The following is a 115,343-nucleotide window of genomic DNA, read 5'->3' on the forward strand; positions in this document are numbered from 1 at the left end:
TTAATCCATTAATCCATTAATCCATTAATCCATTAATCCATTAATCCATTAATCCATTAATCCATTAATCCATTAATACAGTGCATTAGCACAAGCCCACATTATCTAACGCTTCATCAAATATAATGACGAAATATTTATTATGATCCTTATTTTCAGCACTTTTTTTATATCTTAGCGGTTTTCTGGCTTTCTTACTAGATATTACCCATAGCAGATAAGTTGTTACCATGAGATTGGCCTAACCGTAATTTGGTATGCCTCACTGGCTATTTTTGCTATTATGAGCGACATCTTATTACCAATATTATGATGCCCTTATGATGATTCATCCTCAGTACGATCCAGTAGCCTTGGCAATTGGACCAGTCGAAGTCCATTGGTATGGCCTAATGTATCTGTTGGCATTTGCCGCAGCTTACGGTTTGGCTTGGTATCGCAGTACCAAACGTGACGGTTGGACGACCGACATGGTCTCTGACTTGGTATTTTTTGGTGCGCTTGGTGTCATTTTAGGTGGCCGCGTTGGCTATGTGTTGTTTTATCAATTCGGTGAGCTGCTACAAAACCCTGCTTATCTGCTCAAGGTTTGGGAAGGAGGCATGTCTTTCCATGGCGGCATGATCGGTGTCATGCTAGGGATGCTGTACTTTGCTCGCAAATACAAAAAAACGCCGTTTCAAGTGCTCGATTTTATCGTGCCTTGCGTGCCGACGGGTTTATTGTTTGGCCGTATTGGTAACTATATCAACGGCGAGCTATGGGGACGCGTCTCTGATGGTGGTTATAATTGGCTCACTTATTTTCCACAGGCAGCTGGCTTTGATATGCAGCAACTACAAGCCAATCCTGCACTGCAAGACATTATGACTGAGGTCAATGGTCAATATTTATTGCCTCGTCATCCGTCACAGCTGTATGAAGCCTTTGCTGAAGGTCTGCTGTTATTTTTGTTCTTGTGGTGGTACTCATCAAAACCGCGTCCACGTATGGCAGTGACTGGCGTCTTTATGTTCGGTTATGGTTTTAGCCGCTTTATCATTGAGTTCTTTCGTCAGCCAGACGTTGACCAAGGATTCATATTGTTAGGTTGGATGACCAAAGGACAGATGTTAAGTGCGCCAATGATTATTATTGGCCTGTTCTTGATTGGTTACGCTTACAAGCGCGGCATCTACGATTGGGGTAAGCAGTCAGCTTATTAAGCGTTATTTTTAGCGAGTATCAAATTAATAATATGCTTTGATAGCATAGAAGAGCATTTTTATGAACAGTAGCAACCTTAACAGTAAAAATGAGCAAGCCTATTTGGATTTGCTGCGTCAGGTTCTGAATGAAGGTATGGAAAAAGGTGACCGTACTGGTACTGGTACGCTCAGCCATTTTGGCGCGCAGTTACGTTTTGACTTGGCATCAGGGTTTCCACTGTTGACCACCAAAAAAGTCCACTTTAAATCCATTGTTTATGAGCTATTATGGTTTTTAAGCGGCAGTACTCATGTCGATTATTTACAAAAAAATGGCGTGCGCATTTGGAATGAGTGGGCAACGGCAGAGCAAACGGCACGTTTCAATCGCCCTGCAGGTGATTTAGGCCCCGTTTATGGTCATCAGTGGCGCAACTATGGCGCAAGTAAGCTTGAAGACGGCAGCTATCATAGCGATGGTGTCGATCAAATTGCGCAAGTTGTCGAGCAAATCAAAACCAACCCAAATTCACGACGCTTAATTGTGTCAGGCTGGAATCCGGGTGAAGCAGAGCAAGTCGCCTTGCCGCCTTGTCATACGCTGTTTCAGTTCTTTGTCGCGGACAATAAACTGTCCTGCCAGTTGTATCAGCGCTCAGCAGATTTATTTCTAGGCGTACCATTTAATATCGCTAGCTATGCTTTGCTTACCCATATGGTCGCACAAGTTTGCGGATTAGACGTTGGCGAATTTATCTGGACGGGTGGCGACTGTCATATTTATCAAAACCACCGTGAGCAAGTTGAATTACAGCTGACTCGCTCGCTTTATCAGTTGCCAACATTGACGCTCAATCCTGATGTCGATGATATTTTTGCATTTAACTATGAAGACATTAGCGTGCATGGTTATGAGTCACATCCAGCGATCAAAGCAAAAGTAGCGATATAAACAGCGGTTTTTACTTCTTTTTTCACGAGAACAATAAGGATAGATTATGAGTTACGCCCGTACTGAAGTCGCCCAAATCGCCGCTATTAGTGGCAATCGCTGTATCGGTAAGGGTAACGAGCTACCGTGGCATATCTCAGCAGATTTGCAGCATTTTAAACAGATGACGACTAAAGAAAATGATGGCGCTGTTCAGGGCATTGTTATTATGGGTCGTAAGACTTTTGAGTCGATGGGTAGCAAGCCATTACCAAAACGTGTGAGCTTCATTGTGACGACACAGCTAGATTATGCTGAGCAAAAAAGTCTGATCGGCAAGAATAACGCTTATGTGGTACATAATTTAGACGATGCCTTGACGCAAGCAGCCAGCCTTGCTCACGGTGCGCATCTTGATACGATTTGGGTAATTGGTGGCGAGCGCGTCTTTAATGACGCTATGATGTATACCGACCGTATTGAACTGACGCACGTCGATACTGAAATCACTGATGGCGATGCGTTTTATCCTGAATTGCCAAATGAGTTTGTAGTCGCAGAAGAATCTGAGCAAATGCATGATGAAAAAAGTGGTCTAAGCTTTAAATTTGTGACTTACAAAATAGAAGCCTAATTTCGTTTAGTCTTCTATTCAATTTTCATAAGATATAACTTAAGAGGAGAAATTAGATATGGAAAATTAAAAAAGCTCAGCAAAATTAATTGCTGAGCTCAAAAAACTTTTAGATAAGACAACTATGGAGCTAGACTCCATTGTTAGCTGAAGCATAAAGTTTATTTACCTTGGACGGTTCATATATTTTATAGCAAATACTAATAAACGTCTACGTCTCCATTGTTGTGAAATTATCATCATAACTATGGAGGTCATAATGACCATTCAATGCGGTTATCCTAAAGCTGTGCACGTACGTTGGTACTGGAGATATAGATTTAATCGTTGGGAACACGTTTGTGAGCATTGCCGCAGTTATCCAAACCAACAGTTAAGTTTTGATTTTAACGATTAGAATTTCTAACGTTAAAAAGACAACAGCCTAATGGTTGTTGTCTTTTTTTATATAATGAACAAATTTACTCATGCAATACTTTATAAACTGTTTTTGCGAGTACTGGTCCAATCCCTTGTACGCCGGCCAATTCTTGCTGTGACGCCCCTAGCAATTGCTGCATACCACCAAAGTGGTTGAGTAAATCGCGGCGGCGCTTTTCACCCAGTCCCGGAATCACTTCTAGCACTGACGATGAACGACGCTTATCACGCTTTTTACGGTGAGCCGTAATAGCAAAACGATGCGCCTCATCGCGAATATGCATCAATAAATGCAGCGCCTTACTATCCATGGGTAAATCAAGCGGCTCATGATCGATAAAGTGCAACACTTCAAGCCCCGCTTTACGTCCCTCACCTTTTGCCACACTAATCAGCAAAGTATCACCGAGGATGCCCAGCTCGGTCAGTACTTCTTTTGCTATGCCCAGCTGACCTTTGCCGCCATCAATGAGCAATAAGTCAGGCAGTGGTTGTTTTTTATAACGGCGCGTCAGCACTTGCTTCATCGCGGCATAGTCATCGCCACCGATAATATCATGAATGGCATACTGACGATAATCGCGGCGGCGCGAGCCACCTTGATCAAAGACCACGCAGCTGCCAATGGTCGCCTCACCCATCGTATGAGAGATATCAAAACACTCGATCCGGTCAATAGTACGATCAGTGACATTGGCCAAGACATCTTTTAGGGCACCAAAGCGTGCATGCAGCTCCAGATAATCGCCTAGCTTGGTTTTTAGCGCATTATTGGTATTCAATTTTGCCAAATCTAGCCATTCTGAACGATCTTCGCGTACATTGGTCTTCATCACGACCTTACTACCAAAATGCGTCGCCAGTGCTTCACTAACGGCATTTTGATCCGGCAACTCATGACTTAAAATGATTTCTGCGGGCAAATCATCGGTCACCTGAAAATAAAACGAGCTAATAAAGGCCGATAAATTATCTGCCAATGGCTCACTGCTATCGACATCAGGGAAATAATTCTTGCCGCCTAGCACGCGGCCACCACGTACGGTCAACACGTTGACACAGGTCATGCCTGCCTGACTGGCAATGGCAATCACATCAGCCTCTCCCTGAACCGTATAAACAGCTTGTTTCGCTTGTACTTCACGTAGCATAGACAACTGATCGCGATAAAACACCGCTTTTTCAAAGTCTAGTGTTTCCGCAGCAGCTTCCATCTTTTCAATCAAAGCGCTGTGAATGTCGCTAGAGTCGCCTTTTAGAAAACGAATGGTATTATTAACATCCTCTGCATACTCGTCGGCTGATACTAAACCCACGCAAGGCGCACGGCAACGCTTAATCTGATACTCAAGACAAGGACGCTTACGCTGTTTAAAAAAAGTATTGGTACATTGGCGCATTTGAAACATTTTTTGCATCAAGACTAAGGTTTCTTTGGCCGCATGGGCAGAAGGAAAAGGGCCAAAAAATCGACCTTTTTGATGATTGCCTTTACCGCGACCATAAGCCAATCTAGGATAAGGCTTGTCCGCTGAAATAAACACATACAGGTATGATTTATCATCACGCAATAGGACATTATAAGGCGGACGATATTCTTTAATTAAATTTTGCTCAAGTAGTAACGCTTCCGTCTCACTACGCGTAATAATGGTCTCGATGTTGTGAATCCGCGCAACCAATGCCCGTGTCTTTGGATGGTCGATGGTCTTGGCAAAGTAACTGTTTACGCGGCTTTTTAGCGATTTGGCTTTACCAACATATAAAATATCGCCGTTTTTACCCAGCATTTTGTAAACCCCTGGCAAATTTGGCAGGCGCTGAATCAAATGCTTAAGACGGGCTTTTTTGTCATCGACAAGACTCGATTCTGAGACAGTAACCATAGAATTTTTTGCTCTCAAAAATGTGAGTAATACCAACATTTATGGGGCGACATGACTGATTTTGCAAGCCAATTAGAAACCCAGTCGTACCCACAAAAAAAGCCAGCACAAAACTGACCTTTTCATTTATTAAAATGTCGTTTACGTCAAACAAAGCTTACTTAATGACGGAAATTTGGTAGCAACGCTGGAATACCAGGCAACATACCAACGACAGCCATTACCCCAGTCAAGATCACGAAAGTGATAACAGGAATAATCCATCGATTCATTTTTGAGAGATTGGCACTGCGTTCTTTAGAGCCAATGAGTCCTAGATTATCAAGTACCAAGGTGATCGACCAACCAAACGCTGGATTTACTAAGGCCGAGGCAAATACGACAATCGCAGCGGATTGCGTCGTCTTACCCTCACGGGTCATCTCCATTCCCGCTTCAAGCAGGGGAATAAACACGCCGACAATCAGCGCCACACACATCACTGGCTCCCAAATGGCTAAGTCCATTGGATAACCCCAGACACCGGCAATGAGACAGAATACCCCAGTGAGTACTGCCCCTGCTGGAATAGGCCGCTTAGCAATCGCCGCTGGCACAATATAAGTACCCCATGACGAAGCAAAGTTAGCACCGCCGAGTAATGAGCCTGCCACCTGACGAATTGAGGCACTGGTCATCGTATCATCGATATCCATGAGCACACGCTCAGTGCGTTTTGGATAGCTGATTTTTTGAAACACTTGATGACCCAAAAAGTCCGGTGACCACATGGCTACCGCCAATACTGCAAATGGTAGCACCACAATAAAACTCTCAACAGTAGGCAATCCTAGCATCCAGCCCGTGTCTTCACCCCACCAATACATCGGATTCATATTTGGCAGACCTGGTGCGGTTTCAAATGCAAACGGTGCGCCCATGGCGAAGGCGACACCACCACCCAACAAACAACTTAAAGGCACTGCTAGCCAACGTTTTTGGAAATTTTCTAGTACTGCATATAGGATAATCGTAAGCAAAATTACCACAAAAGCAATGTGCGCCATGCCAATGCCTTCTGCCCAAGTAAACAGATTCTTAACTTGCGAAATCGTGCCGATAAAGCCTAGATAAAGCAGCAAACCACCACACACGCCTTTACTGGTCAGATTTGCGAGTAAACTGCCTCCTTTACTGATTGCCAGCAACAAACCAAAAGCCCCAATGAGCAAACCAAAAGCCATTGGATGACCACCAGCGGCAACCACAATAGGAATCAGTGGAATTAATGGGCCATGAGTACCAGCAAGATTGGCTGTTGGTAATAAAAACCCTGAAAATAAAATGACAAAAAACGAAACAATTAATAATTCATAGCGGACGTTTTCTAAAACGAACGCATCACTCAAACCAAGTGGCCCAGCAAAAGTTGCGGCAATGGCACCCACCATAACCACTTTACCAATCGTTGCTGCCATCGCTGGAATGGTATCCTCATATTCAAAACGATAATCACGAAATGGCAAGTTGGCACGCCAGCGCTTTGGCTGCATAATCTGTAGTTCATGGTTGAGATAAGCATCACGATTGTCAAAGCTTGAGCTTGGCTTGTGCAAGTCTATATAACTGCCTTGCAACTCGCTGTCTTGATTGGCTTGGTTTGATGGCGGCGGATTAGACCCTGAAGATCGAGTCTGAATGTTACTCATCACATTTCCTTGTATCGATTACATTTTTGATTGACGCATATTTTTTGGTTTGGCATTCACCAAATGACTATGCGGTCATCTTAAGCTGGGAACCATTCTATTCGATGGGATAAGGAAATGCGAACTTGAGACAGATGAAAGATACTGAGCGTATCCTTATAATGTATAAATTAAAGTTTTCGTTTAATACGAAATTAAACTTAATAGGAAACTATCAGGAAGAAAAAGCCCTAATATAAGCCTGCAAATAAAATAAATGATACTTTTATTAAGAATGATTTACATCTAAATATTTTTTATCATATAACTAAATACTAAAGATAGTTATAATAAATACTAAAGATTACTTTATGACAATCATGAAAACTTTATTCCGGTTACGCTTTAAGGCTAGCGAATATAAGGGTTTTTAACTATGCTAAATATTTTTTATCCACTATCATTTAATATCACCCACTCAAAAATAGTGCTACTGATATCACGATAAAAATCAAGAAAAGGCAATAGGACAAGTTTATGAGTTTACTACCCTTCAACTTTGAAACACTAAAACGCAACGCTAAGAAAAACATCATGCCGCTGCTAACACCGCATTTAATTAAGCTGCGCATCAATACTTATGCCCCTTATATTGGTGCGGGTATCAAAATTGACCATATCGACCTTGATCAAGGGCTATGCGTGGTGAGCATGGGACTCAACCGTCTAAACAAAAACATCGTTGGCACTCAATTTGGTGGCAGCTTATATTCAATGGTTGACCCATTTTATATGTTGATGCTCATGCACCAATTGGGCAGCAGCTATGTGGTCTGGGATAAAAGCTCGCACGTTGAATTCATCGCACCGGGCACCAGCAAAGTAACCGCCCGAATGAAGATTCCTAGTACCGAAATTACTACCATCCAAGAACTGGCAAAAAATGGTGAAGCAGTATTTCGCCAATATGAAACAGATCTAGTCGATGATCAACAAAAAATTATTGCTACGGTCACTAAGACGATCTATATTCGACTACGTAAGTACAGTAAATCTAAAGATCAAAGTAGCCATGTGGACAATATTGATGATTAGCATGGGTCTTTAAAGCTAACGTCAAAACTTTAATCTAGGCATACAAAAACCCCAATCTAGCATTCGCATAGACTGGGGTTTTGTCTTTTTTGGTATGGCCCGCTTATTTATAAATAAACCTATGAATAAGGGCTTGTATCTACTTTTACTTTACTTTTAATCAATCGCAAATTTTACGATTGATTAAAAATAGTAATCTGCTGCTTAAATACCAGGTGCAGTATCAACTGCATCAGGTACGCCAGCGTCAGTTTTTTTCTGAGCAACTGAACGAGCAGGAAGCTTTTCGCGGATACGGGCTGATTTACCAGAGCGCTCACGTAAGTAGTATAGTTTCGCACGGCGAACAGCACCGCGACGTTTCACTTCAATGCTATCAATGATTGGTGAATGCAATTGGAATGCACGCTCAACACCGACACCACTTGAAATTTTACGTACGGTAAACGCTGAGTTTAGGCCGCGGTTACGCTTAGCAATTACAATGCCTTCAAAAGCCTGTAAACGCTCACGATCGCCTTCACGTACTTTTACTTGAACCACAACGGTATCGCCGGGTGCAAAGCTTGGGCGCTCAAGCAATTGAGCGTTTTCGATGACCTGAACCAATGGATGCTTGTTGCTCATGAGAGTTATCTCCTCACATTAGATAATAGAGGCTTGACGCATATCACCTGTTTGTAATAATTAATCGCATCTCTTTATAGTGAGACACAACGTAAATGGGTTATAACCAACGGCCATTATGCTATGACTCGTTTTATTATTGCTCAAAATTCTATCGCTTAACTGTTTATCAAGCTTCATAACAATAAGGTCAGATTTTAACAATCTACTTCTTATCTGATTTTGCCAATGCTTTTAACCACTTCGCTTGCATGACCGTTGGGGTAAACGCTTGCCATAAGTCGGGACGACGCGCTTGCGTGCGACTGACTTGCTGACTAAAGCGCCACTTAGCGATATTGGCATGGTGACCCGAAAGTAAAACCTCAGGTACTGCCATACCAGCAAACTCATGCGGCTTAGTATAATGTGGACAGTCAAGCAAGCCATCAACGAACGAGTCTTGCTCAGCTGACTTGTCATCCCCCATAATATCGGGTAGACGACGTATCACACTATCCATCAACACCATTGCTGGCAACTCGCCACCAGTCAACACATAATCACCTAGTGATACTTCCATGTCGACATACTGCGACAGTAAGCGCTCATCAATACCTTCGTAACGACCGCACAATATAATCATGCCATCATACTTAGCCATACTAACCACACTACTCTCGCTGAGCGTCTGCCCTTGTGGTGACATATAAATCACCGGACAATGCTCACTGTCGATACGACATCCGTATCGACTAGCTCGTTGACGCGCATCCTCAACGGCTTTTGATAATGGCTCAGCCATCATCACCATCCCAGGACCGCCACCATACGGGCGCTCATCAATACGGCGATAGTTATCAGTGGTATAATCACGTGGATTAATGCATTCAATCGTCACTTGTTTCTGAGTGACTGCCCTACCCGTAATTCCAAACTCACGAATTGTGGCAAACATTTCAGGAAAAATACTTATGACGGCAAAATACATCTGATGTCTACTTGCACAGTGGCTAATAACGGCTAAATGAATCGGTATGAATATTGACGACACTTCACAATAAAGTTAAACGTTATATCAATAATCACTCGGCCATGCCACCAGCACTGTTTTTTCAGTCATATCGACCTGTATAACAGTTTGCTTGTGCCATGGAATCAGGCGCTCTTCACTGTCTAAACTGTCCGAATTTGCCGTTACCCGCATGATGTCATGGGCACCGGTTTCAAACATTTCAGTGATATTGCCTAGATACTCATCCTGCTCGTTAAGAACGCGCAGACTGACCAAATCCGACCAATAATATTCGTCCTCTGCTGTTTCAGGCAAGACGTTTTGTTCGACCCAAACGGTAACACCGTTCATGGTTTCAGCAACATTGCGATCAGGAACTTGCTCAAATTGAGCCACAATTCCTGTTCCTTGCTCACGCCACGCTTTAACAGTCAAAGGTTTCATGCCAGTGGCAGTTTTCATCCACCACGGCTGCATGTCGAATATCGCTTTACGATCATCCGTATCGCTAAATACCCAAAGCCAACCTTTGATGCCATAAGGCTTCTTTAGCTGAGCGATTTTCATAAGGGCACTCGCGTTTGGAACAGATGACATAACGGCTAACCTAACAATGATTAAAACAACAATTGCAAAAACAATTGTGCCAAAAGCGATAAACAGTTAATGGCGCACCCTGGTCAGACCAGTTACGCTATGTATTCTAAAGTCTACTGAGTCATATCATAGTTTTGCCATGAGCGGCTCACTCAGTAACAACGAAAACTTAAGCAGTTGCTTCAGTTTGAGCTGCAGACTTGTTGTAAGCTTTTGCTAATGAAGCAACGCGATCTGAAGGTTGTGCACCTTTTGCGATCCACGCATTGTACGCTTCCATGTTTAGGCGTACTGCTTCTTCAGACTCTTTAGCGAGTGGGTTAAAAAAGCCGATGTTTTCAATATAGCGACCGTCACGCGCGCGGCGTTGATCAGCAACAACTACTTGATAAAATGGGCGTTTCTTGGCACCGCCCCGTGCTAAACGAATAACAACCATGTGAATTCTCTCTTTCGCAGGTATACCAAAAAGGGCATAATTATATCACAGTCTTGATTTATTGAAAACATAAACTGTGCTTATTTAATTATTTATTAACAATAGCTTAAATGCCCGTTGATGTAAAACGTTATTGATAATTGGCGCGGATTTTCAACCAGCCGTGTTGTTGGTTTATTGTGCTACTCTATAGCATCATGGCACGATCAGTCATTAAAATGATGACTCTCATACTTATAACAATAAAATCGTGCCTTAAAAGTCATAAAAAATCGTTGTCGCTGCACTAAATTTGATAAAGCCTCTTTCTTAACCTGTTGGATTTTTATGATCACTCCAAACCCGCAACCTCGTCGGAAAAGTTGGCGACCACGCTCTTACTCTAATACGTGGCTGACAACGCTGATGGTCGCTTTTATTGTCCTTATTAGCGTTGGCTTATCGATTCTGTTTTTTTGGCGCAGTCTGTATTTGCCTGAGCTAAAAAACCATGCACGCTATTTGACGAGCGAGTTACAGTTGATGAATAGCGTCAATGAAGATTGGCAAAACCGTCCTGAAGTACGTCAGTGGATTTATCAGCACTCTCATGTGGTAGTGGTCAACAACCCCAATGACTTTCCCATAGTGTCTGATAAAGCATTTGTCGGTGTCTTTACGGATGTGTTACAACGAGAAATTGGGGCGCAGTTAGGTCGGCCTGTTGAGGTTTATTTTAAATTCAAACCAACGCCGCAGCTTTGGGTACAAGACAGTCGTGACGACAGTTTTTGGATTCGTGAACCAGTGGTTTATTATTCGCAGTACAGTCCGGGATTGTTGGTCATGTTCCTCATTGGCTTGCCAATTTTGTCGCTGCTGACCATTATTCTGCTAGCGCGGCAATTAAATCGTCCATTACGCTATTTACAGCGCGCAGCGACCAACTACATTCGCCTTGGTCATGCAACGACTTTGCCAACGCAAAAAGGCCCAACAGAAATACGTCAGGTAAATATGGCATTCAATCGTCTATTTACCACTTTAAATCAAGCGCAAAAAGAACGCACGATTATGCTTGCTGGCATTTCACATGACCTACGTACGCCATTGACTCGTATGCGTTTGACCGCTGAGATGTTGCCCGACGACTTTTTTCGAGAAGGATTGATTTACGATATTGAAGACATGGATGCGATTTTAGAACAGTTTATCTCATTTATGAAAGATGGCTCTGATGAGCCTGTCAGCTTAACCAATTTAGACACTATCTTTAATGAAATCATGGTGCAGTTCTCACCGATGGAATTTATTTATCAATCAGGGTTTAACGAAGTTGTCCCCGTACGCCCTATGTCCATTAAACGCTTGATTATAAATTTGGTGAACAATGCAAAACGTTATGGTGAGCCGCCCATTTATCTATCGGCAACTGTCGTACCCACCTTCATAGAAACCGTGGTGGAGGAAGATAGCGATATTGTCAGTGAAAGCGTTGTCAATAAAGAAGCTCAAGAGCAACTGATAATATGTGTCCGTGACTGCGGTAATGGAGTAGCAGAAGACCAACTAGAGCGTATTATGCAGCCCTTTGAGCGCGGAGAGACGGCACGTACCACGCAAGGCAGTGGTCTGGGTCTTGCTATTGTAGGTCGTATCGCAAGACTGCACCATGGGACAGTTGAAGCCATCAATCATCCTGATGGTGGCTTACAAGTATGCGTGCGTATTCCGCTACTTTCTAAGGTTGCTGGAGATACAACCATCGCGGCCGACACAGAAAAAGCATCTGCTTTTGACAATAGCACACTGGATAAAGAAGACTGAAAATGCATTTAAACGCTTAGGCGGTATTGTTTTAACTGACCCAAACTATTCTTTAGTGCCAATGGTAGGCGGAATGTACTTGGCACTATTGGCAAACTCCAATGGCTGAGTAATATCCGCTTTCGCCGCTTTTAGCGTTTGAGTCGCCGCTGGCTGCTGCAAGAATAGATAATAACCTAATGTTATCGCATTCAAAAGTACCAAACCACCAAATAAATACGGCATCTTTTATCCTCCTTTATATACAGCTATAGTCAATCCGCTTTAAACAGAACACAATAAAGAGCACAGTACTGCTGAGATGAGTTTTTTGAAAAATTCGCTAGCCACAAATAAATCCACTTAAAAACAAGCTATCACCTTACACAGCTACATTATTTTTCATCAAAGTCACTCTCACTTTTTTCTTGCGTCAATTCATCCGCCGCAAGAATTTGTGCCAATGGTTTGATAGGCCATGTCATTATAAACCGAGCACCACCAAGATCTTGGCTTTCATCGACTTTCATACCACCATTAAACCAAAAAGCAATACGCGATACAATAGACAAGCCTAAACCATAGCCGCCTGACGCTCGTGTACGGCTGTCATCTAAACGTGAAAATGGAATGAAAACCTTTTCGCGATCCGCTTCAGGAATACCCTGACCATCATCTTCAACACACACAAAAGCATTACCCTTTTTGACGCCAGCACTAATAATAATTGTCGTTTCTGCATAACGTAGTGCATTACCTGCTAAATTCTGAATCACACGGTGCAGATAACGTCGATCGGCAACAGCTGTGACTTTGGCATTTGGTAGCTTAGTCACTATTTTGATAGGTTTGCCTAAGGCGTTGGTCTCACGTTCAATTTGTTCAAGCAACTCTTTGAGGTTCACTGGCTTTAAGTCTAATTTTGGTGATCCTTCCTCAAGCTTGGCATAGGTCAACATCTCATCAATCAAACCATTAAGCGATTCGATGTCTTCATCAATATAATCGCGCTGCATAAAACGTGAGTCTTCATCATCCGTATCCGCAAGCATATCTACTGCAAAGCGAATACGAGCAACGGGTGTACGCAATTCATGTGACACCGCTCTTGTCAGCTCTCGCTGGGATTCAATCAAACGTTTGATATGGGAGGTCATAGCGTTAAAAGTCGCTGATAAACGTGCAATTTCATCTTGCCCGATTACCTGAACTTGAATATCAAGATTGCCTTTACTGACTTCGTTAACACCCACTTGAATCAGTTGCAATTTGCGCTCAAGTGGAAAAATAAGCGCATACACACCCAAACTGATTAAGAACATGCTGATCAAAATCATACTAATGATGAGATTGAGTGGAAACCAATTAAACAAGGGCACAGGGCCGATCAAAATGGCCATGTCATTGATCTCAGATGGTACTATCACTCTAATGGCCGAGTTACTTTTGCTACTGCTGGTATCTTGTAATGAAATGACCACCTCATCACGGCGCAAGCGCGCCATCTGATCAGTGTCCAAATTCAATGCATTGACCGCCTTAAACTCTAGCGGAAAAGAGAACTTTTTTTCTAGCTCAGCCAAACGTGCTCGTTTGTCAGACAGCGTCATATGATAAGACAAATCGTCCAATAAGAACACTGCGATTGCCCTTACTTGCTGCTCAGTCACCTCTGATATTCTTGCCGTCAAGACGCTTTGATTGTCTGGCAAACGATAATAGACATCAGCATATATAGGTTGATTGAAATAACGAACGACCGTATTGCCATTTTCGAAACGCCGTAGTTCACTGGCATTAAAATCTATGTCTTTGATAGGCACAATACTAAATTTTGTTCCAAACAAACTACTGGCATCGGACAACCAATATTCACGCTGCTCTTCATTGTCTTGATGCGAGATACCTTCACTAACAAGATGAAAAGCCCCCGTTGCCATATTTTCACGATAAGACTGCACACGTTCTTTATTGATTGTTTCCATCAATAGCTGGGCAAATAATGCCACACACAAACAGACTATGAGTAGTCCAGCATAAATACGAACAAAAATACTGTGTTTAAAAGAAGAAAATAATGACATACGTGCCGTGACCAACTTAATAGATAAAAATTGCTGATATTGTTTTCAGCATATGAATGCTGCATTATAAATGATATCGAGTATTGTTGAAGAAAGACCAATTTTGGCTGCTATATTTTAACTTATACATGATAACTACCTAAAACCACATATATTATTAGGGCGTGTCTCCATTTCAAAAATGGTGATAAAAATGAGATAAATTGCTGTCAAACAAGAAAAATAGCGCAGATAATATCGGGATATTAATCAACTATTTGACGATGTTTGGCAAGATTTAGCCATTTTTAGCCCATTTAGATGACTATCGAGTGCATTGAAGACACGCCCTAGTCAGCACCCACAATAATGGCTTAATTAAACCACATAACGTCGCATTTAAGTTTAAAAATTAAAATTTAGCCACAAAAAAAACCAGCGTATAGGCTGGTTTTTAGTGAACGCTAATAATCAGTAAGCAGTCATATTAGGAAAATTGACTCAGTTGCTTTCTTTCACAAACAAATAACCCTTGCTACGAACGGTTTTGATACGCTTTGGATTTTCTGGGTCATCGCCAATTTTTGGACGAATACGTGAAATACGCACATCAATTGAGCGATCCTGACCGTCATACTCAATACCACGTAAACGCTCAAAAATATCTTCACGTGACAAAATACGACCAGCATTAGAAGCAAGCAACCATAACAGATCATATTCAGCACTAGTAAAATCGACCAACTCATCACCTAAATTGACTGAGCGACCACCATTATCAATAACTAGTTCGCCAAACTCCAAGCGCTGTGGTACATCTTCTGACGGTGCATTTTCTGAGCGACGTAATAAAGCACGAATACGAGCAAGCAATACACGTGGCTGAGCAGGTTTTGCAACATAATCATCAGCACCCATCTCAAGACCTAGGACTTGATCCATGTCTTCAGTACGAGCAGTCAACATCAAAATAGGATTCTGGTAATGAGGGCGCACTTCACGGCATACCGTAAGTCCATCGCTACCAGGAAGCATGACATCAAGTACGACCAAATCTGGCTGCTCATTGACGATACGTCGAATAGCACGGTTACCATCAGTTTCAATGGCTACTTCTAAACCATTTTTGACCAAGTAATCTTGAGTCAACATGGCCAAACGCTCATCATCCTCAACAATTAAGATTCGGGGGGTGTTGTCTTCTTCATTCGTTGTCATTGTTATATCCTCTAATACATCTCATTTAAAATCAGTAAAAGTAAGAGCGGTAAAATTAATAGCACCCTAAAGCGGTACAATTGATGTTCGTATAGCTGTTACAAACTTGGTAGCACAGTATACTATTAAACACTCAGCTTCCTATACTATAGCTTATAGTCGTTAACAAAACCTATAAACTACACCTATCAAAACTTTAGTTTACGTCCGAAAATTATATGCTTTAGCGCATAAAAGTGAGTAAGACAACTTTCATCCTCTTTTCACTGTTTAAATTTGTACAAAAATACATCTATATTTTCGACGTAGTAATCGTACTTTTTATGTTACTCAATACTTATATCATGTTCAACACTTTGAGTAGCAAGGAAAAAGTACAAATACGGTATTTCATATACTGAGTGCGTTCGACTCCGCTCATGATATTTTTTGGTATTGGCATTACTGTCTATCATATCTAATATAACCATATATTAGCATTGTCGCCAGCAACATTTTTAGGGATTTTTCAGTATTAGTTTATTCTTTAATAATTAGTATTAATATTGCAAGAAAGCTATAGTCGGTGAAAAGTAATATCGATACAACACGTACTGCTGGTGCAAATTTTTCTTGCTTGCTGTGCCTACGCAGCTCGATGCTGCAAAAAATTTACACCAGAAATACTGTAGCGACTTTAAAGTATTTCAACTATATATAGCATGATTGATATTGCTTTTCATAGCTTATATAACAGAATAAATAACGATGTAATAGACGTAAAAAAACAGCCCATAATGGGCTGTTTTTTCATTACAGGCAAAATTCAGCCTTTTCAACAATAAGACTAAGCGCGGTTTTTGTACTTACGGATGGTTTGTAACTGCGCCACTGACTCTGCCAACGAGGCCAAAGCTGCATTCGTTTGTACCGTATCAGATTGATTAACCAGCATCTGCTCAGCTTTTTTGCGTGCTTCAACAATTTTACTTTCGTCCAAATTGTGCGCGCGCATTGCCGTATCTGCCAACACTGTTACCATTTTTGGTTGTATTTCTAATACACCACCTGATACATAAATCACTTCCTCTTCACCGTCCGGTGTTTGCACTCGCATTGCACCCGGTTTTAGCAAAGTAATAAGCGGTGTGTGACCTGGCAATACACCAATCTCGCCTTCGGTACCAGTAGCTATTAACATGCTAATTTCGCCTGAATACAACTCTTCACGAGCACTTACGACGCGACATTGTAACGTTGCCATACTTAACTCCTTACGATCAAAACACAAGCAAAACTGCGATACGTTACTAACTGGCAAATAAACTTGTTACGGCCTATCTGCCTTTTAGCAAATGCTAACACAACTTACGCGGCAGTAGATTTCATTTTTTCTGCTTTAGCAACAACTTCATCGATGCCACCAGCCATATAGAATGCTTGCTCTGGTAGGTCATCGTATTCACCAGCGATGATTGCTTTGAAGCTAGCAATGGTATCGCGTAGTGGTACATATTTACCAGGTGCACCAGTAAAGACTTCTGCAACGTGGAATGGCTGTGACAAGAAGCGCTGAATCTTACGCGAACGATAAACGACTAGTTTATCTTCTTCTGATAACTCATCCATACCCAAGATAGCAATAATGTCTTTTAACTCTCGATAGCGCTGCAAAATTTCTTGCACGCCGCGAGCAACGTTATAATGCTCTTCGCCGATTACCAATGGATCGAGCTGACGTGACGTTGAATCTAGCGGATCAACCGCAGGATAGATACCTTGTGAAGCGATATCACGGCTCAGTACAACAGTTGCATCCAAGTGAGCAAACGTGGTTGCTGGTGATGGATCTGTCAAATCATCCGCAGGGACATATACTGCTTGCACAGAAGTAATAGAACCTGACTGAGTTGAGGTAATACGCTCTTGTAGCATACCCATCTCTTCAGCAAGTGTTGGCTGGTAACCAACCGCTGATGGCATACGGCCAAGCAATGCTGATACTTCAGTACCGGCTAGTGTATAACGGTAGATGTTATCAACAAAAAGCAATACGTCACGACCTTTGCCAGTAGCAGGATCTTTGGTATCACGGAAGTATTCAGCCATGGTCAAACCAGACAACGCAACACGCAAGCGGTTACCCGGTGGCTCATTCATCTGACCGTATACCATCGCAACTTTAGATTTGCTAAAGTCTTCAGTGTTTACAACGCCAGCTTCTTGCATTTCGTGATAGAAATCGTTACCTTCACGCGTACGCTCACCAACACCAGCAAATACTGATAAACCTTCATGTTTTAGAGCGATGTTATTGATCAGCTCCATCATGTTGACGGTTTTACCAACACCAGCACCACCGAACAAACCAACTTTACCACCTTTAGCAAACGGGCAAAGTAGATCAATCACCTTAATACCAGTCTCTAGCAGCTCAGTGCTGTTTGACTGATCCGCGTAACTTGGCGCTTCACGGTGGATAGACCATTTTTCGTCAGCAACAACCGGACCTTCTTCATCGATAGGACGACCAAGAACATCCATAATGCGACCAAGCGTACCGATACCAACAGGTACAGCAATAGGTGCACCAGTATTGGTCACTGTTAAGTTACGCTTTAGACCTTCAGTTGAACCCATTGCAATAGTACGGACGATACCATCGCCTAACTGTTGCTGTACTTCTAGCGTGGTTTCGGTACCATCTACATGCAAGGCATCAAAAATTTGAGGAACTTCGTTACGGTTGAACTCAACGTCAAGAACCGCGCCAATAATCTGTACAATACGACCGCTACTCATTGCGTTCTCCTTGAACTTCTATATATAGGTGTAGTCAATTATGAAACAGCAGCAGCACCGCCAACGATTTCCGAGATTTCTCGGGTAATCGCCGCTTGACGCAGCTTGTTATAAACCAACTGTAAATCGTTAATAAGGTCACCAGCATTATCTGTTGCCGCTTTCATCGCAACCATACGTGAAGATTGTTCAGAAGCAATGTTTTCCATTACCGCTTGATAGACAATCGACTCAATATAACGGCCAAGCAACTCATCAATCAATGTTTTGATATCAGGCTCGTAGATATAATCCCAGCTCAGTTCTGTTTGAATGCCGCTCTCTTCTTCACCAAACGCACTGTCTGGTAAAGGTACCAACTGATTGACAGTTGGCTTTTGGGTCATAGCATTCACAAACTTATTATAAACCACGTAAATACGGTCTATTTTACCGTTAGTATAATCATCAAGCATCGCTTGAACCGGTGCATTTATCTGCTCAAACGTTGGCTTATCACCATAATCGGTTACCGCCGAGGTCACTTTACCACCAAAGTTTTTGAAAAAACTCACACCTTTAGCGCCAATAACTGCAAACTCAGTTTGTACAGATTGATCTTGATACTGCTGGATACTCTTAGATAAGGCTTTGAATAGATTAATATTCAAACCACCCGCTAGACCACGATCAGAGGTAATGACAATATAGCCTACCTTGTTGATTGGACGCGATACCATATACGGATGTTTGTAGTCTGATGAGGCATGCACCAAATGTGAAATAACCCGGCGCATACTATCAGCATACGGGCGACCCACTTCCATGCGCTCTTGAGCACGGCGCATTTTACTTGCGGCTACCATCTGCATAGCGCGAGTAATTTTCTGGGTGCTTTTAATACTGGTGACTTTGGCACGTATCTCTTTTAAGCTTGCCATAATGATTCCAATATAAGAGGGTTAAAAAGCATTGGCGCATGCAACAATCATTTAATATATAACATTATTTTTATAAAATAGTATTTTATATTTTATATTTTGTGCATTGCGCGATCTAATACCGTCAATGGTTAGAACAATGGCGCAAATATCTGATCAGACAACGCGCCACTTTATAAACAACCGTTATAACCAAGTCGGCTTAACCCGTTAAATTAATAACTGTGATTTTGTTTAAAGGTCTCTAAAGCTGACTTTAAACGACCTGCGATATCATCATTGTAGTTCGCAGTGTCATCAATCTCACGCATCAATTCACTTTGCTCATCATGCATGTAACGTAAGTAAGCCTCTTCGAAAGAACCGATTTTTTCAACAGGAACATCAGCTAAAAACCCTTCGTTTGAAGCGTAGATAACAGCTGCTTGCTCAGAAACTGACATTGGCTGATACTGCTTTTGCTTCATAAGTTCGGTAACGCGTTCACCATGATCAAGCTGTTCGCGCGTGGCGTCATCAAGATCTGAGGCAAACTGAGCAAATGCTGCCAATTCACGATACTGAGCCAAAGCTGTACGGATACCGCCAGATAGCTTTTTGATGATCTTAGTCTGAGCAGCACCACCAACACGCGATACCGAAATACCAGCGTTTACTGCTGGACGGATACCTGAGTTAAATAGGCTAGATTCTAAGAAAATCTGACCATCGGTGATTGAAATCACGTTGGTGGGTACGAATGCAGAAACGTCACCAGCTTGAGTTTCAATGATAGGTAGAGCCGTTAAAGAGCCCGTTTTGCCTTTCACTTCACCATTGGTGAATTTTTCTACATAATTGGCATTTACGCGTGATGCACGTTCAAGTAAACGTGAGTGTAAATAGAAGACATCGCCAGGATACGCTTCACGACCTGGTGGACGACGTAACAATAGTGAAATCTGACGATAAGCAACAGCTTGTTTTGATAGGTCATCAAATACAATCAGTGCATCTTCACCGCGATCACGGAAATATTCACCCATTGTACAACCTGAATACGGAGCAATATATTGTAGTGCTGCTGGCTCTGATGCCGAAGCAACTACTACCGTGGTATATGCTAATGCACCAGTTTGCTCAAGCTTGCGTACGACGTTTGCAATGGTAGAACGTTTCTGACCGATTGCAACATACACGCATTTGATGCCAGATGATTTTTGCGCGATGATCGCATCGATAGCCATCGCGGTTTTACCCGTCTGACGGTCACCAATGATAAGCTCACGCTGACCACGACCAATTGGGATCATGGTATCAACGGCTTTATAGCCTGTCATTACTGGCTGATCTACTGATTGACGATCGATAACGCCTGGCGCGATTTTTTCGACTTTGTCAGTCATTTTGGCATCGATAGGACCTTTGCCATCAATAGGATTACCCAAGGCGTCAACAACACGGCCTAGCAGCTCAGGACCTACTGGTACTTCAAGAATACGACCAGTACAATAGGCTTTTTGACCTTCTTGCAGCTTTAGGTAATCACCAAGTACTACCGCGCCGACAGAATCACGCTCTAAGTTAAGCGCCATTCCGTAGATTTCGCCTTCAAACTCAATCATTTCGCCGTACATGGCATCTTCAAGACCATGAATCTGCACGATACCGTCAGATACTTTGACAATCGTGCCTTCATTCTTTGCAGTTGCACCCGCATCAAGGTCTTGAATACGCTGCTTAATCAGGTTACTGATTTCCGCTGGATTCAATTGTTGCATTGCCTTGTTTCCTTTAATTTATGATAACCCGCCCACTGACTTAAATGCTCTTACTACCACGCAGATATTAATAACTGCGTTGATGAATGGCATTAGGCAGTTAGCTGTGTTTTTAACTGTTGTAACTTGCCGCGTATCGAATCATCAATGATTTTGTCACCGACTTTGATCGTAGCGCCTGCCAATAAACTCGGGTCGACCGACTCATGAATCACCACGCTAGCATTTAGCGAGGCAGCAAGACGCGTTTGAAGCATGTCTCGCTGGGCATCGGTCAATGGGTAGGCAGAGGTCACATATGCGTCAAGCTGTTTTAAGCTTATGGCCTTGTGACGGCGATAATGCTCATAAACTTCAGGAAGCAGCGCCAGACGCTCTTGGTGCGCCAACTGCTTAATAAAATTATTGAGCTCAGGCGATACTTTAGGGTAGCTAATACTGTTACCGTAGCGAGAACCTTTGCTCTCGCCTAGTAGCTGTTTAAAAGCAGAGTCGCTATCACCGGCCACTTGTGAGTCATAAAGATCGATCAAAGCAGCTGACTTATGCTCAGCAGAAACAGCTGGATTGTCTAGCCAAGTACTGAACGACTTGTCATTGACAACGGTACTGGCAATAAATAAGAAGTTTTCCCACTCATTTACTACCCCATTTTCGTTGGCATAGTCAAACGCGGCTTTAGCGTACGGTCGTGCTAAGGTTGATAAGTCAGCCATTATATCCTCACAATTACAGCTTCGCCGCCAGTTGATCTAACATGCTGGCATGTTTTTGCACATCGACTTTGTCTTGCAAAATCTTTTCAGCACCAAGTACAGCCAGTTCAGCAACTTGGGCACGTAATGACTCACGCGCTTGATTGATCTCTTGGTCGATAGACGCTTGAGCTTGTTGACGAATGCGCTCGCTTTCCACTTGGGCTTGAACTTTTGCATCTTCGACAAGTTGGTTAGCACTCTTGTTCGCTTGCTCGATGAGAGCAGCAGCTTTAGTCTTTGCAAGATCAAGCTCCTGCTGGACATCTTTCTCTGCGGTGGCTGCATCTGCTTTTGCTTTTTCTGCGGCATTCAGGCCTTCAGCAATTTTACGCTGACGCTCATTAATGGCACCAATAAGTGGTGGCCACACGAATTTCATGCAAAAAACCACAAATATTGCAAAAGCAATGGCTTGACCGACGAGGGTAAAATTGATATTCACGTGATCACCTCTTTGTTAATGAAAAATCAGTTTCATTGATCATGTTTGGTAGTCAAATTTTGACTACATTTGATAGAAAAGACTTGAGTACCAAACATGTACAACTGAGCTTTCGTATTAACCTGCTAGAGGATTAGCGAACAACAATAGCATAGCAATACCAACACCGATCATTGGAATAGCATCAAGAAGACCTGCTACGATGAACATACGAGTTTGCAATTGTGAACCAAGTTCTGGTTGACGCGCAACGCTTTCCAAGAATTTACCGCCTAAAAGGGCAAAGCCAATACCCGTTGCAAGAGCGCCTGCGCCGATAAGTAATGCAACTGCTATGACTGTGTAACCACCTAATACTGGATCCATTGATATATCCTCTTTACCTATTTATTGATAAGTGTCTAATTAATGCTCAGTTGATGATGCTAGTGACAAATAAATTATTGTCAACATCATAAAAATGAACGCTTGAAGGGTAATAACTAAAATGTGGAATATTGCCCATGGTACTGATAGTGCCCACTGAATCCAAAATGGCATCAAGGCAATCAAAATAAATACTAATTCGCCTGCATACATGTTGCCGAATAATCGCAATCCGAGTGAAACAGGCTTAGCAATCAAAGTAACTACTTCTAAAATAAAGTTAATGGGAATCAAAACAATTTTTAAAATTATGTTATTTGAGCTAAAAGGATGCATAGTTAATTCGGCTAAGAAACCGCCAACACCTTTTTCTTTAATACTATAAGCAATAATCAAAGCAAATACTGAGAACGCCATACCCAGTGTGACATTAGGGTCTGTTGTTGGAACAATTTTGAAGAATACATGATGTGGATCATGACCCATTGCTGCACCGATCTGACCAGCTAGACCTGGTATAAGGTCAATTGGAATCAAATCCATGAGATTCATCAAAAAGATCCAAACAAAAATAGTCAACGCCAATGGCGCAATCAATTTTGACGTACCACTGTAGGAATCACGAACGTTGTTATCAACAAACTCAACGATCAACTCAACTGCTGCCTGAGTTTTGCTTGGTACACCTGAAGTAACTTTTTTGGCAACCATCCAAAAGACGGCACAAAATAAAATACCCAGACCAATTGACCATAGCATAGAATCAAGGTGGATAGCTTTAAAGCCCATTAGCCCTGCTTCTTCAGCATTATAGGCAACTTTCCAGCCTTCGCCTGGCAAATAGCCGTAAGTCCAATTCGTTAAGTGGTGAGAGATATATTCTGATGATGTTTGCTCGGATGCCATAATGTAAGCTTCTTATTAATCAACGATTTAATCAACTACCAAAAATATGGTTGTCATCTGATGAGGGTTTAGCATTACTATGTTGACATGCTGATAAACAAGCAAATGATGCTAGAACACCCATGTAACCAATAACATCCAACCCATAGCTCTGTTACTTATGCAAAATTTGATAGCTTAAGTTGAATTTTAGCTATCAAAAAAGGGCTTATGATAATTCAGTAATAGCCCTTGCATAGGTACGCAAAATTATTATGTAATATTTACTAACAGCCGCACTCGCGCGACCAGCGCTTAGTACAGGGCTCATAAGTAAAATATTTAGCTGCCTATCTTAATGCAGCGTTGTAATTGTGTAAAGTCAATTGTGACTTTTTATCCGCAGTATGAATAAGTTAGCGAACATTCATACTGACGTTTTTTAAATCATTGCCCTGTCATGAGACAGTTTTTTATGTTTTGACTTTAGTAGAACTAGTCATAGAGAAGTTGGACGGCAGGGTGACTTCTTACCTAGCGCTATTGGTCATCTAACTATTAATATAGTGATTAACACTAGCGTATATGCCACAACATCCAACTGTGACTAATTTGCATTACCATAAAACCGATAAACAACGCAGGCGCAGATAGGGGTTGTACGGTAATAAAAATTAGTGCAAATCCAAACACTGTCAATAGCCATTTGGCCATCTGACCGCGATATAGCTGGCGAACAATATGTTGGCGCGCGCGATATCCGGTAAACCAAAAAACAAAAAAAGCAAACACTGCTTGAGTGAGGAAACTGAGTAGTGCGCCAATGGCGGTGCTTTTTGCGACAGTAAGCTCACTATGCAACCATATCGTATCTATTATCCAAGCAATAATGATTAGGATAAACAATATCCATGCTTGACGTTTGATATAGATGCCAATTTTATCTTTTTGGGTGCGTTTGGCAGGCTTGGTCATCGGTATTCCTATAGCCTTGGACTACTGTATCATGCTTACGACACTTTTATCCATAAATGGTTTATTCTATAGGTATTGACTTTTAACCAAAATAAAACGCTCTTTATTATAGGGAGCATAACGGGCATATGCAAGCATAATATTAAACCTATCAACTATTTAATATAAAACATGCCTAGAACCAAACGATATACAGTTTCAAAATGTTTGGTTTTGGGCATTGTAAGATTTGTTTAGCAAGCCTTAGAGTTTATCCTATTTGCTATCAATACAGTTATTAATTTGCTGTGCCATACGTGTCCATCCTTCTACAAAGTCTTGACTGTCACTCATGTCTTCGACTTTTACCGTAGTGCGCACTGGCTGTAGCTTCGCCAACAGCCCTTTGGCTGGTTGACTTGAACTGACTAAGCACATCTGCTTGGCGGGGCGGTTGTCAGTAAACCAGCGTAACTGACTGGCTTTTGGCGAAATATGATGATCGGGGCTTAAGCTACCAGCCAACTGTATTTTTGCCGCACTTTCAATGTACTGATACGCATCATGATATGCCCAGTAAGGACGATTCTTTTGTGACGCTTGCTGTATCTGTGCGACCGCTTGATCCATACGTTGCGCAAATTTTTGAGCGTTGGCTTGGTAGGTCTCTTTGTACTCTGGATTGGCATGGCTGTGAATGACGGCCAATGCACGCGTAATGGCTTTGGCGTTTTCAGGATCAAGCCAAATATGCGGATCGAGCGTGCCTGCGATCGGTATACCCTTAACATCACGAAGCGGATAACGATTAAAAGCCTTAAAGTCAAACAGGGCAATAGCATTTGGTGCCGTCTTCAAACTACCCGTCAGACTGTTTTCTAGGGAGTCACCAAACCAAACCACAAATTTGCTGTCTTTGATAGTTTTCATATCGTTGGGACTTATGCTGCCATGATGCCCGACATCACCAGCTTGTAAGATTTGATTGGCAGAAGGCGTGCCATCAGTTACAGCCTCACTCAGTAAAAACATCGGATGGTTGCTCACGCTAACGGTTGCTGCCTGTACGGGTAAAGAGGCAAACGAGCCAAGCATCATTAACATGCCTACCATTACGTATCGTGATCGCTTTAAGCGGATAAGTACGTTGTCAAAAAATGAAAGGTAAAAGGATTTTTGAGTGTATGGCTGCTGATGAGCGGATTTGTTAAGAGTGCGGTGAGCAATCATGCGATGATAGTCCTATTAAACAGGTGTGCTGATATAAGTTGGTGTAATGCGCTTGCGCTAACGTTATTGATGGTTCATTAAGTGATCATGAGGTTATTTTCTACCTTTAATATGTTATAGTATAACATTAATAAGTGCTATGTTATTTTATTACTTACCTTTTTTTGCGCTTCACTTATACTATCTGGCGTTATAATGTCAATTTTAGGAGCTTGCGTCATGTCTACTAACCCATCTGTCTGTGAGCATCTGCATGATGTTCAGCATTTTTCACCGCAAGATGTGACCGATCGGGTCGAGGCAGCAAAGGAGCAGTGCCGTGTGCAGGGGGTGCGTTTTACGCCGTTGCGCCAGCAAATATATGCGCTAGTATTGCAAGCGACCAAACCTGTGGGCGCATATGATTTGATCACTCAGTTGCAACAAGCTCGCTTGTCAGCCACAAATGAAGGTGCACAAGAATCAGAAGAAAGCGCAAAAAATGTCGCGCCGCCGACGGTGTATCGCAGCTTGGAGTTTTTATTGGCAGAAGGTTTGATACATCAGCTGACATCCATCAATGCCTATGTCCCTTGCTGCCATCCCCGCGCCCAGCATACCGCCGCATTTCTAATTTGTGCGCAGTGTCAGCGGGTACAAGAATGCAGCAGTGTACCGGTACAAGAAATGATGAGCTTTGCCGAGCAAGATGTCGGATTTATCGTTGAGCGTAGCGTCATTGAGCTTAGTGGTCGTTGCCAAGCTTGCCAGTAAAATATAGTCAAAGCATTTGTAAATTGGTACGGTGTTAACCTCGCTTGCTGTACAACGGTACTATCTGCGCTCGGTTGCCTTGTTCCAACTTTAAACTGCTTCGACTATAGCGTCATTTTTTATGGGTATTGGGTAATGAGATTTTTATCCTTGCCTTCATTATTGCGTTTATCATTTACTCACTTATCAGTTGTCCTATCATGAGCTTGTCTATTTCTCCGTCTGGTCAGTCAATCACTTCTGCTATCGATGACAGTGACCGTAACACTGCCCATCAGCTACTGAGCCTAAGCAATATCAGTTATCACATTGGGCAGCAACGCCTACTCTCGCATATTGATATTGATATCGCTGTCAATGAGACGGTCAGTCTTATCGGTCCCAATGGCGCTGGTAAATCAACGTTGGTTAAACTCATTTTAGGTTTGATTGCTCCGACTCAAGGTAGCCTCACGGCACATCAGCCTTTGCAGCTTGGCTATGTGCCGCAGCGCTTTACGATACCACCGATATTGCCATTACGTGTATGTGACTTATTGGCACAAGCAGATAAGAAACGCTTAACGCACGTGCAACGACAGTTTATCTTTGATAATTTGTCATTGACGCACTTGCTATCGCGGCAAATGCTGCATCTATCAGGTGGTGAAACGCAGAGAGTGTTATTGGCACGCGCCCTATTGAGCAAACCCAATTTGCTTATCTTAGATGAGCCAATGCAAGGGCTCGACCCTGATACTGAGCTTTGGCTATATCAATTCATTGATGAGCTGCCTGACTTTTTGCGCTGTGCCATGTTGGTGGTGTCACATGATTTGCATTGGGTGATGAAAGGCAGTCGGCGAGTTATTTGTCTGAATAAACACATTTGCTGTGAGGGGCAACCAAGCGAGCTTGCCATTAGCACGGAGTTTCAAAAGCTGTTTGGTCATCATTATGAGCAACCATATGTGCACCAACCGCATGCTTGTGAGCACCACGCACCAAGTGAGCTTTAACGATAATAAGATTGATCATAAATAAAAAAATATAACCCTTACAATGCATTAAAGCTGAAGTTATTCAACATAAAAACAGCTTTTGGTCTCTATAAAACTTTTACGGATATTTGTTATGACTGCTTGGTTAGCCATCATTGCCCCTGCTTGGATCGCTGGCAGTATTTTAGCGCTACTATCAGCACCCTTGGGTTGTTTGGTATTGTGGCGACGCATGGCATTTTTTGCCGATGCCTTGGCACATGGCACGTTACTTGGCGTCGCGTTGGCAGCATGGTGGCAGTTACCGACAGGCATTGGTATCGCCATGGTGAGCATCGCTGTGGTATTGGGACTGGTATTTATGGATGATGAGCGTCTGCCAGCTGATGCCGTACTGGCTGTCGTTGCCGTATCATTACTTTGTTTGGGTCTATTGGCCTTAACCCAATTGACTGATCAACAAGCCAACGTATTGGGGTTTTTATTCGGTAATCTGCTTGAGCTTGATTGGGCGGATTTGCCTTTACTTGCTGGTAGTGTACTGGTTGGATTGGGATTGCTTGCCTATATATGGCCCGCACAAGTCAAACTTGCCACTCATGAAGCGCTGGCACGTATTCAGGGTATCAACCCGACACGCCAGCGGCTATTTTTTATGGGAGTATTGGCAGGATTTTGTGCAATCGCCTTGCAAGCTGTCGGCAGTTTACTCATCAGTGGCTTATTGGTATTACCCGCGCTAACAGCACGTCTGTGGTCAAAATCGCCAAAACAAATGGTCGTTATATCGCTACTTATCGCACAGCTTGGCGTCACCTTAGGCGTTTGGGGCAGTATTTGGCTCGATATCCAAACTGGACTCTCTATCGTTTTGATATTAGCAATTTTATTTTTTGTCGCATTTATATTTTCAAAAATAATAGCCACAAAATTTTGGTCAGCACGCCATTAGCTGTCTCATGTGATGGGCTAGATAACTGCTTTTCTGTGCTGCCTTATCCAACTTTATTTCATCAATATTGCTAGAGCTTTTATTCGCTTTGTGTTATAAAATTGCCCTAATGCTATTGGCACTGATGAACTACTATCGTACATGGTGTGAGTCGACAACAGTACTAATATAGTAGCAGTAAGCGGTAAAAAAATGAGTAGTCGTCCGTCTATCCATACTCGTTCTAGCAACATCAATTGTTTTAATTCGATGAGGGACTCACCCAATGCTAAGCTATCCTGTCAATCAAATCAGCACTCCCGATGCGCAGTTAAACATATTACAAATTACGGATTTGCATTTATCGACGGCCTTTACTTCTATTACAGATGACAATAGTGATGAAATGCTTTGTCAGCAATGTTTTGAGACGGCGCTACAGCAAGCATTGCGGGCAGATATTCGCTGTGATTTGATTATTGTGACTGGTGATTTAGTAAGTAAGGTTCAGCCTGCTATCTACGATTATATTTTTGAGGTATTACAAGCGACCAATATTCCTTTTGTTTGTATTGCTGGTAATCATGACGTGACGGATGAGATGGACAGTCATCTGCCTTTTTTTCAACGCGAACTGATTGCTCAACCTGCTGATGCACGCTTATTAAGCCGCCATATGATTGAGACGGATAATTGGCAACTGTTGTTATTGGATTCATCGATCACTGGTAAAGTGGCAGGTGAAATCACGCTTACCGATGTTGACTGGTTGCGTGAGAAACTCAGTACTTGTGATAAACCTGCCCTGATTGCCTTGCATCATCATGTGATACCAGTAGACTCTGAGTGGATTGATAACCATATGGCAGAGAACGCTGAGACTTTTTGGGAGCAGATGGCGGCGTTTGCACATTTAAAAGTGATTATCAGCGGTCATACTCACCAAGAGCAAGTTCGCCATCGTCAAGGTGTTACCGTCTATAGCACGCCCTCTACTTGCTATCAGTTCAAACCTTATGAAGATGACTTTTCTTACGATAAAAACGCGCGCCCCGGTTACCGTTGGTTGCAATTAGCCAACAATGGAACGGTTGCAAGCTGGGTTGAAAGACTAGATACTTAATGCCCAGATTTATTGGCGAAAACTTAAATTTTTTGGTAAAAAAAATAATACCAGCCTTTATCTTCTGGGCTTTGAGCAGATATTTTTTGATGCTATACAAACGAGCTATTAGAGTAAAAATACTGGCATTGTGAAAAATCGCTTCATTATTATTGAAAACAATGATACAACTTAGACAATTAGCAAAGACCGCATTATGTTTGATATTAAGCAGAACTATAATAGCGAGAATGGCTACATGGATCATAAGCTGAGTTTTTATCGTTAGTGATTTGTCGCATTATTTAGACAGTACCATTTAAATAAAAATATGTATGACCATATATCTGACCATCGACATATCGATGTAAGTACATCAAAGTACCGTATTATTAAATCCGCTGTGTTATTTGTGTCACTAGGTGGTAAAACGTTTTATAAAGGGACAAGTTATAGCGTTTGTAAAATTAATAGCGTCTTGTCTTTTGATACGTCGTTTTATTGAATTAATTTGAAAAAGTAGGATACCCATATGAGCACCCTGACCACGAATCCGAGTGAAGTTAAGTTTACTCCTTATGTGCCTGCCGAAGACGAAGAATACATGTCTGATGCACAGCTAGAGCACTTTAAGGCTATTTTATTGGACTGGAAAAGCCAACTGATTGGCGAAGCGGATCGTACGAAGACTTATATCCAAGATGAATCCAGTGCCATGCCGGATATCAACGATCGTGCCACGCAAGAAGAAGAGTTTGCATTGGCTTTGCGTACGCGTGACCGTGAACGTAAACTCATCCGTAAAATCGACAAATCCATGTCAGAAATCGAGAATGAAGACTATGGATTTTGTGAGACTTGCGGTGTAGAGATTGGTCTGCGTCGCCTCGAAGCGCGCCCAACCGCGACGCAATGTATTGACTGCAAAACACTGTCTGAAATTAAAGAACGTCAAAACCAAGGCGCTTAAACCAAATATCATTAATGTAAATATAAGTACGAGCGACCATATCATTGGTCGCTTGCTGCGTTTTAGATGGCTGGTTTTTTAGTCAATGCATCATGCCTGATACAGACTTTCAAACTTACTCACATTGATTTGACTAACAAAACACCTCATTTCACAAATATCTTTTTACGAAGATATTTATTATTCTATCTCCTATCTTTTCTACTGATAATTTCCTACTTTGAAAACCAACCCTACTCCTATGCCCAATTCAGTCGTACCAGCAAAGCCCATTGGTCGCTTTGCCCCCTCACCCACTGGTGAATTGCATCTTGGCTCATTGACGACCGCCCTTGCCAGCTTTTGCCACATAAAATCAATAGATGGCAAATGGCTACTGCGTATCGAAGATACAGACACTGAACGCTGTGATCGGCAGTTCACTGAGCAGATTTTGATAGACTTAGAGGCACTTGGGTTACACTGGGATGGCGATGTTATTTATCAATCTGAGCGGATTGATATTTACAATGATTACTTGTCCTCAGCCCTACGTCCACTAACTTACGGTTGCCAGTGCTCACGTAAAGATTTAGAGCAATATTGGGCACAAGAAATGCCAGACAAAACTTACGAAGATGCCAGCCAATTACAGCCTCCTAGACAACGTTATCCACGCTGCTGTGTCAAAGCTGACCTTAATAGACAGCAACATAAGCTACGCATACAGCTACCAGAATATAGCATTGGTTTTAACGATGGTATTCAGGGATTACAATGGGATAACCCTCAGCAGACATTAGGCGATATGGTGGTTCGCCGTCAAGATGGCATGATTAATTATATATTGGCGGCCAGCCTCGATGATGGCTTACAACAAATCACTCATATCATGCGCGGTTTGGATATCTTACCCATGACCACGGCGCAAATCAGTATCATGCATGCCGCTCACTTGCCAGCTATCGATCATTGGTATCATTTGCCATTAATATGTCATCCTGATGGGCAAAAGCTCTCCAAGCAAAATCTGGCTCAGCCCATTGATACGCGTGACCCAAGCCAGCTCATCACTGTTGCCTTGCAACTATTACAGCAACCAGCCGTCGATAGAGATACACCCACCAATATGCTCAAGCAAGCCATCGCTCAATGGGACAACACGCCGCTACAAGGCAAGCAACAACTGCATCTGCCCAAATAATGCTTTGTCTCACGAATAACAACCAAAAAGCGCCACTACGCTAATAGTGACGCTTTTAAACGTAAAAAATGATAGACGTTGTTCTTCAAAATACTTAATAGCATAAAACCTATCAATAATAACGGCACTGACTCTTTTCTATCTCAGGGCTTTCTTTATAGATTTTTAGCAAAAGCGCCACCATTACCAAGCTAATCAGCATAGAAGAACCCCCATAACTAAAGAATGGCATGGTCAAACCTTTGGTCGGAATCGCACCCATATTCATCGCTGCATTAATAATCGTCTGAGCAATGAACACCACGCCAATACCAAAAGCTGTATAGCTCATACGCATTTGCCGACGTTTTAGAGCATTATAACTGATACGCATGGCACTACCGATAATCAGTGCTTCGAGTACCAAAACCATGGTGACCCCAACAAACCCCAGCTCTTCACCAGTGATTGCCAATAAAAAATCGGTATGAGCCTCTGGTAAATGCGACAGTTTCTGCACGCTTTCACCATAACCCACACCCGTCAACTGTCCGCGACCAAAAGCAATCAAACTGCGCGCTAATTGATAGTCCGTGTCTTGCACGTCATCAAACGGATCCATAAATGACATCACACGCACCAAGCGATACTGTGCCGTCGTTACCATTAACACAGCCCCACCAATGGCCGCCGCGCCCAATGCTAAAAAATGCTTATAAGGCGCACCAGCGATATAAAAAATCGCAAAGATGGTGCCCAAAATAACGACGAAGGAGCCAAAATCCGGCTGTGATAATAGCAGGATGGTGATTAACGCCACCACCAACATGATGCGCAAAAAGCCATCTAGGCCGTTACGAACCTCAAAAGAGCGACGCACCACAAAGTCCGATACAAAGACAATCATGACCAGCTTGGCTAGCTCCGCCACCTGAAAATTAAACACACCCAAATTCAGCCAGCGTTTAGAACCATTAATCGGTGCACTAAACAGCGTTGCCACTAGCAATATGCCCGTAATACCCAATAAAATAAACTGAGTTTCAGTCTTATATAATGTTCGCAAAGACACACCATAATAAGGTAGGGCAGCAACCATCAGACCAATCGTCATATATAGCAACTGGTTTTTAAAAAAGTACAGCTCTGTCATACCGCGACTGAGTGCAAAAGGAATAGAAGCAGAAGCCACCATCAACAGACTCAACACCAGCATACAGCCGACGCTTGATAGTAAAATGGCGCGTGCTGACGGCATAGAAAGAACACCATCTGAGCCAGAGGCTTGCTTGGATTGGGAAGAGCTGCGAAAAAAAGAAGAGAGCGCCATAATTTTATATACACTAACGAACGAAAAAACACGGCGTCTATTAAACGCCACCGTTTGAAAAAAGAAAGTAGATCGTACTAGTTTGGCTTAATTGATGACATGCCTTAGATAGATCGAGCCAATGACACGATATGCTCCTCGACTGCCTAATCATGATTGACAGTAGCAGCAATCTATAAGCAAAACAATCATTTATCAAGAAAACGCTGAATACGTTTAAATACTCATGGAAATGCCGCTAGAACATGCTTTGCTATTAAGGCGTTTAATCAACCGTCAGACTATTTGATGACACAACTGTTAGCTGATTAACCAACGCAATAAAATGTTCACCGCGAGCCACGTAGCCACTATATTGATCAAAACTGGCACAAGCTGGGGACAATAACACCGCTTGCACTTGTGATAAGCTGCTTTTGGTCACTTGTTGGACAGTCGCCAACGCGTTTTCTAAAGTCTGGCACTGATGTAACGCCACGTCATCGCTGATTTTAGCAGCCCGTAGATGCTGTTCAATCTGCTGAGCATCTTCACCAATAAACAGCACTTGGCTCACATACTGATTGATAAAAGGGGTCAACTCGCCAAATTGTTGACCTTTGCCCTGCCCGCCCAAAATCAATAACAATTTGCCGTCTTTTGGCGCATAGACTGCGCCTAGCCCTTCGATGGCCGCCATAGTCGAGCCAATATTAGTACCTTTTGAATCATTAAAGTAATCAATCCCAGCAGCACTTGCCACATATTGGCAACGATGCTCAAGGCCAGTGAACTGCTGTAAGGTCTCTAACATACTGGCAAGTGGTAAGCCAACCAGCCCGCCCAGCGCTAACGCTGCTTGCGCATTGAGCAAATTATGACGGCCTTTAATCAACAGTTTGTCTGCCGATAGTAGCCTTTCTGTACCGTGCGCAAGATAAATCTGGCCTTCAGGATCAGTGATGAGACCATATTGACCTTTATCAGGAGCATGAATGCCTGTGCTCACTCTCGGCAAATTGTCGGCGACCAACGGGCGAGTCAAAGCGTCTTCGCGATTAATAACCACGGACTTAGCACCTTGAAAGATACGATGCTTGGCTTGATGGTAACCGAGCATATCACCATGACGATCTAAATGATCGGGCGACATATTCAGAACCGTCGCCACCTGCGCGCCCAAATTGGTCACAGTTTCTAGCTGGAAGCTGGATAGCTCAAGTACCGCCAATTCCATATCGGTATTGTCAAGCAAGGTCAGTGCTGGCACGCCAATATTGCCACCGACGCCGACATTAACTCCCGCATCAGCAGCCATTTGCCCAACCAATGTGGTAACCGTGCTTTTGGCATTAGAACCCGTAATCGCCACTATCGGTACGCTACAGGCTTCACAAAACAGCTGAATATCACTGACGACAGGAATGTTGGCTTGGCGGGCGGCGACAACGGCTTCGGTAGCAAGAGAGATACCGGGACTGATAATAATACATGCCGCTTGCTGTAGTAGCTCTGCGTCAATCGCCCCAAATTGGCGAATATGGACGTCTGTTGGCAATTGATCCGCTAAGCGAGGGTTAGCCTGAGCGTCAGTGACTGCTACCTGATAACCTTGATTGGCCAAATAGCGAGCCACTGATAGTCCTGATTGTCCCAAACCGACCACGACTTGTAGACCACTGCCTTTATGAAGTAAAACGTCTGTTGCAGTATTGGTGGTCATGTTTATTCCTTCTATTGAACGGGCGAAATGGCAGCCAACAAACCTATTGTGTCAACAAGCTAAGCGATGCCGTTAAGATGAGAAGCATCATAACGGTATCGTTCAGATTTCGGTACTGGTTTTTTATGACTTTGTGCTATTATGCGCCTGTTTTTATATTAAATTGCTAATGCTATAATAGCCGCCTCAATTTGTATGGGGCTGGCTATTTAATCAAGCATTTTAGTTTAGCATGTTGTTACATGCATCGCGCTATTGTCACCTTTTTTTGATGACGGTTCGCCTTGTGATAATGCTATATCAAGCGAATGCTATATCAAACGATGGCTTTTATTTGCCAGATGATCTTATCACCCTCTATTACAGCAAGTTATTGCTGACGCTATAAACGATTGTAGGTGCTATTTTCAACCACCTTACGTTCACAGTCTGTTTTAAACCATATTTTTAAGTCATTTCACTGAATTTATCATCGTATTTATTATTGATGAGGGTATTGGTGATACCAGCAAGTAAAGCAGTAGACACACTGATTATTGACCGTTAACAATTCAAGGCCACAACATGATGCCATGCATGTTGCCGCAAAACAAAGATGGAGCGCTATTTTTGTAGCGATGCAATCATTTTATGAATGAGTAATGATTACTTTTTTTGCCACTAACCCTATGCAGTGTATTTATGACATCTTTTATTGATAACTTACGTGACGAGTGGTTTTCCAATGTTCGCGGTGACGTTTTGTCAGGTTTGGTCGTCGCACTGGCCTTGATTCCTGAAGCCATTGCTTTCTCTATCATCGCTGGCGTTGACCCAAAAGTCGGCTTGTATGCTTCATTTTGTATCGCCGTGGTGATTAGTTTTGTCGGTGGCCGCCCAGGCATGATTTCGGCGGCGACAGGGGCGATGGCGTTGGTGATGGTCGATTTGGTCGCCGAGCATGGCTTGCAGTATCTACTGGCGGCTACTTTATTGTGCGGTGCTATTCAGGTCGTGATGGGCGTCTTAAAGCTCGGTAATTTGATGCGCTTTGTCTCCCGCTCAGTGGTCATTGGTTTTGTCAATGCACTGGCGATATTGATATTTGTCGCGCAACTACCAGAGCTTAACCCCTTGACCGAGCGTGTCGGCATGACCGTTTATATCATGACAGCCGCTGGTTTGGCGATTATTTACCTGTTCCCACTTATTCCCAAAATCGGTCGCGTGATTCCTTCACCGCTTATCTGTATCGTTGGATTGACCGCCGTCGCGATGTACATGAATCTTGATATTCGTAACGTCGGTAGCATGGGCGATTTGCCAGATTCGCTACCTATGTTTTTGCTGCCTGACATTCCTTTAAACCTAAATACCTTGCTGATCATCGCGCCTTATTCAATCGCGCTGGCCATCGTTGGTTTGTTAGAATCTATGATGACGGCGACAATCGTTGATGAATTAACTGATACGTCCAGTGATAAAAACCGCGAGTGTCGTGGCCAAGGTATCGCCAACGTGGTATCGGGTTTCTTTGGTGGTATGGCAGGTTGTGCGATGATTGGTCAATCGATGATCAATGTCAAATCTGGCGGACGGACACGCCTATCTACTTTGATGGCAGGGGTTGTCTTGCTAATTATGGTGGTGTTCTTAAGTGAATGGGTCAGCCAAATTCCAATGGCAGCACTGGTTGCTGTGATGATTATGGTGTCAATCGGTACATTTAACTGGCAATCTATTCGCGAGTTTAAAACGCATCCCATGTCATTTAACATCGTTATGTTAGCGACCGTCTTGACCACGGTCTTTACCCACAATTTGGCATACGGTGTGGGTGTGGGTGTACTGCTATCTGCTCTGGCATTTGCCAATAAAATTGGTCAGTTTTTAACCATATTTAGCGAGTATGATGACAGTAGTAATAGCCGCTATTATTACGTGCAAGGGCAAGTTTTCTTCGCTTCTACGACGCAGTTTTTGGGCAGCTTTGATACCAAAGAAGCATTGGACAGCATCCAAATCGATGTCAGTCAAGCGCATTTTTGGGACATAAGCGCCGTTGATACGTTAGACAAATTGGTCATGCGCTTGCAACGTGAAGGCATTGATGTCAAAGTGATAGGACTCAACAATGCGAGCCGAACGTTAATCGATCGCTTCTCTGTCCATGATCGCCGCGATATTGGCCTGCTGGATTAAATAAAACCGCGTCTACGTACCAAGCTGACGTTGATTCATGATTCATGAATGAATAGTTGTATAAACAGCTGCCTTGGCACAGAAAATTGGGCATGAGCATCGCCACCTCGTCTTTGAGCTAAGTAGCTGTCTTTTTATTATTGGAATGATGTGATGATCTTATGAGTAATTTAAAGCCAGATAGTGTGATTGCCTGTTTAGACTGCCCTGATCATGTGCAAGCCGTATTAGAGGCAAGCATGTGGGCTTCGATTCGTCTACAAGCACCGGTGGGTCTGTTGCACTCTGCACCCAACTTGCAGCAAAGAGCCGCTGTAAACTATTCTGGCTGCCTCAATATCAATGATGAAAACACCTTGCTCGAACAGTTTACGACCAAAGAGCATGTAAATAATTGCCAACTAAAATCCCAAGGCAAATTGTTACTACATCAAGCCACAACCTATTGCACGCAGCAGCAGCATAAAATTAAAACCTATACCTTGCATCGTCATGAGAATCTCAATCAAAGTATTGATTACGTCGATGACAAAGCGCAATTGATCGTCATCGGTCACCATGTCACTTGCAAATCCACTTTGAGTCAACTTATTAGAGTCAGCCACTGCCCCATTTTGGTGACTCATGCACCATTTTTGCCCCCTACTAATGCGCTATTTGCCTTTGATAACAGTCCAACGTCCCATAAACTGCTTAACTGGCTGTGTAAAACGTCACTCATTCGAGCTTTGACCGTTCATATTGTCATGGTGGGTAAAGACAACTCTGAAAATTGCGACGCCCTGCGCGAAGCTTATGCTCGGCTCAAGCAAGCGGGTATCAAGTCCAAAAAAGCCCTACTAGACTGCCGTGACGTAACAGCTGCCTTAAATTATTATCAAAATGAGAATAATATAGGTCTGCTGATGACAGGTGCCTTTGGCCAATCGCGTCTGCACGAACTGCTAAAAGGTAGCGACACAAAAAAACTCCTAGGCAGTACCAAAACTCCGCACCTCCTCTTTCCCAAAGCCTAAGTGGCTTATAGCGTTACGCTCTCTATTCGAGCGCAGAACGCCAACGCCAATATCAGGCTTTGGCGCTTGCTACTGTTTTGCGCTGCATCTCTCTCATACTTTTCGTCATACCAATCTGTCTACTTAGGTTAGCAAATCATCACATGAAATACATGGATAGCGCCCCCAAGCACCTAAAAAGTTGGTTATAATAAAGTTTTCATTGGTTTAACGCCAAAGGTTGATTCACATTATCTATGCTTATGGTGGCGACTTTTATCGTCACAGCATAGACAGTATTGCGGCTATTATTATCGTCATTTTTAAACAAATAAATCCAATCTTACCTACCCCCTTGAGTAAATTGGCACAGTTCTTGAATGACTTATAGTAAGCATGGCAGCGATACGATGCACCACAATGCCTGTATCAACCTGCGGCATCACACACATAAGGAATTTTTTATGAAGCTAATCACTGCGATCTTAAAACCGTTTAAGCTTGATGATGTACGTGAAGCACTTTCTGACATCGGTGTAAAAGGTGTCACTGTTACTGAAGTCAAAGGTTTCGGTCGTCAAAAAGGCCACACAGAACTCTATCGCGGCGCAGAATACGTAGTGGATTTTTTACCTAAAGTAAAAGTCGAAGTGGCGGTCATTGATGAGATGGTCGAACCTGCTATCGAAGCCATCACTCGCATTGCGAGCACTGGCAAAATTGGTGATGGCAAAATCTTTGTCACGGCTCTTGAGCAAGTCATTCGGATACGTACAGGCGAGACAGGTCCAGACGCTATCTAAAGCGCAAGGCCAACCTATAGACACAACATTAGAGATCTACCGATAGCTGTATTGCATCAATTCAAGGGGGAATTAATATGCAGAATCAAATCTTCGAGCTCCAGTACGCACTTGATACGTTTTACTTTTTGATATGTGGGGCGCTAGTCATGTGGATGGCAGCGGGCTTCACTATGTTAGAAGCTGGTCTGGTTCGTTCAAAAAACACGGTTGAGATTTTAACCAAAAACATCGCGCTCTTTGCTACTGCTTGTACCATGTACATGATATGCGGTTATGCGATTATGTATGGCGGTGATTTATTTTTGAGTGGTATTGCAGGCAATGAGACATTGGTAGAGGACGCGTTAGCCGCTTCTGCTGAAAATGGCTTCGGCGGTGATTCTGTTTATTCTGCTGCATCTGATTTTTTCTTCCAAGTCGTATTTGTCGCAACCTGTATGTCTATCGTATCTGGGGCTGTGGCTGAGCGCATGAAGCTTTGGTCGTTTTTACTCTTTGCTGTGGTCATGACTGGGGTGATTTACCCACTAGAAGGCAGCTGGACTTGGGGCGGCAAAGACGTTTTTGGCTTATTTAATCTTGGCGATTTAGGATTTTCTGATTTTGCAGGTTCTGGTATTGTCCATATGGCAGGGGCGGCAGCCGCTCTATCAGGTGTATTGCTATTAGGCGCACGTAAGGGTAAGTATGGCCCTAAAGGTGAAATACGCGCTATTCAAGGGGCAAACTTACCATTAGCAGCGCTCGGTACTCTCATATTGTGGATGGGCTGGTTTGGCTTTAATGGTGGTTCTGTACTCAAGCTTGGGGACATTGCCAGCGCCAACTCAGTGGCTATGGTGTTTTTGAATACCAATGCAGCAGCAGCAGGCGGTGCCATTGGCGCGTTATTGTTGGCTCGTCTGATTTTTGGTAAAGCTGATTTAACAATGCTCTTAAATGGTGCACTTGCAGGATTGGTTGCCATCACGGCAGAACCCTCTACGCCTTCTGCATTGCAAGCGACGCTTTTTGGTTTAGTCGCTGGTGTTATCGTTGTGCTCTCTATTCTGGCATTAGACAAAATAAAAATAGATGATCCAGTCGGAGCGATTTCAGTTCATGGTGTGGTTGGTCTGTTCGGGCTACTTATCGTACCGATTACTAATCCAGCGGCATCGTTTGTAGGACAGATTGCTGGTGCTGCTACTATTTTTGTTTGGGTATTCGTGGCAAGCTTAATCGTTTGGGCAATTATCAAAGCTGTCATTGGCCTACGTCTATCTGAAGAAGATGAATATGAAGGGGCTGATCTTGCCGAATGTGGTATGGAAGCATATCCAGAGTTCGGTAGATAAATACATCGAACCTTATAGTCAATTTCAAATAGAACAGAACCATTATATTTCAACGCGGAACTGGTATAAATTTTTCTGGCTTACTGTGCCTGCGCAGCTCGATGCTACAAAAAATTCATTCCAATTCCGCTGACTCGTTTTTATACTAAGCTCAATATCGTTAAAATTGATCTAAGAAAAATCCCGCAAAACCTTTCGGTAATGCGGGATTTTTTTGAACTATAATTAATATTCAAAAAAGCGATGGATTTATTTCTTTTTCCACTGCTGGCTACGTGAGAATGGACCGATGTAACCTTTAATATTTAGCGTGTTACCGCTTAGCGTTGCGGTCATACGATAGTCTTTGCCTTTTGCTGGGTCAGTAATCGTACCCCCACTATATTTACCACCGCCATCAGATTTCAGACCTTTGATGACCGTCGTACCAACGTGCTGTTTGCCTTTAGCAGTATTAGCAGCAATAAGTGTACCGGTTAATACGCCATTTGATTCAGTGATCTTTACCGTACCTTTTGGCTGACCTTCATCAAACGTCTGCCAAGTAGTATTGGCTAGCGGATCAGCAGCAAATGCCATACTGGCCAAACTGATACCAGCAACTGCTAACGTGGTTTTTGTGAATAATTTCATAAATTGACTCCCTTCATATAATGATGATGCGAAACAGTATGTTTCTGATGTTCTATGCTTATCCTTTGCTAGAATCTTTTATTACAAGCGTTGCGATTTTATGCTGTTTAGAAGCACATTATCGCAATGGCTTATAAGCTTTTTTTCAAAGACTTGCGCGACATAAGCGATGTCTTGCCTCATTATAAGCAATTTTTAGATTTTACCTAGTAATTTTTTTATACTTTATTATTTCCATAAAAATAAAACCATATCAAAGAGTTACAGGAAAGGATTGTCGATATTTTTACCCGATTGGTCATCATTTTCTTTTGACTTGACCTCATTATTACTATAAAGGTTATGAGGAATATCACGAGAAAAGTCACGAGTTTGAAAGGCTTGCATAATTTCAGTCGTGAGTTTGTGCAACTGATGGGCTTGCTGATAGCCAGAAGCGTCTAAAGTCAGTTCCATATCACCGTATATGATAATTTTGTCTTCTTGATTCTCAATGACCAGCTCACCTATTTGCATGCTTTGGTGATTGTTGGCAAATGGTTCAATCATTTGGTTATCCCTTTTATTAACAGCCTTTTACATGATGTTTTATAGCGTCCACGTTTAGTCACCCAATGAATCTTTATGCTCGTAGTTGTGCCAATAACCATTCAAAAATGGCAAAAACAAATAACATCCAAGCAGGCTCTTCTATTGTGGCATCAGGTAGATCCGAGCTCTCACCTGCCTTTAAGGGCAGTGCAAATGCCTGTGTTTTGGTTTTGGCATCTAATACAGGTAGCACATCAACACCAATCTCGGTGGCCAATTCATCGATGCTGATGACTTCTATGCGTTCTGATTCATCATTTGGTGCATAATAGACCCCAGCTTGATTGATCGCTGGGATATAAACTGCTTTAAAGAAATGACTAGGAACGAGTACGCGGTCAGCCAATTGCTTGGTTTTTTTATCGGTAAATGCCACACCTGTGACCGTATAAACCTCACCATACTGCTGGGTCAAATAGCGGGTAGCAGACTCGATATTGCGCCAGATATAACGGTTGTTGCGTGGTGACTGGGGGGCAATATTGGCCAAACTAAAGCTATCATACTGTTGGCTACGCGTTGCCATATCCGCATTTGGCGCCAAATGCCCACGGTCATAGCCAGAACCTGAATAATCGGACAATGAGGCACGCATCGATTGTGGCAATCTGCTTTCTTCATGAAAGCTGTCTTCGCGGTCTATTTGCTTGGCTTGTTGTAGACGATCACGGTTCAAATACTCTGCCGACCAAAGTGGCGTACGTGACACACCCGAATACATAACGGCAAAGCCATCCATGCACAGCGCTTGCGTTTGATTGCTGAGCTTGGTATTGATAAATTCAGGATAAACACCGCCGTAAAAAGATTGGCTGCACTGGGTAAAGTCATCCGCGTGCGCTGATGTCAGACCGATAACAGCGGTCATCGCTGCCATTATTATGCTGTTTTTTAAATCGTATTTGAGCTTACCGAAACTTATCATTTAACTTTCAACCATCGATACTTGTTATTGCCTATACGCTATCCTAGCAGGCGTCTGCAAATAAAGAAAGATGGCGTGCAAGTCGTGACATTCTAAATGGTATCGGCTATACTAGGCCGTTCAAAAACGGTGAAGTGGGTGAGTGGCTGAAACCGCACGCCTGGAAAGTGTGTATACGTTAATCGCGTATCGAGGGTTCGAATCCCTCCTTCACCGCCAATCTTAGTTATTCTCTGCTTTCCTATCTTGTCCTACCCTATCCCAAAAACCCCTTAAGCCCTTTATAAATAACGCTTCTAGCGTTTTTTTTATGCCTGTTGTTTTCCCAAGCTATCAGAACATAACCCACCTATACCGTGGCTTGTGTTGGTCTATTATTCATATACACCTAAATTAGACCAACATTCTATCTAGAATTATATGACTTAGACCAACAAACCAAAGAGGGACAAGTCACCACCTACCGTTATGATAACAATGACCGTCTGACACAAGAAACAGGAGCAAGAACCGCCAGCTATACCTATGACAAGCAAGGCAACACCCTAGCGCAAAACGTCAATGGGCAAATGACCAGCTACAGCTATAACGTCAGAAATGAGTTAGTCCAGACTGATGATGTCAACTTTGGTTATGACATTGACGGTATCAGAAACAGCAAAGCCAAAAACGGCGTAACCGTCGACTATATCACCGATAAAAACCGTGACTATGCTCAAGTCATTTTAGAGAAACAAAACAACACCCCCGTGGCTAGCTACAGCTACGGTGACGACTTAATCAGTCAGAATGTGAATGGGATGACGAGTTACTTTGGTTACGATGGCTTGGGCTCAACTAAGTTCTTGACCAATCAGGTCGGTCAAATCACCGATAGCTATCAATACGATGCTTATGGTGAGATTACTGCTAAAACAGGCAATACTGATAATATCTATCTGTACACAGGTGAGCAGTTTGATCGATCGTTGAATCAGTACTATTTGCGTGCTAGATACTATAATCAGGGTGTGGGACGATTTACGCAGATGGACTCATGGCAGGGTAAAGCTAGTAATCCGACCACATTAAATAAGTATTTGTATGCGAATGCTAATCCAACTTATTATACTGACCCAAGTGGACATTTTGGATTGGCCAGTTTTGGCTCCAACTTTTCAGTAATGTCTACATTGAATTCTATTGCGATTCCGAGTTCTACAGCTTTTCTAGCGAAAGCAAGTGTTGGATTATTAACTGCTGGAGTTATTACCCACACAGCAATTGATAGTGATAGTACTATTGCTAGAATATTACTTTCAGGGATTGCTCAACAAGCACTGAACATTGAACGTGGTATACAAAAAGAGAGGATTAAGCGACGTTCTAACGGTAAACCCATTAAGTTTTACTACTCATCTAGGCTTAGGATTATAAGTATTTCTAGCGGAGGAGGAACAATGGCGACTCCAAAGTACTCTGGTCGTCTAGGTAATGGCGTACCAAAACCGTCTGGTTTCTATGGGGCAGATATACAACCTTGGGATAAAACTTATACTCAAGAGAGTTTATCAGCTTTATTTTACGGTGGAGATAAAAAAAGGGATGTGAGTTGGTTCTTAGCTTTTGATGGTACAACGTGTATTCCTGTTTATAGCACTCCGCACGAATGCTATATCCCAAGTGCACTAGGTATGCATGTACCCGTTCAAGCGATTACAATAGGTCCTAATCTTATGGAGCCTTATTGATGTCAACCCTATTGATGCGTTGTAGTGTTACAAATATGAGAATGCCTATAGAGCGTTGGGTAGATATAACAGTGTATGAATTTATAACTAAATTTTCGACGTTTGCAGATGATATTTACTTTGGATATTTCCCTCCTCTAGATTTGCTCAATCATTATACAAATCTTGGTGAGCAAAATGAGGGTATGGGTAATAATGCAGTATGGTATCCATTTTCTCTAACTCAATATGGCTATGACGAACTTATCCAAAACATTAATAGAAATAAAGAAAAACCATTGTTATTTTTTGATAATACAGCAATTCTTTCATTAGAAAGTTGGAGGCATATGATCATACAGCAACATAAGGATAATAATTTTTTCGGCCAGCAAAACTATCGAAATCCTATAAAATTTTATCACCCTAGAGAAGCATATGGCGAATTTACAAATTTCTCAAATCACGGCATATTAATGGATAACCTGTGGTGGAAAACCATTGAGCACTATTATCAAGCTCAAAAATTTGCTGACAAGGAATATCAAGAGAAAATAATGGAGGCAGACACACCGAAGATAGCTTCATTATTAGGTCGTAACAAAAAGCGAAAAATAAGAGAGGACTGGGATGACATCAAGGATGATGTGATGTATGAGGCAGTGTTTCAAAAGTTTACTACACACAAAGAATTAAAAGATTTACTTCTATCCACAGCGGATAGGAACATTATAGAAAACTCCCCAACTGACTATTACTGGGGTTGCGGAATTGATGGATGGGGGAAAAACATATTAGGTAAGATACTAGAGCAAGTAAGAGATAAATTAAGAACAGCTGATCTAAACGAACTATCCTGATGGAAGTAGCCAGTTCAATACCTATAATGCAGCTGGTAACGTCGTTACTGAAAAAGATGCCATGGGCAATATCACTACGCATGACTACGACGCATTGAACCGTAAGTTTGAGACTACTCTAGACACTAACTTGGGAGATTCCTACGCAACCTAACGGTAGTAGTCAAACCACATCTGTTTTGGCTTTTTAGGGCCTAAACCCTTTTGGGTCCTAGTCTGGCTATACTCACGCTCAATATATTTAGTGATATCGTTTATGAGTTCAAATCTTGTTTCATAGTCTTGGTGATATGATATACATTAGCTCACTCTTCAACGTACTTCAGAAGCCCTCTATGGATGCGTTACCAAAGCAGTTGTCACATCTTGATATCGAACTTTTAAACTTATGCTACTTGATAGTCTTATGAGACCCATTGCTATAATACTGACTGTCTCTGTCAGAATGAACGATTATATCTGTGTCTATGCTAGATTTTTTATTCTTAATGGGAATATTCAGTGCACGGCATACTAAATCAGTGTTTATGCGTTTATTGATGGTGCTCTAATAATCGCTACCTGCCTTCAGCAACATCGGCTCAGACATAGTTAGAATGATTCGAATAAAAAAACCTCACTAAGTTTGTATGAGGTTTGGTATAAATATTTAACTATTTTCTGTGTCAACGAAAGCTCTATCATCATCTTCGTGGTCATCAAATATAGATTGCTCAGCCTTTTTTTGAGCAATGTCGTTTCTCAACTGTTGCTCTTCATCACTTAACTCTTCATCATCGTCATATGGGCCACTCATTACAATTTCCTTATATCCATTAAGTAAGGAGGTAGTATCAAATGATTAAGTTATTCTTACAAGTAAATTTTTGATAGTTTATCGCAAAACCTTTTTTTGACGTTCGTTTATATATAGTTGGACACCTTCCCAAAAAATTGTCTTGAATTATTTTGACATAGTTTTTATTTAGTCTCGAATTTCACTCATTCAAGTACAGCTCTGCCATCCCATCAAGTCTCGCTTTTACCTCTTTCCAGTTCGGCATCACTTGCGTTAGTAAGCGCCAAAAGTGCTCACTGTGATTGTGCTCGGCAATATGACACAGCTCATGCAGTATCACGTAATCAATACATTCCTTTGGGGCTTTTACCAAATGTGGATTAAGTATTAAATTACCTTTAGTTGAGCAGCTCCCCCATTGCTTTTTCATTACCATTAATTTAAACGAAGGACTATTCTCGACCCATGAAGCCTTATAAATCAAAGACTTAATCCTCTCTCTAGAGATTAAGTCAGCTCTATCTTTATACCATTTATCAATAAGGCTTTTGACGAGGGCAGCTCGTTCTTCGGAGCCTAGCTGAGAATCACTTTGAGACAATTCTACATTCAGCTTGCCTCGGCTAAGCTTCACAGTGCGTTTTATTGTATCGTCAGTCTCAGAATTAATGATCACCTTGAGCATATAACGACGACCGAGATAAAACTGGGTTTCACCGCTAACATAACGCTTGGGTAATACATGGTCTTTTTGCTTAGCAAAGTCCTGTAGGTTTTGCCATATCCAGCGAGCACGCTTCATCATGGCGTTATGTATCATCTCATCCGTAGCGTCGATAGGCGCTGTGGCAACCACACGCTGATCCGGATGTACTTTAATCACCACTTTGCGAGGCTTTCTTTTTTTGTTGATGATCGGATCGCTTTTAGACTTGTCTGCTGCTTCCTTATGCACCACTGCATAATGAATCTTATCTTCACCATAATAAAAGTCGCCATTCTCAGTCATTTGCTACTACCCTCTTGCTGCTCTTGGGCTTCTTGTCTCTCTTGACAGCCCAAGACGGGTAATTTTTAGCACTGCTTCAATGAGCTGTTGCGCTTTATCGATACCCAAATCCATAAATAACATCGGTAGTAATTTGACACTAATGGCATTTTCAATTTCTGCTGGATTGATAGAATACTCAGCCACTGCTGTCTTAACAATCTTGTTAATCTCAAAGGCGTAAGCGACGAGCTTATCATTATCTAACTCTTTATCCACTAAGAAATCAGCGTCAAACAAATGCTTAAACAAACCAAAATACGCCTGAGCATGTTTGTTTAATTTGCCACTACCATCGATAAATCTATTTGGTACATCAGCGACATCGCGGTCTTTTACGGCTTGCTCGAAGTCAGCAAACATCATGTACTGCTTCACTGGTGCATCAAACATGGCTTTGGCATCAGCAATTGCTTGCTTAAGTAATTTCGAAAAATACTCTTGGGCATAAGGATCATCCGCAAGATCTTGTTCAATCATCTTGGTCACACGACCAGTAATTTTATCCGTTTGATTGCGCGCTTCATCATCACTCATCGCCTCAGGCTTAGCATTTTTTCCTAGGTTGTCTACTAGGTAAACGCCTTTGGCTTCGCGAACCTCAAGCCCTGCGATATGCTTATCAAGCAAGCTACGAATATCTGCTTCATACTCATCATAATCAATGGTTTCGTCAGCATCAGCGCGTACTTGCTTACGTAAATTCATGAAAGCTTTTAGATCTTGTTTATAACGATCACGCTTGCTATCAAACGAGGAATCTTCAAAGAAAGACGCTGACTGCAAGGCAATTTTCATGGCGTTAGAAAATGTGGTCAAGGCCGCATAAAAGTCATCACGTTCCTTGAGCTTGGTATCGACTACTCTGCCATCGATTTCCTGCATTTTTGGTGCAAGCACTTGTCTTAATGCTTGTCCATCTTGCTTGTTTTTCACCGATGAGAATATCACCCACAGCTCGCTATGTAGTCTTGGTAGCTGCTTGTACTCGGTATCCATCGAGTTATATAGACCTTTGAGATCCTCAATATCAAAGCCACCTTGCGTACGTTCTGCCAAGTCTTGGTACTTTTCAATGGTGATATCCAACTCTTTTAAGATGCCACGATAATCAATCAGATAACCAAAACGTTTTTTCTCATGCAAGCGGTTCACCCGTGCAATCGCCTGAATCAAGTTATGCTGCTTCAATGGCTTATCGATATACAGCACGGTGTTTTTTGGCTCATCAAAGCCCGTTAGTAGCTTATCGACGACGATCATAATGTCAGGAGCGTTACCATTAACATTGTCCTGACTAAAGGCTTCTATAATAGCCTTGGTATAGGCTTTTTCATCACCTCCGTACTCGTTAGCAACGTTGGCTTGCCACCAATTCTGGACGATATCTTTTGACTCGCCATCGACGGTATCATGCCCTTCACGGGTATCAGGTGGTGACATGGCAACCACTGAGGTCACTTTGCCAATCTTGTCCAATGCCATTTTATAGCGGATAGCTGAGGCTTTAGAGTCACAAGCCAACTGACCCTTTAGATGTTGCTGTTTAAAGTTTTGGAAGTGATCAGAGATGTCATGAGCGATCAACTCAATACGACCTTCAACTTGATAGATTTGACCTTTCTGTGAGAACTTACGTTTGAGATCCGTTTTTTGATCATTGGTAAGCTTTTGGGTGATACGGTCAAACCAGCTATCGATGGCTTGGTCATTGGTATTCAATTCAGGGATACGCTCTTCATATAAGAGTGGCGTAACCGTTTTGTCTTTGACCGCTTGCTGCATGGTGTAGGAGTGAATGATGCTACCAAATTTGTTTTCGGTCTTGTCATCCTTTAGCAAAGGCGTACCTGTAAAGGCAATAAAGGCAGCGTTTGGCAAGGCTTGCGCCATACGAATGTTGTTCTCACCGTTTTGGCTACGGTGACCTTCATCAACCATGACGATGATATTGGGGCTGTCGTTATAACATTCATCATACTTCACTGCTGAGCCAAACTTATTAATAATAGAGAAAATAACCCGCTCATTACCATGACCGATCTGCTGGGCTAGACGGCGACCCGAGGTTGCCATGGCACCCGTTTTGTCGCGATCGGATAATACACCGCCAGAAGCAAAGGTTTTACTAAGCTGGGTTTCAAGATCGACACGGTCGGTGACGATAATGACCCGGCACTTCGCAAGCTCTTCTAACCAAATAAGTGCTTTGGAGAAAAACACCATGGTAAAAGATTTACCACTGCCTGTGGTATGCCAGATCACTCCACCTTCACGACTGCCCTTTTCATCAAAGGTACTAATGCGATCAATCAAGGCTTTGATGCCAAAAACTTGCTGATATCGAGCAACAATTTTGCCAGCTTTTTTATCAAACAAGGTAAACAGGCGTGTCATCCCAAGCAGACGCTTTGGCTGCAAAAGACTGATAATTAAGCGGTCTTGATCGGTAACGACTAGATCACCGCCAGCAATCAGTGATTTATATTCATTTGTAACCGCGGCAGGACGATGAGCAAACAAATTCTCAATCTGCTCAGGACTGAGCGCTTGATTTTTTAGACGGATAAACTCAGGCTCTTGGATCTCTTCTTCGACCCATTTTGCCCAAAACTTCTCAGGCGTACCGCAAGTGGCATACAGACCGTCATTGCCATTGATCGCCAGTAATAGCTGGCTATAGGCAAATAGATGCGGGATTTCTTTTGGCTTTTGATTGCGAATATGCTGGGACACCGCTTGGGCATTGGTCGATTGCCACTCTCTACTCGAATCAGGACGTTTGGCTTCGATCACTGCTAGCGGTAGACCATTCACAAAGCAAACAATATCAGGTCTACGACTATTCGTACCCTCGCTATTGAGTACCACCAGCTCTTCGGTAACGTGAAAGCTATTATTGTCGATAGTATTCCAATCTATCAGAGCGATGGTCTGCGCGGTTTTTTTACCGTCGATAAACTCAGTCACTGTCACGCCATAGAGCATGGCGTTATATAGCGCCTCGTTTGCAGCCTGCAAGCCTAAGTTCATGGCTGGGGTGAGCGTATGCATGATTTTATCAATGGCGCTGTCTGATAAATGATATGACTTACCTTCAAACATAAAAGTTTGCTTTGCTAAAAACGCACGCATGATAGGCAATAACACCACTTGGTTGGTGGCTTTATTTAAAGCCGCTTTTGAGCGCATGGCATTGCATTGACTTGGCGGAATAAACTCATAGCCCAGCGTGGTGAGCAAGGTTAAGGCGGGGAGCTTTGAGCTAAATTCTTCGGCGAAGTTGATGCTTTGTGTGGTCATATTAGTATGCTTATCGTTATCACTTATTAAGCGTGGATTTAGTCACGACATTTTTTATAATTTAATGAAGTGTTATCCCAATCGGCTTTAATACTCACACTCTTATCAGATAAATATTTATAATTTATCTTGTGTATGACTGGATCTGCTTCATAATAAAAAGCGCCTATGACGTTCACTTCATTTGAAGAGATAGGATCTACTTTGATAACTCTGAATCGCTGAACACCATTTGAAGATACTCTATTTGCATTCAAAAATGCTGGCTCACGAATTGCTTTAGGGAGATCGCAGTCTCCCCAAGAGCCTTGGTACTTTTTAGGAACAATGCTGGACTGCTTAGAATAGACGTAAGAGCCATTAAACGCCCTTTCAGTAGACGTACAGTTATTCAAACTTTTTAGTTGAATTTCATTAGGTGAAAATTTAACCTCAACTTGGCAACCTAAGTTGGGCTGATACTCTAGGTAAGCACTCTCTGGCACCGTAAAAATAATGCTTTGATCGTCTTGAATAGGCTTCGCTTTACTAGCGGTAACAAAGCTAGAGTCGCCAGTCATGTTGGCAAGGAAAAGCTCATAATGCTTTGAACCTTCATAATCAAAACTGCTGAGATGTACTCGCTTATTACTACCGCTAACATAGGTGCCTTCTGCTACAGGGGCAGCCATGGCGGTCATAGGTAACATCATAATAAGTGCAGATATAATTTTACTCATAGCTCAGCCTTCATACGTTTAAACTTGAATCAAATGGTATAAATACAAACCTACCATTGAGAACGAACCTTAGTCTCAAACTCATCAAGTAATTTGAGTTTTTTTATTAATAATTTATGCGCAGTATCTTTATCAAAGGAATCATAGGATGTTCTAAAGCATTTTATTGTGCCTGAACTCTCAAGCCAATCTTTTGTACAATCATCTTGTTTTAAAAAGGCTTCAGCAATTTCATGTTCTTTTGGTGTAGTAATATTATAAGCATAAAGATCAACGCAATATTTTTTGTCCTTGCGCCCATCTAGAAACATTACTACAACTGATTCGGTTTTCCATGATTCTAAGGTGAAACGCAGTACAGGGAATCCATACCAATGATGTATTTTAGTATCAATGTTATCCTTTGGAAAAACGGCTTGTACTTCCTCTACGAGTTCGTCTTTAAAAGCAGTAACAACCTCTATTTTTAAATCTTGAATATCTTTGATTTGACTTAAGTTTCCTAAAACGTATTTTGCCGTATCTTCCTCTATATTAGAACCAGTCATAATGCCCTCTAAATGTAGTATAAACTCACGTAATAAAAGCATCCACTTGTTTAATGGTTGAGAAATAAAAGTATCTGCCAATTTTTGTTTAATAGCATTAATCAATACTGGATAGCTTAAGCCAAGCCAATCATCAGGTGATTGACCATCTGGCGATAACACAACATAAAAAGACTGCTTTTTTTTGAAGTAATTATTTGACTCTACGTGCTTTATATAGCTATCAAAAGGGTTGGTTTGATGATGATAGATTTTATTCTCAATCAACATGACCCACTCATTGCCCTCTAACAGCAAGTCGATTCTTTTTTTGCCTTTGGTAATGGCCTCACGTTCAGGCGGATTGATAACAGAGAAGTCATCAACATTCAAAATAGTACAATCAGGATTGGCTGTAGAAAGCGCATCAAATAGTGCCTCTATCATTAGAGAGCCTAAACCATGGTCACCTTCACTATCACAAAAGAAAGCTAGCACATCGGAGGTTGGGTTTTCGTAGTAACCACGGCTACCAATACTGAATATTGTTGTCTCAGGCGTTTCTGAGATTGGTAAGGTCTTTATGTGTTCTAATAATCCCTTTAACTGAATAATATCCATTAATCTACCTTGATCCTTTTCTTGCCTGTTAACAATTGCTGCTTAATAAACTGATAGTCTGGCGTGGTAAGTAGGATTAAGGCATAAATTTTTGAGCTACACTTTTCTTGGAAGCTGCTGCTGGGATTGGTCATATCTGCCCACTTTAGACATAGCGTTTGTTTGGTTTTATCAATTGTAACTGATACCGTCATAAAAAAGGTAACAAAAAACCGCCAAAGTTGCGCGTAGCCCAAGAGGCGTAGCGTGGCGGTGATGTTAAGTCATGAATACGCACGTATGTTAGGTTTTAGCCTAGCTTTAAGACTCTGTAAAACTCTAACGCTAAGCTAGACAACCATTATGTTCACCTAAATTTATCTTAATAATGCTGTTTATAAGTATTTTCGCAAATGAGTAAAGTTAATAGCTTCTATGCCATGACCTGCTGCAAAACCATATAAATCCAAATCGGCGGTTAATAAGACGCATTTATCTAAATGGCAAATATCAAATAACGCAGCATCCGATAATCCTAGCTTAATAAAGGCAGGGCTAAGTATGATTTGCTTAGCAGTTAAATATTTTTCATCGACTGTGATAACAAACTGACTCAGATAACCAAATAGTATTTGCCGCTTTTTTCCTGTGAACCAATCGAGCAAATTCGCAGTTTCTGTCAAGACTTGAGGCGTAGTGATAATAGATTTAAAACCTAACAAAGTCTCATCTAATATTTTGGCATCGGCCGTCTTATATTCCTGTGTGCGTTTAAACTTTTCTACTTCCCCATCACCAAGCTGAGCCACTAAATACATGGTTAGTAAATTGGCATCAAGCAGTACATGTCTTGATTTATCAATATAATGGTGAGACATGACTAACCCACATCACGTATTAACATACCTTTAAAATCGCCATTTTCAACGCCAATACGGAACGTTTTATATTCACGTAAGGTTTCTTTTTTTATGTTGCTTGGTGCAAGTGCACTCAGTGCTGAGTAAGAGCTTGGGGCAGTTTCTATAGTTTTTACTCGATGAGAGTCATAGCCCAAAGTTATCCGCCATTCATTGTCAGACTCTTCAAATACGACTTCTTCTAGTCCTAGGTTTTTTATGTTCTCGCCTTCAAACAAATCTGCGGCAAATTGTCTAGCAAGTTTTACAGCTTCAGTGACTTCAATCATGTCGTTTACTCCTGTTAAGCCCTTCATTCATTCTAAACTATTTAGATGCGCTAGGGTGGATGAAACGTACTCTACCTAAAATCAGCTTTCCCGCTCAACCACCACCCTAACCTTACCCGTCAACAACACCTGCATCAACGCCTTTTTCTCTTGCTGTAAATCCACTAATTGCTGCTTAAGCAGATCAATTTCTTTATCCGCACTGGTTAATACGGTGGCGATTTTTTGTTGTTCTTTGATCGGTGGAATCAATATTTTTATTCGTTCTATATCTTTGTTGCTAATATTTGGCTGTGCCCCGCCAACTGCATCAATAAGTATTTCGTGTTGAATTTTAGGAAGCTTTAATAGTTGAAAAATATAACTTTTTGTTGTTAGCCCTTTCCTTACATCAAAACGACCAACTCGTTGGTTTAAATACGCTATTTCATCAAAAGTATATTTCCCAATTTTCCCTGTTGTTGCGCCAGACATAGCAATTAACACATCACCGTTTTTTATTTGGAACTTGTCGTACTTTTGATCTAATGCAATAAACACTGAGGATTTAATACTGACTGAGTAATCTGGTTTAATGTTAGAGATTTTAATTAATGGAATTCCTGAATCTTTGAAATCTGTACTTTTAAAAGCATTTCCCCCTGTTACTTTGACTATTGCACTTAGTTTCACATCTCCCCACTCACCTTCAAACCTTTTACCCGATTCATCAAGCAAACGCTTTTTACCCGTTAGCAATTGCTGCATCAACGCTTTTTTCTGCTGGGTACTATTGTCAATTAAACACTCGGTAGTGCTAATCGCGTTATCCCAAGTGGATAGGATGTTGGCGATTTTTTGTTGTTCATTGATAGTAGGTTGAGGAAGACGAATTTTTTTAAAATCTGTTAACGAAACTCTTTCTCTAGTTCCTGAAATTTTAATCTGTTGAACTTGCCTTTTACCAATATCACTATTAAGCAGATATTTTAAAAATATAGATTGTGGTAGTTCCTCACACCTTATTCTTATAACATCTTGTGTCACTATTCCAGAGATTTGGGAATCATATATAGCTGCCTCACATGGAGGAGCGCCTACCTTACTAATAATCACATCACCAAATACTACTTGGCAAGAGGGCAAAGACTCAAATTTTTCTTCAGTAATACATATATTTGACTTATTTTTGTAGCTACCATTTTGAATGTCACGTATATATACAACAGGTCTCCCTTCATTAGTTAGCTCAGAGGATAGTAGATCGCTTCCAAATGGACCATTAACAAAGCTATTTTTAGCCTTAGTGCTAAAGCTGTTTAACTTAACGACTTTCCAATCCGATGTATTCTTTTGAATTTCTTTCAAAGTTGACCATTTACTCACCATAACCCAACTCCTTTAAATACCCTGCCATCTCAGTCTCTAACTTATCCAATTCAGCCTTTAATTCAAGACGCTCAGTACGCACCATGACCAGATCAATCTCCGCCTCTTCCTCAAAGGTATCGACATAGCGTGGAATGTTTAGGTTAAAGTCGTTTTCTGCTATCTCATCAAAGCTCGCTAGATACGCGTATTTATCCACGCTTTCCCGCGCTTTATACGTCTCAATGACTTTGGCAATATTACTATCGGTGAGCTGGTTTTGGTTTTTACCAGATTTAAACTCATTACTGGCATCGATAAACAGTACTTTGTCATCGGTCTTACTCTTCTTAAAAAGCAGAATAGCCGCTGGAATCCCCGTCCCAAAGAACAGCTTTTCGGGTAAGCCAATCACCGTATCGAGCAGGTTTTCTTCAATGAGTTGCTGACGGATTTTACCTTCACTTGATGCACGAAACAGCACGCCATGCGGTACGACCACACCCATACGACCAGTAGATGGCTTGAGCGTTTCAATCATATGACTGATAAAGGCATAGTCGCCCTTGGTCTTGGGCGGTACACCGCGATGGAAGCGACCATAGGGATCGCTGCTGGCATCTTCATGACCCCATTTATCTAGTGAAAACGGAGGGTTGGCGGTCACCACATCGAACTGTAATAAGTGCTTGCCGTCTTTATCAAGTAGCAGCGGATTACGGATGGTATCGCCCCACTCGATACGGTGGTTGTCCTCACCGTGTAGGAACATATTCATCTTGGCCAGTGCCCATGTCGAGCCAATGGCTTCTTGACCGTATAGCGCATACTTTTTGGAGCCGGAGTTTTTGCGTACCATCGCCCCGCATTTAATGAGTAGCGACCCTGAACCGCAAGCAGGATCACAGATCTCATCACCTTCGACAGGCTCAAGAATAGTCGCTAGTAAATTGGATACTTCTGGTGGCGTATAGAACTCGCCAGCCGTCGCACCACTACTCGCGGCAAAGTGCTTGATTAAATACTCATAAGCATTACCAATCACATCGAGGCTACCGACACGCTCAGCACTTAGATTTAAGATCTCTTTGCCAAAGTCTTCTAATAAATGACGTAGTAGCTCGTTCTTTTGCTTTTCTTGACCCAACTTATCAGTATTGAAGCTGATATCTTGAAAGACGTTCTTGAGCTTAGTACCGTTGGCTTCTTCAATGGCGTGTAGCGCCTCGTCAATACGTTGACCATTACCCGGCTGATGACGCTCCTCGTATAAATCCCAAAAGCTTGCACCCTCAGGTAAGACAAAACGCTGCTTGGACATCATGGCGTGGATCAGCTCAGGCTTGTCGCCAAACTGTTCGACCAGCTTGATGTACTCATCACGGTAAACGTCTGATAAGTACTTGAGGAACAGCATGGTTAAGATAAAGTCTTTATAGGTATCGGCGCTGATGACCCCGCGAAAGGTGTCACAGGCGTTCCATACGGCTTTATTAATATCGTCTTGATTGATTTGGCTAGTATTAGTAGCAGAGCTGGTGGGCATTGATGATTCCTAGATACTTTGGAAAATTGCGAATAGTTATAGTGAGATAATGATAGCAGGGTCTGATATGGATATCTTAAACTGACAAGCATTTAATTATGCAATTTCTTCAAAGTGGTGTAACATTTGTTTGTTAATATTTTGAGAGAAAAAGATGAAGACTTTAGCATTATTGATAGTGGCAGGCTTAAGCTTAAGTGCGTGCACAATGGGTATGAATACTGTTGTACCGACAGATAATAGCGAAAAAGAGATTACTGAGTACCCTATTGAGACTGCAATGAATAATATATATACAAAAGCACGTAGCGAAAAGCTGTTTACTGTTATGTATGGTCTAAAAATGATAGCAGAGTTTACAGTTACGCCCAAAGGTACAACTGTATTCAATAATCAGCAGGTACAGAGTGCCGAAGTAGTTACGGTTAGTAAAGTCGAAGGACAGGTCGTTGATAAATCAGTAGGCGTAAACTATTTTACTTTAAATCCATTGGTTTTTCATGGCTTTACCAAAGATTCAGGCGAGTATTCTATAGCGACTCAAAGCGCGACTATCCCCAAGGTAGCGAGTGTTGGCGACTCAAGTACTTATCTTACAGAAAACGTCTATTCGGATAGTAGTAAAAGCCAACAAGTGGAAAAATTCACTCAATCATGGTCGTTAACACAAGCGACTAGAGATACTGCTTGGCTGCGTATTACAAGCTCAGAGAACCTGTTAGTCGGTAGCGAGCCTGATGGCACAGTCGATCAATATTATAGAATTAATAACAAGGGTGATTTATTAAATAGTGAATTGAATTCTACGTACCAAACACAAGATGGTTTTGAGATAATAGCTTATATGAGTGAATGATGGCGTCAATTTGAAACTTTGCAAAAATATCAACGCTAATTTAAATCAACTTATGTTTTATACTTTATAATGCAATAATTAGGGTATCACTCAACACAATGCTGAATCTAGCAAATAGTACTGTAAAGCTCACTGAGACGGCACTCAGTATAGAAAGTTATTATCATTTGAAGTGAGGTCTTATCGATAGCATAGGCAAAGACTTCATCAAACTGCATTATGATGAAGTCTTGCCCGATGCGAGCAATTTATCTCTATATAGGAATATCGAAAGGGAGTTTTTAAAAAATGGCTTAGCTACCATTTACTTAAGGACGAGTGAAATAGCTGAGCTTGTGATCGATAAGTCAGACAAGGCAGCGCCGAGTCTATGGCAGCGGTAAACCTACAACCATCTCTAGCATCTCTAGCATCTCTAGCATCTCTAGCATCTCTAGCATCTCTAGCATCTCTAGCGAAAGCATTTGTCTTGATATTTACTCGCTTTTTTTTCACCGATCAAAATATCGTTCACAATTCAATAGAAAGTTTATCCTTTAAACTTCGAAAAACTGCTGATTGTTATAGTAAACAATGATAGTACGATTGACTCGTTTTTCTTGGAAGTATAGCCCACATTGCTATTTTGAATAAGGCTCAAGGCGCTGCAGTTTTTGAGATATCACATTTTCGATGATGCAAAGACCTCAATGGATAGAATCGAAAAGCTATTGTAGCGATAATGTTAAAAGTGAAAATTTGTTTTGCAAATAAAAACTCATAAGACTAAGCTTTAATTTCTTACGGAAAGATTACAATAGGTAACATTATGAAAATTAATAAAATTTATGCAGGTGTGGCGTTGGCAAGCACTTTAATGCTAACAGGGTGCGGTGATGATAACGATGAATACGTATCAAACCCAGATGATAATGCAGGGCCTATCGTTAATAATGAACTGAACTACGCAGTGTTTGATCCTTTCACTGACATGTCAAATGATAAATACGAAGATGCTTGGGGAAAGCTAGCATACAAAATCAGTAATAATGGAGTGACACAGACAATCACTACTGTGGTAGGAAGCTCGCCTACTGCCTATCAAGACAGCAGACGTGATGTTTCTGAATTAGAATTTTATGCTGGTCAAAATCTATTTGCAGCTGTTCCCGAAGATTTCGATAGTAAGTTCTATAAAATTAGTTTTGTTGATAGCAATACGTTTAAGCTAAATATTTATTCAGGCAATGCTCCTATTAATTTAACTTATGACATCATAACGCTTGATCTTGCAGGTGTAGGCAAACAGCCATCTGATGCAACCATTGGTATAGATACGGATTTATCCTACTTCCCTGATGGCTTTAACGCTACTTTCCCTAGTGGTTCTCAATGCTATATCTGGTTAGAAACACCCAATCAAACTTTCTATACTTTTTCTGAAGACGAGGATGAAGGTGGCATGACTATAGATGAATGGGTTGCTAACCAGCAGACGTATTATACAGTCACTGACCTTGTCAAAGAGAATATTGGACTCAATAACGAACTACCTGCTGCTAGATATACCGACGAAGATGGTGATATCGTTGCCGCTGTTAGATATAACGGCTTGATATACAGCGCGTCATATAATCAAAAAGGGGTTCAAGAAAAATCCGATATTGACCCTGATGTTTCAGAAGTTAATTGTGATCAGTACAACGATGTAGCGACTGACTTCTTGGAAACACAAATCAAAGCCAATTATTAAAAGTTGTGGTGTATCAAGAGGTAGCTATAATATTGAGCGCTTCTTCTGCCTCATAAAATTGAGATAAAAAATAGCGCCTACAATGGGCGCTATTTTATTATGTCACTACACTTCATACATATTCAAAAGATAGAATAGGTGGCTAAACTTTATTTAGTAAATATTTTATCATCAGGTAGCTTGACCAAGCGCCTATTATTTTTTAATTAAAGTGTAGGCTACGTTGGTATCATCCAACTGCACTAAAGAAGCCAGTCTGGCTGATAGTGGATCTTTACTCTCGATTGCCGTTAATATCGCCTTGTGCCTTGGCAATGAATGCGTTTGTAAATTAGGCCTTAGGCTGGTCAGCTTAATGGATTGTTGTAGCGGTAACACCAACATTTTTGACATATAAGCCAGTAGGTCGTTATGCGTGGCCTTGGCAATGGCAAGATGAAACTCTATGTCAGGTTGCATAAACTCTTCTGCATTTGTCGCCTTCTCCATGCCCTCATACGCTGTTTTAATCTGTGCAATATCATCATCGGTTGCGGTACTCGCAGCGATATAGGCCATCTCAGGCTCTAAGACACGTCGAACGGTCGATAAGGACTTGAAAAAATCATTTTCTGGTGTGGATTCAATCAACCAAAATAGCACGTCTGGATCAAGCATATGCCATTCATCCTTTGGACGCACGACCGTGCCCACTTTTGGACGGGAGTATGTCAGTCCTTTTGAATTAAGAACCCGTATTGCTTCACGAGAAACGGGCCGACTGACCTGAAACTCTTCACACAACTCGTCTGAGGAAGGTAATTTTTCGTTTTCAGGAAAATGACCAGAAACGATTTTTAGACCCAATTGTTGAACAATCAATGCATGTTGGCTTTTGCTTGGAACAGGATTCTTGTAGTCGGCAGCGCTCATATCTTATCGTTACTCATATTTGACACTAGTATGTTATAGAAGACCTTGTCAATAAACAAGGTCTTCTATTTTGCATAAACGAGTGCCAATATTTGAATAAACTAGGGCATGCCCTCAATTCAATCGATAATCATCTAAATGGACTAAAAATGGCTAAATTTTGCCAAACTGCGTCAAATAGCTAGGTAATATCTCGATATTATCTAGCTATTTTCCTTGTTTGACGGCAATTTATCTCATTTTTATCACCATTTTTGAAATGAGGGCACGCTCTAGTGCGAGTGACGAGGTACCTCAGAACCGCGACAGCCGACCAAAAAATCGAAATCGCAGCCTTCATCCGCTTGCAGCACGTGCTTGACATAGAGTTCACGATACCCACCAATAAAATTGGGTGTAGGTGGTGCTGGTAAATTTGCTAAGCGCTGCTGTAGCTCTTCATCGCTAACCTCTAAGTGCAATTTGCCTGCGTAGGCATCAAGCTCAATAAAGTCACCGTTTTGTACCGCAGCCAGCGGTCCCCCTGCGCGGGCTTCTGGAGCTACATGTAATACCACGCTACCATACGCTGTGCCACTCATGCGTGCATCAGAAATTCGTAGCATATCTGTGATTCCTTTTTCTAACAGCTTGGGCGGCAATCCCATATTGCCGACTTCGGCCATACCCGGATAGCCTTTAGGCCCTGCGTTTTTTAACACCAAAATACAGGTTTCATCGACATCTAAATCTGGATCTACGATACGTGCTTTATAGTCATCAAGATCTTCAAACACCACAGCGCGGCCACGATGTTTCATCAATTTTTCTGACGCGGCAGACGGTTTAAGCACAGCGCCCTTTGGTGCTAGATTGCCGTGTAAGATACACATGCCGCCATCTTTACTCAGAGGATTATCTACTTGACGGATGACCTCATCATTATAAATGGGCGAGCTTTGACAATTCTCCCAAATGCTTTGACCGTTCGCAGTCAGTGCTTGCGGATGCGGTAGCAGATTGTGCTCACCCATACGGCGCAATACCGCAGGCAGACCACCGCTATAATAAAACTCTTCCATCAAAAATCGTCCTGATGGCTGCAAATCAACAATGGTGGGCATGCCACGACCTATACGATTCCAATCCTCTAGCTCTAAATCAACACCAATACGCCCAGCAATGGCTTTTAAGTGAATCACTGCGTTAGTCGAACCGCCAATGGCTGCGTTGACTTTAATCGCATTTTCAAACGCTTCCTTGGTTAGAATTTTAGACAGCGTCAGATCTTCTTTAACCATATCAACAATACGCATACCTGATAAGTGCGCCAGAACATAACGGCGCGAGTCCACTGCTGGAATAGCAGCATTGTGCGGTAAAGACGTACCTAATGCTTCAGCCATACAGGCCATGGTAGAAGCTGTGCCCATTGTATTACAAGTACCCGCTGAACGAGACATTCCTGATTCTGCAGATAGGAATTCGTTTAGATCGATTTTCCCTGCTTTTAACTCTTCGTGCATTTGCCAGACGATGGTACCTGCGCCGATATCTTTGCCTTTATGTTTGCCATTTAACATCGGCCCGCCTGTGACGACGATGGCCGGAACATCACAACTGGCTGCGCCCATCAATAGCGCTGGCGTGGTTTTATCACAGCCTGTTAATAGCACAACCCCATCCATAGGGTTACCGCGAATTGCTTCTTCCACATCCATACTCGCCAAATTACGCGTCAGCATAGCCGTTGGGCGTAGGTTGGATTCACCACTTGAGAAGACAGGAAATTCAACAGGATAGCCACCCGCTTCTAAGATGCCTTTTTTGACATGCTCAGCAATTTTGCGGAAATGTGCATTACAAGGGGTCAATTCTGACCACGTATTACAAATACCGATGATAGGTCTACCATCAAACTCATGATCTGGAATACCTTGATTTTTCATCCAGCTACGATACATAAATCCATTTTTGTCCGCCGTTCCAAACCAAGCTGCTGAACGTAGTGGCTTCTTGTTTGACATGTCTATATCCTTATATAGTATTACTATTTAAATGATAATAATCAAAATACACTAAAAACTATCTTTTTAAAAGGGTTTACATTTAAATAGTATTACTATATTTTAGTTAAAGCTTTTATACATTATTTCAGTTATCGACTGATAACGCCCTTAACTACAGATAACTTCTCTTTGGCATGATGCCTGAGAATAACCACATGGAACGTGGAGTTGGATATGGATTTCGAAAAGAACGTTATACGAACAGTGACCTACAGATTAATCCCTGCATTGATTGTGCTTTATGTGGTTGCTTATATTGATCGCGGTGCGGTTGGCTTTGCTCACCTACATATGGGCGCTGATGTCGGTATCGGTGACGCCGCTTATGGATTTGGCGCAGGTTTATTCTTTATTGGTTACTTTATGTTTGAGGTGCCCAGTAACTTACTATTGGCCAAGTTTGGGGCGCGTAAGTGGTTCACTCGCATTTTATTGACATGGGGTTTGATAACCATGGCAATGGCGCTCATACAAGGCCCTAAAAGCTTTTATGCTCTTAGGTTCTTACTTGGTGTTGCTGAAGCAGGGTTTTTTCCTGGTGTTTTATATTTGATTACCCAGTGGTTCCCTGTGCGTCACCGCGGAAAAATCATGGGGATGTTCGTGCTATCTCAGCCTATTGCCATGGTGATTGCAGGACCGTTGTCTGGTGCCTTACTAGGTATGGATGGCATGGCAAACCTGCATGGCTGGCAATGGTTGTTCATAGCCGTCGGCTTACCTGCTGTTCTTTTGGCTCTACCCACTTATTTGTATTTGCCAGATGATATTAAAACAGCCAAATGGTTAACAGCAGAGCAAAAGAATTGGCTACAAAATGAATTGGTTAAAGATGAGTCTGAGTATGAACAAACACGACATGCCAATCCTTTACATGCGCTAAAAGATAAACGTGTATTGCTCCTTGCGCTGTATTACCTGCCTGTCACCTTGAGTATTTACGGTTTAAATTTGTGGCTACCCACTATTATCAAACAGTTCGGTGGTGGCAGCGATCTACGAGTTGGTTTCATATCGAGTATTCCTTATATTTTTGGGGTTGTCGGATTATTGATTATTCCACGCAGTAGTGACCGCTTAAATGATCGTTATGGACACCTTGGTTTTCTTTATGCAGTAGGTGCTTTTGCCATGTTCTTAAGTGCTTGGCTCACCTCTCCTGTCTTGCAATTGGTTGCACTATCTGCCGTCGCTTTTTGCTTATTCTCAACGACGGCTGTTTTTTGGACACTGCCGGGCCGATTCTTGACAGGTACCAGTGCAGCGGCTGGTATTGCCTTGATCAATTCCGTGGGTAACTTGGGCGGTTATCTGGGACCTTATGGCATTGGCTTGTTAAAGGAGTACACAGGCCATATGGCAGCAGGCTTGTACTTCCTTTCTATAGTTATGGTTTTTGGTTTGATCCTAACCTATTTCGTCTATGCCAAATTTGAAAAAAAGACATCCCAAAAAATAAACGTTAGCGAACAAACGTACTAAGGACATTGACTATGAACATCATTCAATTTGAAGCCCAAGACCAGCAGCGCGCGGTTGGCATTGTCGAAAAGAATACCGTCAAACCAGTCAATCAGGTTGAAACGGTTCGAGACTTGGCATTAATGGCAATCGAAAATACCGTGAGCCTAGAGCAACAGATCGAACAATTAGGCTTTGCCTCTGAGAGCTATGACTACGCACAACTACTAGATAACTTACAGGTACTTCCGCCTTTAGATCATCCAGATACTGCGCATTGTTTTGTCTCAGGGACGGGTTTGACCCATTTAGGCTCTGCCGCTACTCGTGACAAAATGCACCAACAGAACGCGGCTGATACTGCCTCAGTGACTGACACCATGCGTATATTTCAATTAGGTATTGAAAAAGGTAAACCTGCTGAAGGTAATGTGGGCGCACAACCTGAATGGTTCTATAAAGGCGACGGCTCTATTGTGGTTCGTCCTGGTGCAGATCTGCCGATGCCTAATTTTGCAGAGGATGGCGGTGAGGAGCCTGAAATTGCAGGTCTGTATGTGATCGGCCTAGACTCAAAACCATATCGCATTGGCTTTGCCATGGGCAACGAATTTTCTGATCACATCATGGAACGTCGAAACTATTTGTACCTTGCCCATTCGAAATTACGTTTCTGCAGTTATGGCCCAGAGCTACGTACGGGTGAGCTGCCAAAACATTTGGTCGGCACCAGTCGCCTGCGCCGTGATGGTGACGTGATTTGGGAAAAAGAATTTTTATCAGGTGAAGACAATATGTGTCATAGCCTAACCAATCTTGAATACCACCATTTTAAATATCAGCAATTTTTAAAACCAGGTGATGTGCATATTCATTATTTTGGTACGGCGACGCTGTCATTTGCAGACGGTATACAAACCCAAATTGGTGATGAATTCGAGATTGAGATGAAAGAATTTGGTCATTCTTTAAAAAATAAGATTGCACATACTCAACCTGAACTATCCATTGGTTCAGTTAAAACACTCTAAGGAGAATACTATGGTTATTGGACAAAATTTTATTGCAGGTCAACGCAGTGCGCTTGGCAGTAAAGTCTTACAAAGCGTTAATGCCAGCACAGGAGAAGCCTTGGATTATGAGTTTCATCAAGCCACTGAAGAAGAGGTCAATCAGGCGTGCGAAGCCGCCAGTGAAGCCTTTAAAAGCTATCGTAATACGTTACCTGAACAGCGTGCGTTATTTCTAGAAGCGATTGCCGATGAACTGGACGCTCTAGGACAAGATTTTCTCGAAAATATTTCTCAAGAAACCGCGCTACCACTTGCACGCTTACAAGGTGAACGTGGTCGTACCAGTGGTCAAATGCGCTTATTTGCTAAAGTGCTACGCCGCGGTGACTATTTAGGGGCGCGTATCGATACAGCATTGCCTGAGCGCCAGCCCATGCCACGTGTAGATTTGCGTCAGGTGAAGATAGGAGTCGGTCCGATTGCTGTGTTTGGAGCCAGTAACTTTCCTTTAGCCTTTTCGACAGCGGGCGGTGATACGGCTTCTGCGTTAGCGGCAGGCTGCCCTGTGGTTGTCAAAGCCCACAGTGGACATATGGTAACGGCGGATCAAGTCGCACAAGCGATCGATAGAGCGGTTGCGAGCACCAATATGCCTAAAGGCGTGTTCAGTATGGTTTATGGCAGTGGTGTTGGTGAAACACTCGTTAAACATCCATTGATTCAAGCAGTTGGTTTTACGGGTTCACTAAAAGGCGGTCAAGCCCTAAGTGCTATGGCAGCCGCTCGTCCCAATCCTATTCCGGTATTTGCAGAAATGAGTAGTATCAATCCCATGCTTATGCTACCAGCTGCTCTAAAAAATCGCGGTGATAGCATTGCTCAAGACTTAGCAGATTCTGTCGTGATGGGCTGTGGACAATTTTGTACCAATCCTGGTTTAGTTATTGGAATTAAATCACCTGAATATAGCCAATTTATTGAGAAGCTGACAGATACCATCAATGCCAAACCTGCACAAACCATGTTGAATGCCGGTACGCTAAAAAGCTACTCGTCAGGTCTGGAAGATTTGATGGCGCATGAAGGGTTTGAGCATTTGGCAGGACAAGCTCAACAAGGAGATCAGGCTCAACCGCAACTGTTTAAAGCAGACGTAGAATTACTGCTAGCAGGAAATCAGTTGCTACAAGAAGAGATTTTTGGTCCTGCAACGATAGTCATTGAAGTCAAAGACAAAGAGCAGTTGATTCAAGCACTCAGTAGCATGAACGGCCAATTAACAGCCGCTTTGATTGCAGATGAAGCCGATTTTTCTGAATTCGCGGACGTTGTACCTGTATTAGAAGAGAAAGCTGGACGCCTACTATTAAACGGTTATCCAACAGGGGTAGAGGTCTGTGAGGCAATGGTACACGGCGGACCTTATCCTGCAACGTCCGATGCACGCGGCACTTCGGTCGGAACGCTGGCAATTGACCGTTATCTGCGCCCTGTGTGTTATCAAAATTATCCCCAAAGCTTATTACCAGAAGCGCTGAAGGATGAGAATCCATTCAATATTTTGAGACTGGTCAACGGTGAAATGACTCGAAATAAGATTTAATTCAAATAAAAAGAGACCATTAACTGGTCTCTTTTTTTATTTTATCAAGTAAGAGATATTCATCTTAATAACCTATGCTAAAACCTGAACCTTTCCTAACCTGCGTGCAAGCCATAGAAATATCATGGGTTTCAATCGCATAAAGTAATCGTGCATTTTAAGAACAGTATAGAAGGTGCTGCAAGCATTAAAAGATCAAATGTCTCATATATCCCTAACTCTTCCGCTGATAAAAAAATTATATCGACTTTGGTTTCCACCGCTAATCTTATCCTTTTTAATAAAGTAAAGCCTTCTAGTTTCCCCATCTTGTCATACCCTATCCCAAATACCCCTTAATCCCTTTATTAATAACGCGTCTAACGTTTTTTTTATGCCTGCTTTTTTCCAATCTATCCGAATATAGCCCACCTACCCCGTGGCTTGTATTGGTCTATCCGTTGGTCTACTATTCATATAGTCTATTCTAAATAAAACAGAACCATTATATTGCACCCCTGAACTGTTATAAATTTTTCTTGCTTGCTGTGCCTGCGCAGCTCGATGCTGCGAAAAACTTATAACAGTTCCGCTGACTCATTTTTATACTGAACTCATTATCTCTCTCAATAAGTTGACCACTATTAATCAACTCCTCATCGAGTCGTTAGTTTACCAAGTTTAGTTGTACGGTTTTTTCAGCATAGCTCAATCTGATTGCCCTTCAAGAAGCCGTCAGTGGTGGATAGTGGGCAGTTCAAGCGCCCATCATGTTAGAAGCAGCAGAAATACTAGGTAATGACCCTGAAAAAGTTGCCATGGCGGTTGCATGGGGTGATGCGTGGACAAATATGATCCAGCCATTCTGGGCGTTGCCAGCCTTGGCAATCGCTGGATTGAAAGCCAAAGATATTATGGGATTTTGTGTGATTGTGTTGATTGTCAGTGGTATTGTGATCGGCTTAGGACTGTTGTTCTTGTAAACATCATTGAAAGACTAAAAATCTGACCTTGCCTTTTTTAAGGGTGAGGTTTTTTTGTGGGTAGAAATATCAGGCTGACTTAAATGAGAAGTTTTGAAGATCAAAAGCTCAACACGCTCTAAATACGGTTATAAATTCCAATAAAAACGCTACTGTTTTAAAGGAAAACAGGTAAAATATAAAAGTCAAATTCTACCGACTGATGTTTTGAAAAACTGACTATTATTAAATAAATTCTACTGAGGATGAGCCATGAAGTGGACTGTATTGGTGTGTTCGCTACCGTTGTTGACTGCTTGTATGAGCATAAAAAATGTAAAAGAATTACCAGCCGAGCTAATTTATCAGCCCCCAGTATCAGGTGCAACCGCAACTATTATGGGTAAAATGGAACCACGACATACTAGGCTTGTCGGTGATCGCATCGCTTTTATTATGGAGATTGATGGTAAGCGTGTCCCTAAAGAGAAAAAAGAGACTTACAGCGATACTTGGGATAATGTCTACCCGATTACGACGGGTGAGCACACATTAACGGTTACTTATCGTATGGCAGGACACTATACTATACCGACTAAAATTACGTTTGATGCCAAAGCCAACAATGACTATCAGCTGGACTTCGCTACTGATATCGGTACGGCATGGTTTAGTAAAGACAGCTATGTTGATTTTTGGATCAAGGATAAATCAACAGAAAAACCTGTGACAGAGGTAGTGCGAACTGCGCCACCACCTGAGCCGAGGGTTGTTTCTTATCCAATAATTATTAATAGATAAATGAGAAAGAATTGTCCAGCAACAGCGCTATTACTAAACCCAATAACCAGTCATCACTTCCTAGGCCAACTATATGACCCCTTTATACACCGCATTGGCTGTACTGGTTACCTTTATTTGGGGTGTAAACTTTACCTTTATTGCGTGGGGGCTTGAAAGCTTTCCGCCACTGATGCTCACCGCCCTGCGTTTTTTCTTTACCGCCGTGCCACTGGTCTTTTTTCTGAAACCGCCCAAATTTAACCGTACATTATTCATTTATGCCATCGGTACGTTTGTCATGCAGTATGCTTTTGTATTTACTGCCATGCACTTAGGGGCATCGGCTGGGTTGACGGCACTATTATTACAGATTCAGATTTTCATCACCGTATTGCTGGCGTATTTCATATTGGGTGAGGCCGTGAGTCGAATGCAAATCATCGGTATGCTGGTCGGTGTGTTAGGGCTTAGCGTCATCGCGTTAAACCTTGGTGGTGATATGCCTTTGGCTGGGTTCGTCTGTATCTTGATTGCGGCCATAGGCTGGAGCTTTGGCAACATTGCCTCAAAGCAGGCATCAACACAAGCAACCTTAATAGCGGCGCAGCAAGGATCAGGCGTGTCTATTATCTCGTCTAATACTGGAAAGAATAAAGCATCCGCGCTGTCTGCTCTTGCACTGGTAGTCTGGGGCGGTCTGATTGCTTGTGTGATTTTGACTATATCTTCTCTCATATTTGAGACCGAGGCATGGCAGCTGGCAACGTTTACCGAGTCGTCGCTCAAGTCTTGGCTATCGCTTGGATTTATCGTATATGTCTCAACGCTGATAGGCTTTGGACTGTGGGCGCATCTGCTCAGTCAAAATACGGCGTCTAAAGTGATGCCGTTTGCTCTATTGGTGCCGGTATTTGGGATGACAACCTCAGTGCTGCTCACAGGGGAGGTGGTGACGTGGTGGAAAATGCTGGCAATGATGCTGATCTTGTCAGGACTAGTGTTGGCAAATATAAAGATGCGGAGAAAGCCTCAATTGGCTTGAAATCTATGTTTTGAATGCTAGGCTTTAAATACTAGAAAATTGCGGGTTGTTATAGTGATGTAATCATAGACTGCCTCAAGAGACTTGCCCGATGTCATTACCCAAAAATTCAATTATAGTAGACGTTAAAACAAACTACTTTAGGGGCTGTATAGAATTCACAAATAGGCACTGCTGATCGCTAAAACTGTTCCAGACAAGGCGCAAGTCGATGATAATGTTAATACCTTAGCGAGACTTGCAACGCAGTATGGGGCAGTTTTAGCATCAGCCCCAATAATAAAGCAGGGGACAGGACTCTTTTTTGCCGCTTCATTGTTAAAAATAGCCGTATAGAATGACTATATTTACTATTTTTATCTTCGAGTCGCCTAAAAAATAGTCTCTGTCAGTGCCATGGTCGAATTCTATACAGCCCCTAATAATATTAAGGATAAAACAATGAAAACATTAGGATTGTGTGTGGCAGCAGGACTGAGTTTAAGCGCTTGTGCGACTGGTATGAATGGTGGCACGACGGATAATACCAATCAAAACAATGTGGTGACCCAATACCCTATTGAGACTGCCATGCTCAATATATATACCAAAGAGCGTAGCCAAAAACTGGTAGCCGTTGTCGGCAACCAAAGTGCCTCAGCAGATATTCAAGTCACGCCTAAAGGCAATATGGTATTCAACAATAAACCCGTACAAGCGGCCGAAGTAAACACGATTAATAAAGTGAACAATCAAATTACCAATCAATCAGTCGCTATCAACTACTTTACCCTAAACCCTTTAGTATTCCACGGTTTCACTGATAGCACAGGCAAATACTCACTATCGAACCAAACGACCACTATTCCTAAGATGGCGACGGTTGGAGCCTCTAGCAAGTTGATTACTGAAAACGTATACAGCGATCGCAGTATGAGTAAAAAAATCGGCACGTATAACCAAGATTGGTCGTTGACGCGAGATACCAATAACACGGCGTGGTTCTGTATAGAAACCTCAGGAAACTTACTGCTCAACTACGATTCTGCTGGAACTTCATCAGAATGCTACAAAATCAATGCTCGAGGCGACATCTTAGCCAGCAAAGTCACGGTCAGTCAGCCGACTGCCGATGGTACTAAAACCGTCACTTTTACCAATAAATAGTACTTTACCAGAAATTAACAACTATCCTTATCTCATAAAACAAGAAATGGCGCCTCACGTGGGCGCCATTTTTACGGGGTTAAACATAGTGACTAAGCATGTTTTTTGTGAATATTTTTATTCTGATATTTGCTTTTTACTTGTTGAGCAGTAGGCGGTCTTTTTGACTGATGCTGTGACGCCACTGCCTTCTTCTCTACTTGCTTCTTCTTTACCTGCTTATGTTTGTGATCATATTTTACAACAGCTTTTTGATGCTGCATTTGAGCCGTATGATGTCTAGTGACGTCAGGCGCAGCATTGGCCTGACTGATCATTGTCAAGCAAGCAGTCACTGCTAAAATCGAACTTATCATTATATTTTTCATTATCAGTTCTCGTCTGAACTCATATCAGTTATGAGTGGTAATTGAAGATGCTTTATTGAATATCAAGTAAAACAACTACATGATAAAAAGCATCGTGATAAAGAGTAACTCTATCGACAACGAAAATGATAAACGATTCCAACGTTAAGTAGATTTATGAAACTTGAAGAAAGGTTACCACTATTGCTAGCGCGCTTTAATCACTTTTATGAGACCGCAACACACTACAACACCCCAATCCCACTCAGTAATAATTGCCCACCAGCAAATAACAGCAACACACCAAATGCACGTTTAAGCATTAATGCTGGCAGGATATGTGCCAGTTTGGCACCGACTTTTGCCATCGCAAAGCTAGCAACCGAAACACATAAAAATCCAGTGATATGTACAAAGCCTATCGTGCCTTCAGGAAGATTGACCACATCTTGACCGAACCAAGCAAAACCTAACGCGCCAGCCACGGCAATCGGCAAACCACAAGCGGCTGACGTTCCAACGGATTGCTTCATCGGTAATCCGGCCCAATTTAAAAATGGCACAGTCAAGCTGCCACCACCAATACCAAAAATAGACGAGGCCATACCAATCCCAGTACCCGCGCCAAACTGTACGCCTGCCGCAGGTAACGGCTTATCCAATTGCTCTTTGTTAGATAAAAACAGCATTTTGAGCGCCATCAATAATGCTCCAATACCAATAATAATCTGCAATACCCGACCGTCAATCATATCAGCAATGCCAGCGCCAACTAAACCGCCAATGACGAGTCCTAATGCCATACTGCGCCAAACTTCCCAGCGTACACCGCCGCGTTTGTCATGTGCCATCAAAGAGCTGATAGACGTCACAATAATAGTGGCAAGCGACGTACCAATTGCCAAGTGGGTAATGACTTCAGGCGGAAAATGATACGCCGTAAAAATCCATACCAATACTGGTACGATAATCATACCGCCGCCCACCCCAAACAAGCCAGCACTCAGACCCGCAAACGCACCTGCAATAACAAACCACACATACAACATGTAGGGCCTACCTTTTGGTTATGAGGACATAAAATTTCAACCAGCATCTCAGCTGTTTTTTTCTATCCAATTTTTTAATCCATCTAAATCACGAAAGTCATCCCAACTTCTACAAGGCACATGGGGTAGCAAATTATTTATCATTCTGGACAGCGCATTGCCTGGGCCTATCTCTAACACCATGGTTGGCTGATACTCTTCAATATTTTCCATACAAAAATACCAGTCCAATGCATGATCGATTTGGCGCGACAGAATATCTAACCCTTGCGCTGTCTCCCTATACCGTATCCCTTCAGTGGCGCTAATAATAGGAATGGTCATCGCAGGCAAAGTGAGTGCGCGGGTACATTGACCAAATGCGGCTGCCGCACCTTGCATCATCATCGTATGCGATGGTACGGAGACGTTTAAATGCTGTACGCTGTGCGCGCCCAATGTCTGGGCAATTTGCGTTGCCTGCTCTAGATTGTCTTTATTGCCGCCAATAATGAATTGATCTCTACTGATTTTAATAGACAAATGGGTTTTGCTTGTTTCAAGTAGCTGCGCAAGATTCCTATCAGCCACACCCTTAATTGCCAGTAGGCCACTGGCCTCTGTGACTGCCTGCTCCATAAAAGCAGCTCTTTTATGCACCAAATCCAATCCATCCTCAAAGGAAAGCTGGCTACTACAACAAAACGCACTCACCTCACCCAACGAGTAACCAGCAAAAGCCATGGGGGTGGCAATCAGCTGCCGCAAATGCTGCCATCGATGATATTGCAAGGTATAAATAAACGGTTGCGCCACGCTATTATCGAAAATCTGACCGCTATCAGCATCGAATAGCTCGGGCACCATAGTAGCTAGTAAAGAGTGCTCATGAGCCGATGTGTCATTCAGTATTTCATGGACGTGCTTTTGGCTTTGTAGCCCTTGCCCACTAAATAGGATAATTAAATTCATTTTCTACCTTATAAAAGAAGATCGTCACAGCCAATAAATCGGCGCTGCCACCGGGACTGAGGTTATGATGAATAAAATATCGACTGATATTGCTGACTTTTTGTCGCCAATTGGCTTGATGCACCCCGCCTGCTTGCAAGAAGTTTTTTGCCAGTGTTTGCGCATTTTCTAGGTCTTTTATGCCGCCTCTCCATACGATATTGGTATCCGACAACACAGATATCAACGTCATTAAGGTTTGCATGCTGGCTTTTTCAAAATCTTTGGTGCTATCCATCGTATGATAAAAACAGGGTAAAGCCTCATTCTGTATGACTTCAAAGCCATTGGAGACCATTTCAATCGCACCCGTTATGCCATACTTTTGAAACATTTGCTGACCATGGCTGTTTGGCGCTCGTTGCAGGCGATTGGTCAGATCAAATTGCCATCTAGCAACCAATTGCTCACAAACATTCTTAGCGGTTAATGGGATGCTCGCTTGGATACATCTACCGATAGCGGCACAGACAAACCCCAAATTAAATATCGCACCTTTGTGGGTATTGATATTATCTGTCGCCGCTCTCATTTTTTTTTCTTGATAAATGCCCATATTTTTTAATTCATCGAATGGTCTATCCTCATATCCAAGTTGACTTAGCGTAGAAAAATATCCTTTCAAGGAGGTGATGCTATGTATAAAAGTCTGGTGATTCATATCTGTGTGACTGCCATTACTTGAGGGGCAGACCAGTCCTGGTTTGTTTTCAAGACTCAATTCATCATATAACGCTTCAAGCGCCAGATCATCAATCTGTTGCCAAAGAGCCTGTTGCGGTACTAAAGGTTTGTCGATTTGATCTAATAAAATGTTCATATTCATCGGTATTCCATCCCAGTAATACGTCTATTGTTTGGAGTCTGATATCAACAAGGGTTTTTACCAAAACCGTTGGGATATCAAATATCATGGCGTGGCTTAGCTCATTAAAAGATATATCGTCACGTCCTTGCAACCTTATCTCTCCATCAATTTTTAAGCCCAGCGCCGCTTCAGAAAATCGACCAAAGGCCGCTACTTCCAATAATATTGGTGAGATATTATCGCGGTGAGCAACGATCAAAATATCCAAATCTGATGTGGGTGTTATAAAAGGTAAGCCAGTAAAATATTGATTGGCAAAAGAGCCATAAACATACACGTCGCTTTCTAAATCAGCACAGCGAGCGATAAATTGTTGAGCCCGTGTTTGCAGAGCTTTGGGCAATTGAGGAACTAAAGCCTCAAGCCTTAAAGGCGACGTGATGACGGCTGGGGGTTTGGGTAGCGTTAGAGCCAATCGGTATTTACGACCGTCTTCTATATAACTCGCCGCCACTTTGGTTACCGTATCGCTATCTTGTCTACAAACCGTGAGCGGCTGCTGAGCCGTAATCATTTGCTCAACAGCCGCCCTCACAGATAAAGGCAGAGAGGCATTCATAAACTCGTATGATTCATGTGCTTGTAAATAAACCAAATCATGACGATGCATATACCTGTCCTCTATAAAATCATGAATATTAAGCCGTTAACATTAAGCCGTTAAAACCGACTGAACAATCTCATCACACAACAGCCGCCCTTTTCTGTCTTTTGCCACTTGACGGCGACTGTCTGTAAAAAAATCCTCCATGTGCGTAAGTTGCGATTCAAGCGCGTTTTCTACCAGATGTTCATCCAACGTCTGCCAGATATCATCAACAGCGCCCATTGCATAATAATTCTCAACCCCAGGCGCAAAAATCGCTGACGTTTGGGATAAAGATTTTAGCTTATCGAGCGGTATCTTGGTGACTCTCGACATGGCGTTTAGATCCATGACCTTAACTTGGCTTGATTGCATGGCAAATACCTGATTCGCCATAAGGCCATAAGACAAAAATCCACCACTGACCGCTTCACCCAAAACGATGGCCAAATTTGGATGACCGCGCCGTCTGAGCAAATCGACACAAGATGCCAGATGCGCAAACGTTCTGTTTAGACACAATAGCTCATCCGCTCTCGACGAGTCTTGCCCCATCGTATCTACGATAAAGACGATGGGCGTTTTGTCATCTTTTTCGATGACTGCCAATATCTCATTTGCAAGCGTCATCGCAATCCATTGGTTCATCGCAGCAGAATCCACCGTACCGATGATTTCCACTTTGCCCATGTTGGTCTCTGCGCTACCGCGTATCATCGAGTTCTCAATACGATAGTCAAGCTGGTTTGGAAATAGCTTTTCTAAGATTGTTTTGGTTTGCATGATATTATCCTTTTTTGATCGCTCTGATCTGTTGAGCGCTAAGCATGGCAATGGATTCAGGATTTTTTATGTTCATTGACTGCCAAATAGGTAGGCTATCTTTTTCCCCAAACCACTGATCGTATTGGCTTTGCAATGAGGCCTGCTGTTGTTTTAAATACTCCAAGTCTACCTGAATTGCAGGTTGCTGCAGCGCCTCAACAATTCCTTGAGTAATGTCATTGACATCGTCTTCGACCAAAAACTCGACATGACCAAGCAAATAACGCGTTTTACCGCCCGTGACCCGCCACACTAGCGCTCTGTCTTTGGAGTCAAATTCTTCCACACCTTTGATGGTTTCAATCACTTCAGGGCCTGAAAGCGCCAAGCGACCTTCTTCTGTCATGATCACATGAGTGCTCAGACACGCGCAGATACCCATGCCACCAAAAGCACCGTTCGTCCCACCAATGACGGTGATAATAGGAATACCTGCATGACGAACCTTTAGCATCGCGCGCATAATCTCAGAAATGGTTATCAAGCCAGCATTTGCTTCATGCAGACGCACGCCTCCTGAATCGACAAAAAACACAACTGCCTTTGGCTTTTCTTCAATGGCTTTTAGCAATAGGCCAACAATTTTTGCGCCATGTATTTCACCAACGGCGCCGCCCATGAACTTGCCTTCTTGAGCGATGATGTACACGGGATCTTTTTGGATGTTTGCCTGTCCAATAATCACACCATCATCAAAACTGCCTACAATATCTAAGGAGGCAAGATTTGGGCTCACAGGGATACTGCCGGGTTTGAGAAATTCTTGAAAACTGTCTTTGTCAACGATGCTGGCTATACGATTGCGTGCTGTTTTTTCATAAAAGCTTTGTTGAATACGTGAATTATCCATGTGACTCTTCCTCCAAGATGTTAATCGCTTGGCTTAAGCGTAGACTCACTACCGCAGGCGTCGCCCCCATATCGTTGACTTTAAACTCCAATCCACCTACGGCATAACGACTGGAAAAGTCCTGCAACACCGCCTCCCAAATATGATCAAAACCTGTGACTGACGTATCAATGATGAATTTGCTCCTGTTGCCATTGTCGCTATCAGCCAAAGGCGATACCAATACTTCTAGATTGCCTGAGCCAACCACACCGCAAATCACTTCTTTTTTGATGTCGGCAATGGGTTGTGACGTAAAATCGAAATTAAGTACATTCATAGTTATATCCCTAATATTATTGTTACCAGTTTCTAAAACGACTGGGCGGCGCATAAGTGCCATTGGACCATTTCACCAAATCTTTCACCGATTTTGCGGCCAGCAGATCTCTCGTCGCTTTTGAAGCATCGACACCAATATCCTCAGGTCTTTGGATAATTCCGCGCTGTCTCAGCTCTTTGACTTTTTCGTGATCTCGCTGCATCCCAACAGGGGTATAGCCTGCTACGCCGCGAATGGCTTGCTCTCTCTCTTCTGGTGTGCGACACAATAATAAATTTGCAATCCCTTCTTCGGTCACAATGTGCGTCACATCATCGCCATAGATCATGATAGGCGGAAAGTCACTGCCCATTTTTTCTTGCAACTGCCACGCATCAAGCTCTTCCACAAAGACGGAATCCATGTGCTCGCGGTAAGTCTCTACCATCTGAACCACCAGCTTACGACCTTTTACCACTCGTCCATCGGTCGCTTCTTGTCCTGCTTTAAGATAGGCATAGCTAGAATGTCTACGCCCATGGGGATCTGAGCCCATATTTGGCGCACCACCAAAACCTGCAATGCGATCTACGGTGGCGGTCGAGCTGTTTCCTTGTAAATCAATCTGCAACGTCGAGCCAATGAATAAATCACACGCATACAACCCTGCCGTTTGACTAAATGCACGGTTGGATCTCATGCTGCCATCTTTACCAGTAAAAAACACATCCGGTCGGTTTTGAATATACTCATCCATGCCAACCTCTGAACCAAAGCTATGAATGCTATCGACAAAGCCACTTTCTATCGCTGGAATCATCGTAGGATGAGGGTTGAGCGCCCAGCTGGTACAAATTTTACCTTTGAGATTTAATTCTGCGCCGTAAGTGGGCAGCAGCAATTCGATGGCAGCAGTGTTAAAGCCAATACCATGGTTGAGACGTTTGATTTGATAAGGCGCATAGATGCCTTTGATGACCATCATTGCCATCAGTATTTGCACTTCAGTAATCTGAGCTGGGTCACGGGTAAATAAAGGCTCGATATAGTTAGGTCGAGGGGCCACAATAAAGAAATCCACCCAATCTGCAGGAATATCAACTCGTGGCACGCTATCTACTAACTCATTTACTTGCGCAATGACGATGCCGCTTTTGAATGCTGTCGCCTCTACAATGGCAGGCGTATCTTCTGTATTTGGCCCTGTATATAGGTTACCTTCTGCATCGGCAGAATGCGCGGTAATTAGACACACGTTCGGTATCAAGTCGATAAAGTATCGACCATATAACTCAAGATACGTATGAATTGAGCCGATTTGGATTTTTTGGTGCTGAACCAGTTTTGCCAATCTGAGTGCTTGTGGGCCAGAAAAAGAAAAGTCGACTTTGCTAGCAATGCCTTTTTCGAATATATCGATATGGCTAGGCAGTGCCAATACCGACTGCAATATGTGCAAATTTTTTAGCACGTCATTATTGCACTGAGACAAACATTCAGACAAAAAGTCAGCTTGTTTTTGATTGTTGCCTTCTATACAAACCTTGTCTTCAGGCGTCAGCACCGTTTCTAGTAACTCAATGGTTCTATCACTCGGTACACGTTTTTCTAGGCCTTTGTCTTTTGCAGCATCAAGTTTGGTAAGCCGTCTAGTTTTTTGTGTATCCCATACTTTTTTGTCAATATTCGCTTTCATAAGACTTCCTTTATCTACTTATTAAAATATTGCGTTTAGTGTTAAGAAAAATATAGAGGGGCCTAATAAAGCACCTAGGCCCGTATAGAAAGTGGCTACCAATGCTCCATATGGAACCAGTCTGACATCAGTACCTGCCAAGCCAGCGGCTACACCACTGGTAGTACCGACTAAGCCACCAAAAATCATGGCTGAACGTGGGCTTTTAAGATACATAAATCTGGCAAGTAAAGGGGTTGCGATCATAAAAAAGACGGCTTTAATCAAACCAATGGCAATGGATAAAGCAATCACATCAGAGCTTGCGCCAATTGCTGTCCCTGTAATAGGTCCCACAATGTAAGTCATTGCCCCTGCTCCAATGGTGGTCATAGAGACAGCATCTCTATAGCCTAATGTCCATGCAACACCGGCTCCTACCACAAACGGTATGACGCAACCTAATATCAAGGCAATAATACCGATTTTTCCAGCACGTTTTATTTCTTTAACGTCTACTTCAAAAGCAGTAGATGCAATGGCAAGATCCCGCAGCATCGCCCCACCTAACAAAGCAAATCCAGAAAACAGCTCTATATCGGAAATGCCTTTTTCACCACCAGTATATAAACCAGCAAAATAGGCAGCAATGAGACCAAGGGTGATCGCAATTGCAGATGACTGTAGTTTGTTGTTGGTTAGATACTTGGATAGTATTTGAGAGAAGAGCATCACAAGGCCTGTTACTGCTAAAGCGGTTACAAAGGCATTTTTAGTGAGGGTTTCTATAATTAAGTCCATTTAATTACTCCGTTGCGCGATTGAATCGGTAGTTTCAGTTTTTTTGCAGTGTTGATAATATTGATGACACACTCACAATTGGTCGCGATGCTCTTCAGTATCACCCCAAGTAAAGGTATCGTAATCATTACCAATATTATTAAGTAAGCGTACGACAAAGACAGTTGCAGTAAGCGCAATAACAGAAACAACAGCTGCTACCATTCCGCCAGATAGTGCAGCGACTACGTTCTGTCCGGCTGCCATAGCAACAACGATAGGGATGTACATACCTGCCCAATATAGAACACCAAACTGAGTAGATTTTGGCAAAAGACCGCGTTTGGCGAGCATCTCTTTGCCAGCAATGAGTAGAATCATTGCGATAGCAACACCACCAATATTAGCGTCAACCCCTAATATTTGTCCTAGCAATCCACCAAGAAAAACCCCTAGCAAATAACTAACTGCTAATAAAGCAGTACCATATATGATCATATAAACCTTCCTTGGATATGATTACAGCCGCTTTGATAATATCTACCTTGATATACGGGCTGTATAAAATGAGAATCTAAATTAATAATCACCAGATATAGACACAAGCACACATAATAGTAGTTTGATAATGTTTGTTGAGGTTTCTTCAATTTCCTCAGTAGCTTCCTCTGTGTAAAGGATATAGGTCTTAACAGCGCTCAAAACCTTTAAAAGCATCTATCACTTACCACGCACTTGTTTGATATAATCTAATACAGTTGGTTTAGAAGTGCAACCATATTGTATTTATTAAATGAGTTATTGTATACAAATGGAGAATTTATGAGTTTAATTGACGACTTACCCTTGTCAGTACAAGTCAGTAAAAAAATCGAAGATGATATTATTTATGGTCGTCTGCCACCTGGCACCAAACTTGATGAGGCAAAACTTTGTGAAAAATATGGGGTGTCAAGAACCCCTATTCGTGAGGCTTTGAAGCTGTTAGCTTCTGAAGGATTGGTGGAGATTCGACCGCGTAGAGGAGCAATCATTCCCACTTTGAATATCGTCACGCTGTTTGAGATGTTTGAGGTGATGGCCTATCTCGAAGGCATGTGTGGCCGATTGGCTGCCAGAAGAATCAATGAGGAAGAAAAAGCGGAGCTACTGTCTTTGCACAATCAATGTAAAGACTACTTGATGGAAGGAAACACCGAAAGCTATTATGAAGCCAATAGGAAATTTCATTTTTTCTTGTATCAACTGAGTCGCAACAGTTTTTTGATAGAGCAAGCCAGCAATTTGCACAATCGGCTACATCCTTATAGACGCTTACAGTTACGAGTCAACAATCGCATGCAGCATTCGTTTGAGGAACATCAACAAATCGTGGATGCCGTCATAAATTCTGACGAAGACTTGGCTGAGCGTTTGATTAAAGCACATGTGTCCGTTCAAGGAGAGAGATTTACTGACTTGGTGGCTACAATGAATCCTGATAATGCGCAAGATTGAGCTTACCCCACTCTCAACGTAAGAGAGTGAGGTAAGTTTTATACATTATTTTCAAAAGTGTATAAAATAGAGTAGGCTCACCTTAAAGACAATCAAAAAATACAAAGCTGTGTCATCAAAGTTTAACCAAAACTGTGCAACATATAATCGATACTGAATAAAGTATAATAAGTTCAATATAAAAGCGAGTCAGCTGAACGGGTATGAATTTTTCGTAGCATCGAAACTGCGAAGGCACAGCAAGCAAGCAAAACTTATACTCATTCAGCGTTGCAATATAATGGTTCTGTTTTATTTAGAATCGACGATAGATACACGACATTATAAGACGAGACTGGCAATAGGAGCTGAATATGAACGATGACCATAAAAAAACATTGGCCGATTATAGACACTTAGTAGAAAGTAAAGACATCACCGTGCATTTGTCCCAAGATCAACAAGCGATGATCTTGAAGACTTACGACAATGGCTTGAATGCCTTAACAGATATTGATGAGATGTTGCTAAGTGCCGTCATTCGTCAACTAAAAATGTCGATCCATCCCGATGCTTAAGCCTCTTTTTGCAGAAAATCTAGCAAGGCTGGGACATTTTCTCTAGCACTTCTGCCTGCCCCAATCAGCGTGGCTGACCCCGGACTTGCCCAGTCGCCATAGCCGAACAACCATAACCGTGGCTCTTTGATTGCCTGTCCTTGTTTGACCTGTACTGTTCCATCCGCTTCGATAACCTCTAAATCTGCCAAATGGTCTAGCTGCGGTCGAAACCCAGTACACCAAATAATGGCATCTACTTGTTCTTCACGACCATCGTCCCAAATCACGCCTTGTTCAGTGAACTGACGGAACATGGGTACTGAATGTAAGATGCCTTTGTCACGTGCTGCTTTGACTGGTGGCACCATGACGATATCACCGACATTCCCTAAAGAATCATCGTCACTGCCGCCAGTAATACGGGCTGTTGCTCTTTCAAATAGTACATGGCCATCGACATCATCAGCTAAAAACAATGGTGGCTCACGTGTTACCCAGCTAGTGTCAGCCACTTCAGCCAGCTCAACATAGATTTGTGCGCCTGAGTTACCACCACCGACCACCAAGATTCGCTTGCCTTTATAATCGTCAGGACCTGCATAATGTGCAGAGTGGCATTGCTCACCCAGATACTCTTGCTGACCTTGAAGTGAAGGAGTTATGAGCTTGCTCCACGTTCCCGTTGCACTCACGACGGTTTTTGCCAACCACGTGTAACTGCCATCCGTCACCCGTAAGCAATCATGTTCATCATCACGCTGGATACTTTGCACTTGATAAGGTCGGTATATCGGCAACTGATAATGTTGCTCGTAATTGCTGAGATAACCAAGAACTTCCTCTCGATGGGGATACTCGCCATCTTTTGCCTTTGGCATTAGGCGACCCGGCAGGGAACTGATAAAAGCAGGAGAAAATAATCGTAGTGAGGGCCAAGTATGTTGCCACGCACCGCCACTTTGGTTCTGATTGTCGAGAATGATGAAGTCAAGCTTCGCACGTCTCAGATAATAGCCAACTGCCAAACCTGCTTGACCACCGCCAATAATGATTGTGTCGAATACCTTAATTGACATAACGATCCTCAGTCTCTGCTACCAGAAAAAAAGCCCTAAGCCGTCATTAAAGACCGCTTAGGGCAAAAAACTCACCATTATTAATCATCAATATCGGCAGTGCTGACTTGGCTGCGGGTGATGTTACCAGTCATGCTATCAATCACTATGTCATGAACCTGATTGCCTTTACCAATCTCTACCTTGTAGACTGGCTTACCAAAATCCATATCAAATGAGACGTCGAGCGGCGTGCCTTTAAGACTTTGATTGGCCTTGTCAATGGCTTGATTCAGTGTTACTTTTGCGCGTTTCATAGCGTTGTACTCTGCCAAATCTTCTTTATCGAGGCGATCAGTGTCACCTGTTATGACCTTGCCCGTGTTCGCATTTACTTTTACTTCTTGCTCTCTATTATTGGCAATGATTTTGATATCATAAGAACCATTTACAGTGCCATCTTCTTGATCGTACTCTGCGCTAATGATATCGCCTGCCACTGCTTTATTAGCAAGCATCATTGCTTGTTTAAGATCGATTTTACTTTGCGCTGCCGCTTTGACTTCGTTGATAGGCGCTTTAGCAGTAGCCGCTTGACTGACTGCGACAGATGCCATGCTAACGCTAGCAATGCTCAATGCGATTAAAAGAGGTTTGCCCAACATTGATTGTTTTTTCATAATCATATCCTTAAATCATCCAATTTTTGAAGACCGTCTATTTATTTAAATCATCTTTTTAAAATTTATTCCAGTTCCGCTGTATCGGTATACTGAATTCACTATGTGATGATGACATACCGTCAATTATGATGTCTAAGTGATTTATGCTGGCAAAGCGTAACCAATGCACCACTTAGGTAACTCAATAATGCTACTGAAACGTATATTCATCACGCACTAGACAAATGACAAGCCAACATCTACGAAATGCGTTATTTAGCAGAATACTTTTGCAGCACATACACCACAAATTTTGCTTGCGTGTGAAAGCTTTTTTGTTCAACTGCTGCCAGTAGCGCTTGTCTTTTTTCATTGCGAGCGCGATAAGCATAAGGCGTCATGGTCATTAAATCTGCCAATGCTTCCGCCGATAGACTCAGCTCAGCACTGACATGATGAGTATCCAAAAGTTTAAAATAAGGTGACAACTCTTGCAGAAACTTATCAGAATCATGTTCGCGCACGCTATCAAATAAAGCGTCGCGCATAGACGCCAAATGCCCGCCATCTGGTTTGGCAATGATGAGATAACCCTCGTCGATTAATACCTCCGCAAAGGCCTTTGGCAAGATAGGACTAAAAATACTACTAATACCCGTGACACTACGAGGGCGTAACGGCAGATGTGCAGCGCTCGTTACCAATGGATAAATAGCGGTAGTCTTATTTGTCTCTCTATTGGTAGCTATCGCGACTGCCTGTTGCTGATACCAAAGCTGACCTGCCACTTTGCTCACTTTTGCCAATTCAACCACCGCAGGCTTGCTGATATCCGCCGCTATTAGTATATCTAACACCTCAGATCCCATTTGTGCCATTGGCTGCGTGTAATACCCTTCACCGCAGCCAATATCTAACCACGTAACTGGCTTTTTATTTTGCTCAGCGACTGGCTTATCTTTTGCCAGTAATTGCTGCATTTGCTGACCAATTAAAACCTGTAACGGCTCATAATGTCCCGCATTCAAAAACCGTTTTCGTGCCTCGATAGATGCTTGGCTGTCGCCTGGCGCTTTAGACTTTTTTTGTTGTACTGGCAACAAATTGACGTAGCCTTGCCTTGCCACATCAAATGCATGAACCGTTTGCCTCGGATTTAAACTGCCATCACAGCGCCACGTATCTGATGCGGGTTGTAGAAGCGATTGACAAAGGGGACAAATAAATAAGGACACAAGCATCTCAAAATCATAGCAATATAACTGGTATTTTAACAAAATTCACGAGGTCTAAGTGATAAAAGCGCGCATAAAAAAAGCCGCCTCAACTGTCTGAGACGGCCTTTGAATATATGGTATAAATCCATTTAATATTGAAGCATGTTAACGCAGCTTTAACGTCATTAATCCAAGAATCACCAGTATAATAGCGATAATCCAAAATCGCGTCACCACTTGTGTCTCTTTCCAGCCGATTTCTTCAAAGTGATGATGCAGTGGTGCCATACGAAAGACGCGTTTTTTGCGCAGCTTATACGAGCCAACCTGTAACATGACCGATAGCGCTTCGGCAACAAATAACCCGCCCATAATCGCAAAAGCAATCTCTTGCCGTGTCATGACGGCAATCGTACCCAGCATTGCACCAAGTGCCAGCGCCCCTACATCACCCATAAATACTTGTGCTGGATGCGCGTTGAACCATAAAAAGCCCAGCCCCGCCCCAATCATAGCACCGCAGACAATGATGACCTCAGAGTTATAAGCAATATAAGGCACATGTAAATAATCGGCAAAACGTACGTCACCCGACACATACGCCATGGCGCCCAATCCTGCTGCTACCAAGACCACTGGCAAAATTGCCAAACCGTCCAAGCCGTCGGTTAAATTGACCGCATTAGACGCGCCATTTATCACAAAATACGTAAAGATAATAAAACCGATGCCAAAAGGCACTGCCGAAAATGGGATTATCCAATCTTTGAAGATAGGCAATAACAAATCTTGCATCTCACGAGTGGTGTTAACATCTGGCTGAAGCGTGGCGATATAATATAGTGAAACGCCAACAAATAATGCACCCATCGAGAGCCAAAAATACTTTTTGCGGGCGATTAAGCCTTTGGGGTTTTTATATTTAATCTTGAGCCAATCATCCGCCCAACCAACGGCGCCAAAGATAACCATCACAATGAGCAAAATCCACACATACGGATTATTTAAACGCGCCCAAAGTAATGTCGACACACCAATTGCGCTCAAAATCAACACCCCACCCATGGTTGGTGTGCCAGTTTTGATCAAGTGTGATTGCGGGCCATCATTGCGAATGGCCTGACCATACTTAAGCGCCCGCAAATGTTTAATGACACGCCCACCAAAAAACATGCTAAATGCAAGGGCTGTCACGACCGCGAGTAACGCTCGTAGCGTGAGTGAGGAGACCGCCGAAAACGGTGTATAATACTGACCAAGCCAGCCAAACAACCAAACTAACACCGCTTACTCCTCTACTAGCGCATGAATAAGTGTTTCCATCTGCATGGAACGCGAGCCTTTAAACAATACTGTACAAGGCTGAGACTGCTGCGCTTGCAAATACGGTTGTAAATACTGTAATAGACTGTCTTTATCAGCGAACGCATGGGCACTGATGTCAGAAATCTCTTGCGCACCAGCAACAGTATAAGGCGCATATTCCCCCACGCAAAGCAGCATATCAATACCTATGGTCGCAATCGTACGACCCAGACTTTGATGCTCACTCACTGCCGCCTCGCCAAGCTCCGCAATATCGCCCAACACCATGACCTGAATTCCTGTTTGCGCGGCCAATACTTTTGCCGCCGCCCTTACCGAATGGGGATTGGCATTATAAGTGTCGTCGATTAAACGATGCATCCCAAGAATCTGACTGTTCAAACGACCTTTGGCTGGACGCGCATTTTCTAGCCCAATCACAATGTCACTGGCATCAATTTTTAACGCATACGCACAAGCAGCCGCGGCCAACGCATTATTGACATTATGCTCTCCTGCTAGCGGCAACTTGATATCATGTAATTGGTTGCCAATGTGCAGCTTAAACTCACTACGCTCAGGCTCTACATCTAAATGGCTGGCACTCACATCCGTATTACCGAAGCCAATAACATGCGGGGTATATTGTTCAGCGATACGGCGTAGCTGATTGGTAAAATCATCTTTATCAGGCACAATGGCAAATTGCGCGTCCGTTAGGGTGTGATAAATCTCCGCTTTGGTTTGGCAAATGCCTTCACGGCTCCCAAACTCCCCCAAATGAGCCGTACCAATGTTTAAGATACAGGCCACATCAGGCTTTACAATCTCAGTGGTATAAGCAATCTCGCCAATATGGTTGGCTCCCAACTCTAAAATGGCATAACGATGATGATCCGAAAGCTCAAGAAGCATCATTGGCACGCCCAAATCATTGTTTAAATTGCCACGGGTAATCAATGTCGGTGCCAGTCGACCAAAGATACTACCAAGCATCTCTTTACAAGTGGTCTTACCACTCGATCCAGTAATCGCAATCACGGTCACGTCTTTGTGCTGCTGGCGACGATAAGCGGCCAACTGTCCAAGCGCCAAACGGGTATCACTAACCACTAACTGCGGAATACTGGTGGAGATAGGACGAGAGACGATAGCCGCAAGCGCTCCTTTTGATGCCGCCAGATTAATATAATCATGACCATCAAAATTGTCACCACTTAATGCCAAAAAGATATCACCTGTTTTTATGGTGCGTGTGTCAGTCGCGATACGGTTACTGGTCACCGCATTTTTTGTGAGCCCTTGCTCCTCTGCACTCGCCTGCTCTTCTGGTAGTTGCCAATGCCCAGCAAATGATTGGGTCGCCGCGAGCAAATTGTCTACTTGCCAAACATACAGCCCTTGTGACTGAATGGTATTATCGTTGTCGGCTGTCATAGTGGTTACCTTATATGATGACTACTTGTTTCTTATATTTAAATGTTTGTGAAAAGTCAAAACGGATTGCAACGGCTATCATTTATGCTCGTCCTGCTTGTTTGAGAGCATTTTGCAAGACGATACTGTCATCAAAATCATAACGCACATGGTTAATTTCTTGGTAGGTTTCGTGCCCTTTACCCGCGATCACGACGATATCATCGGCAGACGCTTGACTGACCGCATACTCAATGGCGGTTTGGCGTGCAGGTTCGATATGGGTGCGCTGATATTGCTCAGTACTCATTCCCGCTCGCATATCTTGCAAAATCGCATTGGGGTCTTCGGTACGCGGATTGTCCGCTGTGAGTATGACTTGGTCTGCACCCGCCAGCCCTGCTTGTGCCATCAATGGACGTTTGCCGGCATCACGGTCGCCGCCACAACCAAATACAGCCCATAGCTGACCTTTACAATGGGTTTTGAGGCTAGCGAGCACCTGACTCAAAGCGTCAGGCGTGTGCGCATAATCCACGATAAAACAGCCCTCAGCGGATGGCACACGCTGCATACGTCCAATAGCACCTTGAAGCTTTGGCACCGCCGCAGCCATACGCTCAATATCGTTGTCGATATCAGAACCCAGCGCCACGGTCGCTGCAATCGCCGCAAGTAAATTCGCCACGTTAAAGCGCCCTAACAATGGGCTGACGATGCTTATGCTACTACCTCTTTCATCACTAATATCAGTATCACTAATATCAGTATCACTCACATTAGTATCACTAAAGTTACTGCGGAGCGTGATCTCAACTCCTTGTAAGCTTGGTTTGATATCAGTGGCGACAAAGGTAGCCATTTTAGTGGCGTCTAAACTGTATGTCCACACGATCAAATCGCTGGCATGCGCCGTATCCAGCATCACCTGTGCATACTCATCATCGATATTGATAATGGCATGGGTCAAATCCGGAAAGTGCACTCTGTCAAACAGTTTGGCTTTGGCCGCCGCGTATTCTGTCATATCGGCATGATAATCTAAATGATCACGGCTCAAATTGGTATAAATCGCCACCGACACTGGCATGCCCTGCAAGCGCTGCTGATCCAGACCGTGTGAGCTTGCTTCTAATGCTAACAGCTCAGCGCCTTCTTGACCCATTTGATATAAGAACTGCTGGACGGCGAGCGCGTCTCCCGTGGTGTGACTGGCTTGAACCAACGAACCCAATCTCCCGTTACCCGCCGTACCCATTACCGCACTGCTCATTCCGGTTAACTGGGTTAATTGCGCGACCAATTGACTGATGGTGGTTTTGCCATTGGTACCCGTCACTGCCACAACCGTTGGCAGCGTCGTTGGTTGCTGATATTGCAAACGCGCTTGGATCAAATCTCCCAAAAAATCCCGAATATCAGGCACATATAATATTGGGCAAGGCAACGCGATCATTTGCTGTTGGACAGACGTTTGCAAGGTGTCAGTTGTCAAAGCAAGAGGGGCATCGGTAGGCATATTGGCTGTCGTCAGTAGCGCGACAGGATCGATTTCTGATAGGATAAAAGCGGCGTTGTTGGCGGCTTGGTATAGGTAATCACGACTTTTTTGACAGTTCGGTGTGTGGCTTTTTAATAAGACAAACACGTTGCTCGCTGCTAGCGCGCGGCTGTCTAACTGAAATTGATGAAATGGGATGTTGGCAACGCTGGCCACTTGATTTATTGAAATTTGAGTTGGTAAGTCTTGCATCGATGCCGTCATCATCGCGGTTAATGCTTGCTGCAAACTGTGTCTATTATGGTCGCTGGCTTCAACCAACTCTTTTAAGGTAACAGTAGCACAGCTGGGCGATGAGGTAGACATGGTCATTGGCAAATCCTAAACGGTTAAATCAAATAGTAAGTGGCTGAATACTCAAAATCTTATAGCAATACCTACGGGGCTTCGGTTTTTAACGGCTTATCTAAGGGCACATTATACAAACGCAGTGCCTCGCTCATGACGTTATGAAACACAGGTGCTACCGTTAAACCCGCATAAATTTGCCCACGCGGATCTTCGATTAACATCACACCGACCAGCCTTGGATTGGAGGCTGGCACCATACCAGCAAAGACGTTACGATATTGATCGGTATAATAACCACCGTCCGGATTGATACGGCGCGACGTTCCTGTTTTACCAGCAACGCGGTAACCATCGATAGCCGCACCTTTGGCAGTACCACCGTCTTCAGTGACACTTTCCATCATTTGCACGATCGACATCGCTTGCTCATGCGCCATGATACGTTTGCTGGCTGGTGGTTTATTATCCTTGATAAGTGTCAACGGATGCATCACCCCACCTGCCGCCAGTGCAGAATAAGCCTGCGCTACTTGGGCAAGCGTTACTTGCAGACCATAACCATAACTGACCGTCGCGCGTCTTGCGGTTTCTTTTTCTAGCGGTGTGACGACCAGTCCGCTACCTTCACCTGGGAACTGTAACGGGGTTTTTTCGCCAAAGCCAAACTGCTTTTGCATCTTGGTAATCGCATCAGCGGGTAGCGATAACGCAATCTTGGTGGAAGCAACGTTACTGGATTTCTGTAACAGCGTTGCCATGTTGATCATGCCCAAATTGTTATGATCGCGAATGGTATAACCGCGAACACGAATAGAGCCGGGATTAGTATCGATTAAAGAGGTGGCGGTATATTTGCCTGAATCTAAAGCTGCAGCAACCGTAAAAGGCTTCATCACCGAACCGGGTTCAAAGATATCAAGTAGCGCACGGTTACGCTGGTTTTCACCCGTCATCTCATTGAGGTTATTGGAGTTAAATGATGGCCATGTCGATAAGGCAAGCACCTCACCCGTTTGTACATCGACGATCATACCCGTAGACCAACGCGCTTTTTGCAAACGCCCCGCTTTTTCGAGCTCTTTATAAAGCAAATATTGCAAACGCGAGTCAATCGTCAACGCCACATCTTTACCCGGTACTTCTGGCTCGATCTGTTTAATTTCTTTTAGGCTGTTTTGTTTGGCGTCTTTGAGTACCAGCACTTTACCGTCGTCACCTGCCAGCTCGGTTTCATACTGACGTTCAATCCCAGCACGCCCCTCATAACCGCCTTCAGAATCATTGGCACTTTGTCCCATAAACCCTAATAGTTGGGAGTTGGGATGTGGCTGCGGATAATAACGCTGAAAGAAGTTTTTCTCATAGACGCCCGGAAAATCAAGCGAGCTGACACTTTGCGCAATCTCTGGTGTCACTTTATTAAGCAATGGCAAGTAGTGCGAGCCCGCACCCGATGGCAGCGCCGCTTTAACCGCTTCTTCATCGGTCACATCGACACTGGCATCAATGGCGGTGACTTTCTTTAACTCGTTGACCGAGATATTGGCAGCAGCAGCAAGCGTGGTCAAATCCATATTGTCCAAGCGCTTTTGCATACGTGCAACCAGTTGCGGGCTATCAGGATTGGTGATGACAATACGCTTAAGCTCATAATATTCGCGAGCATAATCATGCGGACTAAAAGAGACGGTCGCCAGTGGCGCACTGACCGCTAAGGGCAAATTGTTGCGGTCTGTAATCATGCCGCGATAAGATGCTTGCGTACGCACGCTAGTGATAAGCTCAGCGCCTTTGTCCTGATAGAATTGGGCATTGGCGACTTGTAAATAGTAAGCACGGCCTATTAGCAAGCCCAATATGATCAGCGCAATGCCCCAAATCATGCGAAAGCGATTTTTGTCTTGTTCAAAGCCGCCGCGAGAAGAAGCGCCAGACGCTTTACCCAAAAACCCTCTTTTACTTTTTAGATTTTTAGTATGAGCGCCTTGTGTTTCATTGTTTTTTAGGCGACCAAATAGCTTGGCTTTGCGGCTATCAGCAGATTTCTGATCAGCATTGCTGCTCGTTTGCCCAGATTTGGCTGCACTGGCACGGCGTAAAGGCTTGGTGACCTTGCCGCTAGCGCCACTGGCTGGTTTTTTGCTAGTGTTCTTTGGGGTTGTTTTCCCGCTATTGGCATTAGACTTTTTATCACTCATTGTCCTGCCTCCGCTAGGCCGGAATCCGTGTCAGAAACCTCAGCAGATTCCTCAACCACCATATCGATAGGTATATCACTCACAACAGCTGGTTCGATAATGTCTGAATCATTGGTGGCGACATCCGAGTCAGTCGAATCGGCAGGCACCAATGCTACGGCAGCGCCGGGCTGGATGATTAGTTTGTCTTTTAGACTGGGTGAAAACATACCCAGCTCAGCAACGGCACGACTGGCAATTTGCGGCGTTGCACTAAATGTCTGCTGCTCAATAAGCAACCGCTGATGCTCAACTTGTAGCTTACGCTCTTGTTTTTTCATGTCTTGCAAGGTTTTATAATCCTGATGATATTGCTGGACGCCTTCGGCCGTTTTGATACCACTCCATATAATCACTGCTGCCAATAGCAATAATACAACGACATAAATACTGACCACATTAAATCGGCGCACAAATAGTTCGCCAATATCGGCATTATAGGATGGGGCGGCACGATGGTTTGCAGGTTTGTCAGATATTGCCATGACGATCTCAAAAAAGTAAACTTAAAAATATAAAAAACGATAACGGTTTGTGAGTTACAAAAACCTCATGAGCCATCAGCACCATCAATAAAGGTAAAACCAAACAAAAAGGCAACTGCTGAGCCTAGCAGATAATGTTTACAGCTTTTTAACAGTAGCGTAATCATTAAAACATTTACTCGCCTCTAATCGCTAGAAAGCCAACCAAATATAATTTCTAGCAGGTCAGGGACGTTTTATTGTTCGTTGTCAGGTAAATAATCACTATCGGTACGTGTCGCCAATCGTAACCACGCGCTACGCGAACGTGGGTTGTGGCTTGTTTCCGCTTTACTTGGGCCCACACGTTTAGGCTTACCAAAGTAACGCGGGCGATTCGGCGGCATCGGCAAATTCTCGTCTTCTGGATATTGACCTTTACTATGACGCTGCAAAAACTGCTTGATACGGCGATCTTCTAATGAGTGAAAGCTAATCACCGCCAGCTGTCCACCCGTCTTTAAAATGGGAATACTTTGTGCTAAAAAGTCATCGACATCGCCAAGCTCATTGTTAATAAAAATACGCATAGCCTGAAAACTTTGCGTCGCTGGGTGCTTGCCACGCTGCCAATTAGGATGAGCAACCTTAATCACTTCGGCCAGCTCGAGCGTTGATTCATAGCTGTCCATTTGCTTGATGGCGCGTGCAATGCGGCGACTGTGACGCTCTTCACCAAACTCATAAAGCACATTGGCCAACGTTTCATCATCGACCTGCTCAAGCCACTCGGCAACCGACTGACCGCGGCTGGTATCCATACGCATATCTACCGCACCATCACGCATAAAGCTAAACCCGCGACTGCCATCATCAATCTGCGGTGATGAGATACCCAAATCTGCCATTAGCCCATCTACTTGGGTGATACCGAGCGCGGCCAGACTGGTCGTCAACGTCGCAAAACTGTCATGAACCACATGCACACGGCTGTCTGTCCTTGCCAGCTCTCTAGCAACACTAATAGCCGTCGGGTCTTTATCAAAGACAATAAGCTTGGCATCATCAGCAAGCTGACTTAATAGTAATCGGCTATGACCACCGCGCCCAAAGGTCGCATCGACATAGATGCCGCTCATTTGTAAGCCTTTTTGACCTATTGCCGCGTCTGTTTGACTTGGTTCTTTTGGGCTTGGTAAGGATTTGACGCCCAATACTGCGGCGACGGTCTCTGGCAGAAGCACAGCATCATGGACAAAACTCAACTCATCAACTGTGGCAGGGTCTTTAATAGATGCTTGAGCCATATTTTGCATACCCTTTTCAACCAGATTTTGGACAGTATTACTTTCTACAGAAAACGGACTCGTCACTGATTCAGCATTATCAGTGGCTGAAAAAGCGTTGACTTTAGAATTGGGCGTAGGTTTTGACTTCGATTTTGATAATGACACAAATAACTCAGTAGATGACGACCATTTTGGCCAGTAATAGTAAAAAATCAGATGAAAATAAACAAGTTATGACTTGCATAGCATTATTATCGCAAGGATACACTGGTAGTCAAGCTCTAGAAGGGCTTTTCATTAAAAATATCCCATCTCTCTGTTATACTAGCGCTATATTTTACGCTAATTTTCAATTTTGGCGTCTATTGTTTCATTCCTATTTTTTAGTCATGCTCTTTAATTGACACTTATCACTGCCATTTTTCACTGATATCCACTTTTTGAGATTCCTATGATGCAAACATCGACCCTATCCTCGACGAATCCTACGACAGCTACTGGCGGCAATCGCCCTGTCCGCACTCGCATTGCCCCATCGCCCACTGGCTTTCCTCACGTAGGCACAGCTTATATTGCTCTATTTAATTTAGCCTTTGCTAAAGCCCATGGCGGCGAATTTATTTTGCGTATCGAAGACACCGACCAAACGCGCTCGACTGAGCAATCTGAACAAATGATTTTAGATGCGCTGCGTTGGGTGGGCTTGGATTGGAGCGAAGGTCCAGATATTGGCGGCCCGCACGCCCCTTATCGTCAAAGCGAGCGTAGTGATATTTATAAAAAACACGCTGAGCAACTGATCGATAACGATCATGCATTTCGATGTTTTTGTACCAGTGAAGAGCTGGACGCCATGCGCGCTGAGCAAATGGCCAATGGCGAGACGCCGCGCTACGACGGGCGCTGTGCCCATTTAGACCCTGAGACAGCTGCACAATTGGTAAGCGAGGGTAAACCGCACGTCATCCGTATGCGCGTACCAACCGAAGGCGTCTGTCAGGTACACGACATGCTACGTGGTACGGTTGAGATACCTTGGACCCAAGTCGATATGCAAGTGTTGCTCAAAACCGACGGCCTGCCGACTTACCATTTGGCCAATGTCGTCGATGATCATTTGATGGACATCAGTCATGTCATGCGCGGCGAAGAGTGGCTCAACTCAGCACCCAAGCATCAGCTACTGTATGAGTACTTCGGTTGGGAGATGCCAGTTCTGTGCCACATGCCACTATTGCGCAATCCGGACAAATCAAAACTGTCTAAGCGCAAAAACCCAACGTCTATCACCTATTACCGTGATGCTGGCGTGTTGCCTGAAGCTCTGCTCAACTATCTTGGTCGTATGGGCTACTCAATGCCGAATGACGCTGAAAAGTTCACCTTAGATGAGATGATTGCAAGCTTTGATATTCAACGTGTGTCGCTCGGCGGCCCTATCTTTGACATCGAAAAACTCAATTGGGTAAATAGCGAGTGGCTACGTGCGCTCACGCCTGAAAAGCTAAAAAATAAAATCCTTGCGTGGGCGAATGACAGTGATAAGTTGACTGCCATCGCAGCGGCCATTCAACCCCGTATTGAATTACTGTCTGATGCCGTCAACTGGGGCAAATTTTATTTCCAAAACCTACCTGATATCAATGCCGAGAGCTTCACGCACAAGTCACTGACGCCTGAACAAATCATAGAATTGCTACAACTGTCATTATGGCAGTTAGAGACCTTACCAACATGGTCAGAAGAAAATATCTATGCCACGTTGAAGGGTCTTGCGGCGCATCTTGATATCAAAATGCGCGACTTTATGGCACCGTTCTTTATCGCCATCGCTGGTAGCACCTCATCGACACCAGTCATGAACTCTATGGCGATTATCGGTGCTGATATGACACTGACACGCTTGCGTCATGCCGTTGATGTACTGGGTGGCCTCGGTAAAAAGAAACTGAAAAAGTTAGAGAAGCAAGCGGCAGAATTGCCAGACTTTTTAGAAATAAACTAATCGAAACAGATTAATAACAGTACCAAAAAGGCGTGGATTTTGTGATAACAGAATTCTCGCTTTTTTTAGAATATGAATTTCTTAATAAAACCAAAATGTTATAGACTGTTACTTTAACCTTACAGATTCTAGTTCATATGGAGATGAGAAATTTGAAAACTACAAAATCATTAATACTATTGTTTGTAGGCAGTTTAATTGCAATAAAAAGCTATGCTACAGAAATCGAAGACTTTATGTCATGGGCACAAATGGATAATGGAAGCGCATGGATAAAATATAATAGTGGCTATAGTGATGAATCTAAAATTTTAGAATCAGAAATAAGCCATTCAAAGTCAGGAGGTCAAAGGCTTTACTTTAGCGATTATAATGCTACGAATATTAATAGCTGTAAATATACAACCACTATACCTGATAGCACAACAATGATATTTAATGGTCAGGCGGTTAAAATGTCACGTTGGTGTCAAAAATTTAGAGACTCTAGCAGTTACTATTTTAGTCTAACTCCTGAGACAGAACGTGGTCACAACTATGTTGTTAATCTATTCAAAGTAGCCACCTCTCCTATCGAGATTCAATTCAACAACGAAAGAACATACTTCCCAGTAATAGGCTTTACTAAAGCTTGGAATAGTGCTGGCGGTAATGCAATTTAATAGGTTATCTCGAATGATATAATCATAAAATTTGCCAGTTGTACATAGTAGTATATCGGACAGGCTAACTATGTATTTCATAATTTGCTCAACTTACGTATAAACTGGAAACAAACATGGCCGCCAAAACCGTCACCATAGAAAGTAAAGATTATGTCTTTAACACCCTAAAAGAAGCGCAGAAATACTACGATGTCATCGTAAAAGAGCTTTATGACGCAAATCTCACCCTAACAAAAGGTCAGGATTTTGAAGACTTAAAGTGGATATATACCACTTACTGTGGCTATACCAAGCATAATCTAGATAAATTAGGTGAATCCAACATTATTGGCTTTAAAGGTATAAGCACGATTAGAGAAAAAGGCGGTCAATATGTGCCAGCTGAATGCTGTGCCATTATTTTTTCTGATGGCACTGAAGAAGAGTTTTATACTGATAAAGCCATTAAAGAAATAGCTCTCAAGCAAAATCCACGTTAAGTCGGCTCTTAACCTCCATAAAACCGATTTTTTTGCATATTTATCAATTATTTTTAAAATAGCGGTTGACAAGACTGCTGCTCTTACATAAAATACGCACACTCTTAGCGAGGGGCTATAGCTCAGTTGGTAGAGCACTTGCATGGCATGCAAGGGGTCAACGGTTCGACTCCGTTTAGCTCCACCATACTATTTATAACAATGCTCAGTATAACTGAAACTTGATCATAAATACTCGCTAGTAGGACGATATCAGCACCTAGGCAACGCTTGTTCTATTAATAGATAAGCTATCTGATATTGTGAAGTACCGTTATAGCCATTGGTTATGACACTCTATGCGTCCCCATCGTCTAGAGGCCTAGGACACTGCCCTTTCACGGCGGTAACGGGGGTTCGAATCCCCCTGGGGACGCCACTATTTGGCGTCACTTGTTAGCCCTCTTGCTTAGCATGAGATAAGACTAATAAGCGAACAATAAAAAATCCCAGTCATCATACGGTGACTGGGATTTTTTATGTCTGTTGTTTCTCAAAGGCCCTCTATTCTACTGTCACTGTTTTATGGCTAATAGCGCTATTGCCAACCTATCTAATACTCGTTAATATCGATGTGACCAGCATTGTTATAAATTATATCCACATACTATATATGATGGGACTTAGAGCGATTATAGGGAAGCGGTTGCTATGTTCGGTATTGAAAACTACCTAGGGTTTATCTTAGCGGCGATTTTATTAAACCTAACGCCAGGCACGGATAGCATGTACATTATTACCCGTAGCATCTCTCAAGGTCAGAGCGCAGGGCTTTATTCTGTTTTGGGCATCACCACGGGCAGTTTGATTCATACGTTATTGGCGTCGTTAGGATTATCCGTTTTATTGGCCAGTTCTCCAACTGCCTTTATGCTTGTCAAATATCTTGGTGCCAGCTATTTATGTTATTTAGGTTTTAAGATGCTCACAAGCAAAGAGTCCTTTTTAATAGCAAGCAGTCTGCCTAAAGACAAAGATATTATTAGACAGAACAAGGTAGATGGGTGGCAAATTTACCAGCAAGGAGTATTGACCAACGTCTTTAATCCAAAAGTCGCTTTGTTCTTTATCGCCTTTTTTCCTCAGTTTATTGATGCTAATTATGCTTACGGCATGCTCTCATTTTTAATGCTTGGATTGACCTTTGCTACCACTGGCTTTATATGGTGCTCGTGTCTGGCGTTATTGGCTGCGCGGTTTAGTACACGCCTGCGGGAAAACCCCTCTATTGAAGCCGTTTTAAACAGAGTAAGCGGTGTGGTATTTATTGGTTTAGGGATTAAGTTATTGACTGAGAAGGGTTGAGTGATTTTTGAGTTTGGGCATGTTGAATATTAGTTAATAGCACTGGCAAGCTACTATCCCACCCTAATATATCAAAATTGCCATTTCATCATTACCGCACATCTCCTTTATGCTGTTGTATACTCATTAACAAACAACCGCCGACGATATGCTCTATGCAAAATAACGATACCGATCACATTATTCATGCCATACAGCAGGTCTGTCAGACGCGACAGATCACTTGTCTGCACGCTATTGAAAGTGGCAGCCGTGCGTGGGGCTTTGCGTCACCCGATAGCGACTATGATGTCCGTCTACTGTATTGTCACCAACCTGATTGGTACTTGAGTTTGTTCGATGGCAAAGACACCTTTGAGTTTATCCAAAACGATCTGCTCGCAGTACCGTTTGATATTGGTGGCTGGGACATCAAAAAAGCCCTACAGCTGCTCTATAAATCCAATGCAGTGATATTTGAGTGGCTGCACTCACCCATTGTTTATGAGCAACAGACTGACCTAATGACACACTTGCAAGCATTGAGCATAGACTACTTCCAGCCTATCACCGTGTTTCATCATTACCGCGGTATGGCGAAAAATGCCAGCAGTAATCTTGATATCAATACTCCCATTCGCCTAAAAAAGTTTTTTTACTTACTGCGAGCACTGCTTGCGGCAAAGTGGATATTAACGATACACACGCCGCCACCAGTAATAATGATGCAAATGCTTGAGCTAGTCGATCAAAAGGTACACACCGAGATATTAACCTTGATTGATATCAAGCACACGCAAGATGAAAGTTATATACATCAGCTGTCACCAATAATGATCAGCGCGATTTCAGCATTGTGGAGCAGTATCGACAATCCAACCTTTGCTGACACCAAAGTCTCCACTATTACACCATTAAATGCATTTTATCGTACTGTGCTGCGTTCTGTATGAATGGTCGTGTGAAAAAATCTAAAGCAGATATAGTTCCGCTCTATAGTAAAATTATTAGTAGTCCCAAAAGAGAAAATGCTATGCAGACAGCGCCATTGACCATTGATTATCTCAAATCTGAAGGACTGATTTTGCTCGAGTGTCTCTCAGGTAGCCGTGCATATGGACTAGAAACGCCTACGTCAGACACTGACATAAAAGGCGTGTTTTATCTGCCAAAGTCGTATTACTATGCCCGCCACAGTGACTATATTGCACAAGTCAGTAATCATAGCAACGATATTGTCTACTATGAGCTTGGGCGCTACGTCGAGCTGCTGCTACAAAACAATCCCAATATGATGGAGCTACTCGCTACACCAGCTGAGCACATATTGTATAAGCATCCACTCATGGCCCATTTTTCTGCTGATTGGTTCATCAGTAAATTGTGTCAAAAAACCTTTGCAGGCTTTGCCAACAGTCAAATTAAAAAAGCGCGTGGACTGAATAAAAAAATCGTCAATCCGATGAGCCTTGAAAAGAAGTCTATTTTGGAGTTTTGTAGCGTATTTATAGAGGGCCGCAGTGTTACCCTCACAGAGTGGCTACACAATACAGCGACTGCGCAACAGCATATTGGTTTATCCGTTATGAGCAAAGCCACGCAAATGTATGCGATGCATATTGATAACACCAAGACGTTTGGATTTTCAGGCTTATATCAACATGCGGATGCCACGCAGCTGCGCTTAAGCGCAATTCCCAAAGGCATGACACCTATCGCGTATCTATCATTTAATGAACAAGGCTATAGTAAATACTGCCGAGACTATAAAGAATACTGGCAGTGGGTTGCCAACCGTAACGAAGCGCGCTACCAATCTACTATTGCTCATGCCAAAGAATATGATGCTAAAAATATGATGCATACCATTCGTCTGCTTGAGATGGCATACGATATTGCCACGACTGGCAAAGTCATCGTTGAGCGTCCTAATCGTGATGAGTTGCTCGACATAAAAGCAGGGGCAAGCAACTATAATGCACTGTTGGCACAGGCCGATCAATTGAGTGTGGAGATTGCAGCGGCATTTGACAGTAGCCACTTACCCGACCAACCTAACGAGCAAGCAGCATTATCAGCTTTGGTCGTGGTCAGAGATCGGTTGTATGCAAGTATAGATTGAAACTACTCAACGGTAGATACGCCGATATAAAAGTCGCGGCGGACAAAAAAAATGCTCAACCGATTGGCTGAGCATTTTTTATTATGCTTACGTTTTATACTAAATAGAGCTAGCTACTACCCTGCGTCTTTACTCTCAGCCGCCAATTGACGTAGCACATAGTGCAACACCCCGCCATGACGTACATATTCACGCTCTTTTGGCGTCTGTAGCATGACGTTGACCTCAAAGCTCTCAGTTGAGCCATCGGCACGTGTGGCAGTGACTTTTGCGGTCTTGCTTTCACCATTATCAAGACCAGTGATGCTAAGCACCTCAGATCCGTCTAAATTATAAGTCTCTGCGTTTTCACCATCTTTGAAGGTCAATGGCAGTACGCCCATGCCAACTAGGTTGGAGCGGTGAATACGCTCAAACGAGCTGGTCAACACCGCTTTTACACCGAGTAAAATCGTCCCTTTGGCTGCCCAATCACGGCTAGAGCCAGAGCCATACTCTGCACCGCCGAGTACCACGAGCGGACGCTTGTCTTCTTTATACTTCATCGCTGCATCATAGATGGCCATTTGTTCGCCGTCTGCTAACTTAGCGCTGTCGCCTTTGAAGTAATAGGTATAGCCGCCCTCTTTACCATTCATCATGGTGTTTTTGATACGGATATTGGCAAAAGTACCACGGGTCATGACCGCATCGTTACCACGGCGTGAGCCATAGCTGTTGAAATCCGCTTCCATCACGCCGCGCTCTTGCAAGTACTTGCCTGCGGGCGATTTTGGATCGATATTACCCGCTGGTGAGATATGATCGGTGGTGATTGAGTCACCAAACAAACCTAGAATACGCGCACCTTCGATATCAAGGATACCTTCTGGCTCCATGGTCATCCCATCAAAGAATGGTGGGTTTTTGATATAGGTTGACTCTTCATCCCATGGATACAGTTGGCTATCCGCTGAGCTAATCGCGTTCCATGCGGCACTACCGTCGAACACTTCGCCGTAGTTTTTGCGAAACATATCCGCATCGATGTTGTTAGCAATCAACTCATTAATCTCTTCTGAGGTTGGCCAGATGTCTTTTAGGAATACATCATTGCCGTCTTGATCTTGACCCAGTGGATGGGTGGTCATATCAATATCGACCGTACCAGCCAAGGCGTAGGCGACAACCAACGGCGGTGACGCTAAGTAACTGGCTTTAACATGCGAGTGAATACGGCCTTCAAAGTTACGATTACCGGACAGTACCGCAGCGGCGACTAGATCATTCTCTTCGATACCTTTTTCAATGCTTTCTAGCAGTGGCCCTGAGTTACCGATACAAGTGGTACAACCATAACCCACTAAGTAAAAGCCTGTTTTTTCTAGCTCATCCATCAGTTTGGTTTTTTCTAAATAATCAGTCACAACTTTAGAGCCAGGCGCGAGTGAGGTTTTGACCCATGGCTTGGCTTTGAGGCCTTTGGCTGCGGCTTTTTTGGCAACCAGACCTGCCCCAATCATTACTGCTGGGTTTGAAGTATTGGTACAAGAGGTAATGGCGGCAATCACGACCGAACCATCACGCAGCTTATGCTCTTTCTCATCAATCTTAACAGTAGAGAAAACCCCATTGGCAGGCTGATAGCCATCATCTTGGCTGTCATCAATTTTTGGTTTTGCGGCCAAGTGTTCGGCTTGTTCTTGCTCACCGCCTTCTTGGTCAAAGCGGACTTTGCCTTCGACTTCTGATTTTCGGTCTTTGTTCATTTTTGCGAGCGTTTCGCCAAACTTCTCATGCATATCAGACAAGTTGATACGCTGTTGTGGCAAGTTCGGACCGGCAAGTGCTGGTTGCACTGAGGACAGATCAAGCTCTAGCTTGCTCGAATAAGTCGCCGCTGGCGTGTCGGCATCATGCCATAGGCCTTGCGCTTTGGCATATTTTTCAACCAGTTCAATCTGTGCTTCGTCACGGCCTGAGAGACGCAGATAATCAATCGCCATCTGGTCAATCGGGAAAATACCACAAGTCGCCCCATATTCTGGTGACATATTGGCAATGGTGGCGCGATCAGCCAGCGGCATACTGTGTAGACCTTCACCATAAAATTCGACGAATTTGCCAACCACACCATGCGCACGTAGCATCTCAACCACACGCAATACCAAATCCGTTGCGGTAACACCTTCAGTGAGCTTACCTTTTAACTCAAAACCGACCACTTGCGGAATCAGCATTGAGGAGGGTTGACCCAGCATTGCTGCTTCCGCTTCGATACCGCCCACACCCCAACCAAGGACGCCAATACCATTAATCATTGTCGTATGACTGTCCGTACCAAACACGGTATCAGGATAGGCCATCAGCTCGCCCTCTACTTCTGCTGCCATGACCACACGGGCTAAATACTCAAGGTTGACCTGATGCACAATCCCCGTCGCTGGTGGGACGACCACGAAATTTTCAAAAGCATTACGACCCCAATGCAAGAATTCATAACGCTCATTGTTACGCTTAAATTCAATTTTCTCGTTTAGATCGAGCGCATCTTCACGGCCATAAGCATCCACTTGCACAGAGTGATCGACGACCAGCTCACTCGGGATAAATGGGTTGATTTGCTCCGCTTTACCGCCCAGCTCAACCACCGCATCACGCATTGCGGCCAAATCCACAACCGAGGGCACGCCTGTGAAATCCTGCAAGACAACACGGGCTGGCATAAAGGCAATTTCTTTTGACGCTTCGGCACCTGCGTCCCAATTGGCAACCGCTTCGATATGATTTTCGCCGACCGACTGACCACCATCTTCGTTACGCAATAGATTTTCTAGTACGATTTTCATGCAAAACGGCAATTTACTAATGTTTCCGTAGGTTTGAGTCAGCTTTGGCAAACTATAATAGGCATGTTCCTTGCCATCGACCGAAATAGTGTCTTTTACATCGAAAATATCACTCATGGTAGCTTCCTTATCGTTGTTATAGATTTTGAACACAGACGCTTGTGCGTTTATGCTGATGATTGGTGGCTATACAGCTGGTTGATTCCTTTCTTATAACAGTCATTGTTTCTATTAAAGGTAAATATTTCTATTGAAAGTAACTGTTTTTATTAAAATTAAATGGTTTTATTGACAATGATTATTGTTTAAATCTGTGAGATCGAAATCCATGCAGTAAAGAGATAACGATTTGAGTTCACAAAATAGATAAACATCTCTTTCATGCTTAACAATAATACCCTTTTACCATAACAAACATACGGCACTTTGTTAACGCCTAGACGTTGTCGAATCGTGGCATAATCGTAAACGCAACAAGGGTTTAGTGCCCTATTTATACGTTCCTAATGTCTTCTCAGCTTTATGGCTACTTTCAAAATCAGGACACGACCTAGGATAATTTTTCTTGCTTGCTACGCTGTTAAAGACAGAGGTTGCGAAAATTCATCTTGGCAGTACTGTATTCAATTTAAAAGTGGGCGGCTGTGTTAGACGTATGATTGGTCTATGGTATGATGGTGCGCTTTTTTACTGCTAGACAAGCGGCTCGAAACAATCGTTTCGCGCGCTATTTATTGATGAGTTTTTATGGCAAATTTTAATACCCACTTAAATGTCGCTTTCATGGTCAGTGGTACGCTCAGTTTAACGGTTTATAAAGCGGGATTGATTGACGATTCGGGATTTTTGATGTGCGTGGCGCTTGGCACCATCGGCGGACTCTTGCCTGATTTGGATTCTGATAACTCAACACCGATTAAGCTTGGCTTTAATATTACGTCTTTTATATTTGCTTTTGGTTTGGTAATGCATTGGCGCAGTGAGCTGAGCTTACTGGCACTGATGGCATTATGGCTGGCGGGCTACGGCTTTATGCGATATGTGGTTTTTTCTATTTTTACCACCATGACTGTCCATCGCGGCGTCATTCATTCCGTCCCTTATATGGCGATATTGGGACTGGGGCTAACCTGCTTAAGCTATTACGGATTACAATTGCCGCTGACTGCCAGTTGGTTCTATGGTTTGTTTTTATTTGGCGGCGCGATGGTGCATTTGGCGTTGGACGAACTGTATAGCGTTAATTTGTCGAACATGAAAATGAAACGCTCATCGGGCACCGCGATGAAGTTCTATCAACCCAGAGACAAATGGTGGTATTTATTACTTTACACGCTGCTGGCGATGCTGATATACCTGTCGCCACCCTTTGATTTGTTTTGGCAGCAACTGAGCGATCCAGCAGCATGGGCACAATTAAAAGTAGATCTGTTGCCAGAAGTGATAAAAAACTTACTGCGTTATAATTGATCTTAAATAAAAAGGCACAATCATTATAACGCGCTGCTAGTATCATATTTTATAGTGGATTGACTATAAGACCGTAAAAGCCACACGATCATTAGAGTAAAACATGCCATCTCCTACACAAATCTGCCCTTGCCAAATCCATCCGTCATCAGACCCCATAAGCTCAACACTAGCTTATCAGGATTGCTGTCAGCCCTATCATGATGGCCTTTGTAATGAAGAGGTTGACAAAACAGACGCGGCAAAGGCGGAAACTGCCGAGCGACTGATGCGCACGCGCTATAGTGCGTTTGTGTTGGTGAAACCAGATTATATTATCAAAACCACACTACCCACGCAGCAAAGCTTGCTTGATGAGAAAGCGATTGAGGCGTGGGCAAAAGAGACAAATTGGGCAGGATTGGAAATCGTGCAGCATACGCCAAAGCTGGGTAAACGCCATGCGCAGGTTGAGTTTAAGGCTTATTATAATGTCGTTGATGATGCGGAGAATAGCTTAAAAGAAAAATTACAGGCGCATCATGAGCTGTCTGCCTTTGTAAAGGTGACAGGCAAAGCAAATAATGATGCGCGTTGGTACTTTTTAGATCCAACAGTGGCGATGACGGTCACGCAAAAGCAGCCCTGTATTTGTGGGTCGGGTGAGAAGTTTAAGCGGTGTTGTGGGAAGTATTTAGAAAATTAGATCGCTTGATAACGCTTGTATAAATCTTCCATTTGGTCTATGTGCTTGTCGTTAGATAATAACTCGATACCATTGATTTTAGCGGTAGCAAAGTGAAAGACATCAAATTTTCGCTTTTCTAGGTTTTTCGGTATGCCTTTACTATCCGCCTCATGTTTATCTAAACGATATAGGTTGGTCGCCAAATCTGTCACATCTTTACTGATGTCTAGCCAAGTAAACTCTTCAATAGCTGCTCTAAATTTATCAAAATCTTCACTCTCATTCTGACCAAATTTTCTTAAAAACTCATATCTTAGTAACGGCGTAATAGCTAATTCGACATTATCATCATTGATAAGTGCCAACAAATCCGTCAAACGTTCAATAAGATTGGCATCGTTTTCATCAATATTTTTACCTTCTAAAAGATAGGTCAAAAAGTTTGAGTCCAGTAACTTCGCAATTTCTGTATCCATTATTATTGCGTTCCCTCTTTAAGCTCATTAATTCTCTTTTCTAGCAGTTCAGATAGCATTTTTTTTGCGTTTTTTTGCTGGGGCGCGTTGTCACGAGACAGTTTCAAGCGATTGATATCAATATCAAAAGCATCTTTTAACAAGTCTACAAACGCGGCATTATTGGGATGTTCTATCAGTTCAGTTTTGACAATTCCATCTTCCTTATCACGATACAACTCATAAGCTTCGCCATGTTGTAATTGACTAAGCACAATAGCGGAGTGAGTGGTAATATAAAACGTCGTATTTGGGAACAAGCGCTTTAAAGTAGGAATAATAGTCGCTTGCCATTTGGTATGTAGATGACTTTCAATTTCATCGATAAATACCACGCCTTTGACATGTGCAATATTGGTTTCGTTAGTAAAATAGCTATAGCCTGCGATGATAGATTGCATGATTTTAAGAATTGAGGCAAAACCGCTAGAAAGCTCGGATAGTTCGGTTTTTTTATCAGAAACTTTTATAAATACGCGGTTGTTTCCTGAGATTTCAAGAAATTTACTATCAATTCGCGCATCAACTTTGTTCAGCAAATTGAGCAAAGTTGTGATTTCAACTTCTCGGTTGTCCTCAATGGCTTGATAAGGATTGGCAGAACGTGCACGTTGGCTGACCCATTTTTCTATATCGATGTTCATATTCAGATTATTTAGGTTTCTATGCTCAATATGTTGATTAATCATATCGAAGTATTCATTGATACGTTGCCGTTTACTACCGATTCCATCATCTGAATAAGATTTAAGATATTCTTTTTCTGTTTTTTGCTTATTGTTTATACCCCCTCTATCTTGAGCACCTAAAAAGACAACAGGTAAGTTGTGATCATTCATACCTTTGAATGCTTTGTTAACTAAGTTTCTGTGGTCATTAAGTATTCCCTTGAATAAGCTTCCACTCTTCTCAGTTACTAGTTCTTGTTTTTGGATAGGAATATTATTGGTACGTAACTCTTGGTAGCCTCGATTCGCATCAATACTTATAAGCAAGCTTCTACTAATATATTGTTCGTTGTACGCTAATCCTGCTTTAAACAACGCCTCTAAACACTTAGTCTTGCCAATACCATTTTCACCAATCAGGCAATACACTCTTTGGTCAGGTTGAAAACTTAGATGCACATCACCGACACCTACTAGCTGCTTTATTTGAATGTCATCACCTAACATGGCTACACCTAATTTTAATGATAATTCACTATTACTTCGATAATGGAACAGTTAGCCTCAAAGTACAAGTTTCTTTGCAACTACTTCTAAACACTCGCCCCAACTGCTCGTGCAATCGCAATACCTTCCTCAACGGTCAAGAATTTGCGCTGGCTTGGGCTGTCTTTATAAATGACATCACCGTCTTGAAATATCAAACATTCATTGACGGCCAATTGCTGCCATTTTTCATTTTCAGTGAGTGGTACAGTCACTAAAATCGTCACTTTGTCTTTATCGGTAGTGACATCGCCAAAGTTAATTGCCAAATCATCATCTGCCAATTTTGCTTCGCCAAACGGCGCTTGGCGCGTGAGATAAAACAATAAACTACCCGCATAGGCCATTTGCCACTTGCCATTCGATATCAAGCAATTAAACAAACCGTTCGCAGACAGATAGCGACATTGCGTGGTCAAAAAATTAAACAGCGTTTGGTCATCAGGGCGCGATTTAAAGCTGCTCTTTAGGCGATTCACTAAATAGCAAAATGCCATTTCAGAGTCGGTGTTGCCAACTGGCTGGCAGTGTGAGGCATTGCCGTTGTCTTGTAGGCGTTGACAGCGTTTGATAAATTCACTATTCATCTGGCCGTTGTGTGCAAATACCCATTGTTCACCCCAAACTTCACGGACAAAAGGATGCGTATTTGCCAAGCAGTTCTGCCCTTGAGTAGCCTTGCGAATATGCGCAATGACATTCATGGCTTTGATGGGATAGTTATTGACCAAGTCAGCGACTGGTGACAAATGACTGGGGCGATTGTCATGAAACAAACGCAGTCCTGTTGAAGCATTTGCCGACTTGTCACCATTAGAACTATCATTATTAGCGCATTCGCTGCGTTCAAAAAACGCAATGCCGAAGCCATCTTCATGACTGTCCGTCATGCCGCCACGCTTGCGAAAACCGGCAAAACTAAAACCGATATCGGTTGGGGTATTACTGTTCATTCCTAAGAGTTGACACATTTATAGAGTACCGCCGTTATGGTCGTCTTTTTTAGGAGTCAATGTAGCCTCTATCGATTCATCAAACATCTCGTAGGGCGCTGTTGCGCCATCTGTATCGATACTGTCCAAAATACGTTTGGCCTGTGCCAAATCGATATCTTGTATCCACAGTACAATCCCTGAGTTCATACCCGGCATCGCACTGAGCGGTTGCAAGGAGACAGAAATACCGTTATTACGTAGCAAATTGGCATGCAGCTCGCCTTGTATATTGGTATCGTAGCGTGCCAGTTTGTGCCAGTTATCAACTTGATCGGTCATGGGATCGCCTTTATAGTGTTGGTATGTACATATCTGAGTAGAACATACTTATGCCAATTGGTCTAACATATATGTTTCGATCGTAAAATCATTGGTATTGGTTAAGTGATCATGTGCTTGTTCGGCTTGGGTCATGCTACTAAAGACACCGATGATGTGCTTGTCTTGCTTGATGCTTAGCAGTACAAAAACAGTATTTTGCGCTTTTTCGACGTGTGACCAATGATAAGCGGACAAGCGTTTCATCAAGTCAGGGTTTTTGACCATAATATTGTCGCCCGTGCGCCCTTCGGTACGGTTGTAGTGAATGACATTTAAGCGTAATAACCAAAAAATCACCGCCGCTTTGGCGAGCATCACTGGCAAGGCGCGTTTTTCGTCATCACCAAGCGGGCGCTTAGACTCATATCCTTGTAAAAACGCCGCCATTTTACTACGGTCAAAATTCACCGATTCGCCTTGTTCGGCATCGCCCCATGTGGTACAAAAATCATTAATGGTAATGGCAATATCCATTACATAATGCTCGGCACTGACCTCGGTAAAGTCTAATAGACCTGTCAGACGTGCCTCGCCTTTTTGGCTATTATTTAATGATAAATTCCATAAGGTATTGTCCGCAAACATATCCAGATGACACAAGCCTTTTGGCAGAGTCGCCAGCGGCAAGTCCGTATACGCACGCCAAATATCTCTCATCAGCTTGGCTTCATCACTTGGCATAAACTGACTTTCACGGTCGCGTACCTCACTCCATGGATATAAAGGCACGCCATATTTTTCGCTTGGTTGCAGCGCTTGCAATGTCTCGTGCAGCAACGCTAGCGCCGCGCCAATCTCATGACACATGGCTTGGGTGGTTTGCTCTGGGTGCACGCCCGCGAGGCAAGGCACCAGCGTAATGGCTTTGTCTTCATAATGGATGACGTAGCGTTTATCATCATCGCCATTCATTTGAGAAGCATTTGATTCAATAACTGCCAGCGGCGCGGCAACCGGAAGCTTGCCATCTAGTTGATTTAAAATAATCGCCATCTTTTCGATATCAGCAGGGGGACGCTCTTCAAATAATGTAAACACATAAGAGTGCGCGCCTTCTGCATCGTCAGTCGTCTGAATGAACCAGTTAGAGTTTTTGATACCTTGCGTAATCGGAATGGCACGCGCAAACGACACGCCAAAACTTTGGCAAAAGGCGGCAAATTGATCATCGGTTAACTGGGTATAGACAGACATGACATCTCACTTTTGGCAATTAAAAATTAAATAGGGCAAATTTAGACGGTAATGACAGCAATTGTACCGCGCATGAGCGAACGATGGCGAAAAGCGTAATAATCTTGCGAAAATCTGCCTGAGATGGCAGCGATTTTGCTAGACTAGCGCATTGAGTGAATTGATTATAAGGTGAAAGACCCTATGTTAGCAAAGCGTATCATTCCTTGTTTGGATGTGGACAATGGCCGCGTGGTCAAGGGCGTGCAATTTGTCGATATCAAGGATGCTGGCGACCCTGTCGAAGTGGCAAAACGCTACAACGAACAAGGCGCAGATGAGATTACTTTTTTGGACATTACCGCCACCAACGATGAGCGCGACACCACGTATCATACCGTAGAACGTATGGCAGAAACGGTTTTTGTACCGTTAACCGTCGGCGGCGGTGTGCGTAAAATCGCCGATATTCGTAACTTGCTGAATGCTGGCGCGGACAAAGTGGCGATTAACTCAGCAGCCGTCTTTACCCCAGAGTTCGTTGGCGAAGCCGCACAAAAATTTGGCAATCAATGTATCGTCGTGGCAATCGACGCCAAACGCGTCGCTGATGTGACTGTCGATGGTCTGGTCGTGCCGCGTTGGGAAATTTTCACTCATGGTGGACGCAAACCCACAGGTATTGATGCCGTTGCTTGGGCAAGCAAGATGGCAGAGCTGGGTGCTGGCGAGCTTTTGGTCACCTCGATGGATGGTGATGGCACCAAAAAAGGCTATGATTTGGCACTTATGAAGCAAATTACTAGCCGCGTCAATGTACCGGTTATTGCCTCAGGTGGCGTCGGTAATTTGCAACATTTAGCAGAAGGCGTGTTAGAAGGCGGCGTCGATGCGGTGCTTGCGGCCAGTATTTTTCACTTTGGCGAATATACCGTTTTGGAGGCCAAAAAATATATGGCAGCACAAGGCATACCAATGCGTTTGTAACACACTCGTAAAATGCCAATAAATTAGAAAAAATGTTATTATAGTGCTAACCATTTATTTTCGTTCATTTAATGAGCCAGTTAACGAGCCAATCCTTGATTGCTAGATTGGCAAATAAGTTGTTTGAATCTATTATTATATTTAGCCTATTATTTACTCCTATATCTCCATTAAACGCCCATTACGCAAAGGATTTTTTATGTCGAATTTACAACAGCAACGCAATGACGTGACCCACATCGATGGCAATTTACATCAAAATGCTGATGCCCGTATCGGTATCGTGGTTGGTCGTTTCAATGGATTCGTCGTTGAATCATTGGTCGATGGCGCGATTGATGCGCTGCTCCGTCATGGTGTCTTGGGTAGCAATATTACCGTTATCCGCGTACCTGGTGCTTTTGAGCTGCCATTGGTTGCACAGCGTGCCGCTGAGTCTGATCGCTTTGATGCCATCATTGCTTTAGGTGCTATTATCCGTGGTAGCACGCCGCATTTTGACTTTGTCGCGAGCGAGTCTGCCAAAGGCTTAAGCAGCGTTGCCATTGATTATAATATCCCAGTAGCAAATGGCGTATTGACCACCGACAGCATCGAGCAAGCCATCGAACGTGCTGGCACCAAAGCCGGTAACAAAGGCTCAGAAGCGGCTATGGTTGTGCTTGAGATGATTGCTGTGCTATCACAGCTAGACATTGATGATGATAGCGAAGACGCTTAAAATTTGAAACTTGTATTTACCGGTTTGATTGGTGCTGCTATTGCCTAATAGCAGCACCTAATAGCATTAGCCAGCTATCAAAATAATTGGCAGTTTTTTGAATTTTCGCCGTATTTCTATACCTGTCACATCTCTGAGTCAGCAAACACGCACGCATAAGTGCTGAACACATTTCGTCTTAATGTGTTTAAAGAGTACACCTTGCTGATTGATGTTGTGACTGGGTATCATCTCAAAAATTTAGGTACAGACCCCCTATGACTGACCAACTCAAGCGCGCTATTAGCGCTGCGAAAACCGCACAAGCCAATGACAAGCAAGCTGAAGCTACTCGTATAGCGAGCAGTAGTGCGGGTGATCAAACCTTCGATATGAGTGAGTCTTCTTATAAGACCAGTCACACCGCTATCCGTAAAGCGCGACGCTTTGCCATGCAAGGTTTATACGAATGGCTCGTCACTGACCGCCGCTTTGATGTGGATGGCAAGCTTGGCTGGAAAGCCAATGCCCCGCATGATATCGCTGCCCGCACGCGCGCAACCAATGCCATGCACACCGTACATATTGGTTATTATCATGAAATGATGCGCGATATCCCAGAGCAGATTGAGGCGCTAGACATCCTTATCAGCCAGCATCTGGATCGCGACATTGGTAAACTAGATACCGTCGAGCACGCTATTTTGCTAATCGGTGCTTATGAGCTACAGAATCGCTTAGAGATTCCTTATAAAGTCGTGCTTGATGAGGCGATGAAGCTGAACAATCATTTTGGCGCGACTGACGCTCATAAATTGATCAATGCAGTACTCGATAAAATGGCTGTTGACATACGTGCGATTGAAGTAGAATCAGATACCAAAGCCAACTTACGTACGTCACAAAAAGCAGTCGCCAAACAGCCTGAAGCGCAACCAGTCGATCATACTGAAAATGCTCCTGACGCTGATATCGATGACACACCCACCACTTCAAACAAACCACGTATCAGCGCTAATAATACTACCGTCAAACGTAACAGCGCTAGCAAAGCCAGTGCCAATATTAGTGAGTTTAAGGCAAACAAAAAAGACGCCGCTCAAAATACGGTAGAAAACGATAGTGTTATCGACGCAAACAATCAAGACTAGCCATGAATGAATTTGAGCTGATCGAGCGTATATTTACACAAATGCAAGCGGCACAGCCATCATCAAATGATGTCGAAAAAGGCATTGGTGATGATGCCGCGGTGATGGCATTGCCTACAGGTTCTCGCTTAGTGAGCTGTATTGATACGCTCGTTCAAGGTCGACATTTTAGTGCTGACTGGGATCAAGTAAACACGCTGGCATTTGCCATTGGTTACAAAGCGGTCGCCGTCAACGTCTCGGACATTGCTGCCATGGGCGCAACACCGCATAGTATTTTATTGGCTTTAGCATTACCTGAGCGCTTGGCAAATGAGCAATGGTTAAGTGAGTTTGCCAAAGGCTTATTTCATGCCTGCCAACTGTTTGGTGTCACGCTGATTGGCGGTGATACCACTCGCAGCGATAGTTTAGTGCTGAGTGTCAGCGCGCAAGGGTTGCTTGCTGCAGGCACGCCAGCTGTTTACCGCTCAGGGGCACAAGTTGGCGACAAAGTCTATGTATCAGGGTCACTTGGCGATGCCAACTATGCCTTGCAACATCCTGCCAACGCGCAAGGCATTGAACTGGCACATCGTCTGCATATGCCTACGCCCCGAATCACATTGGGTGCTACATTGGCAAAAATCGGTGCAACAGCAATGATTGATATCTCTGATGGTCTGTATCAAGACCTTGGGCATATCTGCCAACAAAGCGCTGTTGGCATGCGCTTACATCTCGAGCAGCTCCCGACTAGCACACCTTTAGAAACCGTGGCGTTATCTGAGCGTTTATTGTGTCAATTGGCTGGTGGGGATGATTACGAGCTGGCTTTTACTTTACCCGCTCATATCGCCCCGCCTGCCAGCAATACACCTGTCACCTGCATTGGTGAAGTCATCGCGTTAGTAGACAAACCAAAAAATCATATAGAAAACCATATAAATAGTGCCGCGCATTTATGTCCTGAGCTTTATTATCAAGGACAGCCAGTAACCCAGACGCATCCTGCCCCATTTCCTAAATGGCCCACGCTGACTGGTTACCAACATTTTACAGGGTAACCTATGACCGATCATAATCTCTCCAAGCCTGATGTCAGTAAAGCCAATGACTGCCCACCTCTGCCAGCAAATGCCAGTCCGCTTGATCGTGCGGTTTATTGGCTTGGTCTTGGTTTAGGTAGTGGCCTGCCTCGTCGTGCGCCCGGTACATGGGGGACGGTCGGTGGTTTAATCGTCGCGATACCCTTAATGAGCTTAGGTTTTGTGCCGTTTTTGCTTATTACTGTTTTATCCTGCTTTTTGGGTATTTGGATATGTGGTCGCACCTCTGAGCTGATGCAAGGCCACGATGACCCCCATATCGTTTGGGATGAATGGGCGGGTATCTGGATTACGTTACTGCCATTTTCTTATATGGGTGTCTCTACTACCAGTTTTTGGCAAGACATATCCCAAGGCTTATCTATCATTGCCCTTATCATCGCTTTTGTCTTGTTTCGATTTTTTGATATTATCAAGCCACCACCAATTGGCTGGGCAGATAAAAAAGTCGCTGGCGGTTTGGGGATTATGCTGGATGATATTATTGCTGGTGTGATGGCAGCAGTAGTATGGGTGATTGTAATGGCGGGTATGTTGCTATAATTATATGCACAGTTAGGCGTTTTTATATGACTTATCATATAATCTTAAGTTACAAAGCTTGCACGTCATGTCGTTTTTGTTGAATCAACATTTGCGCTATAATCAGATATTAAATTTTGTTACATTTATAAGAGCCATTATGATATCTCCTCTTTCTGTAATTATCCTAGCTGCCGGTAAAGGCACGCGTATGCAATCAGCTAAGCCAAAAGTACTGCAAACGCTGGCTGGTAAATCACTACTCGCTCATGTCTTAGACACTTGCCATCAGTTGACTGTTGATGAGACTATCATCGTTCACGGTTTTGGCGGTGAGCAAGTACAATCAGAGATTACCGATCAGTATGCGCAGGCCTCAATCACTTGGGTTGCGCAAACGGAACAGCTAGGAACTGGACATGCGGTCAAAGTGACCCTGTCTGATTTACCAAAAGAAGGACAAAGTCTGATTCTTTATGGCGATGTGCCATTGGTGAGCTGCCAAACGTTAGCCGCATTAAAAACGGCAAACACTGACGGCATGTCTATGCTTACTTTGACGGTCGATAATCCATTTGGACTAGGCCGTATCAAACGTGACCAAGCGGGTAACATTACCGCCATCGTTGAGCAAAAAGATGCCAGTCATGATGAGCAAAATATCAGAGAAATTAACAGTGGTATCTACTGCGTTGATAACGCCCTACTGCATAAATATCTGCCTGAGCTGTCTAATGACAACGCTCAGCAAGAATATTACCTGACAGATATTGTCAAAATGGCCGTCGCTGATGGCATTACCATTGCGGCGATTGAACCTGAACATACCTTTGAGATTGAGGGCGTTAACAACCGTCAGCAGTTGGCCAGCTTAGAGCGCACATGGCAAGGTAAGCTGGTCGCTGACCTGCAAGAAGCAGGCGTGCAGTTTGCTGATCCAACCCGTGTCGATATTCGTGGTACGTTGACCGCAGGACAAGATGTGTTTATTGACGTTAATGTGGTCTTTGAAGGCGACTGCACCTTGGGTGACAATGTCTACATCGAAGCGGGCTGCGTGATCAAGAGCACCAATATCGGCAATGCGTGCCATCTAAAGCCATATTGTGTCACTGATCAGACTCAGATTGAAGCTGGCGTGACCATCGGCCCATTTGTAAATCTGCGTCCTGACACCCTTTTGGCCAGTAACAGCCGCATTGGCAACTTTGTGGAAATAAAAAAATCCACCATCGGTCATGGTAGCAAGGTCAACCATCTCAGCTATATCGGTGATGCCACCATCGGTACAAACGTCAATGTCGGTGCAGGCGTGATTACTTGTAACTATGACGGCATCAATAAATCACAAACCATCATTAAAGATAACGCCTTTATCGGTTCCAATGCCAGTTTGGTCGCGCCAGTCACCATTGGTGATACTGCGACCGTCGCTGCAGGCTCTGTTATCACCAATGATGTTGATGCCAATGCGCTGGCATTTGGGCGCGCGCGGCAGGTACAAAAACCTGATTATCAGCGTCCAACCAAACGCACAAAATAATCAATTTTTACCTATTATTTCTCAATAGTAGGTGACATTTTGAACCATACACCACACTCAAGCGCATGACAATGATATGACATGGCGGCTCAGTGATGATTTGACAACTTATACAGTGAATTTAAGGAATAGCCATGTGCGGAATTGTAGGGGCAGTTGCTGAGCGTAATATTGCCAATATCTTACTTGAAGGTCTCAAGCGTCTGGAGTACAGAGGTTATGATTCTGCTGGCTTAACCGTCATTCGCGATGGTGCGTTGCATCGCGAGCGCCAAGTGGGCAAGGTTCAAGCTCTGGTCGATGCAGTCGCCATCAATCCAGAATTTTTTGATGGTTATACTGGTATCGCTCATACACGCTGGGCCACGCATGGCGAACCTGCACAGCGTAACGCGCATCCACATGTTTCAGGCAAGATTGCTGTCGTGCATAATGGTATCGTCGAAAACTATGCTGAGCTCAAAGAAACACTCATGGCCAAAGGTTATGAATTTACTTCGCAGACAGATACCGAAGTCGTTGCCCACTTGATTCATGATATTTATAAAGAAAACCCTGATTTACTAGAGGCAGTTCGCACTATTATTCCGCTATTACATGGTGCTTTTGCCTTGGGTATCGTGCATGTTGATTGCCCAGACGAGCTCATCACCGTGCGTTTAGGTTCGCCGCTAGTAATTGGTGTGGGTATCGGTGAGAATTTTATCGCCTCAGACCAATTGGCATTATTACCGGTCACCAACCGCTTTATGTATCTAGAAGAAGGTGACATCGCTAAATTGACGCGCAACAGCATTCAAGTCTATGCAGATGGCATCGAAGTCAAACGTCAGATACATGAAATTGATGCGGCTCAGCACAATGCGGACAAAGGCGAATTTAAACATTACATGCTCAAAGAAATCTATGAGCAGCCAGATGCGGTCGCCCGTACCATTGAGATGGCCCTCGACAAAGGCGAGAACGCAAAGCTACGTGATGACTTTTTGCAGCGTCATGAAACGCAGTTAAAAGATATCAAAAACGTACAAATCATCGCTTGTGGTACCAGTTATCATTCAGGTCTGGTTGCAAAATACTGGTTCGAAAGCCTAATTCGTGTGCCCTGTTCTGTTGAAGTTGCGAGTGAATTCCGTTATCGCAATCCTGTCGTTGTCGATCACTCCTTAGTCATCTGCATCTCTCAATCTGGTGAAACAGCGGATACTTTATCTGCGTTACGTGATACGCAAAAGCAGGCACCAGCAGGCCTCGTCAGCTTGGCATTATGCAATGTCCCTACTTCATCGCTAGTACGCGAGACTGATATTTTCTTGCCGACGCTAGCAGGTCCTGAGATTGGGGTTGCTTCTACCAAAGCCTTTACCACTCAGCTTGTCGCTCTCATGTTACTGGTATTAAAAGTGGGTGCCGTTCAACAGCGTATGCCTGAAGAGCGCTTGAGCACGTTGATTGGCGAGCTACACCAATTGCCCGGTCAGTTGTATACCAGCTTAAATCTTGATGCGCCTATCAAGATCATGAGTGAGCACTTTGAAGACAAGAAAAGCTGTTTATTCTTAGGTCGCGGTTTGCAATTTCCTATCGCTCTAGAAGGTGCGTTAAAGCTCAAAGAAATCTCTTATATTCATGCAGAAGGATACGCGGCAGGTGAGCTCAAACATGGGCCATTGGCATTGGTAGACAAAGACATGCCAATCGTCGTCCTTGCCCCTAAAGACAGTATGTTCGATAAGCTCAAAGCCAACATGCAAGAAGTGCATGCACGTCATGGGGAATTATTTGTATTCGCTAGTGAGTCCAGTCAGATGGTCGCAGAAGATCGTTTGCACGTGGTTCATGTACCTGACGTCTGTGAAATATTGGCTCCGATTATCTATAGTGTGCCAGTACAGTTGTTGTCGTACCATGTGGCCGTGTTGCGCGGTACAGACGTTGACCAACCACGTAATCTTGCAAAATCAGTGACGGTCGAATAGTATAAGTTATTGATTTTAATGTAATTTTTACTTATTGACGACTTGTCTTACTAAGTGATTATCTGTCATACTATTATAAATCCTTCGCCATCTGATGTTCCGAGATGACGAAGGATTTTTTGTATCTGGAGCAGTAGCAAAACATCAATTATTTATATCATTATGGCAGCGACAGCATGAGCACTGAAAACATGGATATCGAAAGCGACACCGCGAACCAAATAGACATTATCTATGAAGATGAATATCTGGTGGCGATTAATAAAGAAGCTGGGCTATTGGTGCATCGCAGTTGGCTGGATAAAGGCGAGACGCGCTTTGCCATGCAACTCACCCGTGATGCGGTCGGTTGCCATGTGTTTCCGGTGCATCGGTTAGACAAGCCGACATCAGGTGTGTTGTTGTTTGCCAAAAGTCCAGCCGTGGCGCGTAGCTTGACCGAGGCTTTTACTGCACATACCATTACCAAGCAATATTTAGCCGTGGTGCGCGGCTATATGTCAGAACAGGGCACAGTTGATTATGCGTTGAGCTTTCAGCCAGATGCCATTGCCGATAAGTTTGCCGACTTGGGCAAACCCGCTCAAGAGGC

General features: G+C 43.1%; 105 protein-coding genes, 3 tRNA genes and 2 pseudogenes (1 of these 110 running past the window's edge). 47 read left to right on the forward strand and 63 right to left on the reverse strand.

Annotated elements, in window-relative coordinates:
* Window positions 1–320: 320 nt before the first annotated feature.
* The 3 genes from lgt to JMY02_RS05945 all read left to right on the forward strand — a co-directional run bounded on the left by lgt (window position 321) and on the right by JMY02_RS05945 (window position 2,752).
* Complete coding sequence (gene lgt / locus JMY02_RS05935; protein WP_201596244.1) at window positions 321–1,205, forward strand: prolipoprotein diacylglyceryl transferase; 885 nt, start codon at window positions 321–323, stop codon at window positions 1,203–1,205.
* A gap of 61 nt (window positions 1,206–1,266) precedes the next feature.
* On the forward strand, window positions 1,267–2,139 hold the full coding sequence (locus JMY02_RS05940) for a thymidylate synthase (RefSeq protein WP_201596246.1): 873 nt from the start codon (window positions 1,267–1,269) through the stop codon (window positions 2,137–2,139).
* A gap of 46 nt (window positions 2,140–2,185) precedes the next feature.
* Window positions 2,186–2,752, forward strand: a complete 567-nt coding sequence (locus tag JMY02_RS05945) for a dihydrofolate reductase (RefSeq protein ID WP_201596248.1) — start codon at window positions 2,186–2,188, stop codon at window positions 2,750–2,752.
* Window positions 2,753–3,213: 461 nt separating this feature from the next.
* On the opposite strand, the gene uvrC is transcribed toward JMY02_RS05945, so the two are convergent.
* Together uvrC and JMY02_RS05955 are read right to left on the reverse strand one after the other, a co-directional pair.
* On the reverse strand, window positions 3,214–5,058 hold the full coding sequence (gene uvrC, locus JMY02_RS05950; RefSeq protein WP_201596250.1) for an excinuclease ABC subunit UvrC: 1,845 nt from the start codon (window positions 5,056–5,058) through the stop codon (window positions 3,214–3,216).
* Between the two features lie 161 nt (window positions 5,059–5,219).
* A complete protein-coding gene (locus JMY02_RS05955; protein ID WP_227678430.1) occupies window positions 5,220–6,746 on the reverse strand; it encodes a DUF3360 family protein in 1,527 nt (508 codons plus the stop codon).
* 516 nt (window positions 6,747–7,262) lie between these two features.
* Between JMY02_RS05955 and JMY02_RS05960 the strand changes: the two genes are divergently transcribed.
* Complete coding sequence (locus JMY02_RS05960) at window positions 7,263–7,820, forward strand: DUF4442 domain-containing protein (RefSeq protein ID WP_021812798.1); 558 nt, start codon at window positions 7,263–7,265, stop codon at window positions 7,818–7,820.
* Window positions 7,821–8,024: 204 nt separating this feature from the next.
* Here the strand turns inward: JMY02_RS05960 and rplS are convergent, their stop codons facing one another.
* The 4 genes from rplS to rpsP form a co-directional block, all read right to left on the reverse strand.
* The gene (gene rplS, locus JMY02_RS05965) at window positions 8,025–8,447 is read right to left on the reverse strand and encodes a 50S ribosomal protein L19 (protein ID WP_021812799.1); all 423 of its coding nucleotides are present in this window, start codon (window positions 8,445–8,447) and stop codon (window positions 8,025–8,027) included.
* A gap of 205 nt (window positions 8,448–8,652) precedes the next feature.
* Window positions 8,653–9,417 carry a tRNA (guanosine(37)-N1)-methyltransferase TrmD gene (gene trmD / locus JMY02_RS05970; protein ID WP_201596252.1) on the reverse strand — a complete coding sequence of 255 codons (765 nt, stop codon included), beginning with the start codon at window positions 9,415–9,417 and terminating at the stop codon, window positions 8,653–8,655.
* Window positions 9,418–9,504: 87 nt separating this feature from the next.
* Window positions 9,505–10,038, reverse strand: a complete 534-nt coding sequence (rimM, locus tag JMY02_RS05975) for a ribosome maturation factor RimM (protein ID WP_201596254.1) — start codon at window positions 10,036–10,038, stop codon at window positions 9,505–9,507.
* Window positions 10,039–10,207: 169 nt separating this feature from the next.
* Window positions 10,208–10,477: a 30S ribosomal protein S16 gene (gene rpsP / locus JMY02_RS05980; RefSeq protein WP_021812802.1), complete on the reverse strand. Its 270-nt coding sequence runs from the start codon at window positions 10,475–10,477 to the stop codon at window positions 10,208–10,210.
* 327 nt (window positions 10,478–10,804) lie between these two features.
* On the opposite strand from rpsP, the gene JMY02_RS05985 reads away from it, so the two are divergent.
* On the forward strand, window positions 10,805–12,283 hold the full coding sequence (locus tag JMY02_RS05985) for an ATP-binding protein (RefSeq protein WP_201596256.1): 1,479 nt from the start codon (window positions 10,805–10,807) through the stop codon (window positions 12,281–12,283).
* Between the two features lie 45 nt (window positions 12,284–12,328).
* On the opposite strand, the gene JMY02_RS05990 is transcribed toward JMY02_RS05985, so the two are convergent.
* The 13 genes from JMY02_RS05990 to JMY02_RS06050 all read right to left on the reverse strand — a co-directional run bounded on the left by JMY02_RS05990 (window position 12,329) and on the right by JMY02_RS06050 (window position 25,639).
* The gene (locus tag JMY02_RS05990; protein WP_201596258.1) at window positions 12,329–12,508 is read right to left on the reverse strand and encodes a hypothetical protein; all 180 of its coding nucleotides are present in this window, start codon (window positions 12,506–12,508) and stop codon (window positions 12,329–12,331) included.
* Window positions 12,509–12,657: 149 nt separating this feature from the next.
* Window positions 12,658–14,346: an ATP-binding protein gene (locus JMY02_RS05995; RefSeq protein WP_201596260.1), complete on the reverse strand. Its 1,689-nt coding sequence runs from the start codon at window positions 14,344–14,346 to the stop codon at window positions 12,658–12,660.
* 480 nt (window positions 14,347–14,826) lie between these two features.
* Window positions 14,827–15,543, reverse strand: coding sequence for a response regulator (locus tag JMY02_RS06000; protein ID WP_201596262.1), 717 nt, complete (start codon window positions 15,541–15,543; stop codon window positions 14,827–14,829).
* 826 nt (window positions 15,544–16,369) lie between these two features.
* Window positions 16,370–16,786, reverse strand: coding sequence for a F0F1 ATP synthase subunit epsilon (locus JMY02_RS06005; protein ID WP_201596264.1), 417 nt, complete (start codon window positions 16,784–16,786; stop codon window positions 16,370–16,372).
* A 104-nt stretch (window positions 16,787–16,890) separates the two neighbouring features.
* Window positions 16,891–18,324: a F0F1 ATP synthase subunit beta gene (gene atpD, locus JMY02_RS06010; protein ID WP_201596266.1), complete on the reverse strand. Its 1,434-nt coding sequence runs from the start codon at window positions 18,322–18,324 to the stop codon at window positions 16,891–16,893.
* 38 nt (window positions 18,325–18,362) lie between these two features.
* Window positions 18,363–19,244: a F0F1 ATP synthase subunit gamma gene (gene atpG, locus JMY02_RS06015; RefSeq protein ID WP_201596268.1), complete on the reverse strand. Its 882-nt coding sequence runs from the start codon at window positions 19,242–19,244 to the stop codon at window positions 18,363–18,365.
* A gap of 215 nt (window positions 19,245–19,459) precedes the next feature.
* Entirely contained in the window at window positions 19,460–21,004 is a 1,545-nt protein-coding gene (gene atpA, locus JMY02_RS06020) for a F0F1 ATP synthase subunit alpha (RefSeq protein WP_021812810.1), read from the reverse strand.
* Window positions 21,005–21,096: 92 nt separating this feature from the next.
* On the reverse strand, window positions 21,097–21,720 hold the full coding sequence (locus JMY02_RS06025) for a F0F1 ATP synthase subunit delta (RefSeq protein ID WP_201596270.1): 624 nt from the start codon (window positions 21,718–21,720) through the stop codon (window positions 21,097–21,099).
* A gap of 13 nt (window positions 21,721–21,733) precedes the next feature.
* Entirely contained in the window at window positions 21,734–22,204 is a 471-nt protein-coding gene (locus tag JMY02_RS06030; protein WP_201596272.1) for a F0F1 ATP synthase subunit B, read from the reverse strand.
* 117 nt (window positions 22,205–22,321) lie between these two features.
* Window positions 22,322–22,570: a F0F1 ATP synthase subunit C gene (atpE, locus tag JMY02_RS06035; RefSeq protein ID WP_105244316.1), complete on the reverse strand. Its 249-nt coding sequence runs from the start codon at window positions 22,568–22,570 to the stop codon at window positions 22,322–22,324.
* A 39-nt stretch (window positions 22,571–22,609) separates the two neighbouring features.
* The gene (gene atpB / locus JMY02_RS06040) at window positions 22,610–23,476 is read right to left on the reverse strand and encodes a F0F1 ATP synthase subunit A (RefSeq protein WP_201596274.1); all 867 of its coding nucleotides are present in this window, start codon (window positions 23,474–23,476) and stop codon (window positions 22,610–22,612) included.
* Between the two features lie 555 nt (window positions 23,477–24,031).
* The gene (locus JMY02_RS06045) at window positions 24,032–24,430 is read right to left on the reverse strand and encodes an ATP synthase subunit I (protein ID WP_201596276.1); all 399 of its coding nucleotides are present in this window, start codon (window positions 24,428–24,430) and stop codon (window positions 24,032–24,034) included.
* Between the two features lie 255 nt (window positions 24,431–24,685).
* Window positions 24,686–25,639 carry a metal ABC transporter substrate-binding protein gene (locus tag JMY02_RS06050; protein WP_201596278.1) on the reverse strand — a complete coding sequence of 318 codons (954 nt, stop codon included), beginning with the start codon at window positions 25,637–25,639 and terminating at the stop codon, window positions 24,686–24,688.
* Between the two features lie 219 nt (window positions 25,640–25,858).
* Between JMY02_RS06050 and JMY02_RS06055 the strand changes: the two genes are divergently transcribed.
* The 6 genes from JMY02_RS06055 to gluQRS all read left to right on the forward strand — a co-directional run bounded on the left by JMY02_RS06055 (window position 25,859) and on the right by gluQRS (window position 31,558).
* Window positions 25,859–26,392, forward strand: coding sequence for a Fur family transcriptional regulator (locus tag JMY02_RS06055; RefSeq protein WP_201596280.1), 534 nt, complete (start codon window positions 25,859–25,861; stop codon window positions 26,390–26,392).
* Between the two features lie 200 nt (window positions 26,393–26,592).
* Entirely contained in the window at window positions 26,593–27,390 is a 798-nt protein-coding gene (locus tag JMY02_RS06060; protein WP_201596282.1) for a metal ABC transporter ATP-binding protein, read from the forward strand.
* A gap of 115 nt (window positions 27,391–27,505) precedes the next feature.
* Window positions 27,506–28,324: a metal ABC transporter permease gene (locus JMY02_RS06065; RefSeq protein WP_201596284.1), complete on the forward strand. Its 819-nt coding sequence runs from the start codon at window positions 27,506–27,508 to the stop codon at window positions 28,322–28,324.
* A gap of 265 nt (window positions 28,325–28,589) precedes the next feature.
* Complete coding sequence (locus tag JMY02_RS06070; protein ID WP_201596286.1) at window positions 28,590–29,426, forward strand: metallophosphoesterase; 837 nt, start codon at window positions 28,590–28,592, stop codon at window positions 29,424–29,426.
* A 511-nt stretch (window positions 29,427–29,937) separates the two neighbouring features.
* Window positions 29,938–30,375, forward strand: a complete 438-nt coding sequence (gene dksA / locus JMY02_RS06075) for an RNA polymerase-binding protein DksA (RefSeq protein WP_201596288.1) — start codon at window positions 29,938–29,940, stop codon at window positions 30,373–30,375.
* A 241-nt stretch (window positions 30,376–30,616) separates the two neighbouring features.
* Complete coding sequence (gluQRS, locus tag JMY02_RS06080; RefSeq protein WP_201596290.1) at window positions 30,617–31,558, forward strand: tRNA glutamyl-Q(34) synthetase GluQRS; 942 nt, start codon at window positions 30,617–30,619, stop codon at window positions 31,556–31,558.
* A 112-nt stretch (window positions 31,559–31,670) separates the two neighbouring features.
* On the opposite strand, the gene ftsW is transcribed toward gluQRS, so the two are convergent.
* Entirely contained in the window at window positions 31,671–32,867 is a 1,197-nt protein-coding gene (gene ftsW / locus JMY02_RS06085) for a putative lipid II flippase FtsW (protein ID WP_201596292.1), read from the reverse strand.
* A gap of 265 nt (window positions 32,868–33,132) precedes the next feature.
* Entirely contained in the window at window positions 33,133–34,569 is a 1,437-nt protein-coding gene (gene murD / locus JMY02_RS06090) for a UDP-N-acetylmuramoyl-L-alanine--D-glutamate ligase (protein ID WP_201596294.1), read from the reverse strand.
* A 681-nt stretch (window positions 34,570–35,250) separates the two neighbouring features.
* On the opposite strand from murD, the gene JMY02_RS06095 reads away from it, so the two are divergent.
* The 4 genes from JMY02_RS06095 (at window position 35,251) to JMY02_RS06110 (ending at window position 39,888) form a co-directional block, all read left to right on the forward strand.
* Window positions 35,251–36,750, forward strand: coding sequence for a SulP family inorganic anion transporter (locus JMY02_RS06095; protein ID WP_201596296.1), 1,500 nt, complete (start codon window positions 35,251–35,253; stop codon window positions 36,748–36,750).
* Window positions 36,751–36,911: 161 nt separating this feature from the next.
* The gene (locus JMY02_RS06100) at window positions 36,912–37,766 is read left to right on the forward strand and encodes a universal stress protein (protein ID WP_201596298.1); all 855 of its coding nucleotides are present in this window, start codon (window positions 36,912–36,914) and stop codon (window positions 37,764–37,766) included.
* 443 nt (window positions 37,767–38,209) lie between these two features.
* A complete protein-coding gene (locus tag JMY02_RS06105) occupies window positions 38,210–38,548 on the forward strand; it encodes a P-II family nitrogen regulator (protein ID WP_010197981.1) in 339 nt (112 codons plus the stop codon).
* 77 nt (window positions 38,549–38,625) lie between these two features.
* Complete coding sequence (locus JMY02_RS06110) at window positions 38,626–39,888, forward strand: ammonium transporter (protein ID WP_201596300.1); 1,263 nt, start codon at window positions 38,626–38,628, stop codon at window positions 39,886–39,888.
* A 249-nt stretch (window positions 39,889–40,137) separates the two neighbouring features.
* On the opposite strand, the gene JMY02_RS06115 is transcribed toward JMY02_RS06110, so the two are convergent.
* The 3 genes from JMY02_RS06115 to JMY02_RS06125 all read right to left on the reverse strand — a co-directional run bounded on the left by JMY02_RS06115 (window position 40,138) and on the right by JMY02_RS06125 (window position 41,989).
* Window positions 40,138–40,521 carry a DUF2147 domain-containing protein gene (locus JMY02_RS06115; RefSeq protein WP_201596302.1) on the reverse strand — a complete coding sequence of 128 codons (384 nt, stop codon included), beginning with the start codon at window positions 40,519–40,521 and terminating at the stop codon, window positions 40,138–40,140.
* A 261-nt stretch (window positions 40,522–40,782) separates the two neighbouring features.
* On the reverse strand, window positions 40,783–41,070 hold the full coding sequence (locus JMY02_RS06120; RefSeq protein WP_201596304.1) for a hypothetical protein: 288 nt from the start codon (window positions 41,068–41,070) through the stop codon (window positions 40,783–40,785).
* 73 nt (window positions 41,071–41,143) lie between these two features.
* Complete coding sequence (locus JMY02_RS06125) at window positions 41,144–41,989, reverse strand: DNA/RNA non-specific endonuclease (RefSeq protein WP_227678431.1); 846 nt, start codon at window positions 41,987–41,989, stop codon at window positions 41,144–41,146.
* A gap of 176 nt (window positions 41,990–42,165) precedes the next feature.
* Between JMY02_RS06125 and JMY02_RS06130 the strand changes: the two genes are divergently transcribed.
* The 3 genes from JMY02_RS06130 to JMY02_RS13705 all read left to right on the forward strand — a co-directional run bounded on the left by JMY02_RS06130 (window position 42,166) and on the right by JMY02_RS13705 (window position 44,606).
* Window positions 42,166–42,256 (forward strand) — tRNA-Ser (locus JMY02_RS06130).
* Window positions 42,257–42,606: 350 nt separating this feature from the next.
* A complete protein-coding gene (locus JMY02_RS06135; RefSeq protein WP_201596306.1) occupies window positions 42,607–43,767 on the forward strand; it encodes an RHS repeat-associated core domain-containing protein in 1,161 nt (386 codons plus the stop codon).
* Window positions 43,767–44,606, forward strand: coding sequence for an NADAR family protein (locus JMY02_RS13705; protein ID WP_201596308.1), 840 nt, complete (start codon window positions 43,767–43,769; stop codon window positions 44,604–44,606). Before JMY02_RS06135 ends, JMY02_RS13705 begins: the two co-directional genes overlap by 1 nt.
* A gap of 150 nt (window positions 44,607–44,756) precedes the next feature.
* Here the strand turns inward: JMY02_RS13705 and JMY02_RS13640 are convergent.
* From JMY02_RS13640 to JMY02_RS06195, 11 genes and pseudogenes are all read right to left on the reverse strand, one after another.
* Window positions 44,757–45,147, reverse strand: a pseudogene (locus JMY02_RS13640) (IS3-like element ISPar1 family transposase); the annotation flags it as partial.
* A 108-nt stretch (window positions 45,148–45,255) separates the two neighbouring features.
* Window positions 45,256–45,402, reverse strand: a complete 147-nt coding sequence (locus JMY02_RS06150; protein WP_201596310.1) for a hypothetical protein — start codon at window positions 45,400–45,402, stop codon at window positions 45,256–45,258.
* A gap of 181 nt (window positions 45,403–45,583) precedes the next feature.
* The gene (locus JMY02_RS06155; RefSeq protein WP_201596312.1) at window positions 45,584–46,393 is read right to left on the reverse strand and encodes a M48 family metallopeptidase; all 810 of its coding nucleotides are present in this window, start codon (window positions 46,391–46,393) and stop codon (window positions 45,584–45,586) included.
* A gap of 6 nt (window positions 46,394–46,399) precedes the next feature.
* Window positions 46,400–49,735 (reverse strand): type I restriction endonuclease subunit R, encoded by a 3,336-nt coding sequence (locus JMY02_RS06160; protein ID WP_201596314.1) that lies wholly within the window; start codon window positions 49,733–49,735, stop codon window positions 46,400–46,402.
* A gap of 38 nt (window positions 49,736–49,773) precedes the next feature.
* The gene (locus JMY02_RS06165) at window positions 49,774–50,454 is read right to left on the reverse strand and encodes a hypothetical protein (RefSeq protein ID WP_201596316.1); all 681 of its coding nucleotides are present in this window, start codon (window positions 50,452–50,454) and stop codon (window positions 49,774–49,776) included.
* A 50-nt stretch (window positions 50,455–50,504) separates the two neighbouring features.
* Window positions 50,505–51,602, reverse strand: coding sequence for a PDDEXK-like family protein (locus tag JMY02_RS06170; protein ID WP_201596318.1), 1,098 nt, complete (start codon window positions 51,600–51,602; stop codon window positions 50,505–50,507).
* Window positions 51,602–51,796, reverse strand: coding sequence for a hypothetical protein (locus tag JMY02_RS06175; RefSeq protein ID WP_201596321.1), 195 nt, complete (start codon window positions 51,794–51,796; stop codon window positions 51,602–51,604). Before JMY02_RS06175 ends, JMY02_RS06170 begins: the two co-directional genes overlap by 1 nt.
* A gap of 180 nt (window positions 51,797–51,976) precedes the next feature.
* Window positions 51,977–52,459, reverse strand: coding sequence for a PIN domain-containing protein (locus JMY02_RS06180; RefSeq protein WP_201596323.1), 483 nt, complete (start codon window positions 52,457–52,459; stop codon window positions 51,977–51,979).
* Between the two features lie 2 nt (window positions 52,460–52,461).
* Window positions 52,462–52,770 carry a hypothetical protein gene (locus JMY02_RS06185; protein ID WP_201596324.1) on the reverse strand — a complete coding sequence of 103 codons (309 nt, stop codon included), beginning with the start codon at window positions 52,768–52,770 and terminating at the stop codon, window positions 52,462–52,464.
* Window positions 52,771–52,851: 81 nt separating this feature from the next.
* Window positions 52,852–54,138 carry a restriction endonuclease subunit S gene (locus tag JMY02_RS06190; RefSeq protein WP_201596326.1) on the reverse strand — a complete coding sequence of 429 codons (1,287 nt, stop codon included), beginning with the start codon at window positions 54,136–54,138 and terminating at the stop codon, window positions 52,852–52,854.
* Window positions 54,128–55,663: a type I restriction-modification system subunit M gene (locus JMY02_RS06195; RefSeq protein WP_201596328.1), complete on the reverse strand. Its 1,536-nt coding sequence runs from the start codon at window positions 55,661–55,663 to the stop codon at window positions 54,128–54,130. Before JMY02_RS06195 ends, JMY02_RS06190 begins: the two co-directional genes overlap by 11 nt.
* A gap of 154 nt (window positions 55,664–55,817) precedes the next feature.
* On the opposite strand from JMY02_RS06195, the gene JMY02_RS06200 reads away from it, so the two are divergent.
* Window positions 55,818–56,519, forward strand: coding sequence for a hypothetical protein (locus JMY02_RS06200; RefSeq protein ID WP_201596330.1), 702 nt, complete (start codon window positions 55,818–55,820; stop codon window positions 56,517–56,519).
* 808 nt (window positions 56,520–57,327) lie between these two features.
* A complete protein-coding gene (locus JMY02_RS06205; RefSeq protein WP_201596332.1) occupies window positions 57,328–58,251 on the forward strand; it encodes a hypothetical protein in 924 nt (307 codons plus the stop codon).
* A gap of 195 nt (window positions 58,252–58,446) precedes the next feature.
* Here JMY02_RS06205 and JMY02_RS06210 read toward each other — a convergent pair whose 3' ends face one another.
* Both JMY02_RS06210 and JMY02_RS06215 read right to left on the reverse strand, forming a co-directional pair.
* Complete coding sequence (locus tag JMY02_RS06210; protein ID WP_201596334.1) at window positions 58,447–59,163, reverse strand: FadR/GntR family transcriptional regulator; 717 nt, start codon at window positions 59,161–59,163, stop codon at window positions 58,447–58,449.
* A 272-nt stretch (window positions 59,164–59,435) separates the two neighbouring features.
* The gene (locus JMY02_RS06215) at window positions 59,436–61,169 is read right to left on the reverse strand and encodes an IlvD/Edd family dehydratase (RefSeq protein ID WP_201596336.1); all 1,734 of its coding nucleotides are present in this window, start codon (window positions 61,167–61,169) and stop codon (window positions 59,436–59,438) included.
* 216 nt (window positions 61,170–61,385) lie between these two features.
* Between JMY02_RS06215 and JMY02_RS06220 the strand changes: the two genes are divergently transcribed.
* From JMY02_RS06220 to JMY02_RS06250, 7 genes and pseudogenes are all read left to right on the forward strand, one after another.
* The gene (locus JMY02_RS06220) at window positions 61,386–62,693 is read left to right on the forward strand and encodes an MFS transporter (protein WP_201596338.1); all 1,308 of its coding nucleotides are present in this window, start codon (window positions 61,386–61,388) and stop codon (window positions 62,691–62,693) included.
* A gap of 11 nt (window positions 62,694–62,704) precedes the next feature.
* The gene (gene araD1 / locus JMY02_RS06225) at window positions 62,705–63,703 is read left to right on the forward strand and encodes an AraD1 family protein (RefSeq protein WP_201596340.1); all 999 of its coding nucleotides are present in this window, start codon (window positions 62,705–62,707) and stop codon (window positions 63,701–63,703) included.
* Between the two features lie 10 nt (window positions 63,704–63,713).
* Window positions 63,714–65,288 (forward strand): aldehyde dehydrogenase (NADP(+)), encoded by a 1,575-nt coding sequence (locus tag JMY02_RS06230; RefSeq protein ID WP_201596342.1) that lies wholly within the window; start codon window positions 63,714–63,716, stop codon window positions 65,286–65,288.
* 740 nt (window positions 65,289–66,028) lie between these two features.
* A pseudogene (locus tag JMY02_RS06235) lies at window positions 66,029–66,250 on the forward strand (TIGR00366 family protein); the annotation flags it as partial.
* Between the two features lie 252 nt (window positions 66,251–66,502).
* The gene (locus JMY02_RS06240; protein ID WP_201596344.1) at window positions 66,503–67,030 is read left to right on the forward strand and encodes a hypothetical protein; all 528 of its coding nucleotides are present in this window, start codon (window positions 66,503–66,505) and stop codon (window positions 67,028–67,030) included.
* A gap of 73 nt (window positions 67,031–67,103) precedes the next feature.
* Entirely contained in the window at window positions 67,104–68,054 is a 951-nt protein-coding gene (locus JMY02_RS06245; protein ID WP_201596346.1) for an EamA family transporter, read from the forward strand.
* Window positions 68,055–68,495: 441 nt separating this feature from the next.
* Window positions 68,496–69,200 (forward strand): hypothetical protein, encoded by a 705-nt coding sequence (locus JMY02_RS06250; protein ID WP_201596348.1) that lies wholly within the window; start codon window positions 68,496–68,498, stop codon window positions 69,198–69,200.
* 92 nt (window positions 69,201–69,292) lie between these two features.
* On the opposite strand, the gene JMY02_RS06255 is transcribed toward JMY02_RS06250, so the two are convergent.
* From JMY02_RS06255 to madL, 11 genes are all read right to left on the reverse strand, one after another.
* Window positions 69,293–69,568: a hypothetical protein gene (locus tag JMY02_RS06255; RefSeq protein ID WP_201596350.1), complete on the reverse strand. Its 276-nt coding sequence runs from the start codon at window positions 69,566–69,568 to the stop codon at window positions 69,293–69,295.
* A gap of 224 nt (window positions 69,569–69,792) precedes the next feature.
* Window positions 69,793–70,596: a sulfite exporter TauE/SafE family protein gene (locus tag JMY02_RS06260; RefSeq protein WP_201596352.1), complete on the reverse strand. Its 804-nt coding sequence runs from the start codon at window positions 70,594–70,596 to the stop codon at window positions 69,793–69,795.
* Between the two features lie 48 nt (window positions 70,597–70,644).
* The gene (gene mdcH, locus JMY02_RS06265; protein ID WP_201596354.1) at window positions 70,645–71,547 is read right to left on the reverse strand and encodes a malonate decarboxylase subunit epsilon; all 903 of its coding nucleotides are present in this window, start codon (window positions 71,545–71,547) and stop codon (window positions 70,645–70,647) included.
* On the reverse strand, window positions 71,525–72,412 hold the full coding sequence (gene mdcB, locus JMY02_RS06270; RefSeq protein ID WP_201596356.1) for a triphosphoribosyl-dephospho-CoA synthase MdcB: 888 nt from the start codon (window positions 72,410–72,412) through the stop codon (window positions 71,525–71,527). The genes mdcH and mdcB overlap by 23 nt, the downstream gene beginning before the upstream one ends.
* Window positions 72,339–73,064, reverse strand: a complete 726-nt coding sequence (mdcG, locus tag JMY02_RS06275) for a malonate decarboxylase holo-[acyl-carrier-protein] synthase (RefSeq protein ID WP_201596358.1) — start codon at window positions 73,062–73,064, stop codon at window positions 72,339–72,341. The genes mdcB and mdcG overlap by 74 nt, the downstream gene beginning before the upstream one ends.
* 42 nt (window positions 73,065–73,106) lie before the next feature.
* Window positions 73,107–73,823 (reverse strand): biotin-independent malonate decarboxylase subunit gamma, encoded by a 717-nt coding sequence (mdcE, locus tag JMY02_RS06280; RefSeq protein ID WP_201596360.1) that lies wholly within the window; start codon window positions 73,821–73,823, stop codon window positions 73,107–73,109.
* A gap of 4 nt (window positions 73,824–73,827) precedes the next feature.
* Window positions 73,828–74,715: a biotin-independent malonate decarboxylase subunit beta gene (locus tag JMY02_RS06285; RefSeq protein WP_201596362.1), complete on the reverse strand. Its 888-nt coding sequence runs from the start codon at window positions 74,713–74,715 to the stop codon at window positions 73,828–73,830.
* Entirely contained in the window at window positions 74,708–75,034 is a 327-nt protein-coding gene (mdcC, locus tag JMY02_RS06290) for a malonate decarboxylase acyl carrier protein (RefSeq protein ID WP_201596364.1), read from the reverse strand. Before mdcC ends, JMY02_RS06285 begins: the two co-directional genes overlap by 8 nt.
* A gap of 22 nt (window positions 75,035–75,056) precedes the next feature.
* A complete protein-coding gene (gene mdcA / locus JMY02_RS06295; RefSeq protein ID WP_201596366.1) occupies window positions 75,057–76,712 on the reverse strand; it encodes a malonate decarboxylase subunit alpha in 1,656 nt (551 codons plus the stop codon).
* Window positions 76,713–76,733: 21 nt separating this feature from the next.
* A complete protein-coding gene (gene madM / locus JMY02_RS06300; RefSeq protein ID WP_201596368.1) occupies window positions 76,734–77,492 on the reverse strand; it encodes a malonate transporter subunit MadM in 759 nt (252 codons plus the stop codon).
* Between the two features lie 72 nt (window positions 77,493–77,564).
* Window positions 77,565–77,969, reverse strand: a complete 405-nt coding sequence (gene madL, locus JMY02_RS06305) for a malonate transporter subunit MadL (RefSeq protein WP_201596370.1) — start codon at window positions 77,967–77,969, stop codon at window positions 77,565–77,567.
* A 324-nt stretch (window positions 77,970–78,293) separates the two neighbouring features.
* Between madL and JMY02_RS06310 the strand changes: the two genes are divergently transcribed.
* Together JMY02_RS06310 and JMY02_RS06315 are read left to right on the forward strand one after the other, a co-directional pair.
* Window positions 78,294–78,968, forward strand: coding sequence for a GntR family transcriptional regulator (locus JMY02_RS06310; protein WP_201596372.1), 675 nt, complete (start codon window positions 78,294–78,296; stop codon window positions 78,966–78,968).
* Window positions 78,969–79,321: 353 nt separating this feature from the next.
* Window positions 79,322–79,525, forward strand: a complete 204-nt coding sequence (locus JMY02_RS06315) for a hypothetical protein (protein WP_201596374.1) — start codon at window positions 79,322–79,324, stop codon at window positions 79,523–79,525.
* On the opposite strand, the gene JMY02_RS06320 is transcribed toward JMY02_RS06315, so the two are convergent.
* The 9 genes from JMY02_RS06320 to rsmH form a co-directional block, all read right to left on the reverse strand.
* Complete coding sequence (locus JMY02_RS06320) at window positions 79,522–80,583, reverse strand: ArsO family NAD(P)H-dependent flavin-containing monooxygenase (RefSeq protein ID WP_201596376.1); 1,062 nt, start codon at window positions 80,581–80,583, stop codon at window positions 79,522–79,524. The two genes, JMY02_RS06315 and JMY02_RS06320, sit on opposite strands and share 4 nt — an antisense overlap.
* 80 nt (window positions 80,584–80,663) lie before the next feature.
* Window positions 80,664–81,242: a PepSY domain-containing protein gene (locus JMY02_RS06325; RefSeq protein WP_201596378.1), complete on the reverse strand. Its 579-nt coding sequence runs from the start codon at window positions 81,240–81,242 to the stop codon at window positions 80,664–80,666.
* 254 nt (window positions 81,243–81,496) lie between these two features.
* On the reverse strand, window positions 81,497–82,465 hold the full coding sequence (locus tag JMY02_RS06330; protein ID WP_201596380.1) for a putative RNA methyltransferase: 969 nt from the start codon (window positions 82,463–82,465) through the stop codon (window positions 81,497–81,499).
* Window positions 82,466–82,606: 141 nt separating this feature from the next.
* Entirely contained in the window at window positions 82,607–83,725 is a 1,119-nt protein-coding gene (gene mraY / locus JMY02_RS06335) for a phospho-N-acetylmuramoyl-pentapeptide-transferase (RefSeq protein ID WP_021812879.1), read from the reverse strand.
* A gap of 3 nt (window positions 83,726–83,728) precedes the next feature.
* Window positions 83,729–85,183, reverse strand: coding sequence for a UDP-N-acetylmuramoyl-tripeptide--D-alanyl-D-alanine ligase (locus JMY02_RS06340; RefSeq protein WP_201596382.1), 1,455 nt, complete (start codon window positions 85,181–85,183; stop codon window positions 83,729–83,731).
* Window positions 85,184–85,265: 82 nt separating this feature from the next.
* The gene (locus tag JMY02_RS06345) at window positions 85,266–87,035 is read right to left on the reverse strand and encodes a UDP-N-acetylmuramoyl-L-alanyl-D-glutamate--2,6-diaminopimelate ligase (RefSeq protein ID WP_201596384.1); all 1,770 of its coding nucleotides are present in this window, start codon (window positions 87,033–87,035) and stop codon (window positions 85,266–85,268) included.
* 65 nt (window positions 87,036–87,100) lie between these two features.
* The gene (locus JMY02_RS06350) at window positions 87,101–89,212 is read right to left on the reverse strand and encodes a peptidoglycan D,D-transpeptidase FtsI family protein (RefSeq protein ID WP_201596386.1); all 2,112 of its coding nucleotides are present in this window, start codon (window positions 89,210–89,212) and stop codon (window positions 87,101–87,103) included.
* The gene (gene ftsL / locus JMY02_RS06355; RefSeq protein WP_201596388.1) at window positions 89,209–89,736 is read right to left on the reverse strand and encodes a cell division protein FtsL; all 528 of its coding nucleotides are present in this window, start codon (window positions 89,734–89,736) and stop codon (window positions 89,209–89,211) included. Before ftsL ends, JMY02_RS06350 begins: the two co-directional genes overlap by 4 nt.
* A 236-nt stretch (window positions 89,737–89,972) precedes the next feature.
* Complete coding sequence (rsmH, locus tag JMY02_RS06360) at window positions 89,973–91,022, reverse strand: 16S rRNA (cytosine(1402)-N(4))-methyltransferase RsmH (RefSeq protein WP_406947727.1); 1,050 nt, start codon at window positions 91,020–91,022, stop codon at window positions 89,973–89,975.
* Between the two features lie 436 nt (window positions 91,023–91,458).
* On the opposite strand from rsmH, the gene gltX reads away from it, so the two are divergent.
* The 8 genes from gltX to JMY02_RS06400 all read left to right on the forward strand — a co-directional run bounded on the left by gltX (window position 91,459) and on the right by JMY02_RS06400 (window position 97,598).
* Window positions 91,459–93,009 carry a glutamate--tRNA ligase gene (gltX, locus tag JMY02_RS06365; protein ID WP_201596484.1) on the forward strand — a complete coding sequence of 517 codons (1,551 nt, stop codon included), beginning with the start codon at window positions 91,459–91,461 and terminating at the stop codon, window positions 93,007–93,009.
* A gap of 152 nt (window positions 93,010–93,161) precedes the next feature.
* The gene (locus JMY02_RS06370) at window positions 93,162–93,671 is read left to right on the forward strand and encodes a hypothetical protein (RefSeq protein WP_201596390.1); all 510 of its coding nucleotides are present in this window, start codon (window positions 93,162–93,164) and stop codon (window positions 93,669–93,671) included.
* A 116-nt stretch (window positions 93,672–93,787) separates the two neighbouring features.
* Complete coding sequence (locus JMY02_RS06375; protein WP_201596392.1) at window positions 93,788–94,153, forward strand: hypothetical protein; 366 nt, start codon at window positions 93,788–93,790, stop codon at window positions 94,151–94,153.
* A gap of 111 nt (window positions 94,154–94,264) precedes the next feature.
* A tRNA-Ala gene (locus tag JMY02_RS06380) sits at window positions 94,265–94,340 on the forward strand.
* A gap of 155 nt (window positions 94,341–94,495) precedes the next feature.
* Window positions 94,496–94,571: transfer RNA gene (locus tag JMY02_RS06385), tRNA-Glu, on the forward strand.
* A gap of 272 nt (window positions 94,572–94,843) precedes the next feature.
* Window positions 94,844–95,497, forward strand: a complete 654-nt coding sequence (locus tag JMY02_RS06390; RefSeq protein ID WP_201596394.1) for a LysE family translocator — start codon at window positions 94,844–94,846, stop codon at window positions 95,495–95,497.
* A gap of 155 nt (window positions 95,498–95,652) precedes the next feature.
* Entirely contained in the window at window positions 95,653–96,429 is a 777-nt protein-coding gene (locus JMY02_RS06395; protein ID WP_201596396.1) for a nucleotidyltransferase domain-containing protein, read from the forward strand.
* Between the two features lie 80 nt (window positions 96,430–96,509).
* On the forward strand, window positions 96,510–97,598 hold the full coding sequence (locus JMY02_RS06400) for a DNA polymerase beta superfamily protein (protein WP_201596398.1): 1,089 nt from the start codon (window positions 96,510–96,512) through the stop codon (window positions 97,596–97,598).
* Window positions 97,599–97,714: 116 nt separating this feature from the next.
* Here the strand turns inward: JMY02_RS06400 and acnA are convergent, their stop codons facing one another.
* Entirely contained in the window at window positions 97,715–100,543 is a 2,829-nt protein-coding gene (gene acnA, locus JMY02_RS06405; protein WP_201596400.1) for an aconitate hydratase AcnA, read from the reverse strand.
* Between the two features lie 630 nt (window positions 100,544–101,173).
* Here acnA and JMY02_RS06410 point away from each other — a divergent pair.
* Entirely contained in the window at window positions 101,174–101,896 is a 723-nt protein-coding gene (locus tag JMY02_RS06410; protein ID WP_201596402.1) for a metal-dependent hydrolase, read from the forward strand.
* Window positions 101,897–101,999: 103 nt separating this feature from the next.
* On the forward strand, window positions 102,000–102,581 hold the full coding sequence (locus JMY02_RS06415; RefSeq protein WP_201596404.1) for a YchJ family protein: 582 nt from the start codon (window positions 102,000–102,002) through the stop codon (window positions 102,579–102,581).
* Here the strand turns inward: JMY02_RS06415 and JMY02_RS06420 are convergent.
* From JMY02_RS06420 to JMY02_RS06440, 5 genes are all read right to left on the reverse strand, one after another.
* Complete coding sequence (locus JMY02_RS06420; protein WP_201596406.1) at window positions 102,578–103,039, reverse strand: type II toxin-antitoxin system VapC family toxin; 462 nt, start codon at window positions 103,037–103,039, stop codon at window positions 102,578–102,580. The genes JMY02_RS06415 and JMY02_RS06420 overlap by 4 nt on opposite strands.
* A 2-nt stretch (window positions 103,040–103,041) precedes the next feature.
* Window positions 103,042–104,253 carry an AAA family ATPase gene (locus JMY02_RS06425; protein ID WP_201596408.1) on the reverse strand — a complete coding sequence of 404 codons (1,212 nt, stop codon included), beginning with the start codon at window positions 104,251–104,253 and terminating at the stop codon, window positions 103,042–103,044.
* A gap of 86 nt (window positions 104,254–104,339) precedes the next feature.
* A complete protein-coding gene (locus JMY02_RS06430; protein WP_201596410.1) occupies window positions 104,340–105,263 on the reverse strand; it encodes a class II glutamine amidotransferase in 924 nt (307 codons plus the stop codon).
* Window positions 105,264–105,566, reverse strand: a complete 303-nt coding sequence (locus tag JMY02_RS06435) for a hypothetical protein (protein ID WP_227678432.1) — start codon at window positions 105,564–105,566, stop codon at window positions 105,264–105,266.
* 48 nt (window positions 105,567–105,614) lie between these two features.
* Window positions 105,615–106,802 (reverse strand): homoserine kinase, encoded by a 1,188-nt coding sequence (locus JMY02_RS06440; protein WP_201596412.1) that lies wholly within the window; start codon window positions 106,800–106,802, stop codon window positions 105,615–105,617.
* 183 nt (window positions 106,803–106,985) lie between these two features.
* Between JMY02_RS06440 and hisF the strand changes: the two genes are divergently transcribed.
* The 8 genes from hisF to truC all read left to right on the forward strand — a co-directional run.
* Window positions 106,986–107,768 carry an imidazole glycerol phosphate synthase subunit HisF gene (hisF, locus tag JMY02_RS06445; RefSeq protein WP_201596414.1) on the forward strand — a complete coding sequence of 261 codons (783 nt, stop codon included), beginning with the start codon at window positions 106,986–106,988 and terminating at the stop codon, window positions 107,766–107,768.
* 199 nt (window positions 107,769–107,967) lie between these two features.
* Window positions 107,968–108,489: a 6,7-dimethyl-8-ribityllumazine synthase gene (ribH, locus tag JMY02_RS06450; protein ID WP_021812897.1), complete on the forward strand. Its 522-nt coding sequence runs from the start codon at window positions 107,968–107,970 to the stop codon at window positions 108,487–108,489.
* Window positions 108,490–108,746: 257 nt separating this feature from the next.
* Window positions 108,747–109,619 carry a transcription antitermination factor NusB gene (gene nusB / locus JMY02_RS06455; RefSeq protein ID WP_201596416.1) on the forward strand — a complete coding sequence of 291 codons (873 nt, stop codon included), beginning with the start codon at window positions 108,747–108,749 and terminating at the stop codon, window positions 109,617–109,619.
* A 2-nt stretch (window positions 109,620–109,621) separates the two neighbouring features.
* Window positions 109,622–110,665 (forward strand): thiamine-phosphate kinase, encoded by a 1,044-nt coding sequence (thiL, locus tag JMY02_RS06460; RefSeq protein ID WP_201596418.1) that lies wholly within the window; start codon window positions 109,622–109,624, stop codon window positions 110,663–110,665.
* 3 nt (window positions 110,666–110,668) lie between these two features.
* Entirely contained in the window at window positions 110,669–111,250 is a 582-nt protein-coding gene (locus JMY02_RS06465) for a phosphatidylglycerophosphatase A family protein (RefSeq protein WP_201596420.1), read from the forward strand.
* 139 nt (window positions 111,251–111,389) lie between these two features.
* Window positions 111,390–112,772, forward strand: coding sequence for a bifunctional UDP-N-acetylglucosamine diphosphorylase/glucosamine-1-phosphate N-acetyltransferase GlmU (gene glmU, locus JMY02_RS06470; RefSeq protein ID WP_201596422.1), 1,383 nt, complete (start codon window positions 111,390–111,392; stop codon window positions 112,770–112,772).
* A 134-nt stretch (window positions 112,773–112,906) separates the two neighbouring features.
* Entirely contained in the window at window positions 112,907–114,751 is a 1,845-nt protein-coding gene (gene glmS / locus JMY02_RS06475; protein ID WP_201596425.1) for a glutamine--fructose-6-phosphate transaminase (isomerizing), read from the forward strand.
* 191 nt (window positions 114,752–114,942) lie between these two features.
* On the forward strand, window positions 114,943–115,343 hold the 5' portion of the coding sequence (gene truC, locus JMY02_RS06480; protein WP_201596486.1) for a tRNA pseudouridine(65) synthase TruC. The gene runs 358 nt beyond the window's last position; 401 of the gene's 759 nt are visible here — the first part of the coding sequence; the start codon lies at window positions 114,943–114,945; the stop codon falls past the right edge of the window.

This window comes from Psychrobacter vallis (genome assembly GCF_904846715.1).
Taxonomy (GTDB): Bacteria; Pseudomonadota; Gammaproteobacteria; order Pseudomonadales; family Moraxellaceae; genus Psychrobacter; species Psychrobacter vallis.

Excerpts from the sequence above, each read along its gene's own strand:
- JMY02_RS06180 (WP_201596323.1), bottom strand. The coding sequence starts at position 52,459 with ATGTCTCACCATTATATTGATAAATCAAGACATGTACTGCTTGATGCC.
- lgt (WP_201596244.1), top strand. The coding sequence starts at position 321 with ATGATGATTCATCCTCAGTACGATCCAGTAGCCTTGGCAATTGGACCA.
- JMY02_RS06065 (WP_201596284.1), top strand. The coding sequence starts at position 27,506 with ATGACTGCTTGGTTAGCCATCATTGCCCCTGCTTGGATCGCTGGCAGT.
- JMY02_RS05960 (WP_021812798.1), top strand. The coding sequence starts at position 7,263 with ATGAGTTTACTACCCTTCAACTTTGAAACACTAAAACGCAACGCTAAG.
- JMY02_RS06000 (WP_201596262.1), bottom strand. The coding sequence starts at position 15,543 with ATGACAACGAATGAAGAAGACAACACCCCCCGAATCTTAATTGTTGAG.
- madL (WP_201596370.1), bottom strand. The coding sequence starts at position 77,969 with ATGATCATATATGGTACTGCTTTATTAGCAGTTAGTTATTTGCTAGGG.
- JMY02_RS06420 (WP_201596406.1), bottom strand. The coding sequence starts at position 103,039 with ATGGATACAGAAATTGCGAAGTTACTGGACTCAAACTTTTTGACCTAT.
- JMY02_RS06330 (WP_201596380.1), bottom strand. The coding sequence starts at position 82,465 with ATGCTTGTGTCCTTATTTATTTGTCCCCTTTGTCAATCGCTTCTACAA.
- JMY02_RS06175 (WP_201596321.1), bottom strand. The coding sequence starts at position 51,796 with ATGACGGTATCAGTTACAATTGATAAAACCAAACAAACGCTATGTCTA.
- JMY02_RS06210 (WP_201596334.1), bottom strand. The coding sequence starts at position 59,163 with ATGAGCGCTGCCGACTACAAGAATCCTGTTCCAAGCAAAAGCCAACAT.
- JMY02_RS06100 (WP_201596298.1), top strand. The coding sequence starts at position 36,912 with ATGAGTAATTTAAAGCCAGATAGTGTGATTGCCTGTTTAGACTGCCCT.
- JMY02_RS06435 (WP_227678432.1), bottom strand. The coding sequence starts at position 105,566 with ATGACCGATCAAGTTGATAACTGGCACAAACTGGCACGCTACGATACC.
- JMY02_RS06430 (WP_201596410.1), bottom strand. The coding sequence starts at position 105,263 with ATGTGTCAACTCTTAGGAATGAACAGTAATACCCCAACCGATATCGGT.
- atpB (WP_201596274.1), bottom strand. The coding sequence starts at position 23,476 with ATGGCATCCGAGCAAACATCATCAGAATATATCTCTCACCACTTAACG.
- JMY02_RS06415 (WP_201596404.1), top strand. The coding sequence starts at position 102,000 with ATGCCATCTCCTACACAAATCTGCCCTTGCCAAATCCATCCGTCATCA.
- glmU (WP_201596422.1), top strand. The coding sequence starts at position 111,390 with ATGATATCTCCTCTTTCTGTAATTATCCTAGCTGCCGGTAAAGGCACG.
- JMY02_RS06410 (WP_201596402.1), top strand. The coding sequence starts at position 101,174 with ATGGCAAATTTTAATACCCACTTAAATGTCGCTTTCATGGTCAGTGGT.
- JMY02_RS06440 (WP_201596412.1), bottom strand. The coding sequence starts at position 106,802 with ATGTCTGTCTATACCCAGTTAACCGATGATCAATTTGCCGCCTTTTGC.
- acnA (WP_201596400.1), bottom strand. The coding sequence starts at position 100,543 with ATGAGTGATATTTTCGATGTAAAAGACACTATTTCGGTCGATGGCAAG.
- JMY02_RS06045 (WP_201596276.1), bottom strand. The coding sequence starts at position 24,430 with ATGACCAAGCCTGCCAAACGCACCCAAAAAGATAAAATTGGCATCTAT.
- JMY02_RS06160 (WP_201596314.1), bottom strand. The coding sequence starts at position 49,735 with ATGACCACACAAAGCATCAACTTCGCCGAAGAATTTAGCTCAAAGCTC.
- JMY02_RS05940 (WP_201596246.1), top strand. The coding sequence starts at position 1,267 with ATGAACAGTAGCAACCTTAACAGTAAAAATGAGCAAGCCTATTTGGAT.
- JMY02_RS06325 (WP_201596378.1), bottom strand. The coding sequence starts at position 81,242 with ATGAAAAAACAATCAATGTTGGGCAAACCTCTTTTAATCGCATTGAGC.
- dksA (WP_201596288.1), top strand. The coding sequence starts at position 29,938 with ATGAGCACCCTGACCACGAATCCGAGTGAAGTTAAGTTTACTCCTTAT.
- JMY02_RS06250 (WP_201596348.1), top strand. The coding sequence starts at position 68,496 with ATGAAAACATTAGGATTGTGTGTGGCAGCAGGACTGAGTTTAAGCGCT.
- JMY02_RS06400 (WP_201596398.1), top strand. The coding sequence starts at position 96,510 with ATGCAGACAGCGCCATTGACCATTGATTATCTCAAATCTGAAGGACTG.
- JMY02_RS06200 (WP_201596330.1), top strand. The coding sequence starts at position 55,818 with ATGAAGACTTTAGCATTATTGATAGTGGCAGGCTTAAGCTTAAGTGCG.
- JMY02_RS05945 (WP_201596248.1), top strand. The coding sequence starts at position 2,186 with ATGAGTTACGCCCGTACTGAAGTCGCCCAAATCGCCGCTATTAGTGGC.
- JMY02_RS06395 (WP_201596396.1), top strand. The coding sequence starts at position 95,653 with ATGCAAAATAACGATACCGATCACATTATTCATGCCATACAGCAGGTC.
- JMY02_RS05955 (WP_227678430.1), bottom strand. The coding sequence starts at position 6,746 with ATGAGTAACATTCAGACTCGATCTTCAGGGTCTAATCCGCCGCCATCA.
- JMY02_RS06260 (WP_201596352.1), bottom strand. The coding sequence starts at position 70,596 with ATGTTGTATGTGTGGTTTGTTATTGCAGGTGCGTTTGCGGGTCTGAGT.
- glmS (WP_201596425.1), top strand. The coding sequence starts at position 112,907 with ATGTGCGGAATTGTAGGGGCAGTTGCTGAGCGTAATATTGCCAATATC.
- rsmH (WP_406947727.1), bottom strand. The coding sequence starts at position 91,022 with ATGGCTCAAGCATCTATTAAAGACCCTGCCACAGTTGATGAGTTGAGT.
- ftsW (WP_201596292.1), bottom strand. The coding sequence starts at position 32,867 with ATGGCGCTCTCTTCTTTTTTTCGCAGCTCTTCCCAATCCAAGCAAGCC.
- JMY02_RS06345 (WP_201596384.1), bottom strand. The coding sequence starts at position 87,035 with ATGACCATGTCTACCTCATCGCCCAGCTGTGCTACTGTTACCTTAAAA.
- madM (WP_201596368.1), bottom strand. The coding sequence starts at position 77,492 with ATGGACTTAATTATAGAAACCCTCACTAAAAATGCCTTTGTAACCGCT.
- araD1 (WP_201596340.1), top strand. The coding sequence starts at position 62,705 with ATGAACATCATTCAATTTGAAGCCCAAGACCAGCAGCGCGCGGTTGGC.
- ribH (WP_021812897.1), top strand. The coding sequence starts at position 107,968 with ATGTCGAATTTACAACAGCAACGCAATGACGTGACCCACATCGATGGC.
- atpD (WP_201596266.1), bottom strand. The coding sequence starts at position 18,324 with ATGAGTAGCGGTCGTATTGTACAGATTATTGGCGCGGTTCTTGACGTT.
- atpE (WP_105244316.1), bottom strand. The coding sequence starts at position 22,570 with ATGGATCCAGTATTAGGTGGTTACACAGTCATAGCAGTTGCATTACTT.
- JMY02_RS06310 (WP_201596372.1), top strand. The coding sequence starts at position 78,294 with ATGAGTTTAATTGACGACTTACCCTTGTCAGTACAAGTCAGTAAAAAA.
- JMY02_RS05985 (WP_201596256.1), top strand. The coding sequence starts at position 10,805 with ATGATCACTCCAAACCCGCAACCTCGTCGGAAAAGTTGGCGACCACGC.
- JMY02_RS06165 (WP_201596316.1), bottom strand. The coding sequence starts at position 50,454 with ATGAGTAAAATTATATCTGCACTTATTATGATGTTACCTATGACCGCC.
- JMY02_RS06050 (WP_201596278.1), bottom strand. The coding sequence starts at position 25,639 with ATGATTGCTCACCGCACTCTTAACAAATCCGCTCATCAGCAGCCATAC.
- JMY02_RS06240 (WP_201596344.1), top strand. The coding sequence starts at position 66,503 with ATGAAGTGGACTGTATTGGTGTGTTCGCTACCGTTGTTGACTGCTTGT.
- JMY02_RS06070 (WP_201596286.1), top strand. The coding sequence starts at position 28,590 with ATGCTAAGCTATCCTGTCAATCAAATCAGCACTCCCGATGCGCAGTTA.
- JMY02_RS06350 (WP_201596386.1), bottom strand. The coding sequence starts at position 89,212 with ATGAGTGATAAAAAGTCTAATGCCAATAGCGGGAAAACAACCCCAAAG.
- hisF (WP_201596414.1), top strand. The coding sequence starts at position 106,986 with ATGTTAGCAAAGCGTATCATTCCTTGTTTGGATGTGGACAATGGCCGC.
- gltX (WP_201596484.1), top strand. The coding sequence starts at position 91,459 with ATGCAAACATCGACCCTATCCTCGACGAATCCTACGACAGCTACTGGC.
- mdcG (WP_201596358.1), bottom strand. The coding sequence starts at position 73,064 with ATGCATCGTCATGATTTGGTTTATTTACAAGCACATGAATCATACGAG.
- atpG (WP_201596268.1), bottom strand. The coding sequence starts at position 19,244 with ATGGCAAGCTTAAAAGAGATACGTGCCAAAGTCACCAGTATTAAAAGC.
- JMY02_RS06245 (WP_201596346.1), top strand. The coding sequence starts at position 67,104 with ATGACCCCTTTATACACCGCATTGGCTGTACTGGTTACCTTTATTTGG.
- atpA (WP_021812810.1), bottom strand. The coding sequence starts at position 21,004 with ATGCAACAATTGAATCCAGCGGAAATCAGTAACCTGATTAAGCAGCGT.
- uvrC (WP_201596250.1), bottom strand. The coding sequence starts at position 5,058 with ATGGTTACTGTCTCAGAATCGAGTCTTGTCGATGACAAAAAAGCCCGT.
- JMY02_RS06190 (WP_201596326.1), bottom strand. The coding sequence starts at position 54,138 with ATGGTGAGTAAATGGTCAACTTTGAAAGAAATTCAAAAGAATACATCG.
- mdcE (WP_201596360.1), bottom strand. The coding sequence starts at position 73,823 with ATGCAAACCAAAACAATCTTAGAAAAGCTATTTCCAAACCAGCTTGAC.
- JMY02_RS06005 (WP_201596264.1), bottom strand. The coding sequence starts at position 16,786 with ATGGCAACGTTACAATGTCGCGTCGTAAGTGCTCGTGAAGAGTTGTAT.
- JMY02_RS06025 (WP_201596270.1), bottom strand. The coding sequence starts at position 21,720 with ATGGCTGACTTATCAACCTTAGCACGACCGTACGCTAAAGCCGCGTTT.
- JMY02_RS06375 (WP_201596392.1), top strand. The coding sequence starts at position 93,788 with ATGGCCGCCAAAACCGTCACCATAGAAAGTAAAGATTATGTCTTTAAC.
- JMY02_RS06220 (WP_201596338.1), top strand. The coding sequence starts at position 61,386 with ATGGATTTCGAAAAGAACGTTATACGAACAGTGACCTACAGATTAATC.
- JMY02_RS06215 (WP_201596336.1), bottom strand. The coding sequence starts at position 61,169 with ATGTCAAACAAGAAGCCACTACGTTCAGCAGCTTGGTTTGGAACGGCG.
- mdcA (WP_201596366.1), bottom strand. The coding sequence starts at position 76,712 with ATGAAAGCGAATATTGACAAAAAAGTATGGGATACACAAAAAACTAGA.
- ftsL (WP_201596388.1), bottom strand. The coding sequence starts at position 89,736 with ATGGCAATATCTGACAAACCTGCAAACCATCGTGCCGCCCCATCCTAT.
- JMY02_RS06255 (WP_201596350.1), bottom strand. The coding sequence starts at position 69,568 with ATGAAAAATATAATGATAAGTTCGATTTTAGCAGTGACTGCTTGCTTG.
- JMY02_RS06320 (WP_201596376.1), bottom strand. The coding sequence starts at position 80,583 with ATGTCAATTAAGGTATTCGACACAATCATTATTGGCGGTGGTCAAGCA.
- JMY02_RS06060 (WP_201596282.1), top strand. The coding sequence starts at position 26,593 with ATGAGCTTGTCTATTTCTCCGTCTGGTCAGTCAATCACTTCTGCTATC.
- gluQRS (WP_201596290.1), top strand. The coding sequence starts at position 30,617 with ATGCCCAATTCAGTCGTACCAGCAAAGCCCATTGGTCGCTTTGCCCCC.
- rimM (WP_201596254.1), bottom strand. The coding sequence starts at position 10,038 with ATGTCATCTGTTCCAAACGCGAGTGCCCTTATGAAAATCGCTCAGCTA.
- JMY02_RS05995 (WP_201596260.1), bottom strand. The coding sequence starts at position 14,346 with ATGTCATTATTTTCTTCTTTTAAACACAGTATTTTTGTTCGTATTTAT.
- JMY02_RS06205 (WP_201596332.1), top strand. The coding sequence starts at position 57,328 with ATGAAAATTAATAAAATTTATGCAGGTGTGGCGTTGGCAAGCACTTTA.
- rplS (WP_021812799.1), bottom strand. The coding sequence starts at position 8,447 with ATGAGCAACAAGCATCCATTGGTTCAGGTCATCGAAAACGCTCAATTG.
- JMY02_RS06315 (WP_201596374.1), top strand. The coding sequence starts at position 79,322 with ATGAACGATGACCATAAAAAAACATTGGCCGATTATAGACACTTAGTA.
- trmD (WP_201596252.1), bottom strand. The coding sequence starts at position 9,417 with ATGTATTTTGCCGTCATAAGTATTTTTCCTGAAATGTTTGCCACAATT.
- JMY02_RS06125 (WP_227678431.1), bottom strand. The coding sequence starts at position 41,989 with ATGGCAGCGATGACCGCTGTTATCGGTCTGACATCAGCGCACGCGGAT.
- JMY02_RS06170 (WP_201596318.1), bottom strand. The coding sequence starts at position 51,602 with ATGGATATTATTCAGTTAAAGGGATTATTAGAACACATAAAGACCTTA.
- mdcB (WP_201596356.1), bottom strand. The coding sequence starts at position 72,412 with ATGAATATGAACATTTTATTAGATCAAATCGACAAACCTTTAGTACCG.
- JMY02_RS06150 (WP_201596310.1), bottom strand. The coding sequence starts at position 45,402 with ATGAGTGGCCCATATGACGATGATGAAGAGTTAAGTGATGAAGAGCAA.
- JMY02_RS06390 (WP_201596394.1), top strand. The coding sequence starts at position 94,844 with ATGTTCGGTATTGAAAACTACCTAGGGTTTATCTTAGCGGCGATTTTA.
- JMY02_RS06425 (WP_201596408.1), bottom strand. The coding sequence starts at position 104,253 with ATGTTAGGTGATGACATTCAAATAAAGCAGCTAGTAGGTGTCGGTGAT.
- JMY02_RS06055 (WP_201596280.1), top strand. The coding sequence starts at position 25,859 with ATGTCTACTAACCCATCTGTCTGTGAGCATCTGCATGATGTTCAGCAT.
- nusB (WP_201596416.1), top strand. The coding sequence starts at position 108,747 with ATGACTGACCAACTCAAGCGCGCTATTAGCGCTGCGAAAACCGCACAA.
- JMY02_RS06120 (WP_201596304.1), bottom strand. The coding sequence starts at position 41,070 with ATGATTGAACCATTTGCCAACAATCACCAAAGCATGCAAATAGGTGAG.
- JMY02_RS06115 (WP_201596302.1), bottom strand. The coding sequence starts at position 40,521 with ATGAAATTATTCACAAAAACCACGTTAGCAGTTGCTGGTATCAGTTTG.
- JMY02_RS06465 (WP_201596420.1), top strand. The coding sequence starts at position 110,669 with ATGACCGATCATAATCTCTCCAAGCCTGATGTCAGTAAAGCCAATGAC.
- thiL (WP_201596418.1), top strand. The coding sequence starts at position 109,622 with ATGAATGAATTTGAGCTGATCGAGCGTATATTTACACAAATGCAAGCG.
- mdcC (WP_201596364.1), bottom strand. The coding sequence starts at position 75,034 with ATGAATGTACTTAATTTCGATTTTACGTCACAACCCATTGCCGACATC.
- JMY02_RS06285 (WP_201596362.1), bottom strand. The coding sequence starts at position 74,715 with ATGGATAATTCACGTATTCAACAAAGCTTTTATGAAAAAACAGCACGC.
- JMY02_RS06155 (WP_201596312.1), bottom strand. The coding sequence starts at position 46,393 with ATGACTGAGAATGGCGACTTTTATTATGGTGAAGATAAGATTCATTAT.
- JMY02_RS06230 (WP_201596342.1), top strand. The coding sequence starts at position 63,714 with ATGGTTATTGGACAAAATTTTATTGCAGGTCAACGCAGTGCGCTTGGC.
- JMY02_RS06185 (WP_201596324.1), bottom strand. The coding sequence starts at position 52,770 with ATGATTGAAGTCACTGAAGCTGTAAAACTTGCTAGACAATTTGCCGCA.
- JMY02_RS06095 (WP_201596296.1), top strand. The coding sequence starts at position 35,251 with ATGACATCTTTTATTGATAACTTACGTGACGAGTGGTTTTCCAATGTT.
- rpsP (WP_021812802.1), bottom strand. The coding sequence starts at position 10,477 with ATGGTTGTTATTCGTTTAGCACGGGGCGGTGCCAAGAAACGCCCATTT.
- JMY02_RS06135 (WP_201596306.1), top strand. The coding sequence starts at position 42,607 with ATGACCAGCTACAGCTATAACGTCAGAAATGAGTTAGTCCAGACTGAT.
- JMY02_RS05990 (WP_201596258.1), bottom strand. The coding sequence starts at position 12,508 with ATGCCGTATTTATTTGGTGGTTTGGTACTTTTGAATGCGATAACATTA.
- JMY02_RS06110 (WP_201596300.1), top strand. The coding sequence starts at position 38,626 with ATGCAGAATCAAATCTTCGAGCTCCAGTACGCACTTGATACGTTTTAC.
- mdcH (WP_201596354.1), bottom strand. The coding sequence starts at position 71,547 with ATGAATTTAATTATCCTATTTAGTGGGCAAGGGCTACAAAGCCAAAAG.
- JMY02_RS06195 (WP_201596328.1), bottom strand. The coding sequence starts at position 55,663 with ATGCCCACCAGCTCTGCTACTAATACTAGCCAAATCAATCAAGACGAT.
- murD (WP_201596294.1), bottom strand. The coding sequence starts at position 34,569 with ATGACCACCAATACTGCAACAGACGTTTTACTTCATAAAGGCAGTGGT.
- JMY02_RS13705 (WP_201596308.1), top strand. The coding sequence starts at position 43,767 with ATGTCAACCCTATTGATGCGTTGTAGTGTTACAAATATGAGAATGCCT.
- JMY02_RS06340 (WP_201596382.1), bottom strand. The coding sequence starts at position 85,183 with ATGACAGCCGACAACGATAATACCATTCAGTCACAAGGGCTGTATGTT.
- JMY02_RS06105 (WP_010197981.1), top strand. The coding sequence starts at position 38,210 with ATGAAGCTAATCACTGCGATCTTAAAACCGTTTAAGCTTGATGATGTA.